The 115343-nt window shown below is 37.9% G+C and carries 93 protein-coding genes, 1 tRNA gene and 2 pseudogenes (1 of these 96 running past the window's edge); 59 read left to right on the top strand and 37 right to left on the bottom strand.

Going from position 1 to position 115343, the window contains the following annotated elements; translation table 11 throughout:
* From rho to ACFING_RS00455, 6 genes are all read left to right on the top strand, one after another.
* Positions 1–1130 carry the 3' portion of a transcription termination factor Rho gene (rho, locus tag ACFING_RS00480; protein WP_015857121.1) on the top strand. It extends 136 nt beyond the left edge of the window, so the window shows 1130 of its 1266 coding nt (coding positions 137–1266); the start codon falls outside the window, past its left edge; it ends in the stop codon at positions 1128–1130.
* 31 nt (positions 1131–1161) lie between these two features.
* Positions 1162–2469 (top strand): tRNA uridine-5-carboxymethylaminomethyl(34) synthesis GTPase MnmE, encoded by a 1308-nt coding sequence (gene mnmE / locus ACFING_RS00475; RefSeq protein ID WP_375620894.1) that lies wholly within the window; start codon positions 1162–1164, stop codon positions 2467–2469.
* Between the two features lie 106 nt (positions 2470–2575).
* Positions 2576–4444 (top strand): tRNA uridine-5-carboxymethylaminomethyl(34) synthesis enzyme MnmG, encoded by a 1869-nt coding sequence (mnmG, locus tag ACFING_RS00470; RefSeq protein ID WP_375629117.1) that lies wholly within the window; start codon positions 2576–2578, stop codon positions 4442–4444.
* Positions 4444–5091 carry a 16S rRNA (guanine(527)-N(7))-methyltransferase RsmG gene (rsmG, locus tag ACFING_RS00465; protein ID WP_375611339.1) on the top strand — a complete coding sequence of 216 codons (648 nt, stop codon included), beginning with the start codon at positions 4444–4446 and terminating at the stop codon, positions 5089–5091. The genes mnmG and rsmG overlap by 1 nt, the downstream gene beginning before the upstream one ends.
* Before the next feature lie 6 nt (positions 5092–5097).
* Positions 5098–5895: a ParA family protein gene (locus ACFING_RS00460; RefSeq protein ID WP_273790170.1), complete on the top strand. Its 798-nt coding sequence runs from the start codon at positions 5098–5100 to the stop codon at positions 5893–5895.
* Between the two features lie 41 nt (positions 5896–5936).
* Positions 5937–6833 carry a ParB/RepB/Spo0J family partition protein gene (locus ACFING_RS00455; protein ID WP_375629114.1) on the top strand — a complete coding sequence of 299 codons (897 nt, stop codon included), beginning with the start codon at positions 5937–5939 and terminating at the stop codon, positions 6831–6833.
* A 23-nt stretch (positions 6834–6856) separates the two neighbouring features.
* Here ACFING_RS00455 and ACFING_RS00450 read toward each other — a convergent pair whose 3' ends face one another.
* From ACFING_RS00450 to dapF, 7 genes are all read right to left on the bottom strand, one after another.
* Positions 6857–7324, bottom strand: coding sequence for a hypothetical protein (locus ACFING_RS00450; RefSeq protein WP_375629111.1), 468 nt, complete (start codon positions 7322–7324; stop codon positions 6857–6859).
* A gap of 195 nt (positions 7325–7519) precedes the next feature.
* Positions 7520–8017: a hypothetical protein gene (locus ACFING_RS00445; RefSeq protein WP_375629108.1), complete on the bottom strand. Its 498-nt coding sequence runs from the start codon at positions 8015–8017 to the stop codon at positions 7520–7522.
* 2 nt (positions 8018–8019) lie between these two features.
* A complete protein-coding gene (gene gloB, locus ACFING_RS00440) occupies positions 8020–8781 on the bottom strand; it encodes a hydroxyacylglutathione hydrolase (protein WP_375629105.1) in 762 nt (253 codons plus the stop codon).
* 62 nt (positions 8782–8843) lie between these two features.
* Entirely contained in the window at positions 8844–9530 is a 687-nt protein-coding gene (locus ACFING_RS00435; protein WP_375629102.1) for a septation protein A, read from the bottom strand.
* Complete coding sequence (ftsY, locus tag ACFING_RS00430; protein WP_375611333.1) at positions 9527–10780, bottom strand: signal recognition particle-docking protein FtsY; 1254 nt, start codon at positions 10778–10780, stop codon at positions 9527–9529. The genes ACFING_RS00435 and ftsY overlap by 4 nt, the downstream gene beginning before the upstream one ends.
* A 14-nt stretch (positions 10781–10794) precedes the next feature.
* Positions 10795–12078: a tRNA (N(6)-L-threonylcarbamoyladenosine(37)-C(2))-methylthiotransferase MtaB gene (gene mtaB / locus ACFING_RS00425; protein ID WP_375620902.1), complete on the bottom strand. Its 1284-nt coding sequence runs from the start codon at positions 12076–12078 to the stop codon at positions 10795–10797.
* Positions 12078–12929, bottom strand: a complete 852-nt coding sequence (gene dapF / locus ACFING_RS00420; RefSeq protein WP_375620903.1) for a diaminopimelate epimerase — start codon at positions 12927–12929, stop codon at positions 12078–12080. Before dapF ends, mtaB begins: the two co-directional genes overlap by 1 nt.
* A gap of 224 nt (positions 12930–13153) precedes the next feature.
* Here dapF and ACFING_RS00415 point away from each other — a divergent pair, with 224 nt between their 5' ends.
* From ACFING_RS00415 to lpdA, 8 genes are all read left to right on the top strand, one after another.
* Positions 13154–13699 carry an AprI/Inh family metalloprotease inhibitor gene (locus tag ACFING_RS00415; RefSeq protein ID WP_375620904.1) on the top strand — a complete coding sequence of 182 codons (546 nt, stop codon included), beginning with the start codon at positions 13154–13156 and terminating at the stop codon, positions 13697–13699.
* A gap of 98 nt (positions 13700–13797) precedes the next feature.
* Positions 13798–14997 (top strand): cell division protein ZapE, encoded by a 1200-nt coding sequence (gene zapE / locus ACFING_RS00410; RefSeq protein WP_375629099.1) that lies wholly within the window; start codon positions 13798–13800, stop codon positions 14995–14997.
* A 288-nt stretch (positions 14998–15285) separates the two neighbouring features.
* The gene (mdh, locus tag ACFING_RS00405) at positions 15286–16248 is read left to right on the top strand and encodes a malate dehydrogenase (RefSeq protein WP_375611328.1); all 963 of its coding nucleotides are present in this window, start codon (positions 15286–15288) and stop codon (positions 16246–16248) included.
* An 88-nt stretch (positions 16249–16336) separates the two neighbouring features.
* Positions 16337–17533, top strand: coding sequence for an ADP-forming succinate--CoA ligase subunit beta (sucC, locus tag ACFING_RS00400; RefSeq protein ID WP_375612755.1), 1197 nt, complete (start codon positions 16337–16339; stop codon positions 17531–17533).
* A gap of 3 nt (positions 17534–17536) precedes the next feature.
* Complete coding sequence (sucD, locus tag ACFING_RS00395; RefSeq protein ID WP_375612754.1) at positions 17537–18439, top strand: succinate--CoA ligase subunit alpha; 903 nt, start codon at positions 17537–17539, stop codon at positions 18437–18439.
* A gap of 163 nt (positions 18440–18602) precedes the next feature.
* Positions 18603–21602, top strand: a complete 3000-nt coding sequence (locus ACFING_RS00390) for a 2-oxoglutarate dehydrogenase E1 component (RefSeq protein ID WP_375629095.1) — start codon at positions 18603–18605, stop codon at positions 21600–21602.
* 32 nt (positions 21603–21634) lie between these two features.
* Positions 21635–22846: a 2-oxoglutarate dehydrogenase complex dihydrolipoyllysine-residue succinyltransferase gene (gene odhB / locus ACFING_RS00385; RefSeq protein ID WP_375622075.1), complete on the top strand. Its 1212-nt coding sequence runs from the start codon at positions 21635–21637 to the stop codon at positions 22844–22846.
* A gap of 31 nt (positions 22847–22877) precedes the next feature.
* Complete coding sequence (gene lpdA, locus ACFING_RS00380; RefSeq protein ID WP_375620910.1) at positions 22878–24284, top strand: dihydrolipoyl dehydrogenase; 1407 nt, start codon at positions 22878–22880, stop codon at positions 24282–24284.
* Positions 24285–25271: 987 nt separating this feature from the next.
* Here the strand turns inward: lpdA and ACFING_RS00375 are convergent.
* Both ACFING_RS00375 and ACFING_RS00370 read right to left on the bottom strand, forming a co-directional pair.
* On the bottom strand, positions 25272–26510 hold the full coding sequence (locus tag ACFING_RS00375) for a saccharopine dehydrogenase NADP-binding domain-containing protein (protein ID WP_375629091.1): 1239 nt from the start codon (positions 26508–26510) through the stop codon (positions 25272–25274).
* 54 nt (positions 26511–26564) lie between these two features.
* The gene (locus ACFING_RS00370) at positions 26565–27662 is read right to left on the bottom strand and encodes a carboxynorspermidine decarboxylase (protein ID WP_375620959.1); all 1098 of its coding nucleotides are present in this window, start codon (positions 27660–27662) and stop codon (positions 26565–26567) included.
* Between the two features lie 167 nt (positions 27663–27829).
* Between ACFING_RS00370 and ACFING_RS00365 the strand changes: the two genes are divergently transcribed.
* The 7 genes from ACFING_RS00365 to mnhG all read left to right on the top strand — a co-directional run bounded on the left by ACFING_RS00365 (position 27830) and on the right by mnhG (position 34607).
* Positions 27830–28327 (top strand): BA14K family protein, encoded by a 498-nt coding sequence (locus tag ACFING_RS00365; RefSeq protein WP_375629089.1) that lies wholly within the window; start codon positions 27830–27832, stop codon positions 28325–28327.
* A gap of 228 nt (positions 28328–28555) precedes the next feature.
* Positions 28556–31477, top strand: a complete 2922-nt coding sequence (locus ACFING_RS00360; RefSeq protein WP_375612749.1) for a monovalent cation/H+ antiporter subunit A — start codon at positions 28556–28558, stop codon at positions 31475–31477.
* Positions 31477–31818, top strand: a complete 342-nt coding sequence (locus tag ACFING_RS00355; protein WP_273790150.1) for a Na+/H+ antiporter subunit C — start codon at positions 31477–31479, stop codon at positions 31816–31818. Before ACFING_RS00360 ends, ACFING_RS00355 begins: the two co-directional genes overlap by 1 nt.
* Positions 31818–33440, top strand: a complete 1623-nt coding sequence (locus ACFING_RS00350; RefSeq protein ID WP_375629086.1) for a monovalent cation/H+ antiporter subunit D — start codon at positions 31818–31820, stop codon at positions 33438–33440. The genes ACFING_RS00355 and ACFING_RS00350 overlap by 1 nt, the downstream gene beginning before the upstream one ends.
* The gene (locus ACFING_RS00345) at positions 33437–33922 is read left to right on the top strand and encodes a Na+/H+ antiporter subunit E (RefSeq protein WP_375629083.1); all 486 of its coding nucleotides are present in this window, start codon (positions 33437–33439) and stop codon (positions 33920–33922) included. Before ACFING_RS00350 ends, ACFING_RS00345 begins: the two co-directional genes overlap by 4 nt.
* On the top strand, positions 33919–34200 hold the full coding sequence (locus tag ACFING_RS00340) for a K+/H+ antiporter subunit F (protein WP_375606068.1): 282 nt from the start codon (positions 33919–33921) through the stop codon (positions 34198–34200). Before ACFING_RS00345 ends, ACFING_RS00340 begins: the two co-directional genes overlap by 4 nt.
* Positions 34197–34607 (top strand): monovalent cation/H(+) antiporter subunit G, encoded by a 411-nt coding sequence (mnhG, locus tag ACFING_RS00335; protein ID WP_375611317.1) that lies wholly within the window; start codon positions 34197–34199, stop codon positions 34605–34607. The genes ACFING_RS00340 and mnhG overlap by 4 nt, the downstream gene beginning before the upstream one ends.
* A gap of 16 nt (positions 34608–34623) precedes the next feature.
* Here the strand turns inward: mnhG and ACFING_RS00330 are convergent, their stop codons facing one another.
* From ACFING_RS00330 to ACFING_RS00315, 4 genes are all read right to left on the bottom strand, one after another.
* Positions 34624–35016: an MliC family protein gene (locus ACFING_RS00330; RefSeq protein WP_375629080.1), complete on the bottom strand. Its 393-nt coding sequence runs from the start codon at positions 35014–35016 to the stop codon at positions 34624–34626.
* 17 nt (positions 35017–35033) lie between these two features.
* Positions 35034–35429 (bottom strand): MliC family protein, encoded by a 396-nt coding sequence (locus ACFING_RS00325; RefSeq protein WP_375611315.1) that lies wholly within the window; start codon positions 35427–35429, stop codon positions 35034–35036.
* A 415-nt stretch (positions 35430–35844) separates the two neighbouring features.
* Positions 35845–36978 carry a 3-dehydroquinate synthase gene (gene aroB / locus ACFING_RS00320; RefSeq protein ID WP_375629078.1) on the bottom strand — a complete coding sequence of 378 codons (1134 nt, stop codon included), beginning with the start codon at positions 36976–36978 and terminating at the stop codon, positions 35845–35847.
* Complete coding sequence (locus ACFING_RS00315) at positions 36953–37585, bottom strand: shikimate kinase (protein WP_375606223.1); 633 nt, start codon at positions 37583–37585, stop codon at positions 36953–36955. Before ACFING_RS00315 ends, aroB begins: the two co-directional genes overlap by 26 nt.
* A gap of 260 nt (positions 37586–37845) precedes the next feature.
* On the opposite strand from ACFING_RS00315, the gene ACFING_RS00310 reads away from it, so the two are divergent.
* The 3 genes from ACFING_RS00310 to ACFING_RS00300 all read left to right on the top strand — a co-directional run bounded on the left by ACFING_RS00310 (position 37846) and on the right by ACFING_RS00300 (position 40609).
* A complete protein-coding gene (locus tag ACFING_RS00310; protein WP_375629075.1) occupies positions 37846–38784 on the top strand; it encodes a site-specific tyrosine recombinase XerD in 939 nt (312 codons plus the stop codon).
* A gap of 78 nt (positions 38785–38862) precedes the next feature.
* Entirely contained in the window at positions 38863–39819 is a 957-nt protein-coding gene (locus ACFING_RS00305; RefSeq protein WP_375611312.1) for an acetyl-CoA carboxylase carboxyltransferase subunit alpha, read from the top strand.
* A gap of 40 nt (positions 39820–39859) precedes the next feature.
* The gene (locus ACFING_RS00300; RefSeq protein ID WP_375620918.1) at positions 39860–40609 is read left to right on the top strand and encodes a L,D-transpeptidase family protein; all 750 of its coding nucleotides are present in this window, start codon (positions 39860–39862) and stop codon (positions 40607–40609) included.
* 892 nt (positions 40610–41501) lie between these two features.
* Here ACFING_RS00300 and ACFING_RS00295 read toward each other — a convergent pair.
* From ACFING_RS00295 to ACFING_RS00285, 3 genes are all read right to left on the bottom strand, one after another.
* Complete coding sequence (locus ACFING_RS00295) at positions 41502–42563, bottom strand: CobW family GTP-binding protein (protein WP_375620919.1); 1062 nt, start codon at positions 42561–42563, stop codon at positions 41502–41504.
* A 405-nt stretch (positions 42564–42968) separates the two neighbouring features.
* Positions 42969–44066, bottom strand: a complete 1098-nt coding sequence (locus ACFING_RS00290; protein ID WP_375611309.1) for a D-alanyl-D-alanine carboxypeptidase family protein — start codon at positions 44064–44066, stop codon at positions 42969–42971.
* 692 nt (positions 44067–44758) lie between these two features.
* Positions 44759–45565 carry a lysophospholipid acyltransferase family protein gene (locus ACFING_RS00285; RefSeq protein WP_375620921.1) on the bottom strand — a complete coding sequence of 269 codons (807 nt, stop codon included), beginning with the start codon at positions 45563–45565 and terminating at the stop codon, positions 44759–44761.
* Positions 45566–45694: 129 nt separating this feature from the next.
* Here ACFING_RS00285 and thiD point away from each other — a divergent pair, with 129 nt between their 5' ends.
* Positions 45695–46549, top strand: a complete 855-nt coding sequence (gene thiD, locus ACFING_RS00280; protein WP_375620922.1) for a bifunctional hydroxymethylpyrimidine kinase/phosphomethylpyrimidine kinase — start codon at positions 45695–45697, stop codon at positions 46547–46549.
* 1696 nt (positions 46550–48245) lie between these two features.
* Here thiD and ACFING_RS00275 read toward each other — a convergent pair.
* Positions 48246–48320, bottom strand: a tRNA-Gly gene (locus ACFING_RS00275).
* Between the two features lie 186 nt (positions 48321–48506).
* On the opposite strand from ACFING_RS00275, the gene ACFING_RS00270 reads away from it, so the two are divergent.
* The 7 genes from ACFING_RS00270 to ACFING_RS00240 all read left to right on the top strand — a co-directional run bounded on the left by ACFING_RS00270 (position 48507) and on the right by ACFING_RS00240 (position 56934).
* The gene (locus ACFING_RS00270) at positions 48507–49484 is read left to right on the top strand and encodes an ABC transporter substrate-binding protein (protein WP_375620923.1); all 978 of its coding nucleotides are present in this window, start codon (positions 48507–48509) and stop codon (positions 49482–49484) included.
* Between the two features lie 63 nt (positions 49485–49547).
* The gene (locus ACFING_RS00265) at positions 49548–50444 is read left to right on the top strand and encodes an ABC transporter permease (RefSeq protein ID WP_375620924.1); all 897 of its coding nucleotides are present in this window, start codon (positions 49548–49550) and stop codon (positions 50442–50444) included.
* Positions 50437–51231, top strand: a complete 795-nt coding sequence (locus tag ACFING_RS00260; protein ID WP_375620925.1) for an ABC transporter ATP-binding protein — start codon at positions 50437–50439, stop codon at positions 51229–51231. The genes ACFING_RS00265 and ACFING_RS00260 overlap by 8 nt, the downstream gene beginning before the upstream one ends.
* A 4-nt stretch (positions 51232–51235) precedes the next feature.
* Positions 51236–52276, top strand: a complete 1041-nt coding sequence (holA, locus tag ACFING_RS00255) for a DNA polymerase III subunit delta (protein WP_375620926.1) — start codon at positions 51236–51238, stop codon at positions 52274–52276.
* Between the two features lie 1955 nt (positions 52277–54231).
* Positions 54232–55161 (top strand): prephenate/arogenate dehydrogenase family protein, encoded by a 930-nt coding sequence (locus tag ACFING_RS00250; protein WP_375620927.1) that lies wholly within the window; start codon positions 54232–54234, stop codon positions 55159–55161.
* Between the two features lie 411 nt (positions 55162–55572).
* Entirely contained in the window at positions 55573–56427 is an 855-nt protein-coding gene (locus ACFING_RS00245) for a YihY/virulence factor BrkB family protein (protein WP_375612213.1), read from the top strand.
* 30 nt (positions 56428–56457) lie between these two features.
* The gene (locus ACFING_RS00240) at positions 56458–56934 is read left to right on the top strand and encodes a YaiI/YqxD family protein (protein ID WP_273790302.1); all 477 of its coding nucleotides are present in this window, start codon (positions 56458–56460) and stop codon (positions 56932–56934) included.
* A gap of 2 nt (positions 56935–56936) precedes the next feature.
* On the opposite strand, the gene ACFING_RS00235 is transcribed toward ACFING_RS00240, so the two are convergent.
* Positions 56937–57632 (bottom strand): TlpA disulfide reductase family protein, encoded by a 696-nt coding sequence (locus ACFING_RS00235; protein ID WP_375620929.1) that lies wholly within the window; start codon positions 57630–57632, stop codon positions 56937–56939.
* A gap of 32 nt (positions 57633–57664) precedes the next feature.
* Here ACFING_RS00235 and argH point away from each other — a divergent pair, with 32 nt between their 5' ends.
* The 5 genes from argH to ACFING_RS00210 all read left to right on the top strand — a co-directional run bounded on the left by argH (position 57665) and on the right by ACFING_RS00210 (position 64134).
* Positions 57665–59065 (top strand): argininosuccinate lyase, encoded by a 1401-nt coding sequence (argH, locus tag ACFING_RS00230; RefSeq protein WP_375620930.1) that lies wholly within the window; start codon positions 57665–57667, stop codon positions 59063–59065.
* A 51-nt stretch (positions 59066–59116) separates the two neighbouring features.
* Positions 59117–59296, top strand: a complete 180-nt coding sequence (locus ACFING_RS00225) for an LPS translocon maturation chaperone LptM (protein ID WP_375620931.1) — start codon at positions 59117–59119, stop codon at positions 59294–59296.
* A gap of 8 nt (positions 59297–59304) precedes the next feature.
* Positions 59305–60585 (top strand): diaminopimelate decarboxylase, encoded by a 1281-nt coding sequence (gene lysA, locus ACFING_RS00220; RefSeq protein ID WP_375629071.1) that lies wholly within the window; start codon positions 59305–59307, stop codon positions 60583–60585.
* A 126-nt stretch (positions 60586–60711) separates the two neighbouring features.
* The gene (locus ACFING_RS00215; protein ID WP_375629068.1) at positions 60712–63141 is read left to right on the top strand and encodes a TIGR02302 family protein; all 2430 of its coding nucleotides are present in this window, start codon (positions 60712–60714) and stop codon (positions 63139–63141) included.
* Positions 63142–63363: 222 nt separating this feature from the next.
* Entirely contained in the window at positions 63364–64134 is a 771-nt protein-coding gene (locus ACFING_RS00210; protein ID WP_375629065.1) for a class I SAM-dependent methyltransferase, read from the top strand.
* Between the two features lie 779 nt (positions 64135–64913).
* Here ACFING_RS00210 and ACFING_RS00205 read toward each other — a convergent pair.
* The 3 genes from ACFING_RS00205 to tsaD form a co-directional block, all read right to left on the bottom strand.
* Entirely contained in the window at positions 64914–65594 is a 681-nt protein-coding gene (locus ACFING_RS00205) for a response regulator transcription factor (RefSeq protein WP_375620935.1), read from the bottom strand.
* Between the two features lie 907 nt (positions 65595–66501).
* Positions 66502–66936 carry an EVE domain-containing protein gene (locus ACFING_RS00200; protein ID WP_375620936.1) on the bottom strand — a complete coding sequence of 145 codons (435 nt, stop codon included), beginning with the start codon at positions 66934–66936 and terminating at the stop codon, positions 66502–66504.
* Positions 66937–67633: 697 nt separating this feature from the next.
* On the bottom strand, positions 67634–68728 hold the full coding sequence (gene tsaD / locus ACFING_RS00195) for a tRNA (adenosine(37)-N6)-threonylcarbamoyltransferase complex transferase subunit TsaD (RefSeq protein WP_375620937.1): 1095 nt from the start codon (positions 68726–68728) through the stop codon (positions 67634–67636).
* 308 nt (positions 68729–69036) lie between these two features.
* On the opposite strand from tsaD, the gene ACFING_RS00190 reads away from it, so the two are divergent.
* The 4 genes from ACFING_RS00190 to ACFING_RS00175 all read left to right on the top strand — a co-directional run bounded on the left by ACFING_RS00190 (position 69037) and on the right by ACFING_RS00175 (position 74445).
* On the top strand, positions 69037–70221 hold the full coding sequence (locus tag ACFING_RS00190; protein WP_375620938.1) for a hypothetical protein: 1185 nt from the start codon (positions 69037–69039) through the stop codon (positions 70219–70221).
* 11 nt (positions 70222–70232) lie between these two features.
* Complete coding sequence (locus ACFING_RS00185) at positions 70233–71792, top strand: heme biosynthesis protein HemY (protein WP_375629062.1); 1560 nt, start codon at positions 70233–70235, stop codon at positions 71790–71792.
* A 146-nt stretch (positions 71793–71938) separates the two neighbouring features.
* The gene (locus tag ACFING_RS00180) at positions 71939–72685 is read left to right on the top strand and encodes a glutamine amidotransferase (RefSeq protein WP_375606037.1); all 747 of its coding nucleotides are present in this window, start codon (positions 71939–71941) and stop codon (positions 72683–72685) included.
* A gap of 797 nt (positions 72686–73482) precedes the next feature.
* Positions 73483–74445, top strand: a complete 963-nt coding sequence (locus ACFING_RS00175; protein WP_375629060.1) for a DUF2125 domain-containing protein — start codon at positions 73483–73485, stop codon at positions 74443–74445.
* A 1313-nt stretch (positions 74446–75758) separates the two neighbouring features.
* Here the strand turns inward: ACFING_RS00175 and ACFING_RS00170 are convergent.
* Positions 75759–80468: an NAD-glutamate dehydrogenase gene (locus ACFING_RS00170; RefSeq protein ID WP_375629057.1), complete on the bottom strand. Its 4710-nt coding sequence runs from the start codon at positions 80466–80468 to the stop codon at positions 75759–75761.
* A gap of 266 nt (positions 80469–80734) precedes the next feature.
* Here ACFING_RS00170 and ACFING_RS00165 point away from each other — a divergent pair, with 266 nt between their 5' ends.
* The 4 genes and pseudogenes from ACFING_RS00165 (at position 80735) to rpsP (ending at position 83934) form a co-directional block, all read left to right on the top strand.
* Positions 80735–81391 (top strand): carbonic anhydrase, encoded by a 657-nt coding sequence (locus tag ACFING_RS00165; protein WP_375612226.1) that lies wholly within the window; start codon positions 80735–80737, stop codon positions 81389–81391.
* Between the two features lie 230 nt (positions 81392–81621).
* On the top strand, positions 81622–83190 hold the full coding sequence (ffh, locus tag ACFING_RS00160; RefSeq protein WP_375629311.1) for a signal recognition particle protein: 1569 nt from the start codon (positions 81622–81624) through the stop codon (positions 83188–83190).
* A 24-nt stretch (positions 83191–83214) separates the two neighbouring features.
* Positions 83215–83543, top strand: a pseudogene (locus tag ACFING_RS00155) (chorismate mutase).
* Between the two features lie 16 nt (positions 83544–83559).
* A complete protein-coding gene (gene rpsP / locus ACFING_RS00150) occupies positions 83560–83934 on the top strand; it encodes a 30S ribosomal protein S16 (RefSeq protein WP_375612227.1) in 375 nt (124 codons plus the stop codon).
* 136 nt (positions 83935–84070) lie between these two features.
* Here rpsP and ACFING_RS00145 read toward each other — a convergent pair whose 3' ends face one another.
* The gene (locus tag ACFING_RS00145; RefSeq protein WP_375620942.1) at positions 84071–84286 is read right to left on the bottom strand and encodes a DUF1674 domain-containing protein; all 216 of its coding nucleotides are present in this window, start codon (positions 84284–84286) and stop codon (positions 84071–84073) included.
* An 83-nt stretch (positions 84287–84369) separates the two neighbouring features.
* On the opposite strand from ACFING_RS00145, the gene htpX reads away from it, so the two are divergent.
* From htpX to ACFING_RS00130, 3 genes are all read left to right on the top strand, one after another.
* A complete protein-coding gene (gene htpX / locus ACFING_RS00140; protein WP_375620943.1) occupies positions 84370–85416 on the top strand; it encodes a zinc metalloprotease HtpX in 1047 nt (348 codons plus the stop codon).
* Positions 85417–85463: 47 nt separating this feature from the next.
* Positions 85464–86828: an RsmB/NOP family class I SAM-dependent RNA methyltransferase gene (locus tag ACFING_RS00135; protein ID WP_375629054.1), complete on the top strand. Its 1365-nt coding sequence runs from the start codon at positions 85464–85466 to the stop codon at positions 86826–86828.
* A 64-nt stretch (positions 86829–86892) separates the two neighbouring features.
* Complete coding sequence (locus ACFING_RS00130) at positions 86893–88638, top strand: heparinase II/III family protein (RefSeq protein WP_375629051.1); 1746 nt, start codon at positions 86893–86895, stop codon at positions 88636–88638.
* Positions 88639–89558: 920 nt separating this feature from the next.
* Here the strand turns inward: ACFING_RS00130 and ACFING_RS00125 are convergent.
* The 3 genes from ACFING_RS00125 to ACFING_RS00115 all read right to left on the bottom strand — a co-directional run bounded on the left by ACFING_RS00125 (position 89559) and on the right by ACFING_RS00115 (position 93079).
* Positions 89559–89711 (bottom strand): DUF1127 domain-containing protein, encoded by a 153-nt coding sequence (locus tag ACFING_RS00125; RefSeq protein ID WP_273790070.1) that lies wholly within the window; start codon positions 89709–89711, stop codon positions 89559–89561.
* A gap of 345 nt (positions 89712–90056) precedes the next feature.
* Entirely contained in the window at positions 90057–91676 is a 1620-nt protein-coding gene (gene purH / locus ACFING_RS00120) for a bifunctional phosphoribosylaminoimidazolecarboxamide formyltransferase/IMP cyclohydrolase (protein WP_375629048.1), read from the bottom strand.
* A 620-nt stretch (positions 91677–92296) separates the two neighbouring features.
* A complete protein-coding gene (locus ACFING_RS00115; RefSeq protein WP_375612234.1) occupies positions 92297–93079 on the bottom strand; it encodes an SURF1 family protein in 783 nt (260 codons plus the stop codon).
* A 296-nt stretch (positions 93080–93375) separates the two neighbouring features.
* Between ACFING_RS00115 and rpmB the strand changes: the two genes are divergently transcribed.
* The 3 genes and pseudogenes from rpmB to ACFING_RS00100 all read left to right on the top strand — a co-directional run.
* Positions 93376–93693, top strand: a complete 318-nt coding sequence (gene rpmB / locus ACFING_RS00110; protein ID WP_375612235.1) for a 50S ribosomal protein L28 — start codon at positions 93376–93378, stop codon at positions 93691–93693.
* A gap of 120 nt (positions 93694–93813) precedes the next feature.
* Positions 93814–94497: a VUT family protein gene (locus ACFING_RS00105; protein WP_375612236.1), complete on the top strand. Its 684-nt coding sequence runs from the start codon at positions 93814–93816 to the stop codon at positions 94495–94497.
* A gap of 1193 nt (positions 94498–95690) precedes the next feature.
* A pseudogene (locus tag ACFING_RS00100) lies at positions 95691–95837 on the top strand (HaeIII family restriction endonuclease); the annotation flags it as partial.
* 49 nt (positions 95838–95886) lie between these two features.
* On the opposite strand, the gene cobT reads toward ACFING_RS00100, so the two are convergent.
* The 3 genes from cobT to ACFING_RS00085 form a co-directional block, all read right to left on the bottom strand.
* Complete coding sequence (gene cobT, locus ACFING_RS00095) at positions 95887–97782, bottom strand: cobaltochelatase subunit CobT (protein WP_375612718.1); 1896 nt, start codon at positions 97780–97782, stop codon at positions 95887–95889.
* Between the two features lie 14 nt (positions 97783–97796).
* Positions 97797–98777: a cobaltochelatase subunit CobS gene (gene cobS, locus ACFING_RS00090; RefSeq protein WP_375612717.1), complete on the bottom strand. Its 981-nt coding sequence runs from the start codon at positions 98775–98777 to the stop codon at positions 97797–97799.
* Positions 98778–98979: 202 nt separating this feature from the next.
* Positions 98980–99600, bottom strand: a complete 621-nt coding sequence (locus ACFING_RS00085; protein WP_375612239.1) for a J domain-containing protein — start codon at positions 99598–99600, stop codon at positions 98980–98982.
* Between the two features lie 123 nt (positions 99601–99723).
* Here ACFING_RS00085 and ACFING_RS00080 point away from each other — a divergent pair, with 123 nt between their 5' ends.
* Positions 99724–99996, top strand: a complete 273-nt coding sequence (locus ACFING_RS00080; protein ID WP_375612716.1) for a BolA family protein — start codon at positions 99724–99726, stop codon at positions 99994–99996.
* An 18-nt stretch (positions 99997–100014) separates the two neighbouring features.
* Here the strand turns inward: ACFING_RS00080 and ACFING_RS00075 are convergent, their stop codons facing one another.
* Positions 100015–100983, bottom strand: coding sequence for a tyrosine recombinase XerC (locus ACFING_RS00075; protein ID WP_375620952.1), 969 nt, complete (start codon positions 100981–100983; stop codon positions 100015–100017).
* Between the two features lie 3 nt (positions 100984–100986).
* Positions 100987–101808, bottom strand: coding sequence for a SapC family protein (locus tag ACFING_RS00070; protein WP_375620953.1), 822 nt, complete (start codon positions 101806–101808; stop codon positions 100987–100989).
* Between the two features lie 131 nt (positions 101809–101939).
* Here ACFING_RS00070 and rimM point away from each other — a divergent pair, with 131 nt between their 5' ends.
* The 7 genes from rimM to ACFING_RS00035 all read left to right on the top strand — a co-directional run bounded on the left by rimM (position 101940) and on the right by ACFING_RS00035 (position 108075).
* On the top strand, positions 101940–102497 hold the full coding sequence (rimM, locus tag ACFING_RS00065) for a ribosome maturation factor RimM (RefSeq protein WP_375618306.1): 558 nt from the start codon (positions 101940–101942) through the stop codon (positions 102495–102497).
* 284 nt (positions 102498–102781) lie between these two features.
* Entirely contained in the window at positions 102782–103480 is a 699-nt protein-coding gene (gene trmD, locus ACFING_RS00060) for a tRNA (guanosine(37)-N1)-methyltransferase TrmD (protein WP_375612244.1), read from the top strand.
* Between the two features lie 209 nt (positions 103481–103689).
* Positions 103690–104130, top strand: a complete 441-nt coding sequence (rplS, locus tag ACFING_RS00055; RefSeq protein ID WP_375612245.1) for a 50S ribosomal protein L19 — start codon at positions 103690–103692, stop codon at positions 104128–104130.
* Positions 104131–104623: 493 nt separating this feature from the next.
* Positions 104624–105025 carry a succinate dehydrogenase, cytochrome b556 subunit gene (gene sdhC / locus ACFING_RS00050; protein WP_375620954.1) on the top strand — a complete coding sequence of 134 codons (402 nt, stop codon included), beginning with the start codon at positions 104624–104626 and terminating at the stop codon, positions 105023–105025.
* Positions 105026–105043: 18 nt separating this feature from the next.
* Positions 105044–105430, top strand: coding sequence for a succinate dehydrogenase, hydrophobic membrane anchor protein (sdhD, locus tag ACFING_RS00045; RefSeq protein ID WP_375612246.1), 387 nt, complete (start codon positions 105044–105046; stop codon positions 105428–105430).
* 6 nt (positions 105431–105436) lie between these two features.
* On the top strand, positions 105437–107281 hold the full coding sequence (gene sdhA, locus ACFING_RS00040; RefSeq protein ID WP_375620955.1) for a succinate dehydrogenase flavoprotein subunit: 1845 nt from the start codon (positions 105437–105439) through the stop codon (positions 107279–107281).
* A 14-nt stretch (positions 107282–107295) separates the two neighbouring features.
* Positions 107296–108075, top strand: coding sequence for a succinate dehydrogenase iron-sulfur subunit (locus ACFING_RS00035; RefSeq protein ID WP_005774220.1), 780 nt, complete (start codon positions 107296–107298; stop codon positions 108073–108075).
* Positions 108076–109963: 1888 nt separating this feature from the next.
* Here the strand turns inward: ACFING_RS00035 and ACFING_RS00030 are convergent.
* From ACFING_RS00030 to ACFING_RS00005, 6 genes are all read right to left on the bottom strand, one after another.
* On the bottom strand, positions 109964–110239 hold the full coding sequence (locus ACFING_RS00030; RefSeq protein ID WP_375612248.1) for a hypothetical protein: 276 nt from the start codon (positions 110237–110239) through the stop codon (positions 109964–109966).
* Positions 110240–111398: 1159 nt separating this feature from the next.
* Complete coding sequence (gene virB11, locus ACFING_RS00025) at positions 111399–112460, bottom strand: P-type DNA transfer ATPase VirB11 (protein WP_375618302.1); 1062 nt, start codon at positions 112458–112460, stop codon at positions 111399–111401.
* Positions 112435–113592: a type IV secretion system protein VirB10 gene (gene virB10 / locus ACFING_RS00020; protein WP_375629308.1), complete on the bottom strand. Its 1158-nt coding sequence runs from the start codon at positions 113590–113592 to the stop codon at positions 112435–112437. Before virB10 ends, virB11 begins: the two co-directional genes overlap by 26 nt.
* Positions 113592–114398 (bottom strand): P-type conjugative transfer protein VirB9, encoded by an 807-nt coding sequence (virB9, locus tag ACFING_RS00015; RefSeq protein ID WP_375606008.1) that lies wholly within the window; start codon positions 114396–114398, stop codon positions 113592–113594. The genes virB10 and virB9 overlap by 1 nt, the downstream gene beginning before the upstream one ends.
* Positions 114399–114411: 13 nt before the next feature.
* On the bottom strand, positions 114412–115113 hold the full coding sequence (locus tag ACFING_RS00010) for a virB8 family protein (protein WP_375606007.1): 702 nt from the start codon (positions 115111–115113) through the stop codon (positions 114412–114414).
* Entirely contained in the window at positions 115110–115253 is a 144-nt protein-coding gene (locus ACFING_RS00005; protein ID WP_273790050.1) for a TrwH protein, read from the bottom strand. The genes ACFING_RS00010 and ACFING_RS00005 overlap by 4 nt, the downstream gene beginning before the upstream one ends.
* Positions 115254–115343 lie beyond the last annotated feature (90 nt).

Below are 115343 nucleotides of genomic sequence, written 5' to 3'. Positions count from 1 at the left end.
CTCTACAAGACGTTGAAATTATAGGAGAAGGTGTTGTTGAAGTTTTACAAGACGGATTTGGATTTTTGAGATCTGCTGATGCTAATTATCTTCCTGGTCCTGATGATATTTATCTTTCACCTGCACAAATACAGTCGTTTTCTTTAAAAACAGGCGATACAATTGAAGGCCCCATACGCAGTCCAAAAGAGGGAGAACGTTATTTTGCTCTCCTTAAAATTAATACAATTAATTTCGAAAAACCTGAAAAGATTCGTTATAAAATCCACTTTGATAATCTTACTCCTCTTTATTCAAATGAACGTTTCCAAATGGAAATACAAGATCCTACAGAGAAAGATATGTCATCACGCGTGATTGATTTGATATCTCCATTGGGAAAAGGACAAAGAGGGTTAATTGTAGCTCCTCCTCGGACGGGAAAAACAGTTTTACTTCAAAATATTGCTCATTCTATTACCACTAATCATCCTGAATGTTATCTCATTGTTCTTTTAATTGATGAACGACCAGAAGAAGTTACTGATATGCAGCGTTCAGTAAAAGGAGAAGTGGTTTCTTCTACTTTTGATGAACCTGCAATACGTCACGTACAAGTGGCAGAAATGGTCATTGAAAAAGCCAAACGTCTCGTTGAATATGGGCGTGATGTTGTTATTCTTCTCGATTCTATTACACGTCTTGGGCGTGCATATAATACAGTTGTTCCTTCTTCAGGTAAAGTTTTAACAGGTGGTGTGGATGCAAATGCCCTCCAGCGTCCAAAGCGTTTTTTTGGTGCAGCACGTAATATTGAAGAAGGCGGATCTTTAACCATTATTGCAACGGCTTTGATTGATACAGGAAGTCGTATGGATGAGGTTATTTTTGAAGAATTTAAAGGAACAGGTAATTCGGAAATTGTTCTTGATCGAAAAGTTGCTGATAAACGTATTTTCCCTGCTATGGATATTTTAAAGTCAGGAACGCGTAAGGAAGAACTGCTGGTAGAACGACAAGATTTACACAAAATTTTTGTTCTTCGTCGTATTTTAGCATCTATGAATGTAACAGATGCAATTGAATTTTTGATTGATAAATTAAAGCAAACAAAAAATAATAGTGAATTTTTTGATTCAATGAATACGTAAAGTCATTAAAGTTTTTATTAGGATAAAACCTGTGGATACAATCTTTGCTGTTTCGAGTGGATTGTTACCTTCAGGGGTTGCAGTCATTCGGCTTTCTGGTCCTCATGTTGTGGATATAGTTAAAACGCTTTGTGGTCGTTTACCTAAAGCACGTTTTATGCATTATGGAAATCTTACTGCTCGTGATGGTAGTTTTTTAGATTCTGGTTTAACTGTTTTTTTTCCTGCTCCTCATAGTTTTACGGGGGAAGATTGTGCAGAATTCCATTTACATGGAGGAAAAGCAGTCGTTAATCGTTTTCTCGATGAATTGTCGACATTTTCTGGATGCCGTATTGCAGAAGCAGGTGAATTTTCACGTCGTGCTTTTATGGAAGGAAAATTAGATCTTGTTCAAGCAGAAGGTCTTGCTGATTTAATAGAAGCAGAAACGGAAAGCCAACGGCGTTTAGCTGTTATGGGTACAAGTGGACATTTAACGACGCTTTATCGTGATTGGCGTCATAAGCTTATGAAGGCGCGTGCTTTTATTGAGGCAGAACTTGATTTTGTTGATGAAGCAGATATTCCCAACGCAATATCTGATAAAGTTTGGAAAGATGTTGAGGATCTTTGTACTTCTATTCGGGAATATATTACTGAAGGAGAACGTGCGAGTATTTTACGTGATGGATTAAAAATTGTTATTGCTGGTGCTCCAAATTCTGGAAAATCAAGCATTATGAATCGTCTTTCAGGAAGATCTGTTGCTATTGTAACGGAAGAAGCAGGAACAACCCGTGATGCTTTAGAAATGAGAATTATTCTTGGTGGTTTACCTATTTTTTTAACCGATACTGCTGGTTTTAGAAAAACAGAAAATAAAATAGAACAGATGGGAATAGAAATTGCTAAACAGCATGTTAGGGAAGCTGATTTGGTTATTTTGGTTTATGATATAGGAAATCCTAAGCAAGTTGATTTACCAGAAACATCGGCTGAAATATGGTGTGTTGGCAATAAACTTGATCTTTATGAAAAAAATGATCAGCGTTGGTCTATACAATTTTCCGCATTAACTGGTTTAAATTTTGATTATTTTATAAAAGAACTTGAATTATTTTGTCATCATCGTGCTTCTGAAATTGGAAATATTGTTCCAGCACGTAAAAGGCAACTTCAATTATTAAAGCAGGCTGTTAAAGAGATTGAATTTTCTCTTAATTATCATTCTCTTGATCTCAGTTTACGTGCAGAACATCTCCGTTGTGCAAGTGATTTTCTTGGGAAAATTACAGGAGATATTGATGTTGAAGATTTGCTTGATATTATTTTTTCAGAATTTTGTGTTGGTAAATAATGATTCACGTGAAACATTGATTATTTCATAGACAGATTATAAAGATTATGTAATTTATATACTGTTTCACGTGAAACCTTAGAATATTTTCTACGGAATGAATTAAATGCAATCATATGATGTTGTTATTGTTGGTGGTGGTCATGCTGGCTGTGAAGCGGCTTCAGCTTCAGCACGTGTAGGAGCCAAAACAGCGCTTGTTACACATAAAATATCAGCACTGGGAACAATGTCGTGTAATCCTGCTATTGGTGGACTTGGAAAAGGGCATCTAGTTCGTGAAATAGATGCGTTAGATGGTCTTATGGGAAGAGCAGCAGATGCTGCTGGAATTCAGTTTAGACTACTTAATAGACGTAAAGGACCGGCAGTAAGAGGACCACGGACACAGGCAGATAGACAACTTTATAAAAAAGCAATTCAAAAATTATTAAAAGAACAAGAAAATCTTACTCTTATTGAGGATGAAGTTATTGATCTGGTTGTTAAAGATAATTGTGTATCAGGTGTTATTTTAAAAAAACAAGGAACAATTTTTTCTGGTGCTGTTGTTTTAACAACAGGTACGTTTTTAAATGGCTTTATTCATATTGGTAATAAAACATGGGCTGCTGGTCGTATGGGAGATCAGTCAAGTGTAAAACTTGCTGAACATTTGAAAAAATATCATATAAAACTTGGACGATTAAAAACAGGAACCCCTGCTCGTTTGAGTAAAAAAACAATTGCTTGGGAAGCTCTCCAAAAACAACAAGCAGATGAAAATCCCATACCCTTTTCTCTTTTAACAGAGAAAATTGAACAACCACAAATTGAATGTGCAATAACACGTACAAATGAGAAAACACATCAAATTATTCGCGAGAATATTTATCGCTCTGCTTTATATTCTGGAAATATTGAAGGGTTAGGACCACGTTATTGTCCTTCTGTTGAAGATAAAATTGTGAAATTTGGAGAACGTGATGGGCATCAGATCTTTCTGGAACCAGAAGGATTAAATGATGATACTGTTTATCCAAATGGTCTTTCTACTTCTCTTCCTGAAAATGTACAAATTTCTCTATTGAAAACCATTGAAGGATTGGAAAATGCTATAGTTTTGCAACCTGGTTATGCTATTGAATATGATTTTGTTAATCCACAACAATTAACGAGAAGCTTAGAATTACGCTCTTTACTAGGTTTATTTTTAGCAGGCCAAATTAATGGTACAACAGGATATGAGGAAGCAGCAGCACAGGGACTTTTAGCTGGATTAAATGCTGCACGTAAAGTAGGTAAATTAGATGAAATACTTATAAGTCGTTCTACTGCTTATATTGGTGTTATGATTGATGATTTGGTTTCACGTGGTGTTTGTGAACCTTATAGGATGTTTACATCACGTGCTGAATTTCGTTTATCTTTACGATCTGATAATGCTGATACGCGTTTAACACCTTTGGCACAAAAATGGGGTATTGTAAGTAAAATACGTTGGGAATGTTATCAGAAAAAACAACAACGGCTTGATCAAGCACGATCAATATGTCAAAATCTTTTTTTAACACCCAATGAAGCTTCTGCTCATGGATTACATGTTAATCATGATGGAATTCGGCGTTCGGCTTATGATTTTCTTGCTTATCCTCATATGACCTTAGAGCGTCTTTCAGATTTTTGGCCACAATTAAAAACAATTGATTCTAAAACAGCAGAATCTTTAGAAATTGAAGCACAATATGCGGTTTATTTAGATAAACAAGCACAAGATATTGCCTCTCTTCAGAGAGATGAGCGTTTAGAAATTCCTTCTTCTCTCGATGTTCAGGCAATTTCAGGTCTTTCAAATGAACTTAAATCAAAAATTCAAGAAGTGTCGCCGCGTTCAATTGCTGATGCACAAAAAATTGATGGCATGACACCCGCCGCGTTATCGCTTATTATTACACATATTCAACGTCAACGACGTGAAAAGGCTAAAACAGCTTAATGAATTTTTCTACAGAAAAAAAATATCAACAATTATTAAATATTGTTCCTTCTGTTTCACGTGAAACGATGGAAAATTTAATTCAGTTTGAGTCTTTAATACTTCAGTGGAATGCACATATTAATTTGATATCTGCTACAACTATACCAGATCTATGGACACGACATATTCTAGATTCAGCACAAATTTTTCCTTTGTATGCTCATTCTTTACATTGGTGTGATTTAGGATCAGGAGGAGGTTTTCCTGCAATTGTGATTGCTATCTTTTTGAAAGAAAAAAAAGCAGGACATATTAATCTTGTTGAAAGTAATGGGAAAAAAGTTGCTTTTTTGCGAACAGTTATTGCTCAACTTAATCTTCCAGCAACGGTTTATCACGCTAGAATTGAAGATATATATCAAAAAATTCCCATATCTGATATTATAACAGCACGGGGATTAGCGCCGCTTGATACTCTTTTACAACTCATTTTTCCTTTATTAACAGAAAAAACAATAGCTCTTTTGCAAAAAGGTCGGGATTACGCTACAGAAATAAAAAATGCCTCTGCCAATTGGCACTTTGATCTGTTAAAACATAAAAGTAAAGTTGATGAAAATTCTGTTATTTTGGAAATTTCTCATATTCGATCATATAGAGGGTAGAGCAAAATGAGCGAAACACGAATTATCGCTATTGCAAACCAAAAGGGTGGAGTCGGAAAAACAACCACAGCAATTAATCTTGCTACAGCTTTAGCGGCTATTGGTGAAAATGTCCTTATTATGGATGTTGATCCACAAGGTAATGCTAGTACAGGTTTAGGGATTGATCGTAATAGCCGTCCTTTATCTTCTTATGATGTTTTGGTTTCGGGCGTTTCAATTACACAGGCGGCTTTAAAAACAGCCGTACCCAATCTTTATATAGTTCCTTCTACACTTGATCTCTTAGGTGTGGAAATGGAAATTTCTTCATCAAAAGATCGCATACAACGTTTACGTAAAGCTCTCTATGATGATCCGGAAATGGAAAAAAAATTCAATTATATTTTAATTGATTGTCCTCCCTCCCTTAATCTTTTAACACTTAATGCTATGGGGGCTGCGGATTCTGTTTTAGTGCCTATGCAGTGTGAATTTTTAGCACTTGAAGGTTTAAGTCAATTACTTGAAACAGTAAAACAAGTGCGATCCGTACTTAATCCATCTTTAGAGATCCAAGGTATTGTTTTAACAATGTATGATGGACGTAATAACCTTTCAAATCAAGTTGTTGAAGATGTACGCTCTTTTATGGGAGATAAAGTTTATCGTACTGTTATTCCACGAAATGTAAGAGTATCAGAAGCGCCTTCTTTTGGCAAACCTGTATTGCTTTATGATCTTAAATGTGCTGGGAGCCAAGCTTATTTGCGTCTAGCATCAGAAATGATTCAACGTGAAAAACAAGCACGTGCTGCTGCTTAAAAATGTAAAATTTTTTGTAAGAAAACTCAAAGAGCAAAATTATGAACGATGATCTATCAAAAAAAAGACTAGGACGTGGATTAGCGGCATTGATTGGAGATATCAATTTAAACAACAATATTGCACGTTCATCAAGCTTTGATAAATTAAATGAATCCGGTAGTCTTTCTGAGCGATTTATTTCTATTGAATCTATTTCATGTAATCCTCACAATCCTCGGCGTCATTTTACTGAAACAGAGCTTGATAATTTGACACAATCAATTCGTCAACACGGTGTGGTTCAACCGGTTATTGTGAGGCCTTTAAGAGATCATCCTCATCAGTTTGAATTGATTGCGGGTGAACGGCGCTGGCGTGCAGCACAACGTGCAAATTTAAGTCAATTACCCGTTATTATTCGTGATGTGGACGATAAAACGGCTTTGGAATTGGCAATTATTGAAAATGTTCAACGTGCAGATCTTAATCCTATCGAAGAAGCAAAGGGATATGAGATGCTTCTAAATGAACATGATTATACGCAAGTAGATTTAGCGCAAGTTATAGGAAAAAGTCGTAGTCATGTTGCAAATACGCTTCGTTTGTTAAAACTTCCAGAAAAAGTACAACAATTCTTAACTGATGGACAACTTTCTGCAGGTCATGCACGTTGTCTTATAACCGTTGATGATCCACAAAATTTAGCTGAGAAAATTATTCGTGAAGGGCTTTCAGTACGTCAAACAGAAATACTTGCATATGAGCAAGCTAATCCTAAAACTAAAAAGCGTACCAATTTGGAGAAAGATGCTGAAACAAAATCTTTAGAAAAATTACTTGCAGATGTGATAGGAATGAAAGTTATTATTCGACATGGTAAAAAAGGTGGAGATTTAAAAATACATTACTCTTCATTAGAACAATTAGATGAAATTTGTCGGCGTTTACAAAGTTAATCAATTGTTCTAAAAAGATTTTTTTAACAGTTATCTTTTAAAATTTTTATTATTCTATACATATGCTCTTTAGCAAATTCTATATTGCTTGAAGGTAAAAAGTTTTTTTCATAAGTAGAATTTTCTTCATCAGTAAGTACATACAATGTCGCTTGAAGTGCTAGGTGAGCAATAACAAACTCTTTCGGTGTTATATTATTTTCTTTTAAAATATTCACAAGTTTTGGATTATTAGAAATATAGGCAGCGTATTTTTCAATATTATCATTATAAGTACTGAGATCACTTTTTGTATTTGTTTGTTCTGGTTCTGAAGATAAATTTTTACATTCTATTTTGATTTTTTCCAGCTTTAAAAGAAGATCTTCTGTTAAGGAATAATTTGCAATGAAAGGCGGTATAAAAGAAGGATCATCTATTTCTTGTTTTTTTTCTTGAGCGTATGCTACAAAAGGAAAAATGAAGAAAAAGCACAAAAGAAGTTTAAACATGACTAAAAATTATCCTTTCTTTTTTGAATTTCAATAAATATTTTTTCGTCTGTTATTCTTTATTTTTATAAAAACATTTGTTAAATATAGTCGAAATAAACACAATTATTAGGAATGATAAAAACACGGTGATTTTTAATGCACGGACTTTTTTATTAGATTAATGGGATGATATTTTTAATGTGTCATAGCTGATTAGTTGCTCAAAATGAGTTTTTCACAGCTATCTAAAAGAATTGTCGCTTTAAAAAAATGTTTTTTAACAAATTCAAGATTGTTTAGAAATATAGTATTTTTCTCAGTAGAATATTCCTTTTCAGGTACAAATATGAGAAGCGTTGATATTTCTTTAAGAGCTAAGGTTCCTGAAGCAAAATCTTTCGATGTTATATTATTTTCTTTTAAAATATTTACAAGTTTTGGTTTACTAGAAATATAGGTAGTGTAATTTTCAATACTAGAGTGGATACTAGAATCATAAGTTATAAGATTATTTTTTGTTTCTGGAAGTAAGTTTTTACATTCTTTTTCAATTTTTTCCAGCTTTAAAAGAAAATCTTCTGTTAAGGGATAATTTGCAATGAGAGATGATATAAGAGAAGAATTATCTGTTTCCTTTTCCTCTGCCCTTGTTAGTTGAATATGTATCACGAAAAGAAAAAGGAGGAACAAACGTAATACGAACTTAAGCATGGTTAAAAATTATCCTTTCTTCTTCGAATTTCAGCAAAAACTTCTTCATCTGTTTCTTCTTCCATTACAAGGTTTCTTCGCAATACACTATCATCCCAGCGAAGAAAGGGATTGGTGGCTTTTTCTTGCCCTAAGGTTACTGGTAAAGTCATAGCGTTTTTTGCACGTAGCAAAAAAACTTCCTCTATTCTTTGGTGGAGTTTTTTATTATGTGGGTCAATTGTTAGTGCGAAAAGAGCGTTATTTTTTGTATATTCATGTCCACAATAAAGAAGTGTTTCATCAGGAAGTTTACGAAGTTTTTTTAAAGAATTCAGCATTTGTGCTGGTGTTCCTTCGAAAAGACGTCCACAGCCCAATGAAAAAAGTGTATCTCCAGCAAAGAGTAAATTATTTTCAGGAAAATAGTAAGATAATGCGCCTAGAGTATGACCAGGTGTTGAAAGAGCTAAAAGAAGGTGTGAGCCAAAAGAAAAACTTTCATCAGGTTGAAGTGTTTTATCAAGATGATCAATCTTTTCTTTTTCTGCTTCTGGTCCGATAACCGTAGTGTTGTAAACTTGTTTTAATTCTGATAGGGCTTCTACATGGTCGTGATGATGATGAGTTACAAAAATAGTGTTAAGTGTCCAATTGTGGCGCTTTAAGGCGTTGTGAATCGCTTTGCCTTCAGGAGCATCTATTGCAGCTGTCATACCACTTTTTTCATCATGAAGGAGTACACCGAAATTGTTTTCTCGACAAATAAACTGTTCAATCAACATATTTTTTCTCCCGAACAGTGTTTGGCGATGAATCTATAAAATAATCGGTAGTGATGATTTTTTTAAGAATCAGATTTGTCCTCTTCTGTAAAAAGTCCTTTTGAATGTTTTATAATTATAGGCATTTGGGTAAGCATGAAAAGGACTGTTATAGGCATGACGCCAAATACTTTGAAACTTGTCCAGAAATTATCGCTAAAATTACGCCAAATTATTTCATTCAAAATGGCAAGAAAAATGAAAAAAAACGCCCAACGATAGGTAAGTTTTTGCCAACCTAAATCATCAAGTTTTAAGGTAGAATCAAGAGCATAACGTAAAAGTGGTTTTTTAAAAAACATCCCACCAAAAAGTATAAAAGCAAATAAGCTATTAATGATTGTTGGTTTCATTTTTATGAAAGTTTCATTATGAAGCCAGAGAGTTAGAAAGCCAAAAACTAAAACAAATATTCCTGAAATAAGAGGCATAATAGGAATTTGTCTTGCAAGGATCCATGATAAGTTTAGGGAAATAATAATAGCTACCATAAAAATAGCTGTTGCAGGGAAAATAGGCTTACTAAAATTTTGAAAAAATCCAATGTTTTTTATCAGCCATTCTCCCTTATAATTGGCAAAAAAGAAGGCAACCAATGGACCCATTTCCAAAAGAAACTTAAGTGTTGGTGAGAGAGAATTTTTTTTATTGTTATTCATCTTTTTTTCAGAATTATTGTGTAAATTAGGATTAGATAAAGGCTGTTTCATGCGTGTTTTCCTGCAATAGTTTCGGCAAAGTCAGAAGCAGAAAAGGGTTGAAGGTCTTCAATATCTTCTCCTATACCGATAAAATAAACGGGTAATTTATATTTTGCTGCGATAGCGACAAGAATTCCTCCTCGTGCAGTTCCATCTAGCTTTGTCATAACTAAACCATTAACACCAGCAATATCACGGAAAATGTCCACTTGGTTGAGTGCATTTTGTCCGGTTGTTGCATCAAGAGTTTGAAGGATTGTGTGGGGTGCTTGGGGGGTGTGTTTTTTTAAAACACGAATAATTTTTGCCAACTCATCCATTAATTCAGATTTATTTTGTAAACGCCCTGCTGTATCAATAATTAATACATCACTGTTTGTTTTTTTTGCTTTTTCATAAGCATCAAATGCTAAGCTGGCGGCATCTGCACCCAATTTTGTCGAAATAACAGGAGAATTGGTACGTTCACCCCAAATGTGTAGTTGCTCAATAGCAGCGGCTCGGAAAGTATCACCTGCTGCCAGCATAACTTTTAATCCCCCTTCTGTTAATTTGGCTGAAAGTTTTCCAATAGTTGTCGTTTTTCCAGTGCCATTTACACCTACCAGCAAAATAACATGAGGTTTATGGCTGAGATCAAGTTCTAATGGTATTGCAACAGGTTCCAGAACTTTTTTGACCTCATCAGCTACAATAGTATGAATATCATCTGGGGAGAGGTTTTTTCCGTAACGACTGGAAGCTAAAGTATTTGTGATGCGTGTTGCCGTCTCTACACCTATGTCAGCTTGGATAAGAATATCTTCGAGCTCTTGCAATGTATCTTCATCAAGTTTTCTTTTAACAAAGAGATCGCCAATTGATCCGCTTAGGCGTTGTGAAGAAAGGGATAGGCCTTTTTTAAGGCGCCCAAACCACGCTGTTTTTTTTTGTTCAACAGAAGGTTCAGATAAAATTTCTTCATTCTTTTTTTCACGGATGTTGTCTGTGACAATAATTTTACCAGAAAAGGGAATTTTATCAGAATGGGATTCTAGAAATGGAGATTTTTCATCATATTTTGTAAGTATTGACTCTGGATTTTTTGTTTGTTCTTCTTTTTCTGTGTTTATAGAGATTTGATTATTTTTTGTCTTTTCATTTTTGTCTTTATTTTCTTCTATTATATCGCTTTTATCAGGAATAGAAATCTGTTGTTCAATTTCTTGCTCTTGAGATTTGTTAAAAGAGAATATTTTTTTTATAAAAGATTTAGTCATAAGAATTCTCCTGCTCAAGCAGCGTTTAATTTTGGAGGGACAGCAATCAATTTATCGCCATCATGATCAACGATAAGGGCTTGAACAATTGTTCCTGCTTTTGCACCTTTAACTTGTACAAGAGTATAATCTTCTGTTCGTCCGATTTCATCTTTTTCAACGAGAATTGTTTGTAGACTGTTTTGTAAATGAGCAAGATGCTTTTTGTAAGCCATATCACCTGCTTTACGCAATTTTTCAGCACGCAGCTTAATTATTTTACGGTTGATTTGTGGCATACGTGCGGCAGGTGTTCCTTCTCTTGGACTAAAGGGGAAGACATGGAGATGGGTTAAATTACAATCTTTGATTAAGGCAAGACTATTTTGAAACATCTCTTCTGTTTCTGTAGGAAAACCAGCAATTAAGTCGGCACCATAAACCATTGTAGAACGTTTGGCACGCAATTCTTGGCAAAATTGAATGGCATGTTCGCGCAGATGACGCCGTTTCATCCGTTTTAAAATCATATTATCACCTGCTTGCAAAGATAAATGCAAATGGGGCATGATTCTTGTTTCATAAGCTAAAAGATTTATGAGTTCTTCGTCTGCTTCAATAGAGTCAATAGATGAGAGGCGTAATCGGGCTAAGTCAGGGACATGATGCAAAATAGCTGAAGTTAATTTTCCTAGAGTAGCTTTTCCAGGAAGATCGTGGCCATAACTTGTAAGGTCAACACCTGTAAGGACCACTTCTTGGATACCCCCACCTATCAGCTTTTTAATTTGTTCTATGACAGCACCCATGGGAACTGAACGAGATGGTCCTCGTCCATAAGGAATAATGCAAAATGTACAGCGGTGATCGCATCCGTTTTGTACCTGTACAAAAGCGCGGGTGCGCTCTTGCATTGCACTGACCATATGTGGAGCAATTTTTTGTACTTCCATAATGTCATTGATATGCACCTTTTCAGAATGATTAATACCAAAATCAGGAAGTTGACGATAAGAATGAGCGTGAAGTTTATCTTCGTTTCCTAAAACAAGATCTACTTCTGTCATTGAGGCAAAATTTTGTGCTTCTGTTTGGGCTGCACACCCTGTTACAATGATATGCGCATGAGGATTTTCACGCCTTGCTTTGCGGATAGCTTGTTTTGCTTGTCGTACGGCTTCGGCAGTGACAGCACAGGTATTAAAGATAATAGCACCATCTTTAAGTTGATCTAGCCCTGAAGAAGTACTTTCTTTGCGAATGATTTCCGATTCGTAGCTATTAAGTCGACAACCAAAAGTTACAATTTCTATTGCCATCAGGAGTGATCCTTTTTGTAGCACCCTGTTAAAGGGCTTAAAAAACCACTAAAGTGATATTTAATTGGTCCTGTCATGATAATATGATCGTCTTCTCGGTAAAAAATATTAAGTGTTCCCTTTGGTAAATTTACATCAACATGGCGCTCTGTAAGTCCACGACGATAAGCAGCCACTGCACTTGCACAAGCAGCACTCCCACATGCTTGTGTTAATCCTGCCCCTCGCTCCCATGTACGTAAATTTAGACTTTTCTTTGACGTTATGCAAGCAATGGAAATATTGCACCGTTCGGGAAACAGGGGATCATGTTCAAGTTTTGGCCCATATTTTTCTAATGGAATATGTTGAATATCATTTTCAACAAAAAAGATAGCATGGAGATTGCCAATGGATATGAGACAAGCGTCTTTTAGGGGACCAGCCATAATTTCTACGTGATTGGTATCAACTATTTCACGTGAAACAGGCATCTCTTTTGCATTGAAATTTGGGCATCCCATATCAACAGAAATGAGATTATCGGTTTGGTATTTTCCTTCAATAATTCCAGCGGGAGTTTCTAAATGAAATTTTTCACCAAAATTGTGATCTTTAAGCCATGCGATGACACAGCGGGTACCATTGCCACAAGCTTTAGCTATTGATCCGTCGGCATTCCATATTTCTATGCGGAAGTCGGTTTTTTTCTGAGTTGGTGTGTGGATAGCCATGATTTGATCAAAATGCATTTCAGGATCTGCTGACAAAGCAAGGATTGCTTGTGGTGTAAGAGCGTATGTGCTTTCACGCATATCAACAACAATAATTTGATTTCCAAGACCGTCCATTTTGCTAAATGGCGTTTTCATGAAACTTCTCTATTTCTAATGTTACTTGTAAAAAGATATATGGCTGAAAATATTATAAATTTCTAGTGTTTAATAAATATAAAATTGGGTACATAAATTATTTCTTTTAAAATAAGTGATTTTAACCTGTTTTTTTTAATTTGTTAATTTATCTTTGTAACTATAACAAATATTCGCTTAATTTTTTTGTGAACTTATTTATTGTCGTGGGAGAGAGTACAGACATGGCGTTTTCAAAAGTTTCGTTTTTCGTTGCACTATCAACTGTAATGTTTTTAGGGGGATGTTCAACAACACGGTTTGATGGTAATGACGATGGTAACGCATTAGAAGTTTTTTATCCATCTCAACAAATGACAATATTAGAAGCGTCTGATCTGTCGTCTACTTCTTCGTCGATATCTGAAGATGCAAACGCTCCGATGTATGAAAAAGGAGATTCTCAGAGCGATGGACGAATGGCTAGTCTCGAATTGCCAAGTAATGCCACTGATTTATTTCCTGCAAGTGTTGCTGGGGTATGGAATCTTTCTATGGGAGGAAAAGTTTGCCGGATTGCAACTCCACAAACAAAGTTTGGACAAGGGTACCGTGCTGGTCCTTTACACTGTCCAGGAATTGCTTCCCAAGTGAGATCGTGGGCTGTTAAAGGAAAAAGATTATATTTTTATAATAACTCTGGACGTGTTATCCTCGTTCTTTATTCTTCAAATGTTGATCGTTTTGAGGGACGTACACTTGATGATCATCCCGTTATTTTAAGTCGTTAAATCATTTTTGATCGTTTATGATAAACTAAACTAGACGGACAGATTCTTGAAAAGTATTTGTATTTTTCATTGAGATCGGTTTGAAAAAGGTTTTTTGGATGATTCTCGTTTCAACACGTTATAAGGAGCTCGTCGCTAAAGGAGAGGTTTGTTTTGATCCCGCTCAATTAGCTATAACAGAATATTTTGATCATTTATTAAAAAAAATTACGGAACAAAATATCTCTCATCCTTTGCCTTGGATATTTTGCTCTTTCTTTAACAGAATATTTAAAAGGAAAAAACAAAATATTTCTTGCGTTGTAAAACAAGGAGATGAAACAGGTTTTTTTCAGGGACTGTATATTTATGGTGAAGTAGGACGGGGCAAAACCATGCTGATGGATTTGTTCTTTTCTTGTTTGCCTAAAGGTCATAAAAAGCGTGCCCATTTTAATGATTTTATGGCTGATGTGCATGAGCGTATTAATTCTTATCGTCAAGCATCTGGGTGTACAAAATTTAAACAAGATAATCCTATTTTAGCTGTTGCTGAAGATCTTGTACGAGAAGCAAAAGTACTTTGTTTTGATGAGTTTAGTGTAACGGATATTGCTGATGCTATGGTATTGGGGCGGCTTATTTCTGCTCTGTTTGATAAAGGAATTTTCTTTATTGCGACTTCAAATGTGGCGCCGGATAACCTTTATTGTAACGGTTTGAATCGTGAGCTCTTTTTGCCTTTTATTCAAGTTTTGAAAGCATATGTTCGTGTTGTTAATCTTGATGCAAAAACAGATTATCGCCTTGAAAAATCAAATCTACAACAGATGTATGTATCGCCGTTGGGGGTCCAAGCAAATGAATATATGGATCAAGCATGGGCACTTGTATTGCAAGGACATAAGGAGATGTCTGATGAGCTTTCTATAAAAGGGCGCTTTATTCCTATTCCGCGCTTTGGTGCAGGATGTGCTCGTTTTGATTATGGGGATTTATGTGCAAAGCCTTTGGCCGCGGCTGAATATTTGTTATTAGGAGAGCATTATCATACGATTTTTATTGATAATGTACCGGTCATGGATGATACATGTCGCAATGAAACAAAACGGTTTATTTTGCTTATTGATATTCTTTATGAGCGGCATATACGGTTGTTTATGTCGGCAGCCGCAGGGATAGGGGATTTGTATAAAGGGCATGCGCAGATTACGGAAACATTTGAATTTCAAAGAACACAATCACGTCTTTTCGAAATGCAAAGCTACGATTATTTAAAACTTTGGGAAGAACATTTTCTTTTGAAGAAGAAGCATTGATTATACTTTTACCTTTACGTAAACTGTCAAAACAATAACTTTTTGAAATTAAAGAAATATAATAATTCTGTTGTATTTTTTTTAAATTCACTTTATCGATACATCGTGATAATTTTCTAATAGTTGTTTCAGCGGAGGGTTGTTGTTTCTGTAAGGAGATAAATTTGTAAATTTCATTTCTTTACTCCTTTTTATGATATTGTTTGAATATGGTTGAAGTCAAAATATTCAGTATACGGACGTTGATTGGGTGTGCGCTGAATTATCTAAAAGTTAGGAAAAAATAAAATGGCACGGAAAAAAATAGCTCTCATTGGTTCAGGTATGATTGGTGGTACTTTAGCACATATTATTGGGCTTAAAGAGCTTGCTGATGTGGTCTTATTTGATATTACAGAAGGTGTGCCACAAGGTAAGGCTCTAGATATAGCCGAATCTTCTCCCGTTGATGGTTTTGATATCAGTCTAAAAGGTGCTAATGCTTATGAAGCAATTGAAGGTGCTGATGTTGTTATTGTAACAGCAGGCGTTGCGCGAAAACCTGGTATGAGCCGTGATGAACTTTTGGGCATTAATTTAAAGGTTATGGAACAAGTTGGAGCTGGAATTAAAAAATACGCTTCTTCAGCGTTTGTTATTTGTATTACCAATCCCCTTGATGCGATGGTGTGGGCATTGCAGAAATTTTCAGGTCTCCCTACACATAAAGTGGTTGGGATGGCTGGTGTTCTTGATTCAGCGCGTTTTCGTCATTTCTTATCTGAGGAATTTAAGGTCTCTATTAAAGATGTGACAGCGTTTGTTTTAGGGGGCCACGGTGATACAATGGTTCCTCTCGTGCGTTATTCAACGGTTGGTGGTATTTCTTTGCCTGATCTTGTAAAGATGGGCTGGACAACACAGGAAAGAATTGATCAAATTATCCAGCGTACCCGTGATGGCGGTGCAGAAATTGTTGGTTTGTTAAAAACAGGTTCTGCTTATTATGCACCAGCAGCTTCTGCTGTTTCTATGGCTGAGGCTTATCTAAAGGACACTAAGCGTGTTGTGCCTGTTGCAGCTTATCTTTCAGGAGAATATGGGGTTAATGATACCTACGTTGGTGTTCCTGTTGTACTTGGTGCAGGTGGTGTTGAACGAGTCATTGAAATTGATCTTGATAAGGAAGAAAGAGGTGCTTTTGATCATTCAGTAAATGCGGTTAAAAAGCTTTGTGAAGCTTGTATTGCTCTTGTACCTAGTCTCAAGTAAATTGAACAAGATTTAATTCATTAAAATAAGTATTTAGAATGTTAAAACTTTAGGATTAATAAGATCCATAAAAGAAAAGGACAAATGCATGAATATCCATGAGTATCAGGCCAAACGTCTGCTTCATGAATATGGAGCACCAATTGCAAATGGTGTCGCTGTTTATTCTGTAGAGCAAGCTGAAAAATGGGCGGAAAAATTGCCCGGACCTCTCTATGTGGTTAAAAGTCAGATACACGCTGGTGGTCGTGGTAAGGGTAAGTTTAAAGAACTTGGTCCTGATGCAAAGGGTGGTGTTCGGCTTGCACAATCTGTTGAAGAAGTTGTTGCAAATGTTCAAGAAATGCTTGGAAAAACTTTGGTAACCAAACAAACTGGTCCAGAGGGTAAGCAGGTCAACCGCCTTTATATTGAAGATGGTGCCGATATTGAACGGGAGCTTTATCTTTCACTTTTGGTTGATCGTAGCGTTGGTCGAATTGCTTTTGTTGTTTCAACAGAAGGTGGAATGGATATTGAAACGGTTGCTGAAGAGACACCAGAAAAAATATTCACGCTTCCCATTGATGCTGTAGAGGGTGTTACTTCTGCTGATTGTGCAAGACTTTGTGATGCGTTGAAACTACAAAGTAGTGCGCGAGAAGATGGTGAAAAGCTTTTTCCGATTCTCTATAAGGCATTTTGTGAAAAAGATATGAGCCTTTTAGAAATCAATCCGCTTATTGTGATGAAAGATGGTCACTTGCGTGTTCTTGATGCGAAAGTTTCTTTTGATAATAATGCTCTGTTTCGTCATCCAGATATTTTAGAATTGCGCGATCTTTCAGAAGAAGATCCAAAGGAAATAGAAGCATCAAAGCATGATCTTGCTTATGTTGCTCTTGAGGGTACGATTGGTTGCATGGTTAATGGTGCTGGGCTTGCTATGGCAACAATGGATATCATTAAGCTTTATGGAGCAGAGCCAGCGAATTTTTTGGATGTTGGTGGTGGAGCATCAAAAGAAAAGGTGACAGCTGCTTTTAAGATTATTACGGCCGATCCAAATGTTAAGGGCATTTTGGTTAACATTTTTGGTGGTATTATGCGTTGTGATGTCATTGCTGAAGGTGTGGTTGCTGCTGTTCGTGAGGTTGGTTTAAAGGTTCCCTTGGTTGTTCGTCTTGAAGGTACTAATGTTGAGCAAGGTAAAGCAATTATCAATGAGAGTGGTTTGAATGTTATTCCTGCTGATGATTTAGATGATGCTGCCCAAAAAATTGTTGCAGCCGTGAAGGGAGCTTAAGCTATGTCAATTCTTGTGAATAAAGAGACAAAAGTTCTAGTTCAAGGGCTTACAGGAAAAACAGGAACGTTTCATACAGAACAGGCGCTTGCTTATCATGGTACGCAAATGGTTGGTGGCGTTAATCCTAAAAAGGGTGGAGAAACATGGGAAGGTTCAAAAGGCGAAACTCTTCCTATTTTCGCTAATGTTGCAGAAGCAAAAGAAAAAACAGGTGCAGATGCTTCCGTTATTTATGTTCCTCCTGCAGGGGCTGCGGCAGCTATTATAGAGGCTATAGAAGCTGAAGTTCGTTTAATTATCTGTATTACGGAAGGTATTCCCGTTATGGATATGGTTAAAGTGAAGGCGCGATTAGAAAACTCAAAGTCTCGTCTTATTGGTCCTAATTGTCCCGGTATTCTTACACCAAATGAATGTAAAATTGGTATTATGCCTGGTTCTATTTTTAGAAAAGGTTCTGTTGGGGTTGTCTCGAGGTCGGGAACTTTAACTTATGAAGCCGTTTTTCAAACGAGTCAGGAAGGTCTCGGACAAACAACTGCTATAGGGATTGGTGGCGATCCTGTTAAGGGCACTGAATTTATTGATGTGTTGGAAATGTTTTTAGCAGATGATGAAACCGAGTCTATTGTTATGATTGGTGAGATTGGTGGTTCTGCTGAAGAAGAAGCAGCACAGTTTTTGCAAGATGAAGCAAGAAAAGGTCGTAAAAAGCCAGTTGTTGGCTTTATTGCTGGCCGTACGGCTCCTCCAGGACGTACAATGGGACATGCTGGTGCTGTTATTTCTGGTGGTAAAGGTGGAGCAGAAGATAAAATTGCGGCAATGGAATCAGCAGGGATTCGTGTATCTTCTTCGCCATCACAGATAGGTAAGACTTTGATGTCAGTTTTGAAAGGCTAAAAGAAAGTTTCACCTGAATAAGAAAAGGTTCTTAGATTCAGGTGAAAAAGCTTGAGTATAAAAAGGTAAAACTTTTTTGAATGTTCGAATCACTGCTTGTTTGTAAGCATTTAAAGGTCAAAAAGAGATATAAGGAGACGGAATAAATGTTCCGGAGAAGTATATGGCAAGGCAGGACGAAATAAATAGCCTTTTTGCACAGACATCATTTCTTTATGGTGGGAATGCGGATTATATAGATCAACTTTATGCTCAATATGAAAAAGATCCTGCCAGTGTTGATTCACAGTGGCGTGCTTTTTTTGAAGGACTTCATGATAATAAAGAAGATGTTCTTAAAAATGCTGAAGGAGCAACATGGCAGCGTGATCATTGGCCATTAAAAGCAGAGGGTGAATTGATTTCTGCTCTTGATGGTGATTGGTCTTCTCTTGAAAAATATTTTGGCGATAAATTAAAGGAAAAAGCAATAACAGGTGCTGCACAAAAGGGAAAAACTTCCAGTGAACAAGATATTATTCGAGCAACACGTGATTCCGTTCATGCAATTATGATGATTCGTGCGTTTCGAGAACGGGGACATCTTCATGCGCAACTTGACCCTCTTCAATTGGCCGAAAAACAAGAAGATTATAAGGAACTTTCTCCAGAAGCTTATGGTTTTACCCCAGCTGATTACGAGCGTCCCATTTTTATTGATAATGTTTTAGGGTTGGAATGTGCAACTATTCCGCAAATGCTTGAGATTCTCAATCGTACCTATTGTTCAACAATCGGTGTGGAATATATGCATGTTTCTGATCCGGTTCAGAAAGTATGGCTTCAAGAACGCATTGAAGGGCGAGATAAAAAAAATTCTTTCACACAACAAGACAAGAAAGCTATTCTGAATAAGCTTATTCAGGCAGAGGGATTCGAACAGTTTTTAGACACTAAATATAAAGGTACAAAGCGTTTTGGACTCGATGGTGGTGAGGCGCTGATTCCCGCTCTTGAACAGATTATCAAATGTGGTAGTGCTTTGGGGGTTAGGGAAGTTATTTTAGGAATGGCACATCGTGGTCGTTTAAATGTTCTTTCACAAGTTCTTGCCAAACCGCATAGGGCTATTTTTCATGAATTCAAAGGGGGATCTTACAAGCCTGATGATGTGGAGGGATCCGGTGATGTCAAATATCATTTGGGAACTACCGCTGATCTGGACTTTGATGGTAAAAAAGTTCATTTATCACTGTTGGCCAATCCATCTCATCTTGAGATTGTTGATCCGGTTGTTATGGGAAAAGCACGTGCTAAACAAGATCAACTTATGAGACCTGCGCATACTGATTTACTCCCATTAAGTGAGCGTTCAAAAGTGATGCCATTGCTTATTCATGGTGATGCCGCTTTTGCAGGACAAGGCGTTATCCAAGAAACTTTTGGTCTTTCAGGTCTTAAAGGTTATCGTGTTGCAGGCTCACTTCATGTTATTATCAATAACCAGATTGGTTTTACAACATCTCCACGTTTTTCACGTTCTTCGCCTTATCCATCAGATGTCGCAAAAATGATTGACGCACCAATTTTCCATGTGAATGGTGATGATCCTGAGGCAGTTGTTTTTGTTGCCAAAATAGCAACAGAGTTTCGCCAAATTTTCCATAAACCAGTGGTTATTGATATGTTTTGTTATCGCCGTTATGGGCATAATGAAGGTGATGAACCTTCCTTTACGCAGCCGCTTATGTATAAAGCAATACGTAATCATAAAACAACACTTCAACTTTATAGTGACCAATTGGTAGCAGAAGGAATGGTTACTTCAGAAGAAATTGAGCAACAAAAAAAATTATGGCGCGATAAGCTTGAAGGTGAACTTGAAGCGAGTGCTTCTTATAAGCCTAATAAGGCTGATTGGCTTGATGGAAGCTGGACGGGACTCAAAGCTTTTAGTAGTTCTGATGAGCAGCATTCTAGAGCAACCGGTGTTGAAGTAAAAACTTTAAAGGAAATTGGTCAGAAAATTGTTGAAATTCCGGCGAATTTTCACGTTCACAAAACCATTCAACGTTTTTTAAATAATCGTGCTAAAATTTTTGAAACCGGTGAGGGTGTTGACTGGGCAACCGCTGAAGCTTTAGCTTTTGGTTCACTTTGTTTGGAAGGTGCACCGGTTCGTCTTTCCGGTGAAGATGTTGAACGGGGAACTTTTTCACAACGTCATTCAGTTCTTTATGACCAAGAAAATGAGGCGCGTTATATTCCTTTGAATCATTTACAAAAGGGGCAAGCGCTTTATGACGTTGTTAATTCTATGCTTTCTGAAGAAGCTGTTCTTGGTTTTGAATATGGATATTCTCTTGCTGAACCACGAGGATTAACACTTTGGGAAGCACAATTTGGTGATTTCTCTAATGGTGCACAGGTCATTTTTGATCAATTTATTTCATCCGCAGAGCGTAAGTGGCTTCGTATGTCTGGTCTTGTGTGTTTATTGCCTCATGGTTTTGAAGGGCAAGGGCCGGAGCATTCTTCTGCACGTTTAGAACGGTTTCTTCAACTTTGTGCGGAAGATAATATGCAGGTTGCTAATTGTACAACCCCTGCAAATTATTTTCATATTTTGCGTCGACAAATTAAGCGTGATTTCCGGAAGCCATTGATTTTGATGACACCGAAATCACTTTTACGTCATAAGAGAGCTGTTTCTTTTCTCAATGAAATGGGGCCAGAAACAAGTTTTTGTCGTGTGTTGCTTGATGATGCAGAATGTCTCAAAGATTCTGTCATTAAGTTGCAAAAAGATAATAAGATTCGCCGTGTCGTTCTTTGTACTGGTAAGGTTTATTACGACCTTTATGAAGAACGTGAAAAAAGGGGTATTGATGATGTTTACCTCCTTCGTGTTGAACAGCTTTATCCTTTCCCTGCAAAAGTTTTGGTGAATGTATTATCGCGCTTTTTGCAGGCGGAAGTTTTTTGGTGCCAAGAGGAACCAAAAAACATGGGGGCTTGGTCATTTATTGAGCCTTATTTGGAATGGGTTTTGACGCATATTAATGCGCAATATTCACGTGCTCGTTATGCAGGACGTCCTGCGAGTGCGTCACCGGCCTCTGGGTTAATGGTGAAACACCTTGAACAACTGGCTGCGTTTCTTAAAGACGCGTTAGGTTCTTAATTTATTACTACTCTGATGTATGGAAAAATATTATGACTACTGAAATTCGTGTTCCTACTTTGGGCGAATCGGTTACCGAAGCAACGGTTGGCAAATGGTTTAAAAAACTTGGCGAAGCTGTCGCTATGGATGAGCCTTTGGTTGAATTAGAAACTGATAAGGTAACCGTTGAAGTTCCTTCTCCTGTTGCTGGAAAATTATCTGAAATCATTGCAAAAGAAGGCGATACGGTTGAAGTAAATGCTCTTTTAGGAGTGGTGAAAGCTGGAGAAGCTGGTGTCTCCCAATCATTTTCACCTTCTGCTACACTTGTTCCAGCGCCTTCATCTGAATCGGAGAAACCTGCTTTGAGCAGTGCAATGCCTCCTTCTCCTTCAGCAGCAAAATTGATGGCTGAAAATAATGTTGCAAAAAGCGATATTTCAGGTTCTGGAAAACGTGGACAAATTCTTAAAGAAGATGTTCTTGGTGGATTAAAACAAAGTACAAATGCCCCTACACCCTCTTCTTCTGCGACGAGTTCTTCGACAACTCCTGTCCAAGAAACACGTGAAGAGCGGGTTCGTATGACGAAATTGCGTCAAACAATTGCTCGCCGTCTTAAAGATGCACAAAATGTAGCAGCAATGTTAACCACATTTAATGAGGTTGATATGTCAGCGGTGATGGATTTGCGCAAGCGTTATAAGGATCTTTTTGAAAAGAAACATGGCGTTAAGCTTGGTTTTATGGGTTTTTTTACCAAGGCTGTTTGTCATGCATTAAAAGAACTTCCTGCTGTTAATGCCGAGATTGATGGGACAGATATTGTTTACAAAAACTATGTAAATGTTGGAATTGCTGTTGGAACGGATAAAGGGCTTGTGGTTCCAGTGGTGCGAGATGCAGATCAAATGTCATTGGCAGAGATTGAAAAAGAGATTGGTCGTTTGGGGCGTCTTGCGCGTGATGGAAAATTAGCCGTTTCTGATATGCAAGGTGGAACTTTTACCATTACCAATGGTGGTGTGTATGGATCGTTGATGTCAACACCGATTTTGAATGCACCACAATCTGGTATTTTGGGAATGCACGCGATTAAAGAGCGAGCAATGGTTGTTGAGGGCCAAGTTGTGATCCGCCCCATGATGTATTTAGCGCTTTCTTATGATCACCGTATTGTGGATGGGCAAGAGGCTGTAACTTTCCTTGTGCGTGTTAAGGAAAGCTTAGAAGATCCGGAACGCCTTGTTCTTGATTTGTAAAATACAGTTTTCAGGATGAAAGGAGAAACGGATGTCTTATGATGTGGCTGTGATCGGAGCGGGTCCAGGTGGTTATGTAGCAGCAATAAAGGCGGCGCAACTGGGACTTAAAGTAGCAATTATTGAAAAGCGTACAACATTAGGAGGAACATGTCTCAACGTTGGTTGTATTCCTTCTAAAGCGTTGTTGCATGCTTCAGAAGTGTTTGCTGAAACCCAGCATGGTTTTGAAACGCTTGGTATTTCTATTGGTAAATCTAAGCTTAATCTTGAACAAATGATGGTTCATAAGAAAGCTGTGGTGACAGCCAATACCAGTGGTGTTTCTTTTTTGATGAAAAAAAATAAAGTTGATACTTTTTTTGGGACAGCCAAAATTTTGAGTGCGGGTCATGTGGAAGTTGTTGCCAGAGATGGTAATAAACAAACAATTGAAACAAAAAATATTATTATTGCTACCGGTTCAGAGAGTTCAGGAATTCCAGGGGTGAATGTTGAAATTGATGAAAAGACTATTGTTTCTTCTACGGGAGCCCTTTCACTTGAAAAAGTACCAGCGCATATGATTGTAGTGGGTGCTGGTGTCATTGGTTCAGAACTTGGATCAGTTTGGAGCCGTTTGGGTGCTAAGGTGACCATTATTGAGTATCTTAATAAAGTTTTGGGCTCAATGGATGGTGAAGTTTCACGGCAATTTCAGAAATTAATGGAAAAACAGGGGATTGAATATAAAACGGGTGCAAAGGTGACAGCTGTTACACAATCTGGCTTAACTGCTCAGGTGAGCTTTGAATCTGTCAAAGGTGGTGAGGCTGAAACTTTAGAGGCTGATGTTGTGCTTATTGCTACTGGACGTTCTCCTTATACAGAGGGGCTTGGCTTACAAGAGGCTGGTGTTCAGTTAGATGAACGCGGATTTATTGCAATTGATGCCCATTGGCAGACGAATGTTCCAGGAATTTATGCAATTGGTGATGTCGTAAAAGGGCCAATGTTAGCACATAAAGCAGAGGAAGAAGGCATTGCTGTGGCAGAGATTTTGGCAGGTCAAAAAGGGCATGTTAATTTTGATGTTATTCCTAGTGTTGTTTATACACAGCCGGAAATTGCGAGTGTAGGAAGAACAGAAGAAGAGCTAAAAACTGCTGGTATTGAATATAATGTTGGCAAATTTCCTTTTATGGCCAATGGTCGTGCACGTGCAATGCAAAAGAGTGATGGGTTCGTTAAAATCCTTTCTGATAAAAAAACAGATAGGGTATTAGGAGGACATATTCTTGGATTTGGTGCTGGTGAAATGATCCATGAAATTGCAGTTTTAATGGAATTTGGTGGTTCATCAGAAGATCTGGGACGTTGTTGCCATGCACATCCTACCTTATCAGAAGCCGTGCGTGAGGCAGCTTTGGCAACATTTGCTAAACCACTTCATATTTAAAAAGCTTTTAAAAAGTACATTTTAAAAGGCACGGGGGGGCAGAAAATATTAGTGAAGCATGCAACAAAAAAAGGAATATAACCAATAGTATTGGAATGTTCCATTTGTTGTATGCTTTTCGATAATTACTTTTTTAGATATCTGTTGTGCAGTTTTGATTGATTATCCTGTTGTGCACTATCGTTTAGAGCAGTGGTGTTTAGTCTATGTAAAGTTTTATATATGGGGTAGTTTTTATACTGTTATAAAATATTTAAGATAGGATTCCGAGCTTATCTGCGTGTTTTGTGTTAAGCAAACATCTCTCAAAATGCTCAAATCTACTTCGCGATGGTGGCTCGTGAATGGTATAACTGTAAAGTTCCTCTTGAAATATATGAAATTCATTCAAACTGTTACAAGACCTATTGTGCACCATCATCTTTATGTTTAGTAAAAGTACACACTGACATTATAATACACTTTTTCAGTTTTCAATATTGCTAAAGCTCTTTATTATTTGAGCGTTTTCATAAGAGAAATTTGTCATTTTTTACTCATACGCTTGCTTTGTTTGTGATGTGCAGACAAAAGATTTTAATTGCTTCAATGTGAGAGAGTTTGTGATTAAGATAATCTTATAGTATTCAGCGTAACGTTATATATGAAGAGGGAAGGGATTGAATATTCTAAAAAATACCGCTCTTATTTAAAAGAGCAGTATTTTTATATCTTTTGTTTATGACACTATCTTTTTGATGATAAGACAAGTCATACAGTGTGATTAAATTAGTTTTTGCTTCTCTGTTTATCTTGATCATTGCTTGCTATGTCTTAAAAAGATGATATGTCTCTTCTTTAAGGTTGTTAAGAAATCGCAATGTTGCCAAAATATAACGAATAGCTAAAATTTTTTTGAAAACCATAATTACACGAGAATATTAAGTTTGTTTTCATTGAGCAGTTTTGTGATAACTTAAAAAATTAAGCATATGCTTTCTATAAGTATTAAAATTGTAATTTTTTATCCTCTTGTTGTTCTCTTATAAAAGTGGGAAGCCCCATATGATCAAGATATTTAAGGAAAGGGTGGGGTGGTAATTCTTCTACATTGACCATAGTTTTAACATCCCATTCGCCTGTGGCAATAAGAAGAGCTGTTGCGGCTGCTGGTACGCCAGCTGTATAGGAAATGCCTTGTGCCCCAGTTTCATGAAAAGCTTGTTTGTGATCGGCTATATTATAGATAAAAATTTCTCTCGGGTTTCCATCTTTTTCGCCTTTAATAAGACCCCCAATACAGGTTTTTCCTGTGTAGTCTGGGGCGAGAGAGGAAGGGTCGGGTAAGACGGCCTTCACGACTTTCAAGGGCACAACTTCTTGACCTTCTGCCGTTTTAATTGGTTGTTCGGATAAGAGTCCGAGGTTTTTTAGAACCGTAAAAACAGTGATATAACGATCACTAAATCCCATCCAGAAACGGACATTCTCTACATCAAGATTTTTGGAAAGTGAATGAATTTCATCATGTCCTGTCATATAGGCTTTTTGTTTTCCCACAACGGGAAGATCCCATTCATGGCTGATTTCAAACATTTTATTGGAAGTCCATTTTTTATTTTGCCATGACCATACTTGTCCTGTAAATTCACGGAAGTTAATTTCTGGATCAAAATTTGTAGCAAACCAACGTCCATGATTTCCGGCATTAATATCAATAATATCAATATCTGTGATTTTATCAAAATAATCATCGCGCGCTAATGCAGCATAAGAATTCACTACACCTGGGTCAAAACCTGCTCCTAAAATAGCGGTTATACCAGCTTTTTCACATTCTTGACGTCGAGGCCATTCATAATTGCCATACCAAGGAGGTGTTTCACAAATTTTCAATGGGTCTTCATGAATTGCGGTATCGATATAAGCGCATTTGGTTTCAATACAAGCTGAAAGAACAGACATATTAAGAAAGGCAGAACCAACATTAATGACAATTTCGCATTTGGTCTTTTGGATGAGCTTTATAGTTTCTTCTACATTCATGGCATTGAGCGAATGGCTTTTGAGAACACCCTGTTCTTTCATTGTGTTTTTTTCTTTAATAGAAGCAATGATGGCCTCACATTTTTTGAGTGTTCGTGAAGCAATATGAATTTCACCAAGAATATCGTTGTTTTGAGCGCATTTATGCGCAACAACTTGTGCAACACCTCCGGCACCAATAATGAGAACATTTTTTTTCATTGTAGGTCCATCTCCTTTTTAATACTGTTGTATGACGTTTTTTATGGTTTATCTTTATGAAAGGCTTTCCTGATAGTCGTTATAGCTGAATTGGCGTTGAAGTGTTAATGTACCATCGCACTCTTTGAGAACAATAGCAGGCATTGTAACGCCATTAAACCAGTTTTTCTTGACCATTGTATAACCTGCTGCATCCTGAAAAGACAGTCTATCGCCTATTTTAAGAGGTTTTTGAAATTGAAATGTTCCAAAAATATCGCCGGCAAGACAAGACTTTCCACAAATCATAATTTCGTGTGGACCTTGATTGGGTTCTAATTTGGCATTCTCACGATAAATGAGAAGATCAAGCATATGTGCTTCAATTGAGCTATCAACGATGGCTAGATTCTTTTCATTATACAATGTGTCAAGAACACTGACTTCTAAAGTGGTGCTTTTGGTAATAGCAGCTTCTCCTGGTTCTAGAAAAAGAGTGACACCATGAGTTTTAGAAAATTGTTTTAAGCGTTTTGCGAAAGCTTCTAGAGGATAATTTTCAGCCGTAAAATGGATTCCGCCGCCAAGGCTTATCCAGTCAACAGCAGAAAAAAGTTCTGCAAATTTTTCTTCCATATACCCAAGCATTTGGTTAAAAAGATTAAAGTCAGCATTTTCACAATTGTTATGGATCATCAATCCGTTGATAAGAGGCAGAACTTCTTTGATAGCGCTTTGGTTTGTTTCTCCTAAGCGGCTAAAAGGGCGAGAGGGGTTGGCAAGATCAAAATTTGATGCGCTCATTCCTGGGTTTAACCTTAAACCTCTTTGAATGGTTTTTGTTGCATCAGAAAAGCGTTGAAGCTGTTGGATGGAATTAAAGATGATTTTATCTGCATAACCACAGGCTTCATCAATTTCATCATCTGCCCAAGCCACTGAATAAGCATGGGTTTCTTTGCCAAATTTTTCTCTTCCTAAACGCAGTTCATAAAGGGATGATGATGTGGTTCCATCCATGAACTCAGACATTAAATCAAAAACACTCCATGTGGCAAAACATTTCAAAGCAAGTAAAATTTTAGCTCCGGACATTTCCCGTAAACGAGAAATTGTTTGCATGTTTTTGATGAGTTTCGATTTGTCTATAAGATAGTAGGGGGTTTTTATCATCATTTATTCATTCTTTTTTGTAGGATCTTATTGCCAAGATCAACGTTTAGTACAAAGAGTAACAGAATGTCTCAAGAAAAAAGAATCTTAAGAAAAGAATCTGTTTCTGTCCAGCAAGAGAAAGGCTTTCTGTAATTACTGTTGTTTATTATGTTGAGTTTTTTGTTATGAGTATGAAAAAAAAATTATATTATGCTTTAGCTTTTGTATTTGTTAGCAGTTTTTTCATTATAACAACCACTCTTGTTAATTGGGGGCAAAATAGGAGTGATGCTAAAGCCAAACTGGTTACTCAGACTTCTCTCCAAGATATTTCGGTGCCTTTGATTTTTACGGGGCGTAGAGAACTTAATGGTTTTAAAGGTTATCGTCATTATCGGCGTGGTTATCGTAAATACAGTGATAATTGGTGGTATCCTGAAGCGGCATTTATTACATCACCGCACTTAAGCACAAAAGGCGCATCATTAAAAGTTGTACCAGATGCTAAAAAAGTGTTTTTAACGTCTTCTTCGGAAAAATTAGAAAAAAAAGAGCCATGGATGCTTAAACAACATATTGAATCTTGCCTTGCGCGTTATCGCTCTTATAATAAAAATGATAATAGTTTTCAGCCTTTTCATGGGGGGCGTAGGCAGTGTTTATCACGCTTTTTTAAAGGGTAGAAATTAAATAAAATTTTAATTGCTTCTTGTCGTGAGCGTTATTGTTCTTACAATAAAGAGAAGACTTGTGTGGTGCGCAGTATTTTCATGCAAGCATTGTTTTTTTAAAAATTTTAAATGCTTTTAAGTTTTATTAAATCTTATTATCATTAAGTGTGGAATGGGGGTGAGAATATAAGTTTTTGTTTTGTCGATGACAAAATATTAAGGTAAAATGGAGTTTAAAGAATGACAACACGGGAAGCAATGTTGGTATTGCTCGTTTTGCTTCCCTTTGGTGGAAGTGCTGTCATTGGCTTTTTTCGTTCGACAGCAAAAAATAATGAAGCGTGGTTTGCTGGGGTTGTCGCACTTTTCTGTCTTATTTTTACAATAATGCTTTATCCGGAAGTTCGCGGAAACCACATAGTGCGTTTAGATATTTCTTGGCTTCCAGAATGGGGAAGCGATTTGATTCTCCGCATAGATGGTTTGTCGTGGCTTTTTTGCTTGCTTATTACAGGGATTGGGCTGCTTGTTGTTATTTATTCACGTTATTACATAGATCCAGCGGATTCTGTACCGCGTTTTTTTTCCTTTTTTTTGGCCTTTATGGGATCAATGATAGGAATAGTTTTATCAGGTAATCTCGTCTTTTTGGTTGTTTTCTGGGAACTTACCAGTATTTTTTCTTTTTTGCTGATCGGCTATTGGTACCATAATGCAAGTGCGCGTGAGGGTGCGCGTATGGCTCTAACGATCACAGGTTTTGGCGGCTTTGCTCTTTTTATTGGAGTTTTATTGATTGGGTATACTGTTGGCAGTTTTGATTTGGATAAGGTGCTACAGTCTGGAGATATGATCCGGTCAAGTTCTCTTTATAGTCCTATCCTTATTTGTATTTTATTGGGAGGGTTAACAAAAAGCGCGCAATTTCCCTTTCATTTTTGGCTACCTAACGCGATGGCTGCTCCAACTCCCGTATCGGCTTATTTGCATTCGGCAACAATGGTAAAAGCGGGATTGTTTTTGCTTGTTCGTTTATGGCCTGTGCTCTCTGGAACAGAATCTTGGTTTTGGCTGGTTGGCTTTTCAGGACTCTCAACTCTTCTTCTAGGTGCCTATTTTTCCATGTTTCAGCAAGACTTGAAAGGACTGCTTGCTTACTCGACTATTAGTCATCTTGGATTAATTACAACACTTTTAAGTCTTGGTAGTCCACTTGCATGTGTTGCGGCGATCTTTCATATGGCCAATCATGCTACTTTTAAAGCTTCTTTATTTATGGCTGCTGGCATTATTGATCACGAGACGGGAACACGTGATATGCGTAAACTGTCAGGGCTTTATCGTTCTATGCCTATCACAGCAACTCTTGCTTTAGTTGCGAGTGCAGCGATGGCTGGGGTTCCTTTGTTGAATGGTTTTTTATCGAAAGAGATGTTTTTTGCTGAAGCTGTTGAAACGCATATGGAATCATGGCTCGATTGGATTGCGCCTTATGTGGCAACGCTAGCTAGTCTGTTTAGTGTGACCTATTCTATACGCTTTATTCATGGCGTTTTTTTAGGACCAAAGCCTGACAATTTACCCAAGACTCCCCATGAACCACCGCATTTCATGCGTTTACCAATGGAGCTTTTGGTGTTTATTTGTTTAGCGGTTGGTATTTTTCCTAATTTAACAATAGGACCTATTTTAGATAATGCGGTCGTGTCTGTTTTAGGACCAATGACAATTCCTTATAGTTTGGCTGTTTGGCATGGGTTTAACACTCCATTAGTGATGAGCTTTGTTGCATTATTAGGGGGCGGATTGCTCTATGCTGTTGGGCATCGTTATTTTTTATCCTGTGATGATGGGGCTCCTTTTTTCCGTCACTTAAAAGGACCGCGTATTTTTGAACGCATTCTCGTAATTATTTCTTGGAAATGGGCCCGTGCGGTGGAGTCTGCTTTGTCAACACGCCGTTTGCAGATCCAATTGCATTGGATTTTTTGGGTCTGTTTTGCCTTTGTTGGTCTTTTACTTTGGTGCGATGGTTTCATTCCAGTGGGGACATTACCGCTTTTTCCACTTGATATTCCTTTTCTCGCTCTTTGGCTGGTTGGCGGATTATGTGCGCTTTTAGTTGCTTGGCGAGCAAAGTTTCATCGTCTTGCTTCACTTATGCTTTTAGGGGGAGCTGGTTTGATGACTTGTGCAACCTTTTTATGGCTTTCTGCTCCTGATTTAGCAATAACACAATTGGTTGTTGAGGTTGTTACAGTCGTTTTATTATTGCTTGGTTTACGGTGGTTGCCTAAACGTTTGCATGACCCTGGGCCAGCTGCTGTTCATTTTTGGGTTCGCTTGCGTCGTTTCCGTGATTTCATCATATCCCTTGTAGGAGGTGCTGGTGTAGCATGGCTTTCTTTTGCAGTGATGACACGTCCCCAAGGTACAACGATTTCTGATTTTTTTCTAACGCATGCTTACTCAGATGCTGGTGGTCGCAATGTTGTGAATGTGTTATTGGTTGATTTCCGTGGTTTTGATACCATGGGAGAAATTGTGGTTTTGGGTGTTGTTTCCCTTACTGTTTTTGCACTCTTACGACGTTTTCGTCCTGCGCCTGAGAGTATTGATGCGCCTTTTCAACAACGTATCCAGAAAGCCTTTGATATAGCTCAGCCTAATCGAAATGTGGGAGATACAGTATTGAATTATTTAGCTGTTCCTGCTGTTATTATGGGTTGGCTCTTTCCAATTATTATCGCTTTTGCTATTTATTTATTCATGCGAGGGCATGATCTGCCAGGAGGTGGATTTGTCGGTGGTATTACTTTGGCTATAGGATTTATTTTACAATATCTTGCACGCGATATTCGGTGGGTGGAAACGCATTTGAGAGTTTTACCTTTGCGTTGGATAGGCTTTGGTTTATTATTGTCAGTCGTAACGGGGATGGGCTCTTGGTTTTTTGGATATCCTTTTTTAACATCCTTTTTTCGATATATTCATCTTCCGTTAATTGGGAAAGTTCCCATGGCATCTGCTTTTTTGTTTGATTTTGGTGTGCTTTCTCTTGTGTTAGGAGCAACTGTTCTCATTTTAATTGCACTTGCACACCAGTCAATTAGGAGTTACCGAATCGGTAAGAAACCTATTTTAAAAGAGAAGGAAAATTAATGGAAATTGTTCTTTCTTTGGGTATCGGTGTTTTTGTCGGATCAGGTATTTGGCTTGTTTTGCGTCCACGTACTTTTCAAGTCATTCTTGGTTTGTCCTTGATCTCCTATGGTGTTAATCTTTTTATATTTTCAATGAGTAGACCGCGTAGTAATGCTGCTCCAATTGTTGATCCTACCACTGTTATTAATCCAGCTAATTATGTCGATCCTCTTCCACAAGCCTTGGTTTTAACTGCGATTGTGATTGGTTTTGCAACAACAGCTTTATTTTTAGTTATCTTGTTGGTTTCACGTGGTTTAACGGGTTCTGATCACGTTGATGGACGTGAGGTGCAATAATGGAAATAGGAGTGCATCATCTCCTTATTTTGCCTATTCTTTTGCCGTTAATCACTGGAGCACTTCTTCTTTTTTATGATGAACGTCGTGCAAGACTTAAATCATTCATCAGTCTTTCTTCTGCGGGACTGTTGGTTGTTACTGCCATTTTATTGATTATACGTACTCTTGAAATAGCACCGGCTTGCGATGTTTATCGACTTGGTAATTGGCCGTCTTCTTTTGGAATTGTTTTAGTCCTTGATCGCTTAAGCGCTATGATGCTTTTACTTTCCAGCTTGTTGGTGACTAGCGTGTTGGTTTTTGCGCGGGCTCATTGGTACAAAGCTGGTTCTCATTTTCAGTCACTAATGCAATTTTTTATGGTGGGGATAAATGGTGCTTTTTTGACTGGCGATTTATTTAATTTATTTGTGTTTTTTGAAGTTATGTTAACGGCTTCCTATGGGCTTGCTTTGCATGGTTCTGGTCAGACACGCGTGCGTGCAGGGTTGCATTATGTTGTGGTTAATCTTGTTGCTTCATTATTTTTTTTAGTTGGTATAGCGCTCATTTATGGAGTCGTTGGTACTCTTAATATGGCCGATTTGGCTGTTAAAATAAAATATATATCTTCTACAGATATTGTTTTGTTCGAAATAGGTGTTGCACTTTTAGGTATTGCTTTTTTGCTTAAAGCGGGTATGTGGCCGCTTAATTTTTGGTTGGTGCCAACTTACAGTGCAGCAGCAGCGCCTGTTGGAGCTTCTTTTGCACTTTTGAGCAAGGTTGGTATTTATATTATTTTACGTTTAACGTTGCTATGGTTTGGTTCTGAAAGTGAATATTTTAACCATTTTGGTCATACGGTTTTGTTTTATGGTGGGCTTGCCACTATGATTATTGGTTTTATTGGAGTATTGGCGAGCCAAGTTTTGGTGCGTTTGGCAGCTTATAGCGTTCTTGTCTCTTCTGGCACATTGTTGGCTGCGATCGGGATAGGCAATGCAGCACTGACAGCAGGCGCACTTTTTTATATTGTTTCTTCAACTTTAGCACTGGGAGCTTTTTTTCTTTTGGTAGAGTTGGTAGAACGCTGTCAAGATGTGGCTGCTAATGTTCTTGCTGTCACAATGGAGGTGTATGGTGACGATGAAGAGGAGGAAGAAGATGAAGTTGGCATCTATTTTCCAGTAACCTTGGCAATTCTTGGAGCTTGTTTTGGTATCTGTGCCATTTTGATTATTGGATTGCCGCCTTTTTCTGGTTTTGTTGCTAAATTTATGATGTTCATGGCAATTTTAAACCACAGTAGAGAGGATTTTTCTGCTTCTGTTCCGGTTTACCAAGATTGGCTTTTTGTAGTTTTTGTCACTCTCTCTGGTTTTGCGGCTTTGATTGCATTGACACGAACGGGTATCCGAACTTTTTGGGTTTCTCTTGAAGGGCGTATTCCTCGTGTGCAAGTGATAGAATTTGCGCCTATTGCCGTTCTCCTTGCTTTGTGTTTTCTTATAACAATTGTAGCCAGTCCTGTTAGTCATTATATGTCTGAAACTGCTAAGACTTTGTATGAACCTCAAAACTATATTGGGAGCGTTTTAACGGATTTTTCTCTCGAAAATAGGGAGATAAGTAAATGAATTGTTTTTGTCCTTCCCCTTTTTTCAGTGGTGTCATTGTCCTTATGTGGCTTATTTTAAATGGTTTTAGTTTAGGGCAATTGCTTTTAGGGATTTTAACCGCTTTGTTTTGTGGTTGGATGATACGGCTTCTGGAGCCGGAGAAGGTTGTTATTAAAAGCTGGAGTGCGGTTTTTCGTCTCGTTTTTCGAGTATTTATAGATTCTATATTCTCAAATGTTTCGGTGGCTTGGTTTGTTTTAACAAAAAGGTCTCGAGAGCAGAAATCTGGTTTTATTGTAGTACCTCTTCTGCTTCATAATCGCACTGCTTTGGCTATTTTAGCATGCATCCTTTCGGCAACCCCTGGAACTGCTTGGGTTGCCTATAATAGTAAAAAGGGTGAACTTTTGCTTCATGTCTTAAATTTAAAAAATGGATATGATTACAAACAGTTGATCAAACAACGGTATGAGCAATTGCTTTTGGAGATTTTTTTATGAGTATGGTGATTCTTTATTGGGGGCTTTTCTTTTCACAGTTTTTTTTAAGTTTAGCGGTGATTTTCGCGCTGTTTCGGTTGATTCGTGGTCCACGGGCGCAGGATAGAATTGTTGGTTTGGATGCCCTTTATATAACCACTATTCTTTTGTTTCTTACATTCGATATTCGTTCAGGAACAACCACTTATTTTGTCGCAGCTCTCATTATTGGATTGTTAGGATCTGTCTCAAGCATCGCTTTGGCGAAATTTCTTATGCGGGGGGAGATTATTGAATGAAAGATGATATATCGCTTGTGGTTGCTATTGCTATCACAGTTTTCTTAATATTAGGGTCTGGATTGACATTGATCGCAACGATAGGTTTGGTGCGTTTTTCCAATTTTTATAAGCGTTTGCATATGCTTTCAGTATGTACGAGTTGGGGCGTTGGTAGTATTCTTATTTCTTCATTTCTTTATTCAATATTTGTGGACCATTATTTTGTTTTTCATGAAGTGTTGCTGATGTTTTTTTTGTTTTTAACAGCACCGGTAGCTTCTATGTTGCTTTCACATACGGCAGCTTATCGACATCATTCAGAAAAACAATCAGAAAAACCGCTGGCTCTTTTATTACACCAAACGGAGGAAAAGCTACCCACATCAGAAGGAACATCACGAGATGAGAGCCAGCGCGGTTCTTGAAATGTAAGAATCTTCCTTATTCTGTGCTTTTTTCTTCTACACAGTGGATGGGCTTTTCTTCTTTTGGATCATTAATAAGATCGTAAAATATGGCTTCATTTTTAGTTATCCACCAAATGTATTGTCCACCCACATATTTTCCTCCAGAAGCGGCAATTACATTAGAACCAACGATGCGCTTACCGTTCCATTTTAAATCAACAAGCGCAATATTGCCAGCATTATAATAAGTTGCTTCAACATACTCTTTGCTTGTTCCCATATCGCATTGATAGGAGACGGTCTCTGTTGTTGGTTCTGGATTATCTGGTACTTCAATGACTAAAGAACTTGCTAATGCATTAATTGAACCGAGGAGGAGCACACTTAAAGTAATGAAAAATTGTTTAGTAAAAGAAATTTTTTTCATAATATTTCCCGTGTTATTTAAAATAATAATGTTGACTCATCTTTACAGAGGATAGGTTTTTTTTCTTCTGGATCCTGAGCAAGGTCATAAAGCGTGACTTCTTTGTTCTTTTCCCACCAGATGTACTGAGCTCCTGCAAATTTTGCTCCTGTTGCCGCGATGACATTAGCAGCAATGACACGATCACCGTTCCATTTGAAATCAACCAACGAAATATTATCAGCATTAAGATAGACTGCCTCAATGCGCTCTTTACCTGCTCCAGTTTCACACTGATAGGTAATGGTCTCTGTTTTGGGCTCTGGATTGTCTGGTACTTCAATGATTAAAGAACCAGCTAAGCTATTGTTTGAGCTGAAGAGTGATAAACTTAAAGCGGTGAAAAATCCTAAAATGTGCAAAGTTTTTTTCATGATGCTTCCCTATATTCCTAATATTGTGCACAAAGAATAATTTGACTGATACGATGGTGTCTACGGCAGGATTCGAACCTGCGACCCCAGGATTCATACCACTTCGATTTTCACCGCCAGCCTTATCGGCTGTTTGTGGTCTGGACTGTCTCTTCACCTTGAAGCTTTTGCTCTTTAGGTGCTGCCCGTTCAGTCTCTACACCTTTCTCTCATTTGAAAAGAGACTTGGCTCGGGATTGGCATATAGTCGCCCATGAAGCTTTCCCCGAATTTGAGCAGATTCACTTTGAGGATTTCTTCTCAAAGTGCCCAATTTCTTTAGGAATCCTGTGCTCTATCCTACTGAGCTACGCAGACATCATCATGTTAATCTTTAATAGAAGTATAAAAACGAATCAATTATATTCAATATGAATTAACGAATTTCTGTTAATTTTTGTTCCAAAAAGGATAAAACGGCATCTGGTGAAACATTTTTTGCAATAAATGATTGGCCAAGTCCGCGTGTTAAGATGAAAGTCAAATTGTTTTGCGAAACTTTTTTATCTTGGGCAATGAGAGTCATTAAAGTTTCAGCATCTGGTAGACACCCTGGGATATCCTTTAATTGTGTAGGCAATCCTATAAATTTGAAGTGCGCTTCAATGCGTTGTATAAGCGTGGGGCTTATTAAATTTAATTGAGCAGAGAATTGATGAGCTAGAATCATCCCAATTGCTACGCTTTCGCCATGGATTAAACGGTTGGAGTCATAAGCGGTTGCTGTTTCAAGCATGTGTCCAAATGTATGGCCGAGATTTAAGAGTGCGCGCTCTCCTTTCTCATGTTCGTCACGTGCTACAATGGCAGCTTTAAATTGGCATGAGCGAACAATGGCCTCTGTTCGCATAGGGCCATTAGAGAAAATTTTCTGCCCATTTTTTTCAAGCCACTCAAAAAAGTCAGGTTGGTTAATGAGACCGTATTTTACTATTTCTGCGTAGCCAGCGCGAAATTCGCGCGGTGGCAGGGTATCAAGAAGACACGTGTCAGCAATAACGCATTGTGGTTGATAAAAGGCACCAATAAGATTTTTGCCATATTGGCTATTGATTCCCGTTTTTCCACCAACAGAAGAATCAATTTGTGCAAGAAGCGTTGTGGGCATTTGAATGAAGTTCATGCCACGGCGGATTATACTTGCCGCAAATCCTGCTAGATCACCAATGACACCACCGCCAAAAGCAATAACACAGTCGCCTCTTTCTAAACGCGCAGCAAGAATTTGATCGATAACAACTTGCAGGGTTGAAAATGATTTTGATTGTTCTCCTGCTTCTACAATAATAGGGACAGTATGAATTTTATTTTTTGTTAATTCTGCTTGCAATATCTCCAAATGAAGGGAAGCAACATTTGTATCTGTAACAAGTGCCAAGCGCGTTTGATGAGGATCTTTTTTATTAAGAGCATGTTTAATTTGTGAAGCAGCTTGTGTAATCAGACCCGGACCAATGATGATATCGTAACAGTGTTTGTCCAGTTTAACAGTGACGGTTTTGGTTTGCATGCTGGTTATCCCTATTGTTAATTTCTGTGTATAGGTAGTGCTGTACGGATCGTATAACATTTTGTGCTACGGTATGACGGCTTTCTTTATGACTGTTAATTGTTAAGTTTGCCTTTGCATAGATAGGATAACGCTGTTCCATGAGTTTTTGCATGGTTTCTTTAGGATTGGCTGTTTGAAGCAGGGGACGTGTTGGGTGCTTTGAGACACGTTGCATGAGGATATCAAGATCGACTTTTAGCCATATGGATATACCATTTTGGTGAATGGCTTTTCGGATATTTTCATTTATGTAGGCACCACCACCTGTTGCTAAAACAAGGGGACTTTTTTTCATGAGGTTTAGAATAACACGCTGTTCAAGAGCACGAAATTCGGATTCACCATAAATTTCAAAGAGTTCCGTGATTGTCATTTGTGCAGCTTTTTCAATTTCTTGGTCAGAATCATAAAAAGGTAAACGAAGCATGGTGGCGACGCGTTTTCCGATCACTGATTTGCCTGCCCCCATAAGACCAACAAGGACAAGTGCTCTTTTATCAAGGGACGATAAGAGCTGATTCTTTATTTGTGTTATGGGGACGCGTTTTTGTCGATTGCTTTTCATAACTTTATTTCGGCATTTATCCATCTTAAAGTCAATTCCTGTTAATCTTTGTGAGGCATAATACGAGATAGAATATTTTTGGGTAGGTTATTGTCTTATGCCAACATTGACTAGATTTTTGATGATTCTTTTCATTTTGCTTTCTGTTCTTTTCATTATAATGGGTGCTCTTGTGGTTTGGGTTGAACCAGTAACTGTGGATATGTACATTGATGTTCCCTTGAATTCATGGAATCTTTCTACGGAAGCGAATCAATGAAATGAAAAGTGGTGCTGTGATAGATCATTTTCTTGAGATGATGAGTGCGGAGAGAGGGGCTTCGTCTCATACGCTTGCGGCTTATCAGCATGATTTGCAGTGGGCACAAGACGAATTGTCTTCACACTCTGTTTCGCTTTTTTCAGCACAAAAAGAAGATTTAATTACTCTTTTGTCACTTATGCATACTTTTGGTTTTGCGGCATCGTCGCAAGCGCGCCGTTTATCAACTTTGCGTCAGTTTTATCAATTCCTTTATGCTGAAGGGTTGAGAGCAGATGATCCCTCTCATGATATTGATGCACCTCGTCAGAGGCGTCCTTTGCCCAAAATCATGAGTGAAGATACAGTGATAAAATTGCTTGATTTTGCGGAGTTAGAAGTCAATCAAGCAGACTATGGGTCCAAAGGTTATTTCCGTGCACTGCGTCTTCAGCTATTGATTGAAATGCTTTATGCAACAGGGTTACGTATTAGTGAGTTGGTGAGTCTGCCGGTTCAGTCTGTTCGAAGGAATGAATACAGCGTTTTGGTTCGTGGTAAGGGCAAAAAAGAACGAATGGTGCTGTTATCAAAAAAAGCATGCCAAGTTCTTTCACAGTGGTTAAATTTGCGTGATCAGGGAAAGGACGCTACGAGTTCTTATCTTTTTCCTGCGCATTCCGAGACAGGATATATTGCTCGTCAAGTCGTTGCACGAGAGTTGAAAAATCTCGCTAGAAGAGCAGGGATAGGAAGTGATAGCTTTTCTCCCCATGTGTTGCGTCATGCTTTTGCTAGTCATCTTTTGCAAAATGGTGCTGATTTGCGTGCCGTTCAACATTTGTTAGGTCATTCTGATATTGCTACCACTCAGATTTATACCCATGTGTTGGAAGAGGGACTTTATCGTTTAGTCAATGAGCATCATCCACTTGCCGATGAGCAAAAGGCTCGTTAAAGAAAAGGTGATGTTTTTGAAAAAGACTTTATAAAGCAAATTATAAGTGTATAAGTGACACTGAATGAGTTGACACAAATGTATAATTATCTTGATTTTGAAAAACCAGTTGCTGATCTTGATGGGAAAATTCTTGAATTAAAAAAAATTTCTCAGGAAAAAGGCAGTCTTGATATGAGTGACGAGATTGCTCGTCTTGAAACGCGTTCCCAAACAGCGTTGCGCGATATTTATAAAAAATTATCGCCGTGGCAAAAAACACAAGTCGCTCGTCATCCGGATCGTCCCCATTTTATGGACTATTCTAAACGCCTATTGAGTGACGTTACGCCTTTGGCCGGAGATCGCAAGTTTGCTGAAGATGAGGCTATTCAAGCGGGGTTTGCACGCTTTAAAGGTGAGGCCGTTGCTTATATTGGTCAAGAGAAAGGTCACGATACGCAAACACGTTTGCGCTATAATTTTGGTTCTGCACGTCCAGAAGGCTATCGTAAAGCTGTACGTATTATGGAAATGGCTGACCGCTTTGGTTTGCCCCTCCTTACTTTTATTGATACAGCAGGTGCTTATCCTGGGGTAAGCGCTGAAGAACGTGGGCAAGCGGAAGCAATTGCTCAATCAACAGCTACAACTTTGCGTTTGAAAGTTCCTGTGGTTTCCGTTGTTATTGGAGAAGGCGGTTCTGGAGGGGCGATAGCAATCGCGGCTGCCAACAAAGTTTATATGTTGGAGCACGCAATTTACTCTGTTATTTCACCAGAAGGAGCAGCTTCTATCTTATGGCGTGATCCAGCTCGTGCAAAAGATGCTGCAATGAATATGCGTATTACCGCTCAAGATTTGTATCGCTTAAAGATTATTGATGGCATTATTTCGGAACCTTTAGGGGGAGCGCATCGTGGCAAAGAGATTGTCATTGATGCAACGGGTGATGTTATTTCAGAGGCTTTAAAAGCTATGGCTGGAAAAGATGGTCAAGTGCTTAAACAAGAGCGAAGGGAAAAATACCTTCAAATTGGTCGGTCTCTAACATAGGTTATTTTTTGTGAGGGGTGTTGGATTGGAGTTTTATTCGATGACATTTAGCAGATTCCTCGCTGTGTGTGTGTTGTTTGTAATGGGACTATTGGCAGCATGTGAAGGAAGATTACCAGCCTCTATTCGCGCTAAAGTTGAACAGCCGTTGCCGCAAGAAATCAAAAATAGAATGGTTCTGTATGATATAGATCCCTATGCACCGATTATGATGCGGTTTTTTAAGGAAGAAAATCTTGCTGAAGTTTGGAAGCAATCTCGTTCAGGACCTTTTATCTTGGTTGCTCGCTATGGCATTTGCAAATGGTCTGGTAAGCTTGGACCTAAATATAAAGAAGGGGATCTTCAGACACCAGAGGGTTTTTATACTATTAGCGCAAACCAAATGAATCCTTATTCAAAATATTATCTCTCTTTTAATATAGGATTTCCTAACCTTTATGATCAGGAAAATGGTCGCACAGGAAGCAATCTTATGGTGCATGGTTCTTGCTTTTCCGCAGGTTGTTATTCTATGAGTGATAAGAACATGGCTCAGATTTATGCGTTTGCACGGGATGCTTTTAAAGGAGGACAAAGAGAGTTTCAGTTGCAGGCTTTTCCTTTCCGCATGACCGAGGTTAATATGTCACGTCATAGCAAGAATCCTCATTATCAATTCTGGGTTATGCTTAAGAAAGGTTATGATTTTTTTGAAAAAAATCGTCAACCTCCAACTGTTGAGGTTTATGAAAAACGTTACGTTTTTAATCGCGATACTGATAAAACTTCAGTTTCTCTAATGCAGTAAGTGTTATTGTATCTTACAGCACCGTAAACACTATCACTTAATAATGGCGATACAGGATATGCAAAAACTTTGCACACAAGGTGTTTAAGTGAGTGGTCAATAGTCTTAAAGTGCAGAGTTTTTTCATAGAGCCTTAATGTAAGTAAATCATATGAAGTGGGAAGCCAAGAGGAATTTTCTCAAAGAAGTTGGATTGTTTGCACATCGGCACTGGTGTCAATCTTCATTTTTAGTGAAGAGTAAGTTAACATAAAATGCACCTCTCTTTTTATTTCTTTCAAAGAGTTTTATTCTTTTATGCTGTAAAATATTGTCTTGTCGTGCTGTTATATAAGATACATTCACATATTTTAAAATGCGATATTGCCTCTGTCTGATTTTGGTTTTTTTCTTAACAGGGATTTTGATTTCAATTAGCTTGAATAAATATAGAGTTGAGCAGAATATTTTAGAACCAAGAATTTGGTCAATCTGTCTGTGAAATGAATCACATGAAGTGGTTTGCAGATGAAGCGCATTTAGAGAGAAAACAATCCGTTTGCAGATTGATGGATATTAAATTTTTTATCATAACAATTTTATTTATAATGATAATTTAGTGTTATTCAAGTTAAATTAGAACCCTGAATACCGTAAGATTCTCTCATTTCAAAGCTGTTCCATGTTGAATAAATTAAAACCATTTGCTTGCACGTTACAAGCAGGGATAACCGCGTGGGTGAAACTGTGCAAGAAAGACTAAAATGCTTTTTACAAACCGTCTAAAATACCAAGGACTTGTTTCAACATTGGGAATTAGCAAAGTGTGTAATGGTGCCGGTTTGCTCCTTTAAAAGCATAAAGATGGTGGTGCTAATGAATTTAATGTTATATCATTGAAGGGGAGAAAAAATTAAAATTTTATTCCTGGAATGACTAGAGGATTTTCTAAGAGAGCTGTTTTGTCTGCAGTATCTATTGCTGGTTTATTAAAAAAAGCATTGAGAAGCTTTTGTATTGCGTCTTTTTCAACACCATCGGCAATGATGACGAAACGTGTTTGTTTTATTCCTTTTGGCCATGCTGGTAATCTTATGGGAGGATGAAAAAATGTTTGTACGCCATGTAATACAAGTGGGCGATAAGGGTCATCACGTAATGCGATAATTGCTTTAATACGTAATAATTTTGTACCATAACGCTCTTGTAGGAGATCTAAAAAAGCTTCAATTGTGGCGTAATCAACATGACCCTCACAGTTTAGTGAAAAGGTACGAATGGTTTTATGGGGGGGATGATCATGTGGGGTAGTCGTAAGATTTTGTTTAAGTTTTGTATTTTCTACTTTTTCATCCCATAATGTGTTATTTATTAATAGATTTGAACAGAAATCTTTAGAATGGGCGTCAATGATTTGTGCTGTAGGATTCATTGTTTTAAGTGTGCTAAGGAGTGCATCTGAAAGCGTTTGTGGGTCTCTAAGATCTGTTTTGGTGAGAATGATTTTATCAGCAAATATTAATTGTTTATATATTTCAGGATAGCGCTTACATATGGAAAGTGGACTTAATGTATCAAATGTTGCAAGAACAGCATTTATGGACAATGTTTGAATAAACAATGGGTGGCTTAAAAGTATTTTTAAAATAGGGGCGGGATCAGCCATCCCTGTGGTTTCAATGATAATATGATGGAGTTGTTTGATCTGTCCTGTCTGAACGCGATTTATTAAATCAATTAATGTGTCGATGAGATCACTGCGTAAATTACAGCATAAGCAACCATTGGCAAGCTCAATAATTCCTTCTGTTGTTTTTTCAACCAGAAGGTGGTCAATACTGATTTCGCCGAATTCATTGATAATAACAGCACATTCTGTTAGAAGAGGGTCTTGTAGCATACGGTTGAGCAAAGTTGTTTTGCCAGAGCCTAAAAAACCCGTAATAAGCGTGAGAGGGATGCGCTTTATTTTCATGTTAATCATCAATCATAGTTTTGTTTTTAAAAAATATATCTCAGTATGTCTAACCAATTTATAATGATGTCCGTGAGGGATGTAATGGCTAATCCCTCATGAGATCCATTGTACCACTATCTTTACGCTTATAAAGGTAGGTGCACGTGGGTATATTATACACTTTTAGCGTCAATGTTATGATAATTTTTGGTTCTTGAAAGGACTTATAGGAAGGATTTTTATTCCTTGTTTTAATTATTTTATCTACATGTTCATCCACCTTGTGGCGCGCAAGAGACTGGTTTTATTGATTCAACAAATACAGATTTGAAATGAGAGAATCTTACAATACTTGTGGTTTTGACATAAGGTACAAAATAATTAATTATCATTATAAATCAAAGTATTATAATTAATTGTAGATTATGATTTATGGCTTTTTATAGAATGGTTTGCGTGCCTTTTATACGGAATATAGGGTTTTCTTAGTGGTTTTACTGTCATTTTAGGTGTTTGTGGCGTACGAATGAGGTGTACTGATAAAGGATGAGAAAAAGAAGGTGGAGCAGTGATAAAAGGTGAGGTGAGAATAATATTTCCTTGATCATCATATGAATTTGCATGCATTTTTATGGCTTCAGGTGTGCATGTTTGTTGTCTCATATTGTTGGCTTGTGTTATGTTGCTCCCATAAGGTTTTAATGTTGCTAGTGTTAATTGGGGGCTTCCTTGGTGCAAAAATCCTATTTCAAGAAGTTGTGCAGCTTTTTCTTCTCTTTCACTTATGTTGTTAGCACCTAGAATGACAGCAATAATTGTACGTTTATTGCGGGTGGCTGAGGCAACAAGATTAAAACCAGAGGCACAAATAAAGCCTGTTTTCATACCGTCTATCCCATAAAAACGGCCAATGAGGTTGTTTGAGTTATGTTGGATTTTTCGATTATTACCAAAATCAATGGCTGGAATAGAAAAATAATGAGCATATTGTGGAAATTCTCGACGTATTTGAACGGCTAAAAGAGCAATATCGCGTGCCGTGGAGTAGTTTTGAGGATCTGGTAAACCACTTGCGTTCGCAAAATGGGTGCCAAACATGCCTAAACGTTTAGCTTCGCTATTCATTTTACGTACAAAATCTTTCTGTGAACCTGCAACAGCTTCACTCATGGCAATGGCTAAATCATTGGTAGATTTAACCATGGTGATACTTAAGGCTGTATCAAGTGTGAGTACAGAACCAGCTTTATAGCCTGAACGATATGAGGGAGCTTTTGCGGCGTATTCGCTGATGGTGATATGTTTGTTTGGTGAAACTTCCCCTCGGCTCATGGCACGAAAAATAACATAAGCGGTCATTAATTTTGTCAAGGAAGCAGGATACCAACGCTCAAAAGCTTGATTATGTTTTAAGATACGCCTCGTTGTAACATCAACAGAAATAAAAGGCTGCGCTAGAGCAACAGCGCTGGATAAACTCAAAATCACAGAAAAAAATAAATTATAGAAGAGACGTCGCATTAATTTAAATCTAGTTCCCTCTTATTCGTTATTTAGAATTGTTTTAATGTAGCACACAAAGCATTTAAGTCTAGGATAGGAAGGAAAGATGGTTAATTGCTGTATCCGTTGTGTCTGTGGGATAAAAACCAATTCTCATTTTTATTTTCCCCTTGAATTTGGTTTGATGACTTAAGTATCTCAAGAAATACTTTTTAAATAATGAAGATTGTACAAGATTTCAGGTTCTTGGAGGGATTGAATTTCTCAGAAAGGAATGAATCTGCATAATCATGCATTTTTCTTGCTCTCCTGTTAGGATAGCCCTTGGCACTTGAGACGGTTCGTAAAAAGCATTTTAATCTTTTCTTGTATCGTTTTATTCACACAGATATCCCCGCTTGTAATGTGTAAGAAAATGATTCTAATTGATTCAACCTAGAATAGATTTGAAATGAGAAAATCTTACGGTATTCAGGGTTCTCATTCAAGTTGAATAACGCTAAAACATCCTTATAAATCAATGAGATGTATGTTATTTAAATAACTTTAAAGAGAGGAAGAATTCTTTTTCAAAAAAATTTACACATTGATCATTTCTTATCATGTACAAGTGTTTTACAATTTTGAATTAGAAAGTTTGAAGTATCTTTCTTATATTTTTGTTCCCTATACTCCGCTCAATATACAAAGTTATGCATTATTCTTATCAATCAGTGCATTGTTTCATGATGATTTAGTTTTTGAAGTTTCTGAACAGCGTATGGTGGCATAGGAGGAGGGGTAGGATCTTGAGCTGCTAAGAGAAGCAGTTCATCACACGCTTTTTCAGTTTTTTGGACAAGTTGATCTAGAAAATCACGTTTGCTTAAACCCGCTTCTATCGGGGGAAGAATACGGACACGAATTGTTCCGGGATAGCGGCGAAAATTATTGCGTGGCCAATATAAACCCGCATTGTGTGCAATAGGGACAACTTGAAGTCCTAATTCATTATAGAGCGCGACAATTCCTGACTTATAATCTGGTTCTTGACCGGGTTGTCGGCGTGTTCCTTCGGGAAAAATCAAGATTTGGCGCCCTTGTTTTACTTTCTCTTTTGCTTTTTGTATAATCATTTTTAAGGCTTTGATGGGTGTTGTGCGGTTAATGGGGATAATTTGCGTTTTTGCCATATACCAGCCAAACAATGGAATCCACATCAATTCACGTTTTAAAATGAGAGTGGGATCATCAAAATAAGGAACAAGACTGAAAGTTTCCCAAGCCGATTGATGCTTTGGAGCAATGATATAGGGTCCTTTGGGAAGATTTTCTAAACCTTCAATCTCATAATTTGTGCCTGCGATGTATTTTTGCAAAAAGAGTGTAACGCGTGCCCATGTTTTAGGGACAATCCATGCCTTTTTGCGGGGCATTAAAAAATAAACGGGAGCGTAAAGAATCATTTGTATGAAAGTTGTTGTATAAAAAGCGAACGTAAAAAGAATAGAACGAAGGATAAGCACTACATTTTCCATTTTATATCTATAAGAAGACTTCATATATAATATAATTCACATGAGAAAACATCTTCTTTATGTTTTCTCAAGCATCTATTTTTTCGGTAACTCATTTTCCGATATTTAAAAACAGAAGGAAAGAGGTTAATGGAATTACAAAAAGATAAACTTTTTATTCCACGGATTTTATCTATTGCGGGAACAGATCCTTCTGGTGGCGCTGGAATGCAGGCGGATTTGAAGGTTTTTTCAGCTATGAAAACTTATGGTATGAGTGTGGTTACAGCTGTTGTTGCACAAAATACTCAGGGTGTGCGTTCTTTTCAGGCATTAGATGCTTCTTTTGTTGCAGATCAAATTGATTCTGTTTTTGAGGATATCCATGTTGATGCCGTTAAAATTGGTATGGTTGCAAATGCTCAGATTGCACAGGTTATTGCAGAACGTCTTGCTTATCATAAAGCGCGTTTCATTGTTTTTGATCCGGTTATGGTTGCAAAAAGTGGTGATGTTCTTTTAAAGTCTGATGCAATTGAAATTATGCGTGATGTTCTTGTGCCGATGTCAACTTTGATCACGCCAAATTTGCCTGAAGCTGCATTGTTATTGGGATGTGAAGTGCAATGGTCTTTAGAGACTATGTATCAATATGCTCCACGACTCTTGGCGCTAGGGTGTCATGCAGTTTTGTTAAAAGGGGGACATTTGAATACGCTTACCAAAAATAGTACAGAAAATTACGATTGTTCTAGTCCAGATCTTTATTGTGATTGTGAAAACCTTTTTATACTTGAAGCTTCTCGTCTTTCAACCACTCATGATCATGGGACAGGGTGTACCATTTCTGCTGCCATTGCAGCTCTGTTACCTACTCAACCTTTGGATTGCGCTGTTAAACAAGCAAAAGATTATTTGCATGGCGCTTTAACTGCCTCAGATGCTTTAAAAGTAGGGAAAGGGCGAGGGCCGCTTCATCATTTTTATGCATTATGGAAAGATTAATACAACGGTTGATAGTGAAAAATCTTCACTCTATGAATTTATTTCGTCATTATATGATGTTTTGGACTTGTGACTGATAAGTGTTAGCGCATTGTAGCTTAACAGTTATTTTGTATTAAGAAGGATAAGAAAAAATGTTATAATTTGTTTCTTTTATATATTTTTTACGATTAATCTATCCTGTTTCAGAGGCAATTTTGAGTATAAAAAAGAGAGCAAGGAATTGTAAAATCAGGATTTGATAGCAAAAAGAGTAGAGGGAAAGACCTTTTACAAGGCGATATTAAAGCTGGCGGATCCACTATATTCGCTGTTTCTTATATTGGTGGTAAAACAGGATGAGCCAAAATCGTCATCAAAATTATTATATATCTAACATTTACATAGTTTTTGTCGGCATGGATAGGGTTTTCTAAATAGAAATTGATACTTCCTGATGGAATTATCAATGATCTTTCAGGTGATGTGGTAAATTTTTTTCGGATATTACAACGTCATTATCCTTTTTTATGGAACTGCTTTATGAAATTATTGGCGTTTCAGATGAGTAGCCATGAGGAGTTTCAACATTTAATACAGCAAGATCTAGAAACTTTTACGAATTTAGAGCGGACTTTAAGGTTTTTATATTTATAGTGATTAAGCTTTAGCGAGAAGGTAGTCGATTGCACAATCGGATTTTCAATAGACCTGTAGCATATGGTTTAATCTTTTCAAAATTGAATTTTCATTCTGTTGTTTAGCAGAGGTTACCATTAAACATTTAAAATGGTCTGATTTTATTGTGCGCTATGATGGTTTCAATACTTTATGTTACCTTATTTTGATTTGAAGTTATGCTCCTCATGTAAAATAGAATGCATTTATATTGTTAATTCACATGTCTATTTTAAAGAGATTTCTCTCAAAGTGTGTCATATCCATTTTATAATAACGTTCGTGAATGGTCTAAAGCCTCTATGAAGTGTATAAAGCTATTATGCTCCCCATTTTTACGTTTTCAAGGTGAAAGGGGTACTCCTCTATACTATTTTAGCTCCCAATTTTGCGATAATCTTTGGTATTTCAGAGTTTTCAGAAGAAGAGTTTTTATTCCTTTCTTCAAGTGAATTTTATTGATGCCTCAATTTTTCCTGTTATGCGTGAGCAGATGATTGTGAGTGATTTTAATGTATAGAGATTTGAAATGAGATAATCCTATGATATTTTAGACGCTTGCTCAATATGAATAATTATAAATTATCTTTATAAACCAAGTTATTAATTTATTTTTGTATTGAAGATTATTCTGGATAAGAATTTGTTCAAGAAAGAGGATTATCAAATGATGTGCCAGAAATCCCAAAAACTTAATTTACTCTAAATAATAGGTGAAAACAGTTTATTTCGTTTGAAAATAATTACAATTAGCGTGAGAGATTTTTCATCATCGACTGCGATATAGAAAAAGTAACAATACACATAAAAGACCTTTAAATGATCTTTGAAAGGTCTTTGAAGACCCTTTGAGAACCCCTTAAAAACTCTTTGAAAAAAATAAATTGGTACAAAACCTAGTGGCAAAACATACAAAACCTGCTGGCAAGCTACAGTGGAAATATATATATAAAACCTGCTGGCAAGCTACATACATACAGCTACAACAACCGATGACAAGCTATAACTCCACACAAGAACGAATAAATACAAAATTCAATGGAGCGGGCGATGGGATTCGAACCCACGACCCCAACCTTGGCAAGGTTGTGCTCTACCCCTGAGCTACACCCGCTTACCGATTCGATATATGTCTTGTCTGTATGGCGTAGGCTTCTATGAATTGCAACAAAAAAATATCATTTTAGTTTGATTTATTTTGTCCATGTTTCGATAAAATGAAATAAAGATTGATTTTAGAAAATTCTTCAGTCATAAATTATTCCTTTTTTAATTTTTGCATGGAGAGGGGTGGAATATAATGTTGAAGAGAATAAATATATTAGGGATTATCATTGCAACTGTTTTTATGATGAACAGTGTTGCAAAGGCCGATGACCAAGTTAAACACGTTAAAGTTGCAATAACGCAAATTATGGTCCATCCTGCTGCGGATGCTGTTCGTAAAGGTGTGGAAGATGTGCTTGCAGCAAATGGTTATAAGCAAGGTGAAAATTTTCAACTTACCTTTTTATCAGCGCAGGGTAATATTTCAACAGCAACGCAAATTGCGCGTAAATTTGTTGGTGATAAACCCGATGTTATTGTAGCAATTACCACGCCTTCAGCACAAACGATGCTTGCGGCAACAAAAACAATTCCTATCGTCTTTGCAGCAATTTCTGATCCTATCGGAGCTAAAATAGTTTCTTCGCTTACCAAACCTGGCGGTAATATGACGGGGAGTTCTGATCGTATAGATGTTGCAGAAAGTGTTAGACTTTTACAAGAAGTAAAACCAGATTTGAAAAAAATTGGTTATCTTTATAATGCTTCTGAGGCAAATTCTGTTTCGACACTTAAAACGTTAAAGGATGTAGCAAAAAAAGCTGGAATTGAAATTATTCCCTCATCGGCACCAAAGCCTTCAGATGTTCAGGCAGCAACACGCGCTTTAATCGGTAAGGTCGATATTATTTTTGTTCCTGCTGATAATACGATTTTATCTGTTTTAGAAGGTGCAATAAAGGTCTCAGAGGAAGCCAATATGCCTGTATTTACTGTTGATGCTAATACTATCGGGCGCGGGCCTTTTATGACGCAAGGTGTGAATTTCTATGATGTAGGGGTTGATGCTGGGAAATTGGTTGTGCGTATTCTAAAGGGTGAAAAGCCTGGTGATATTGATGTTGTGCAGGCGGCTAATAATGACATTCGAATTGATTTGAAAGCAGCCCAAAAAGCAGGGATTATTATTCCGCAGGCAGTTATTGACCGTGCAACAAAAGTGATTCAATAACTTTTATTGATAGAGTGTTGATACAATAAAAATACGTTAAGTTTTCATGGGGATTGTCTTTACATGAATATATTTGCGTTTTCTGGTGCTGTGGAATTAGGCCTTATTTATGCGTTTGTTGCTATAGGGGTTTATCTTTCATTTCGGGTTTTAGATTTTCCTGATTTAACGGTTGATGGATCGTTTCTTCTTGGATCCTGTGTCTGTGGTGTTTTGATTCTCTTGGGTTTCAATGCATGGATAGCTATGGCATGCGCTTTTTGTGCAGGTATGGTGGCTGGTTTATTAACAGCTATGTTGAATTTGCGTTTTGGCATTTTGAATCTTTTAGCTTCTATTTTAACAATGTCGGCACTTTATACGGTTAATCTTCGTATTATGGGAATTATGGGAGGGTCTAATGTTAATTTAGCTCTTGCTGATACGGCGTTAACGCCCTTTTATAATCTGTTTGGTTTGTCTGATATTTTTGTGCGTCCTCTTTTCGTTGGTATTGTATTGCTCGTTATGGCGTTTTTGATTTGGCGCTTTTTGGAAAGTGAAATTGGTCTTGCTATGCGTGCAATGGGAGCTAATCCACGCATGGCGACGGCGCAAGGTGTTCATACATCAGCATTGATATATTTTGGAATGGGGCTTTCCAATGCGTGTGTGGCACTTGGTGGTTCTCTTTATATTCAAACTGCGATTGCAACAGATATTACCGGTGGAATTGGAACAATTGTTTTTGGATTGGCAGCCGTGATTATCGGTGAAACTCTCTTTCGTACGCGCAATATTTTTTGGATTATAATCAGCTGTATTGTAGGGTCTGTGCTTTATCGTGTGGCGGTGCAATTTGCATTTGAAGCAAATGGCATTGGTATTGATACGTCGACAGATCTTCAGTTGATTACTTCACTGTTGGTTATTTTAACCCTTATTGTGCCACGCTATTGGAGGAGGCATAAACGTGATTGAGTTTTTTCATGTTGGGGTCACATTTAAACCGCAAACACCTTTGGAAAAACAGGCTTTAATTGATATTAACCTGAAAATTGATCAGGGTAGTTTTGTTACGGTTATTGGTTCAAATGGTGCTGGTAAATCAACTTTGCTCAGTGTTTTAGCGGGTGCAACGCTTCCTTCAACAGGGAAAGTGGTTATCAATGGACAAAATGTTTCTAGGCAATCAGTCAGTGAACGCGCTGGAAAAATTGCTTGTGTTTTTCAAGATTCGTTAGAGGGAAGTTGTGGTTCTTTAACAATTGAAGAAAATTTGGCTCTTGCTGCTCTTCGAGGAAGTCGTCGTGGTTTGCGTGCGGCTTTAAATCATGAGAAACGGCAATTTTTTCGAGAGAAAATTGCTCAATTAGGCATTGGTCTTGAAACATATATTCATAATCCTATGGATAGTTTATCAGGTGGGCAACGCCAAGCAGTTTGTCTTGTGATGGCAACATTAGCACATGCGGATGTTTTATTGCTTGATGAACATACCTCAGCGCTTGATCCTGGAATGGCTGATTTTGTGATGCGGTTGACTGAAAAAATCGTTGAAGAGAAAAAATTAACAACTATCATGGTGACTCATTCTATGCGTCAAGCTCTTGATTATGGCGATCGTACCTTGATGTTGCATGGTGGAAAAGTGATTTTGGATGTCTGTCATGAAGAGCGGAAGGGCTTGGATGTCAATGATTTAATTGGCATGTTTCAGAAAGTTCGCGGGGAAGTTCTTGATGATGATGAACTATTAATGGATTAATAGTGTGGCTCAGAAAAAAGCACATGAAGTTGATCAGTTTCTAATGCGTTTTTCACGTGCTTTTCCTATTGTTCTCATTTATGGGCCAGATCGTGGTCTTATTTGTGAGCGTGCACAATGTTTTGCAAAACTTACACGGGTAGCAATAGAAGATCCATTTTCGACAATTCGTTTGGATGCTGCTGAAATTGATAAAGATCCTGCACGTTTAGAAAATGAAGCGCGTACGTTATCTCTTTTTGGGGGAGATCGTTTGATATGGATCTCTAATGCTGCTAACCAAAAAGGTTTTCTTGCTGCTTTAAAACTTTTAATTGAGAAGCCACCAGAAGCTTGTTTTATTCTCATTGAGGCAGGGGATTTAAAAAAAGGAACAGGGTTGCGCAATGCTGTTGAAACGGCATCAAAAGCGATGGCTTTGCCCTGTTTTGCCGATGATATGCGTTCTCTTGACGGTTTGATTGATGAGGTTTTAGGACAGTTTAAGAAGACTCTTTCTTTAGATGCACGTAGATGGTTGCATGAATGTTTAGGGGCGGATCGCCTTGTATCACGAGGTGAATTAGAAAAGCTTTGTCTTTACGCTGCAAATGTTCATATTACTCTTGAAGATGTGAAAGCTGTTGTAAGTGATGTAAGTGTTCTTTCTCAAGATGAAGTCATTGATGCTCTTTTATTGGGCGATATATCAGGCTTTGAAGCGCATTTTAACCGACATGCAGCAGTGCAGGGGGCACTTTTTTTAATTTTGAGTACAGCTCAAAGGCATTTTCAGCAATTACAGCTATTGCGTTATCAGGTAGAGGTTGAAGGAAAATCGTCTTTTACGGTGGTTTCTGAAGCTCGTCCTCCCATTTTTTTTCAACGGAAAAAGATCGTTGAACAAGCTTTAAAATATTGGAAGTTAGAACAAATTTCTTATGCAATGGAAAGAATTCAGAGTGCTGTTTTAGACAGTCGTAAAAATCCACTTTTGGGCGAAGCTATCATTCGTCAAGTTTTGTTAGGGCTTACAATTATTGCACGACGCCAGATGGCAGCTTAACAGCTTAGAAATATAATGATTTTTTATTTTTGGTATACCACAGAGGTATTTTCAGCAATTAAAACTGTTATGCTATCAAGTAGAGGTTGGTGGAACTTGTATTTTTGAAGATGCATTTTAGGAGCTTGAAAGCTTGATAGAAATTTTTCTTCAAAAGAAATAGTTTATTTTCAAAAGGCCATTTTGAAACAGTTTTATTATTTTGTTGTGTCGTAAAATACTGTTTTTTAGAGTAGTGATACGAGGCTCATATCAAATTTTATGTGTTCGATGTTTTTTTGTGTGGGTATTTGGTGAATATTAGGTTGGTTCATAGAGTCTTAATGGAGTAACATCCCCATGTAAAACAGAGTATCTCAAACAACAGAAGACACTTGTATGGTAGATTCATACGCTTTCTTAGAAATATTTTTCAATGCGCGTCATATCTATTTCGCGGCGGTGTTTATGAATGGTGTAGAAGTAAAGTTCCTTGTGAAGAATATAAAACCCATAGAGCCACTCTATCTTTACGCTTAATAAAAGTGAAAGTCGACACTCATTATATACTTTGCTAGCCTCTAATGTTGCTACAGTTTTTAACATTAGAGAGCGTTTTTCATCATTTTTTCTCACGTGTCTTCTTGTGACGTGTAGACAAGAGATTTTAATTGATAAGAGGGTTTGTGATGGAAGAATTTTACAGTATTCGAAGTTATAATTCAAATTGAAAAAAATTGTTATTTTTATAAATCAATGTATTATAGATTAATTGAATCACATAAAATAGTGAGCTAGAGGAATCTTTTAGACAAGAAAGTGAATGGTGTGCAGATCTGTATGAATTAAGAATCTTCGTGGGATGAGGAGAAGGTCAAAATAGATTATGATGAAAACGACAGCACTTATGGGGAAACTTTTATGTTTGATACAGAGATGATTATCTTAGCAATGAATGTGTCTCATAAACAGAGCTAGCCATTGTTTATTATTAATAATTTATTATTTTTCATATTAAATCAATCAGAACAATGTCTTTTGCACGTCATAAGTGGGGGGCGTGTGGATAAAAGCTGTACAAGAAAGCACTAAAAATGCCTCTTATGAATGCTCTCAAATTCCAAGGTTTTTTGCAACATTGGGGGTAGGAAAATATAATGATAGTGTTTTATTAAGTGTGAAGAGGGTCGTGCTTAATAGATTTATAGTTATAACATTTACGAACACTGTCGTGAGATAGGCTAGGGAGCGAGATGCCTTTTAAAACAAACCCATGAATTTGTAATCCAAATTTATTCTGTTGAGGGCGTTCTGTTTTACGTAAGGGGTGTGATTCCATTAAAGGGATATTCGGTGTTTTTGTTATCAAACTTTTTCTTTATTGAGAGGGCGTGTTTTTCTCATATTTATTTGATTTACGGTATCCGGAATCGGGAGAGGAAAATGTTTTTAATGGTATATTTTGGTATGCGTTGTTTTACGGTGTTTTCAATATTCGCGAAACTTATGTTGATGTTGTAGGTGGAGACGCAATACGTTTTATATAGGTCTAATGTACAAATTAATGAACGTATCGGGATAATTGGAGAAGAGTTAGTGTCTGCTTACGCTTTTGATGTGTTTTTTTGTGAGTAAATTAGTAAGATAAAGTAAACTGATGGGATTTTATGTAGAGTCGTTGTTATCCTAATTGAGAGTGCATTTTATTTTGTTTCGGTGATGCGCTTTGATCAGTAATTAAGAGGGAGTTTTAGAGCGTGATTTTAGATTTCTCGTCATTTATTTTTTATGTGTTTTCTAGGTAAAGTGATCTGTTGTCAGCTTGCGCAGGTGATAATTGGTAAACTGCGTTATTCTTTATTCCCTAGTTGTCATTTTTTAATGTTTTACGCATAACTCTTGAACAAACAAACAAGAAAATTGTGATTTTACAATTGTCTTTATTGCCATTTGCAAAGAATCTTTGAAGGTGAAAGATGCTCCATATCCAGTTTGAAAAAATAGCACTCATTGGGATCGGTCTGATTGGGTCTTCTTTAGCAAGAGTGATTAAAAAGAAAAATCTTACGGCTCAGATTTCTATTGCAACACGTCGTCCAGAAACCCTGAAAAGAGCGCGTGAATTGGAGCTTGGGGACTTTTATACGACAGATAATGCAAAAGCTGTTGAAGGAGCAGATTTGGTTATTCTTTCTGTTCCTGTTGGGGCTAGTGCAGAAGTGGCAAAAACCATTCGTGATCATTTAAAACTTGGAGCGATTGTGAGTGATGTTGGTTCTACGAAAGCGTTGGTTATTGCGGAAATGGCACCTTTATTGCCAAAAACGGTTCATTTTATTCCAGGGCATCCAATTGCTGGAACGGAATATTCAGGACCGGATGCTGGTTTTGCTGATTTATTTATGAATCGTTGGTGTATTTTAACGCCTTTTGCGGATAGCGATGCTGCTGCTGTCGCACAATTAACAGCGTTTTGGGAAGCTTGTGGTGCGCGTGTCGAAAAGATGGAACCTAAGCATCATGATCTTGTTTTGGCTATTGTTTCACATTTACCCCATTTGATTGCGTATAATACTGTTGGGACAGCGAGTGATTTAGAAAAAGTAACAAATTCGGAAGTGATTGCTTATTCCGCTTCCGGTTTTCGTGATTTTACGCGTTTGGCCTCTTCTGATCCCGTTATGTGGCGGGATATTTGTTTGCATAATAAAGATGCTATTTTAGAAATGTTGGGTCGTTTTAGTGAAGGGCTTGCTTTTTTAGAACGGGCAATTCATTTAGGAGATGGTGAGACACTGTTTAACTTTTTTACACGTACGCGTGCTGTACGTCGCAATATTATTGATGCTGGACAGGAAATTGATGCTCCTGATTTTGGACGTCAGAGTGTTTCTAAAAAAGGGTAAATAAAAGCAAGGGGGGGGTTGTTGAATTTCGTTGGTTTTTTCTAGAAATCGATAAGAAGTTTTTTCTTTATTCAGTCATAGATTGCAATAAAAAAGAGTGGTGATTGCTTCGATACAGATAACCATGACTTCAAAAGGTTTTATGTGTGCACGATCATCTTGCTTAGTTCTCTATAGGGCATATGATGCACAGAAGAGGTTACTGATCTGTAGAAGTAACAAAAAAATGAAGTCGTTGTAGAACTTCATAGAGTGGGTTATTGTTTTTGTTTTGGTATAAAGTCGGGCTTGACCGTATTGATTATTGACCGTTATATTGCAACATTGCAAAATGTTTATTTGCAGAGTTTTGATGATTTTTATAAAACTTGAAATAGACTGAGGAAGAGTTTTACCAGAAAGTATTGAGTTTTGTTAAAAAATATCTTTTGGTATAGCTATCGTATTTTTGGTGACGCAGTAAGTCATTATTGGCGTGATAGTGGGAGTGCTTTTGCAAGCCATGTTGCGCTATCGGGGCTTTTAGCATTTTTCCCTTTTTTTATTTTTGGAACATCGTTTGCTCGTTTTCTAGGTGCTTTTACCTATACACCGCAGAAAATTAAAGCACTGGTGCAGTTATTGCCTGATGTTATTGCAGAGCCGTTATCTCAGGAAATTGTCAATGTTTTAACCATTCATCGAGGAGGTGTGTTGACGCTTTCTGTCATTGGAACGGCTTATTTTGCTTCTAATGGGATAGAGGCTTTGCGTACGGCTTTAAATAAAGCTTACCGTGTTACTGATCGACGGAGTTTGTTATTTTGTCGTTTTCAAAGTCTGTTTTTTGTAATCCTTGGAGCTGTTGGTCTTGTTGTGATTAGTTTTTTATTGATTCTGGCGCCTTTGTTGATCAAAATTATGCAAAATCATTCTTTTTTTATGACTGAATATATTGCTGTTATTCGTGTATGGCGTTATACAGTTGCAATCGTTATTTTGTTTATCAGTCTTTTGATTGTTCATAAATGGCTTCCAGCAGGGCGGCGGAAAATTATAGATATTTTACCAGGAATAGTGGTGACAATGTTTATATGGTTTATGGCTTCTATCGCTTTTGCGCAATATTTAACGATGTTTGATTATATTTCTACCTATGCAGGGTTGGCATCTATTATGGTTGCTATTATTTTTCTCTACATATTGAGTGCAATTTTTATTTTGGGAGGAGAAATAAACGCGGCGATAATGTTTTATCGCAAGGATTTGCAACATTCAGATGAATGAAAGAGTTTATTATTGCTTGAAAGCCAAGGTATGAATATCCCAATAAAGCCTGCTATCACTTTGTTGATTGATGCGGATGCTTGTCCTGTAAAAGATGAAGTTTATCGTGTGATGAATCGTTATCAGCTTAAGACATTTGTTGTGGCAAATCGTTCTTTGTCTCTTCCAGATGAAGCACTCATTGAAAGAGTGGTCGTTGCTGGTGAATTCAATGGTGCTGATGATTGGATTGTAGAACATGTGCATGAGGCAAGTATCGTTATTACCAGTGATATTCCTTTAGCAGCACGGGTTGTGCAAGCTGGGGGTTTTTGTCTTTCGCCAACGGGGCGTATTTTTGATGTAAATTCAATTGGTCAGGCTTTGGCGATGCGCAATTTGATGGAAGATTTGCGTGGACAGGGCAGTATAATAGGTGGTCCCCGTCCTTTTTCTCGTAAAGACCGTTCTGCTTTTTTGTCAGCACTGGATCTTGTTATACAACGTTTAAAAAGACGCGGTTATTAAAGTTATAGGGCTTCTTTAATGACTGCTTTTATAAGTGCTTTGGCATCGTCATTGGCCCACGGAGCTGCACCATTGAAAGAAGCAATGAGATATCCATCTTTATCAATGAGTAATGTAATGGGGAGTCCTAAAGCGAGCCCCTGTTTTCTAACATTGTTGAAAATATCCATTGTTTCATCGCGATAGTAAAGCAAATTATCTGAATGAATATTCTGTAAAAATTGCTGAATTTTTTCAGGAGAAGCAGTTTTATCGATATTAATAGCTATGACATCAAAGTTTTCTCCACCTAATTCACGTTTTAATTGCGCAAGTTCAGGCATTTCTGTGCGGCAAGGTGCACACCAAATAGCCCATAGATTGACCAGCATTGGTTTTCCAGTAAATTCGCTGAGTGTGTGCTCTTTTCCTAGAATATCCTTGAAAGAGAGTTTATTCATATCTGAGGGCGTATCAGCAAATCGTATGTGGCTAAAAAAGCCTTTTGCTGCTTTTCGTATCGCCATCATTTTTTCTGCTCGTGCTTTATCAGTATTTATTTCTTGTGCTTGTGCTGCTGAAATGAAATTGAAAAGAAAAAACTCTCTTTTGGTATCGTAGTTTATGGTTGCGTATAAACTCAATGCAATGATAAAGAATGCAAGGGAGAGTTGCCTTTTTTTATTGTTTTTTTCGCTGATGAAAATTTGAAAAATCATAATTTTGTCCTTTGGATGGGTGTTTTCAGAATATGACAGATGAGAAGTTAAAGAACCAAATGTGGGGTGGTCGGTTTGCGGCAGCTCCTGCTGCAATTATGGAAGAAATTAATGCTTCTATTGATTTTGATCAAAAACTTTATCGACAAGATATTGAAGGTTCTCTTTCTCATGTGGCTATGTTAGCGCAAACGAAAATCATTTCACAATCAGATTATGAAAAAATTGTTCATGGTTTGAAACTTATTCGCCAAGAAATTGAAGACGGTAAATTTGTTTTTTCACGAAAGCTTGAAGATATTCATATGAATATTGAAGCGCGGCTGAGCGAATTGATAGGTCCTGTAGCTGGGCGTTTGCATACGGCGCGTTCACGCAATGATCAAGTTGCTGTTGATTTTCGCTTGTGGGTATGTGAAGCAACGCAAAAGATAGCACAAGCTTTAAAAGGATTGATAGAGCAATTACTTATTCGCGCAGAACAACATGTTGATACCTTTATGCCAGGCTTTACGCATTTACAATTGGCTCAACCTGTAACATTGGGTCATTATATGATGGCTTATGTTGAAATGTTTGGTCGAGATTTATCGCGGATGCGTGATGCTCTTGAGCGAATGAATGAATCGCCTTTAGGGGCGGCTGCTTTAGCGGGGACAGGCTTTCCAATTGACCGTTTTATGACAGCAAAAGCGCTAGGCTTTCGGGAACCTACACGCAATTCAATTGATAGTGTTTCAGATCGTGACTTTGCATTGGAATTTTTAAGCGCTGGCGCTCTTTGTGCAACACATCTTTCACGTTTAGCAGAAGAAATAATTCTTTGGTCAAGTGAACAGTTTTGTTTTATTCATTTATCAGATGCTTTTTCAACGGGTTCATCTATTATGCCACAAAAGAGAAATCCTGATGCGGCAGAGTTAGTACGAGCGAAAGCAGGTCGATTGAATGCTGCACTTATGGGATTGTTAACGGTGATGAAAGGATTACCGCTTGCTTATTCAAAGGATATGCAAGAAGATAAGGAATATGTGTTTGATGGGGCTTTGAGTTTGGAATTATCACTAGCAGCAATGACAGGGATGATTGCTGATTTGAAAGTGAATAAAAAAGCTATGAAACAAGCAGCGGATTTAGGGTATGCAACAGCTACAGATTTTGCGGATTGGCTTGTACGCAATTTAGGGATTCCTTTTCGCAAAGCACATCACATCACAGGGTGTGCTGTGGCATTGGCAGAAAAAAAACAGTGTCGCCTTCATGATTTATCATTAGATGAACTTCAAGCAATTTGTCCTGATATCAATGCGACACTTTTTGATGTTTTGACCGTTGAAAAATCTGTTGAAAGTCGTAAAAGCTTTGGGGGAACAGCGCCTTCAGAGGTTCTTCGACAAATTGCGTATTGGAAAAAGCGTCTCGTGAGCGCTTGAGTGATTGTATTTTAAAGGTAAAAAAGAAATCGAGATGAGGAAAGAGGACAGATGAAAATTATAATAAAGGGGTTGATGGTTGTCCTTTTTGGGGGCTTTGGTGTCGTTGGGTGTGGGCGTAAAGGGTCATTGGAGATGCCTCCTTCAACAGGAGTGAATTCTTCACAAGGAACTTTTGTTTCTCAAGGCAAAACAGATAAACCTTTTATTCTTGATCGGTTAATACAATAGGAATTTTTATGCGTTTTTTTTCTTATCATCAGGGTGTGCTTCACGCTGAAGGTCTTTCTCTTTTGGAACTTGCGCGGGAAGTTGGAACACCTTTTTATTGTTATTCAGCTAGCGCAATCGTTGCACATTTTAAAGATTATCAGAATGCATTTCATGATATGCCGAGTTTAATTGCTTATGCGGTTAAAGCGAATTCCAATCAAGCAGTTTTACAACTTTTAGCTAACAATGGAGCGGGAGCTGATGTGGTCTCAGAAGGGGAATTACGGCGTGCACTTGCTGTTGGTATTCCTGCGCAGAATATTGTTTATTCTGGTGTTGGTAAAACAGTGAGAGAAATAGATTTTGCTCTTGCACAAGATATTTATTGTTTTAACGTTGAATCAGAGCCAGAACTTGAACAATTATCGGCGCGGGCTGCTGCGCTTTCAAAAACAGCTCGTATTTCTTTACGCCTTAATCCTGATGTGGATGCTAAGACTCACAAGAAAATTACAACAGGTAAGTCTGAGAATAAATTTGGTATTCCACTGTCTTTGGCGGGTGATGCATATAAAAAAGCAGCTCAATTGCCCGGTCTTCATGTGTGTGGTGTTGATCTCCATATTGGCAGTCAAATTTGTGATTTAAAACCGTTTGAGGATGCATTTGTTATTGTTGCAGATTTTGTGCGTCAATTATGGAATAATGGTTATGCGATAACCCATATCGATATTGGGGGCGGGCTTGGTATTCCTTATGGTTATGAGCAGAATCCAGTACCTTCTCCTTTTGAGTATGCAGCACTGGTAAAGAAACATATTGCGCCTTTAGGGATCAATATTATCCTAGAACCTGGGCGTAGTATTGTTGGTGAAGCCGGTGTGTTGGTGACATCGGTTGTGTATTTAAAAAAGGGGGAAGGACGAAATTTTGTTATTGTTGATGCGGCGATGAATGATTTCATGCGTCCAACGCTTTATGATGCGTGGCAAAATGTAATGCCAGTGAAAAAAACACCAATAGATGCCCCTCTGATTAATGCTGATATTGTCGGTCCTATTTGTGAAACTGGTGATTATTTAGGCTTGGAACGTTCTTTGCCAGTGTTGAAAGCGGGTGATGTTTTGATGTTAACAGGAGCAGGGGCTTATGGCGCAGTGATGGCAAGCACTTATAATAGTCGACTTTTGGTGCCGGAAGTTCTGGTTCAGGATACGCGTTATGCAGTCATTCGTCCACGCCTTGATTATGCACAATTGATAGGCTGTGATCATATTCCAGATTGGATTGAGCCCAAATTAGATTGAGCATTATTAAATATTTTGGGTCTTATTTTTACTAAACTTTGATGAAACAATTTATTTTCTAGAAATTGTTTTGTATGGGGTTTATGATCTTAATGCACCACGATAAAAGGGGATAAATGCTTGTTTATGAAAAATAAAAACATCAAAGGTTTTGCAATGAAGCTTTTGTGTGTGCGCATTTTGATGTGGGGGATCCTTTCATTTGAACGGATGTGGGTACGGTTGTTACCATTTTTCCTCGTTCTTAGTCTCTTTTGTTCGTTTAGCTGGTTGGGACTTTTTGGTATTTTGGGCTATTGGTCACATTTGCTCTTACTTGGGGTTATACTTATTTGTGCTGGGGCGAGTTTATTTTTTCTTATTCGTTTTCGGTTTCCCACAATGCGGGAAGTAAATTGCCGCCTTGAACGCGTCAATGATCTTAGACATCAGCCTTTGAATATTCAGACAGATCGTTTATGTTCTGAAAATGATGAAGATTTTAGTGCTGTTATTTGGCGTGAACATCAACGCCGAATGGCAAAGCAATTATACCATTTAAAAACTGGATTTATCTCTCTTAATAGTGCGGATTATGATCCTTTAGCTTTGAGGGCTTTGTGTGCTCTTCTTTTTGTGTGCGCTTTTAGTTTTTCTTTTGGTTCACAAGGGGGGCGTTTGGCTGATGCCTTTGATTTTCGTCCTATCGTTGATGAAAAACTCATGCGGATTGATGCTTGGGTAACACCACCTGCTTATACCGGTGTGGCACCGATTTATTTGACAAAAGATGAGAAAACACAACTAGAAATCCCTGAAGGGAGTAATGTTGTTGTGCGTGTTGTCAATGGGGCTGGCATTACAGTAAAAGCAAAGTCTGTAGAAGATGGGAGGGAAGTTTCGTTTTCAGAGAAAACGGAACAAACAGCTTTGAATGATCCAATTGTTCATTTTGAAACACATTTAAAGCATCCAATAAATTTATTTGTATCATCACGTCGTAAAAAACAGCAATGGCATTTGCAGATAATTAAGGACACGCTTCCAACAATTCATTGGTTGGAAAAACCAGGGAGGATTTTAACGGGATCATTGGAGTTACGATATGTGGTGGATGATGATTATGGTGTGACAAAGGCTTTTGTTGAAATAGAGCCTTTTCTTCCTCAGAATAAAAGTGCTTCTTCTCTTTATAATGCTCCGGAAATAGAGCTTCTTCTTCCGCGTGGTGGAAAGGGGAAAATGCGAATGGTGCAGGATATATCAGCGCATCCATGGGCGGGTTCGCAAGTCAAAATTACTTTGGTGGCAGAAGATGGTGCGGGGCAGAAAGGGCGTAGCAAAACTTTTGTTATGATATTACCACAGCGTGTTTTTTCGAATCCTGTTGCACGCGCAGTGGTTGAACTGCGTCGTTTATTAGCTCTTAATCCTTTAGCGCGAGAGCGGGTACTTGATATGCTTTCTGCTTTGCTTGTACGTCCAGAAAAGGGGTTGCAAAATGCATCGCATTTTATTGTTCTACAAAGTGCGTGGACAAGACTTTCTTTAGCACAAACAGACGAGGATTTGCGCGATGTGGTGGATTATTTATGGCAAATTGCTTTGGGTATTGAAGGCAATCAACTTGAATCCGTGCAAAAAAAGTTAAAACAAGCACAAGCTGCTTTACGTGATGCATTGCGTTACGGTGCTTCAGCGGCAGAAATTGAACGGCTTATGGCAGATTTACGTCAAGCTATGGATGAGTATATTCGTGCTTTGGCTGAAAAAGCACCGGATAGTCAAGTTTCTAAAAATTCTAAAAGCTCAAAAAGTCCTAATCTTTCTGAAGCTACATTACAAGAAAAGTTAAATTTAATTGAGGAAATGGCTAAAACAGGCTCTTCTTTAGCAGCTGAACAACTCTTGGCGGAAGTTGAACAGACGCTTGATCATTTGCATGTGCAAAAAGGTAATCAAAATGAGGGAGAAAAAAGCCAATCTGCACAAATGAAAGAAAAGATGGACCAGCTTGGAGATTTAATGCGTCGTCAGCAAGAAATTCTCAATGAAACACATCAGTTAGAGATGGAACAAAAACGCGGAGAAAATGTACCGGAAACACAAAAAAAATCTTTAAAAAAACGTCAAGCTGAATTGCAATCTGAATTATCAACATTAGAAAAAGAATTATCAGAACAAGGATTTGAAACAGGGGGCGCCTTGAAAAGGGCAGAAGAAAAAATGAATTCTGCGGAAAATGCTCTTGATAATGGAAATCATCAGGTATCTATACAAAATCAGTCTGATGCTTTGGAATCTTTGAGGCAAGGTGCACAAAATGTTTTGAAAAAAATGCGCGAAACACTTAAAGAAACGGGAAATGATCAAAATGCTGATTCTGGTCCTAAAGATCCGTTAGGACGTCCACTTTCTTCAAAAACAGATGAAGAACAAGAAGGCGAGGCACTACCACAAGAAAGTGATCAAATGCGTACGCGGCAGATTTTGGATGAAATTCGCAAACGTCTTGGTAAAGAGCATCTTTCAGAAGAAGAAAAAAACTATCTTGAAAGATTGCTTCATTTTAATTAACCAGTGTTGGCTTTTTTCTTAATTGATGTCAAAAACAGTATATGAAGAACCTCTATGGGGTTTATCTCCAAAAAAATGATTAAAGTGCTTGTAAGGCAATAATCATCCTATTGTACTGATTTTTTAATCATTTAAGTTTAAAATATGCAATATTGAAATGTTCGCTATTGCGGAAAAAAAGCAGAAGTCCATATAGGTTTGGTATATGAAAATCTGTAATGTTTGAAATTTGTTTCTACATGGTATGTTGAGTTGGATATCGTTACGCTGAAAGATTTTTATGCTTCTGCACTTGGACTGCGTGTGCAAAAAACGCTGTGTGACCAATTGAATTTATGGTGGCCTGATCTTACGGATAAACGGATTATGGGATTGGGTTATGCACTTCCTTATCTTTCTACATTGCGTGAACGTGCCCAACAATGTTTTGCTTTTATGCCAGCTTCTCAGGGTGTTTCGCCTTGGCCTTGTTCTGAGCAAGTTGCTACAGCGCTTGTTTTTGAAGAAGATTTGCCACTTCCTGATGCGTCAGTTGACTGTATTTTATTGGTACATGCATTAGAATATACAGAAAATTCATTTGAAACGTTGAATGAAATATGGCGTGTTTTAGCACCTAATGGCCACTTGATCGTTATTGTACCTAATCGCTCTGGTTTTTGGGCGCGCAATATTACTACGCCCTTTGGTTATGGCGAACCCTATAGTCGGCAACAAATTACTCGTTTGTTCGAAAAAACAAATTTTGTTTCTGGGCCAATACAAGAAATTGTACACTATATGCCCTCTACGGGTTATTTTTCGCGGTTGTTCTCATTTTTTTATGAGCCATTTGCTCGCTATCTTTTGCCTTATTTTGGTGGACTCTTAATGTGTCAGGCACAAAAACGTGTTTATCAGGGTTTGCTCGTACAGCGTCGTCAGTCGCGACGTATTTTTATTCCTGCTTTATCACCACAGACAAGAAATATTTTAATTTATAAAGATAATTAATCATTTTGTCATTGTCATAAGAACCGCAAATATAGAAGCATTCTCTTATTTCAATTTTTTGCATTTACAATTAAAAAATATTCTTTTGTACATTAATATGTGGAATTGGTATGTGAATAAAAATCTCAAGTATCTATATACCGAACCATATTTCATGAATAGTGGAAACATTTTAAAAGAAAAAAATGCTGGTATCTTCGTAAACGTAAAAATAGCAGAGTCCAAGAGATCTTACATAATATGGTTTAGGGTGGTTAAAAACTGTACAAGGAAGGATTACAATGCTTCTTATAAACCATCTCAAGTATCAAGGGCTCCTCTGCAACATCGAGATCTAACATAAGTGTGTGATGGTGCTGGCTTGTTCTTTTATAAGCGTAAAGATGGTGGTGCTCAGTGGCTTTATCGTTAGGATAAACATTTAGCGTTATATCATGAATTATATAACCTCTTAAGAGGAGATAACGTCATAAAGAATAGAGGAAAACTATAAAGATAAAAAACATCTCTCAATTTAGGCTAGTGAATATGAGATAAAGCAGTGTGTGGAGCGGTTTTTTTGAAAAAAATAATCATAAATAGCACTCATCTAAAGATGATAGTTATGATCAAGAATGTTGCTAAAAGATATCACGATTATTTATATGCGAAACATATTAAAAACTTTAGAAAGAACAAAAGCATGTGAAACAGAAGTTACAAAGTATATCGTGAGGGTTGAAAGCATTTTTGTTTTCATTTAGGATATTAAAATTATTTTTGAAACAGTAAATCTCGAATTAAAGATTTAAACGGTAACCATTTTGATCTGTCATGAGAATTTGTGCATTGGAGGGATCGTTTTCGATTTTTTGTCGCAAACGATAGATATGGGTTTCTAAAGTATGGGTGACAATATTTTCATTATATCCCCAAACTTGTTCTAACAATGTTTCACGGCTGACAATTTTATCATTGGCATGATAGAGACATTTAAGGATCGCTGCTTCTTTTTCTGTGAGACAGATTTTATTGTTGCATTGATCAAGAAGAAGTTTTTGTCTTAGTTTAAAAGTATAGGGACCAATATGAAAGGTTGCGTCTTCATTTTGTTCATATTGGCGCAACTGTGCTCGAATTCTCGCCAATAACACCGCAAAGCGAAAGGGTTTTGTTACATAATCATTGGCGCCTGTTTCAAGATCTAAAATATTATCACAGTCTGTATCATAATTTATTATCATGATAATGGGGGCACGAAATCCTTGGGTGCGTAATTGTTTAACGGCTTTGTAGCCATCAAGATCAGGAAGTTGAAATCCCAAAATAGTGAGATCAATATTTTCTTCTTGGATTATTCTCATTCCCGCTTCTGCTGTTTTTGCTTGGAAAATTTTAAACTCTTGATGCATTTGCAATTGTTCTACTAAAATGGGGCGTAGATCATCGTCTTCAACGATTAAAAGAGTATAGTGGTTCATGTTTTTCCTTATAGGCATGTTGATGCACTGATTGATATAGTTTCATGAAAAATGAGATTTCATGCAAGAAAAATTAAAAGAGGAAAATTAAAAAAGAGTGCTTCTAAAAAATAAACTTTTATAATTTCTAATGGTTGCTTGCTGAAAAGAAGGTATTCCGTCTGCAGGGTATTTTACGTATTGGTTGGAAGCGTTTTTTATGTTCTAGAAGGTGTTTTAGCTATTGAGTGTCATCATCTTTACGCTTATGGAGAAACAAGCTGCCACTATCATTCACTTTGCCAGCTCGTGGGTGTTGCGGACAGTCCTTGGCACTTGAGACGATTCATAGGAGGAATTTTTAGTCCTTTCTTTCACGTTTTTTATCTATATGGGACTTTCTCCGCTTAGAATGTGCAAGCAAATAGCTTTTGATTGATTCAATATAAAACAGGTTGGGAATGAGAGAATCCTGCGGTATGAGGCGCACTCGTCCAACATGCAAAACAATAAACACGCAATATGATGCGTTTTTTAAGTGTGAAGAGAATTGTGCAACACCTAGCACATATGCACTGTTTAGGAGAATTTCACGATCATTTTTATTGTTTTTTTATCCACGTTCAGTTTTGTTTTTTCGTTGCATTTGTGTGTGAAGGGGCTGAGTGTTATGTTCGTGGTGTTGCTTATTATAATTGTTGAGTAAGCCTTGCTTTTAACAATGCCGAAAAGATGCATCATAAAGAGGTTTTTTGTGTAATTTGGAAGGAGACTGTATTGAGAAAGAGTGCAGGATAAAAAATGACAAAGAAAAATATCATATTTATGCATTTAGCATGAGAATACCTCAACAGAAGGAGGTGTTGTGCTTATTCTTCTGCGTTATGAAGCATCTTTTTATATGAGTTAATGAATAAAAATTATTGTTTTAAGATAAAAGCATTTCCCTCTTAAGGTTGCCCATCAAACAGACTTCTTTCCATTCATCTTCTGTCACGGGTTGCACTGATAAGCGGCTGGCTTTGACCAGCGCCATATTTGCTAGTTTGGGATTGGCTTTAATTTGTTTTAATGAAACAGGTGTTGGCATGTCACAAAGTGCACGGATATCCACACATTCCCAGCGTGGATCAGAGCTTGTAGAATCAGGGTGTGCTTCAGCACATATTTCTACAATTCCTACAATTTCTAAACCTTTATTTGAATGATAAAAAAAACCTTTATCGCCATATTTCATAGCGCGCATATTGTTACGGGCTTGATAATTGCGTACACCATCCCATTGTTCGCCATCAGCTCCTTTTTTCTTTTGCATCTCCCATGACCATTTATGGGGTTCAGATTTAAAAAGCCAATAAGCCATGTGTTCACCTTTTTCATAGATTGTTATGCATTCGTCGTGTCCAATTTTTTATAAGTATCTTTGTAATATCATCAAGGGTGATTTTTAAAATGGAGTAAAGAACGGGCATTATCTGTTTTTTCTTATTTCAAAATAACTTGTATATAGAAAAATGCGCTCCATTGATATTTCATGTTGTATAAAGGTATTTTGCTTATCTTGTAGCAGAAAAATATATCAGTGTATCGCGAAGTAATAGACTTAAAATTGCTCAGCCATGTGGAAGCTTAATCATCTTTTCAGCTGCTGTTTGAAATGTAGTTACTATAGGATCATTGGAGCATTGCGTTGGAGAGAATTTAGCAAGAAAATTGGTTCTAAAAAGCTTTAAAATTACAATGACAATGAAACGAATAAATGGTCAAAGATGATGAGGTCAACGAATGGCATTCATATCTATGCTTTGTGGGATAGAGTGCGTCTTATTATGCTGTAAAATACCGTCATTTGAAGTGTAATGATATAAGGCAGTTTTTTGAAACATGAAGTTTTTAAGAATGTGTGGTGAATATTTAGGTTTACGTGTCGATCTTTGGGTTAAGTGAATTGTGTGAGTGGGAAGCAGATGGAATCTGCTCGATAGAGAATTCGGACTATCTATAGACCGGATTGAGTAGAAATCTTCGTTCTTTAAGATGTGTGTAGGACGTCAATTTTATTATGCTTTTGTTCCACGGCGTCCCATCCCGATCAAGGGCGGGGCTTTTTCATCTAATGGCCAGCGTGAGCGGGGTGCAATGTCAAGAGAGCTTGTTTCTCCTCGTACGAGTTTTTGTGCACCGGCAAAAGCAATCATTGCAGCATTATCGGTACACAAGGAAAGAGGAGGGGCTATAAATTCAAAACCATGTTGATGGGCAAGTTCTTGCAACGTAGAGCGAATGGCTTGGTTTGCGGCAACACCGCCTGCGACAACCAAAGCAGGAGAACGCTTTTCTTGATTATCAGAGAGAGGATATTGGTGGGCAAAGTGTTGTAGGGCTAGGTGAATACGATCATGTATTGTATCGGTCACGGCGGCTTGAAAACTTGCGGCAATGTCAGCAATATCATTTTCTGTAAGAGGAGCTATGGCTGTTGCCGCTTGTCGAACAGCAGTTTTGAGTCCTGAAAAAGAAAAGTCTAACCGTTTTTCACCTTTTAAAGGTCGTGGAAGAGGGATGCGATTTTTATCACCAAATAAAGCTGCTTTTTCAAGTGCTGGTCCACCAGGATAAGGAAGACCTAAAAGTTTTGCTGTTTTATCAAAGGCTTCTCCTAATGCATCATCAATAGTGGTTCCTAAACGTTGATAGTTGCCTACTCCATGAACAATGATTGTTTGTGTATGACCTCCTGAAACTAAAAGTAATAAATAAGGAAAGCTGACGTTGTGCGTTAACACGGCTGTTAAAGCATGTCCCTCTAAGTGATTTACCGCAATAAATGGTTTGCCAGTGGCAAGAGAGAGTGCTTTTGCGCTCATAACGCCTACCAACAATCCTCCTATCAAACCAGGCCCACTGGTGGCTGCAATGCCATCAATATCTTTTAATTTTGTGTTTGCTTCTGTTAGTGCTTGCAGAATTAAATGATCAAGAACTTCAACATGGGCACGAGCAGCAATTTCAGGAACAACACCGCCGTAAGGTGCATGGTGATCAATTTGACTCCAAACAACATTGGAAAGAATTAGGCTGTTTGATTCATTGTTATATTCAATGACAGCCGCTGCCGTTTCATCACAACTTGTTTCTATTCCCAGCAGACGCATTTTAAACAAAACCTTATATTGAAGCTTCTTTCCTGCGTGCGTACCATGAACAGAAAAAGATGCAAAGTATTTCTCTTAGAATTGTTTTTTCTATGAAAAATATGTGTTTTGGCATTTTCTTTGAATTTTATGATATCGTTGATTAAAAAATAAAGCTGTATTTTCGAGTATAAAATGCAAATGTTTTTTAAAAACTTGTCTATTAAAGGCGATACTTGTAAATATTATTGAGAAAAGCTGCGTTTTTAAAACTTTTTTCATTTTATTATTTTATCATTAAAAAAAAGTGTGCACGAAAAGTGACAGAGATGGTCGATTCTTCAAAACCAAAAGTTAAACCACATTATGCTGGTACGCGCCGTAAGAAACCAGTTATTGAACATGAAGCTGTTCCCCATGATTCAGAGGAAAAAATCCATAATTCTGTAGAATCTCAAGCGCGAGAAGAACAGAATATGCAAGGTCAGGATAAAAGTATCTCTAGTACAACTTGGCTTTTCTTATCCCTTTCTGGGATTTTGGGGGGATTCATTGCTTTGGGAATTTTTATGGGGCTTCAATGGGCTGGTTTTTTTCCTTCTCCTTTTGTGGAAAATTCTGCTAGAGGAGAAAAAGCTTTGCAGATTGCTGAAGCCGCAAAAAGTCAAGGTGAAGACACAAAGGAACAATTGAGGCGGGTCTTTCAAGAAATTGATACGTTAAAAACAGAGTTTTCTTCTTTTTCATCACAACAGTTTAAAACAACGAAAAATGATGAACTATCGAAAGAAGAAAGCAAAAAAGCTTTTGCGATTTTAGAGGAAAAAGTAAAAGCTCTTGAAGAAATTGTACAAACTTTTGTTAGAAAGTCGAAAGAGATAGAGACGGCTTTGTCTGTTGGGCAGAGCAATGCAAATGATCTTGCTGCGTTAAAACAACAGTTAGAAGCACTACAGGAAGAAACTGCTGTTAAAAATAGTGAGAAAAAAGAAATAGATACCGCGCTCTTTACTGCAATTAGTTCATTAAAAAATGCTGTAGAGCGTGGTGGATCTTATAATAATGAATTAAAGCTGTTGCGGCAATTATCGCCTTCGATTAATGGACTTGATGTGTTGCAAAAAACAGCTACTGTGGGTCTTCCAAGTTCAGCACAACTTTCAGTTGATTTTGCTCATGTTGCTGATGCAATTGTTGGTACGCAAAATCTTGTTGCGTCAGATGCTGGTTTTTTTGACCGAATTTTAGCGTGGATAAAAGGGCTCATTGTTTCGCGACCGATTGGAAATGTTGAAGGGACAACGCTGGGGGCTATTGCGGCACGCATGGAAGTTGCCATTCAAGCTGGTGATTACGAAAAGGCTTTGAGCGAATGGCAATCATTGCCCCAAAGTGCAAAAGATGTTTCAATGGATTTTGTTAAGCAGCTTGAAAGACATATTGCTATTCAACAGTTGTTGCAGCAATTGTTATTGTCTGTGCAACAAGGATCTTTTAAAGCAACAAAGATGTAAATAGGCCCAAGATGATACGTGTTTTTATTTATATTTTTGTTGTTTGTATCCTCGGTTTAGCTTTCACGTGGGTTGCTAATCACAATGGTATTTTTGTTCTCACATTTTTGCATTTCAGATTTTCTGCTTCATTTCTTACAGTGTTAAGTGTGCTTATTTTGTTTTTTGTAACGCTGGTGCTTTTATGGTGGTTATTGGCTTTCTTTTTTTCCATACCGAATGCTCTTTGCAATTATTTTTATAAACGCCATCAAAAGCGTGGTTACGAAGCTCTTTCAAAGGGGATTCTTGCAACTTTTGCTGGTGATAGTATGGTTGCGCAAAAAATGGAAGCACGGGTTGCTAAATATCTTGCAGGAAAACAAGAGCCATTGGTAAAACTCTTACAAGCGCAAACCTTGTCTTTACAAAATGACTCTGTTCGCGCCATCGGTCTTTATGAAGAGATGAGAAAGGAAGATCCGACAAAACTGGTTGGACTTTATGGTTTGTTTCGTGAAGCGATGAAGAGTAAAGCTTATGAAGCAGCGCAACAATATGCCGAAGAGGCACTGACTTTATCGCCAGCACTTTTATGGGCGCATCAGGCGGTGCTTGATCGATTAAGTACTGAGGGTAAATGGGATAAGGCACTTACTGTTTTTGAAAGAACGCAAAAAGCTCTCCCGCGTTCTGTTCGCGCGACTCCAGAGCGGCAGCATATACAGGTTTTACTACTAAGTGGGCAGGCACTTTCTTTGTTTGATACACATCCTGTACAAGCACGTGAAGCTATTTTGAAAGCCCATAAATTGGCGCCTGATTTTGTTCCAATAATAGTTATTGCTGCTGATATTCTTTATAAATTAAACGAAACGCGTAAAGCGGATAAAATGATTATAGCGGCTTGGCAAAAGGAGCCTCATCCTGACTTGGGAGCGCTTTATCTTGAAAGAGAAGAAGGAGCCATTGGGCGATTGAAAAGGGCTAAGACACTTGCTTCTTATAATAAAGATGCATTTGAGTCGGCTTTCCTTATTGCTAAAGCAGCTTTGGATGCTGGTGAAACAGCATTAGCAAGAGAGAAGGCACAAAAAGCATTACAATGTCATCCACGGGAAAGTGTTTATTTATTGTTGGCAGATATTGAAGAGGCACAGGGAAACAATCAAGGTGCTGTGCGTCAATGGCTTTCTTTAGCACTTCGTGCTGAACGTGATCCAGTGTGGATGTGTGATGGGGCCATTTTTTCTTCTTGGTCAGCGGTTTCTCCAATCAGTGGACATTTGGGCTGTTTTGAATGGAAGGCGCCTCCTTGTATGCCTTCTCTCACATTAGAGGCGGACAATATTGTGTCGAAAAGGCAAGACAAAGAGTATGTTATGGGAAAAAGTGATGATGTTGGAGATAAGAAGCTTGAAAAATTAACACCTATAGATGATTCTCTTTTGCATAATGTGCAGGTGGAGAAACAAGATATAAAAGAAAAAGATGTAAAAATGTTCAGTCAAACTCACTTAAATGTTGATGATCCAGGGGTTAAAACAGAAGAAGAAACATCTTTATCGAGGAAAAAATTTCGTTTATTTTAAATTGCACCAATGTGATAATACGAATGTTTTCTCAGAAGAAACAATTGACCTAGAAGAAAAAATATCGTTAGTCTTGTCCAATAAAATTATTCTCTTATGCTTTAAAAATAAAGTTTTGCTTGGTAGCAGAGGTGATTGGTTAAAAAATGTTTTTAAATCAGAGATGTCTTGATAAAAAACAAAAAAATAACAAACCAAGGATTGCTGTCGTTATTCATCGGCGCTCTACCTATACTGGTCGGTTGGGAAAATTTTTACAACAAAATGGTTTTGTTCTTGATATTTATCGTCCTATTTTTGGACAAAAACTCCCTGATACATTAGAGCATTATGCCGGCGTTGTTATTTTAGGGGGACCGATGAGTGTGAATGACAGCGAAGCCTATATTGGTGAGGAAATTGATTGGATTTCGTTATCACTAAAGGAAAATAAGCCTTTTTTGGGTATTTGTCTTGGAGCACAAATGTTAGCGCGAAATCTAGGGGGGCGCGTTGGTACAAGAAGTGATGGGACTGTTGAAGTCGGCTGGTATCCACTAGAAGCAACCCCACAAGGGAAGGAATTGATGAATTGGCCAGAGATGGTCTACCATTTCCATGATGAAGGTATTTATGATTTACCGAAAGAGGCAATGCTTTTGGCAACAGGGAATACATATCCTACACAAGCTTTTCGTTATGGAAACAATGCATGGGGCTTGCAGTTTCATGCTGAATTTACACGCGCTATGATGCGGCGTTTGGTCGTGCGTTCGGCACATAAATTGACTGAAAAAGGTGCTCAACCTGCTTGTGCACATTTGAAAGGTCGTTTAATCTATGATCGAGCTTTGAGCCAATGGTTTGAAAGCGCATTACACCAGATTTTTTGTACACCGCCCGTACTTGTGTGATTGTTGACAACGAATTGATTTATATAGGTAATTCACGGTTTTGTATATTGAATGAGAACCCCGAATATAGTAAGGTTTTTTCATTCCAAACCTGTGTATGTTGACTCAATAAAAACCTCTTGTTTGCATGTCACAAGTAGGGCTGGCGTGTGGGCAAAAACTGTATAAGAAAAGACTAAAAATGCTTCTTATGAACTGTCTTAAGTGCCAAGGGCTGTCGCAACATTTGGGGGCTAGCCAAATATAATGATGGTGCTGGCTTTGGGGTCTCCATAAGCGTAAAGATGGGGGGCTCAATGGCTTTATCGTTAAGAAACACTATTCATTATCATTTTTGTTGTGCTGTAAAACAGTATGGTTTAAACTAGAGGTAGAAAATCTATGTAAAACTTTACACATGAGGTGTTTTTTGTTAAAGGGTGTAATGGGTTTTTTTTAAGAAAATCTTGTTTATTGAGCTTATGAGATACTGTACTTTAGAACGTGTATAGGGACTTCTTGAAGTGATCAGTAGATAAAATACGGTCGATTAAGAAGTTGGATTGTGTATAAACTGAACGTGGTTGGGAATCTTTATCCTTTTTAGGGTGGGGAGGAAGTTAAGAGATAAAGAAAGTTTGAATATTGTCTAAATCCTTTCAAATACCATCATCACAAAAAAGTTTTTCTTTGAGTTATTTAATTTGTGGGCTCTTTTGTCTTGCTCTGATATTTATTTATAGCGCACTCTGGTTTTTTTTTCGCGTAAAATAGAAGACTATGTTTCTAATATATTCACAAAAGTATCTTCCCATAATATGGCGGCGGTATGTGAGAATGTGCACAAGGATGGTTATCCTTTACGTGTCGGTGTTGTTTGTGACAAGTTTCAATTTTCTTGGCCTTTACATGGGGTTTCTGTATCGACGGGGCGTTTGACAGCTGGTGCACCAATTTACGCACCTCATTTGGTTGAGTTTAATGTTCATTCTCCTGCATTAATTGTTTTTTCCGGAAAAACTCCCATAGTATCGCATTGGCGCAATTTGGTGATTGAAACAGAGCCTTATTGGAAAACGGGTAAAACATTGAAGTTTATAGCTGAAGGGCTTGAGATTTCATCTTTTTCCTCTTCCCCTGAAGATCAAAAGCTTCAAGAAGCATTAAGAGCACCAACGACAGATAAAAAAACGACACATTTGCAAAATACGCATGACGTGATTATTCAGCCGTTAGAGCCACAAGATATGCTTCAAAAAATAACGGCAGAATTTTTGCGTTTTGATCTAAAACATGAAAAGAATAATTTATCGGGACATATAACTTTTGACGGTTTTGATGCTTCTCCCTTTTTAAAATCTTCTTTTGTTGATATTCCTAAAATTGATGGCAATTTGAAATGGATTTTAAATGACATGTCTTTTCTGTCTGAAGATGAAGAAAAAAATTGGCAACAACGACTGTATGGAAAAAGTGGACTTTTAAAGCAAGGTGAATTGACTTTTCATACAGGTGGTGCAGTGCGTATTAGTGGACCTTTTTCTTTTGATGATGAAGGATATTTGACAGCAAAATTTGAACTTGTCCTTATTCAGTCTATGAAGCTTCTTGACACTCTGCAGCGCTTATTTCCTGGGCAAGCCAATAATCTTCAAGCGTTATTTTTTATTTTGGGTGCTTTGCCTAAAAATGCGGATGGCGCTCCCGTTCTTTCCTTGCTCATTAACAATGGGTGGGTAAAATTAGGCTTTTTAAAACTTGGTCGTCTTGCTCCACTTTAGGTATTGTACCGAAGCCTTTTTTCATCTTTACTACCAAATTTCGACTTTTTCTGATTTTCACACTTTTTTGCAATTTTAGAGTGTTAAAAATTTATTTTAACAAAATGCGTATTTAATGGTAAAAAAATAGCTATAAAAATAAAAAATTACCACCTACTCCTAACCCGTCCAACCTCTTTTCACTTAGTACAAAATCTTATGTCAAACTACATATAGCAACAGTGTTTGTATGGAAAAGTGGTATTTTAAAGTATGCTGAATTGCCTTTTTATACAGGTGGTGTGGTTCTTTTTAGGAACCTTTGTCTTTATATATGGAATGAGCATATTGCATATATCTGTTTGGGTGTAACCTCTTAAAACAAGTAAATAGCCTAGTTGTAGGAAGATATGAAGTTGTAAAGGGGAAAATCAACATCCATCTTTACTGTCATTTTTTATTCGATTTTACGCATTTCAAAAGCAGTTACAGTTATATCTTTTAAATAAACGGATTAAGCTTATCCTTTTATTTCTGATATTTTTTAATGAAGCTATATGTCTTCCACGTAAAACAGAATATATTTGTATTGCATATTTACGCATTTGTTAAAAAAATATTTCTCAGTGCTTCCTATTTCACGATGTCGCCTGTGAATGGTATAAGGATAAAGCCATTAAGCACCATCATCTTTTCGGTTACGGAGTAACAAGCTAGGGGAAAACATCATCATATTATATTTGCTTATATTTGCTAATTCTCAATCTTACTGCAGCTTTTGGCACTTGAGGCGGTTTATGAGGGGCATTTTTAGTCCTTTCTTTACTGTTTTTATCTATTCGGCTTTCCCATTTGCAATATGCAAGGGGAAATGGGGTTAATTAATTGAATATAAATAGATTTTAAATGAGACAAATTTAGAATATCGGATTATCATAAAAATGATAAAATTATGATTGTAAATCAATATATTATATTTTTATGATGAAGGATATTTGACAGTAAAATTTGAATTTATTTTTTATTTTGAGTGCTCTGTCTAAAAATGCGGGATAGGGTTTCCGTTCTTCCCTTGTTGATTAGTCATGGATGGATGGAACGGGGCAAAAGCTTAGCTGTTTTGTACTGCTTTTAAGTCTGAAAGTTTATGTTTTTAAGGTAAGAAATCAATCCTACTGTTTTTTTGAAATTGTTGCAAACAATTCTATTGTGATAAATAACGAGATTTTTATTTTTGGTGTTATGTCTAAAATGAAAACTTCTACTCTGTCTTAGTTGGTTTGTCGTGGTGGTGGGATAGAACGGGAGATTGAGTGGGGCGTTTTGTATTTGCTTTAGGTTTGAAAGCCAATATTTTGAAGTTGAGAAATCAATCCTGCTGCAAAAGTAAAACGAGAAATATTGAGATCATTTTCAATAAGGGCGCTAATGCGGTTTGTAATGTTGTGAATATGATCTTCTTCTGTTTTTTTCCAAGTGTCAAAAGGATCTTTTTTCTTTCCATAATTTTTGAGGATTTTCATAACGATTTGCCGAAAACTTTCAGAAACATTTTCTTTGGCTTGGCTTAAAGCCATACTATCATAATAATCTACTACAGGGATTATACGACTTGCTTCGTTAATGCGGTTTATACGAATGATTTGCGCAAGTGAAAAGTAGATCTCTGCAGTTTTAATAAGATCACTGTTGCTTTTTTTTGCAATTAAAGAAATATCACAGATTGTTGAAGCAGCTTCCAAAAGGGCTAATTGTTTCGCTAATGCTTTTGGTGCTCCCTCTTCGCTGTAGTGTAATGCTTTTTCTTCAATCTTTTGCTTAATATCGTTGCCGTGAGAATGCATAAGCTCTTTTTCAATAACGCTACGGGCTTGTTTTATTGTTTTTACAATTTCTTCTAATGGACGTGAGAGATCTATGTTGTGCAAACCCCAATTGGTTGTTTCAAAGAGCATTGGGGTCATTGTTGCGTAGAATTTATTTTGGACAAGACCGGGTATTTTATTATCAAGCTTATCAATTTGCTCAGACAATTGAGGAATTTCAAAACCATCGCGGATGGCAATGAAAACGCGAATAATATTTTCAGCTTTTTGTTCTGTTGCATCGTGTAATCGATTAACAAAAGTGGGGCCTCCACGATTTACAATATCGTTGGCAATCAGCGTTGCGATAATATTACGACGCAATTGATGGTTAATAACTTCCTTCTTAAAATTTTCTTGAATTTGGGTTGGAAAATAGTTCAGCAGGGCTGTATTGAAATAGTGATCATCAACAATGGGGCTATTAGCAATTTCTTCTTTTAAGGTCAATTTAGCATAGGCAAAAATAACGGCGAGTTCTGGGCGGAGAAGACCTTTGCCTTGGGTTGTTCTTTGCTGTAAAACTTGTTCATCAGGAAGCATTTCAACTCTGCGATCTAGAAGATTTTTTTGTTCCAAGTCGTGCATAAAGCGTATTTGATAGGGCAAATCAGTAGTGCTCTGGTTTTCCGCCAAAGAAAGCGCAAGAGGTTGTAGATAATTATTACGCAAGACGAGTTGCTCGACTTGAGGTGTCATTTTTTTCAAGAGCTTATTGCGTTCTTCGCGGGTTAGTGTTTTGGCACGTAGTGCTGATGCAAGAACAATTTTGAGATTGACCTCAATATCAGAACAATTCACACCAGCAGAATTGTCAATGGCATCCGTATTGCATCGACCACCATTTAAGACATATTCAATCCGTCCACGTTGTGTAACACCAAGATTAGCTCCTTCACCAATAATTTTTGCACGCACTTGTTCTCCGGTAATGCGTATTGCATCATTTGCACGATCACCTACTTGGGCATCGTTTTCGGTTGTTGCGCGGATATAAGTACCAATGCCACCGAACCATAAAAGATCAACAGGGGCTTTGAGAAGAGCAGAGATAATTTCAAAGGGTGTTCCTGTTTGTTTTTCGAAACCAATGGCTTGTGCTGCTTCAGGTGAGAGAGTAATGGTTTTTTCTTTTCGTGAGAAGATACCACCGCCCTTTGATAATTTGCTTTGGTCGTAATCCTGCCAGCTTGAGCGAGGCAGTTTGAAGAGACGCGTACGCTCTGCATAGCTTTCGTCTATGTTCGGATCTGGATCAATAAAGATATCGCGGTGATCAAAAGCGGCAATCAATTTTGTTTGTTTGGAAAGCAGCATTCCATTGCCAAAGACATCACCAGACATATCGCCAACACCGACACAGGTGAAGGGCGTTGTTTGAATATCGTGATTAAATGACTCTCTAAAATGTCTTTTGACGGCTTCCCATGCACCTTTAGCTGTAATACCAATGTCTTTGTGGTCGTAACCTGCTGAACCTCCAGAGGCAAAAGCATCATCAAGCCAAAAGTGGTTTGCTTGGCTGATGGCGTTGGCTGTATCAGAAAAAGTTGCTGTTCCTTTGTCCGCTGCAACAACAAAATAGGGATCAGGGTCATCATGACAGATGACATTGTGGGGAGAACTTATTTTGCCGTTAATCAGATTGTCTGTAATGGAGAGCAAAGCTGTTATAAAGTCTGTATAAGCTTGTCGTGCTGCTTCTATGATGACAGCACGGTCATTTGTTTGGGGAAGCCGATGGGGATAGAATCCACCTTTTGCACCTGCAGGAACGATAACCGCATTTTTAACTTGTTGGGCTTTGACTAAGCTAAGCACTTCGGTGCGGTAATCTAATGCACGGTCAGACCAACGAATGCCGCCACGAGCGATAGGTCCAAAACGCAAATGGACCCCTTCAACTTCTGGTCCATAAACAAAAATTTCTCGGTAAGGGCGCGGTTCAGGCAAACCTTCAATCTGGCGTGGATTTAATTTGGTGGCTAAAATACGCCGTGGACTTCCATCAGGAAGAGTCGTAAAGGCATTCGTTCGTAAACTCGCCTCGATAAGGTTACAATAACGGCGTAAAATGAGATCATCGTCTAAACCAGAGACTTTCCGTAATTTTTCTTCAATGCGCTTTTGAATAACTTGTTGGTTTTTTTTCCGTTCTTTTTCTGTATGGCTTTGATGAAATTTTAAATGAAATAAAGCATAAAGATTTTGGGTAATGTCAGGATAAGCATTTAAAGTTTGGGCAACGCGATCTTGCGAATAAGGCATTCCAGCTTGTTGGAGATAGCGCCCATAATGGCGCAAAATAACAATTTCATGCCAATCAAGCTCAGCTGTTTGGGTGAGAGCATTAAAGCCGTCATTATCAGCATTTTGTGCCCAAATGGCTTCAAAGGTTTCGGCGTGTTTTTGACCGTCTTTTTCAAAATCGATACAGCGTTGGAAAGTACTTTCTAGCTGCATATCATGAAGATACACAGAGCGCCCATTGCCATCTGGTAATTCAAGGGTTTGTTCAGCAATAACGCGAAACCCCATATTTTCAAGGAGTGGTACACGTTTGGAAAGGGCAAGTGCTTCATGGCGGTGAAAAAGCCGAAGAGAAATGCACTGTTTTTCTTTGTTTTGTGCGTGATAAAAGATCACGAAAAGGGGCTTTTCATCATGAAGACTTAGAATATGTCCGGCATCGTTAATAGCGTCTTCAGCTGAAAATAAATCACGATAGCTGTTGGGGAATTCACTGGCTAGACGTGTTTGTTGCTCTGTTATTTTCTTGTTAAGAGCGATGGCTTGAACCCTGTCTTCCCAACTTCGTGCAATCGAACGTACATGTTGTTCAAGTGTGGAGCGCTCGTGAAGGGGAACAGTTTCGTTTCCTTTGCGATGGATGATATAATAGACACGTATAAGGGTGCTTTCCAAAAATAGCGGATAAGATTCAAAAAAGTCACCTTTATAAAGCTCTACAAAATGTTCGCCAACTTTTTCACGCAGGCTGCTGCTATATTGGTCACGCGGTACGTAGACAAGGATAGAAACAAAGCGTCCAAAAGAATCAGTGTGGGCAAGAACCCGTAAACGTGGGCGCTCATCTAATTGTAGAATAAGCTTAGTGTTTTCTGTCAATGTATCAACATCAGAGCGAAACATTTCATCTCTTGGATAGGTTTCTAAAGCACTGATGAGTGCTTTTCCTGAATAATCGGCGTGATTGTGTCCAAGACGTTGAATAATAGTTCGGGCTTTTTCTTTTAAGAAAGGAATTTTCAAAATAGAACGTGTATAAGCTGAGGAGGTAAAAAGCCCTACAATGCGTAATTCTCCACAGAGTTGGTTTTCTTTATCAAAGATTTTAAGACCAATATAATCGAGCCAAACAAAACGGTGAATTTTGGAGCGGCTGTTCGCTTTTGTCACGATAAACAGATTATCGCTTTCCATGAAGGATAAAACTTCTTGAGGAGGTTCTTTCATACTTTTATCGTCAACAATATGAATAGAAGCATCCGTGAGTATACCAAGTTCAATATTACTTGCCGTAAAGGATTTTAGGGGTTTTTGGTCTTTAATGAAGTTGTAAGTGCGCATACCAAGGAAAATGAAATTATCGTCCATTAGCCAGTGAAGAAACTCAATGGCCTTTTCGCCTTCTTGTTTGTAGTGCGGGGGAAGACTTATTTGGTAGGCATGAATATGCTTTTCAACTTCTTCAAGCATAGGTTTCCAGTCTTGTACAGCAGCATTAACCTGTTCAAGAACTAAGGTGAGTTCATTTTCAAGTTTTTGTATTTGCTGTTTGTTTAATGACTCGATGTGAATTTGCATCAGACTGATGCGTTTTCCAGAAGCACAATCAATAATGGGGTGTGCAATCAAATAGATATGGTTTTTGTGTTGATTAAAAACATTTAAAATAGAATCCAGAAGGAAGGGTTTGTTATCATTGACAAGCGTGATAACGGTTATAGGTCTGTTACTGCGGGTTAAATTTTGCTCAAAGCAGATGGTATTTTTTCCCGTCTGATGGAGATTAAAAGCTTTTACCGCGATGGCTGTGGCTTTTTGAAGTTCTTCATTTTCATAATAAGCAATATCTTCTTTATCGGTTTGGGCAAAAAGGATTTGTTCTATTTTATCTTGGGTGTTTTTTGTCTCTGTTTTTTTTTGTTGCAACACATTCACTCTCCCTTTTTGCTCTTAAGGGGTCTTTATTAAAAGCAGACCATTATATTTTTTATATACTGTAACACCTTCTTTCTAAAGAAAATAGCTCTTTATTTGGAAAGAATGAGTTTGTTTTTGCTATTTTTTAGTAATATTTTGTACTTTAAAGAAATATTTTGCTTCAAGGAAAGGGCACTTTTAGTATTTTTGTATGTTAATAGTTTGTTTTTTAAAATATATAAAATGAAAGTAAAAAAAGAAGCAAAAGTAAAGAGAGAATGGCGCATTTACCAGAAAGACTTTTAAGTGGTTACCAAAACTTTATAAACAATCATTTTTTATATAAAATAGCAGATTATCAGCAATTGGCGATTGAGGGGCAGAAACCTGAAGTTTTGGTCATTGCTTGTTGTGATTCGCGTGCAGTACCAGAAATGATTTTTGATGCTAAGCCAGGGGAAATTTTCACCCTGCGCAACGTGGCGAATGTGGTTCCTCCTTTTTCTCCTGATGACCAATATCACGCAACATCAGCAGCTCTTGAATATGCTGTGCAATTGCTTGAGGTGAGACATATTGTCGTTTTTGGTCATGCCCATTGTGGAGGCATTCGTACTGCTCTTAATGAGACATATAAATCTTTATTATCAAATGATTTTATCGGTCAATGGATAAGTCTCTTAGCACCAGCAGCAGAAATCGTTTTGAATAATAAGTCGCTGTCTTGGCCAGAAAAACAGACGGCATTAGAGCAGCTTTCTATTCGCCATTCGTTGAGAAATTTAGAGACGTTTCCGTGGATAAAGCTTCGCAAAGATCAAGGTTTTTTGACATTGCATGGTGTTTGGTTTGATATCTCTAGCGGAAAATTATGGAGCATGGAACAGGAAACAGGTTGTTTTATGCGTGTTGAAGTTGAAAGTTTTGAAGTATAGTATTTGTTGTTTTTATTTCTTCGTATAAAAAGATATTTTATGATAAAACTTGACAAAGCTGGGGTTTTATTGTTTGAAGGAGCAAGCTTTCAGTGACAAAATTAACTTGGAGCCACCGACTGAGACCCCAGTTTAAGGGTATAAAGAGATCTCAGAGGTCAACATCCGACGGCGCGATGCGTTCTCGGATGCTATTTTGGTTTGTTTGTTATGCAACAATGAGGTAAATGATGTTTGAATCCTTGCAAGAGCGACTTGGTTCTATCCTGTCTCATTTGACGGGACGTGGCGCTTTATCGGATCAGGATGTTGTAGAGGCGCTGCGTGAAATTCGTCGCGCTTTATTGGAAGCTGATGTTGCTCTTGATGTTGTGCGCTCTTTTACCGATAGAGTTCGGGAAAAAGCTGTTGGGGCCGAAATCGTTAAATCAATTAAACCAGGCCAAATGGTGGTTAAAATTGTTCATGATGAATTGGTTCATATTCTTGGAAGTGAAAGCGTTCTGAGTGATTTAAATGCACCAGCTCCAGTTGTTATCATGATGACTGGTTTGCAAGGTTCGGGAAAAACAACCACAACAGCAAAGCTTGCAAAACGTTTTACTGATAAGCACAATAAAAAAGTTCTCATGGCGTCATTAGATACACGCCGTCCTGCTGCACAGGAGCAATTGCGCCAATTGGGAGAACAGGCAAAACTTGCAAGCTTGCCTATTATTGCGGGTCAGCTGCCCGTTGATATTGCATCACGTGCCGTACAGGCTGCTAAATTGGGTGGTTATGACGTGCTTCTTCTTGACACAGCAGGACGTAATCATATTGATGAAGCTTTGATGCTCGAATTGGCTGAAATTAAAGCATGTTCCCTTCCTCATGAGATTATGTTGGTGGCTGATAGTTTGACGGGGCAAGATGCCGTTCATCTTGCTCGTTCTTTTGATGAGCGTGTAGGGATTACGGGGATTATTTTAACACGGATGGATAGTGATGGGCGTGGTGGCGCTGCTCTTTCTATGCGTGCTGTTACAGGTAAACCAATTAAAGCAATTGGAACTGGTGAAAAAATAGATGCTTTAGAAGAATTTCATCCCAGTCGTATTGCTGATCGTATTCTCGGAATGGGGGATATTGTTTCTTTGGTTGAAAAAGCTGCTGAAACAATGGATCACGAGAAAGCTGCTGCTTTTGCAAAAAAAATGCAAGCCGGAAAATTTGATCTGAATGATCTTGCAGAACAGTTGCAGAAAATGAAAAAACTGGGTGGAATGGGCGGTATTATGGGCATGTTGCCAGGAATGGGGAAGGTCAAAGAGCAGATTGCGGCTGCGGGGTTTGATGATCGTTTGTTTGATCGTCAATTGGCCATTATTTCATCTATGACACCCAAAGAGCGGGCGAATCCAGAGCTTTTAAAACATAGCCGCAAACAACGAATTGCTAAGGGGGCTGGTACGACAGCGGCTGATATTAATAAACTTTTAAAGATGTATCGCCAAATGGCTGATATGATGAAAGCCATGGGTGGTAAAGGAAAAAGTGGTTTTATGGGAAAAATGTTGGGAGGCCTTGGTTCCAAAATGGGTTTTGGTGGTATGGGAAACTTGGGAGGGGATTCTCCAGCTATACCGGATTTGTCGGGATTGGATCCAAAGCAATTCTCAATGCTTCAAAAGCAAATTGAAAATGGTAATGGAGGGAAGCTCTTGCCCGGACTTCCTAAGCGTGGACCTACATTTCCTGGTCTTTCCAATGGCATTGTCGATGGGGGAAATTTTCCTCAGCATCCTAAGAAAAAATAAGATGTAAAGAGGGAAAGGGATATAATGCAGGAAACAGTATTAAACGAATTAGCACATTTACGAGCATCCATTGATAATTTTGATGCAACCTTGATTCATATCTTAGCAGAGCGGTTTCGTTGTACGAAAGCTGTTGGGCGCTTAAAAGCCCGTTATGATTTGCCTAAAGTAGATCCTCTGCGTGAGCAATATCAGGTAGCGCGTTTGCGGCAATTGGCTATAGATAGTCATCTTGATCCTGATTTTGCTGAAAGATTTTTAAAATTTATTATTAAAGAAGTTGTGAGTCATCATGAAGTTATTGCTGAAGAGCAAAAAACAAAAAAGTCAATTTAAACGAAAGCCAGAGCTGACAATAGGAGATAAAATATGGCATTGAAAATTCGTTTGTCCCGTGGAGGTTCAAAAAAACGTCCTTACTATCATATCGTCGTTGCAGATGTTCGTAGTCCGCGCGATGGGCGGTTTCTTGAACGTGTTGGTGCATGGGATCCAATGTTGCCTAAAGATGGACCGAGGGTGAAACTTAATGAAGAACGTATCCAATATTGGCTTGGGCAAGGGGCTCAACCAACAGATCGCGTTTTACGGTTTTTAGATGCAGCTGGCTTGAAAAAGCGTCCAACTCGTAATAATCCACATAAAGGTGAACCGGGTAAAAAAGCACAAGAACGTATAGCAGCAGCAAAGCAAGCGGCAGAAGAAGCAGCGGCAGCGGCTGAAGCAGAATCTGCTACAGCATAAGAAGCATGATTGTTTAATCAACGTGTTTTTAAAAGCTTTAGAAAAATAAATATTATCCGTTTTTGTCTATCAAAAACGGATTTTCTTTAAAAAGCTGCTTGTTTAAATCCGCGCTGTTTTTTTTTAATCAATGGTTTTAAAAATCAATGGCGCGGCCTTTAATTTCCCAGTCTCCATAGCGGGAAGGGTCTTTGCCGCCGCGTCCGCCGTTTTCTAAAGGTTGTTCTTTTTTTGTTGCGCGTTTTCGTCTTTCTTCAGCTTCTTTAAGGGCGCGTTGTGCTGCGGGAGAAAGAGATTGCTGTTTAATGACAGTTGTATTTTTTTTGCTTGTTTTCTCATCTTTTTTATTCATTTTACACCTATTCCATTGAAGAAGTAGAAAGAAAACACCATCATATAGTATTGATTGACTTTTATCATGGAGTTTTTTGAGTAATGAATATAATGCGTACAGCTATGCTTTTGGCTTTTTTAACTGCTCTCTTTATGGGAGTTGGTTATCTTGTTGGAGGGGGTGGTGGCATGGTCATTGCTCTTTTAATGGCAAGTGGTTTAAACTTTTTTTCTTATTGGAATTCAGATAAAATCGTTTTACGCATGTACGGGGCGCGTGAAGTTGATCAGCATTCAGCACCAGTTTATTATAAGATTGTAAGCGATTTAGCTAAAAAAGCTTCTCTTCCTCAACCAAAAATTTATGTTATTGAGAATGCACAGCCAAATGCTTTTGCAACGGGACGTAATCCGCAAAATGCAGCTGTTGCTGCAAGTACTGGGTTGTTAGAGCGGTTAAGCGCTGAGGAAATTGCCGGCGTTATGGCGCATGAGCTCGCACATATTGAGCATCGCGATACGTTAACAATGACTCTAACCGCAACGATTGCAGGGGCAATTTCAATGCTTGGTAATTTTGCTTTCTTTATGGGAGGACAGCGTAATTCTTCAGAAGATTCTCATGGCGCTGGGGCAATTGGAGGATTTATTGCATTGCTCGTGGCGCCTTTTGCAGCGATGCTGGTGCAAATGGCGATTAGCCGTACACGGGAATATGCTGCGGATCGTAGAGGGGCTGAAATATGTGGTAATCCTTTATGGTTGGCTTCGGCATTGCATAAGATTGCTGATGGGGGACGTGGGGTATATAATGAAGAAGCAGAGCATAATCCAGCAACCGCGCATCTGTTTATTATTAATCCTTTGAGCGGTGAGGGAGCGGATAGTCTTTTTTCGACACATCCAGCAACTGCAAATCGTATCGCTGCTCTTTATCGGCAAGCAGAAGAGATGAAAGGGGCTCTTGCCAAAAGTGTGGGATGGAATAAAGAGGACGCTATACATGAAAAAAGCAGCGGGATGAACTATGGAGATTTTCATAGTGGTCAGGCTCATGTATTAGGTGAACAAGAAAACAGTTCTTTTCAGCGTGTTACAAAACGTCCTTCTTGGCTTCGTTATGAAAATTCAAAAAGATCTCGTTCATAGAGTTATTGAGGGAGATTTTGAGAAAACTGTGATATAAAGGTGGTGTTTTGAAACACAAAAAAGCGGGGCATGTGTCTGAAAAAAATGTTCCAGGATTAGCTGTTCGACAGGTTTGTGTGCGTCTTTTGGGGGCGGTAGTTGATAAGTACACGCCTCTGTCTGGTTTGACGGATAATGAACACGGACATCCACAATATTTGAAGCTTTCACAACGAGATCGTTTGTTGTGTCGGGCTATTTTAACAGCTTCATTGCGTCATCGAGGGCAGATTATGGCGGCTCTCTCACGCTTTTTGGCGCGTCCTTTGCCTTCACAAGCACTTTCACTTCAGCATCTTTTGCATATCAGTGTTGCACAAATTCTTTATCTTGATATTCCCGATCATGCGGCTATTGATTTAGCTGTGCGTGTGGCGAAACTTGATCCTCGAATGCGCCGTTTTTCAGGGATGGTGAATGCTCTTTTGCGCAATGTTGCACGTGAGGCAGAGCCTTTACGTCAACAAGTTCCTACCATTGAAGGTGTGCCAGCGTGGTTTGGACAGCTTTTAATATCAGCTTATGGAACAGAAAAGGCATATCAGATTATCGCAATTCAAAGTGTGGAACCTCCTTTCGATTTGACAGTGAAATCTGATAGTGGTGGATGGGCTGAAAGGCTTGGCGGTGTGGTATTGCCCAATGGTTCTGTTCGATTGAAGCGTCTGGAGTGCTCTGTTTCTGATTTACCAGGCTATCGTGAAGGGTCTTGGTGGGTTCAAGATTTTGCAGCAGCTTTGCCTGCTTGTTTACTTGGGAGTATTGAGGGTAAACGCGTTGCTGATCTTTGTGCGAGCCCTGGAGGAAAAACAGCACAATTGGCTTTGCAAGGGGCTGAAGTGACTGCAATTGAGCTTTCTGCTAACCGTATAAAGCGTTTAAAAGAAAATATGGAACGGCTTCATTTTTTAGTTCACATTTGGCAGGGCGATGTGAGAAATTTCTATCCCACACAGCTTTTTGATGCGGTTCTTCTTGATGCTCCTTGTTCTTCTACAGGAACAATCCGTCGTCATCCAGATATTTTATGGACGAAATCGAGGGAAGATATCGTCAAGTTAGCGGCGTTGCAATATGATTTGCTTGTCGCAGCAATTTCTTTGGTAAAGGAGGGGGGACGGATTGTTTTTTCCAATTGTTCATTGGCAAGAGAAGAAGGTGAAGATCTTATTGAGAAAATTTTATCGACACGCAATGACATTGTTTTAGACCCTATTTATCCAGAGGAAATGGGAGCACTGGAACATTTGCTTTGTGGGGGGATGTTACGGACAACGCCTGCGGATTTTTGTCATAAAAATTTTGATGCTGAGAAAACCGTATTTTTAGGAATGGATGGTTTTTTCGCTGCGCGCTTACGAAAAATTGCTTAATTAACGCTTCATTTACAAAAATGGTCGAAATTGTATTTGATTCAGCATAAATGGAGATGAAATTTTGGCGGTTGCGGTAAAAGCTCCTCAGGTAAAAGTGGCAGCCTGTATCGATACGATACAGAATGTTATGCGGCGTTTATGGGTTGGACCATTGTTTCGTTGGCGATTTTCAGGGTTTCGTCCTCATAAAATTTTAGCGCATCCCATGGACTTGAATGTAGCTGATCCGATGATGGCGCATGAATTTTATCATGGTCGTTTTGCTTTTGCTGGTCATATTGTTCATTCTGGTGCTGTTTCGCCGTTTTCATTGGTTCCACCAACGCTAGAATGGGAAGCGGCTCTACATGATTTTCATTGGTTGCGCCATATGGAGGCAGCAGGAAGTGATTTAGCTTCTGCACATGCACGCTCTCTTTTAGAAGATTGGTTTGACCATGCTGGCAAGAAGGTAAAAGGGCTTGCTTGGAGTAGTCCTGTTGTGGCGCGGCGCTTGATTTCATGGATTTGTCATTCGAAAATGTTGTTAGAAGGGGCAAGTGAGCGGTTTGAAAAACGCTTTTTGCGTGCACTTGGTTTGCAATTTCGTTATTTGCGCGTAACAATTTGTAGTATGGAGCACAATGATCAACGTTTACAAGCAGCAGTAGCTTTGACATTCGCATCTCTTGCTTTGCCTGTTTCTGCGGCAGTGAAAAAAAAGGTACAAACCACACTTATAGAGGAGCTTTCCCGTCAAATCTTAGTTGATGGTGGGCATATTTCCCGTAGTCCTGTTATTTTGCTGAATTTGTTATCGGATTTATTGTCGTTACGGCATCTTTTTATGCGTAGCAATGAAACAGCACCCCGTATTTTGATTGATTCTGTTGAGCGTATGTTGCCAGCTTTACGATTCTTTATCCATGAGGATCAAACGTTGGCCCATTTTAATGGGGTTGGTCCCCTTGTATCGGAACGATTATCATCACTTTTGGAGCTTGATGAAACAGGAGGACATCCTTTTAGTTATGCCCGTTATTCAGGATTTCAGCGCTTAAAAGCCAATCAAACAACAGTGCTTGCAGATACAGGAAAGTTTCCACCCCGCTCTGTAGCACAGCAGGCTTGTTCGGGGTGTTTGTCTTTTGAAATGTCTTCACAAGGGCACCGTTTTATTATCAATGCCGGTGTTAATCCTGATGGGCGGGAAGAGTATCGACATTTAGGGCGTGTTACTGCAGCACATTCAACAGCTACGCTTAATGATTGTTCAGTGGGTGCTTTTTATCATAAAAAGAAAAATGGCGCGCCATTTTTGTTTGATGGACCAACAGACGTTCAAGTGTGCCGTATAGAGGATTCAGAGAAGACGGGTTTTATTGCGAGTCATAATGGTTATATGCGACCCTTTAATCTTATTCATGAGCGTGGTCTTATTTTGGCGACAAATGGAGATACGATTGAAGGTTTTGATCGCTTTTTTATGCCAAATAAAGGGGGAAAGAGACACAAGAGTGTGCAAAATGAACAAAATCATGTTGCTGTTCGGTTTCATCTTCATCCACAAGTTGAAGTTAACTATAATGGCAAACGTGTGTGTTTAGCCGTAAAGAACGAGAACGTGAAGAGTGAACAAATATGGTATTTTATATCGCCTGACGCAGATATTTGTCTTGAAGATTCGATTGATTTTGCAGAATTAACAGGTCCACAACGGACACAACAGATTGTTTTATATTTTCGTCCTGCATTTCAGGAAAAAGTTCGTTGGCGTTTTATCCGTAAAGCGTTTGATAAAAAATTAGAACATTGTTCCAACCCATAGTATATTGCGTTTTATTTTGCGTGTCGCAAAACATTATTGTTTATTGTGGTAATATTCTCAAAATTTGAAGATCATATCAATTTTATACACGAAGCATTTTTTGGGAGTATGGGTTGGATGTTTTTAGGCAAGGTTTGCTCATAGAATCTCATGAGGTGATGCTAAAGGAATTGGCTTCAGAAAAAAAGGTTTTTGAAAGACCATTGTTGACAGATGAGTACTAGTTAAGGATTTTGATCCTTTAAAGATATAGAGAGAAAATTAAGTCGTTCTTATCTTCGATAAATTTTTAAGTGTGCTGTTGGGATCAATATTTCTCTCTGAGAGAGTTGCATTAATAGGATTACGTTCTTCACGAAAAACAGAGCGCTATTGTATTGTATATTCACGAACTTATTTTAAAGAAAAATTCCTTAACGCTTCCAAGCTATTTTGCGACGATGCCCGTGATGGGTATAACGGTAAATCCATTAAGCCCCCCCATCTTTATGCTTATGAAGGAGCAGTTCGGCACTATCACACTATTGATCAGTGCCAATGTTTGTAACAGTTCTTGGCACTAGAGATGGTTCATAAGAGGCATTTTTAGCTTTTTCTTAATAGCTTTTATCCATACAGCTCCCCCGCTTGTAACGTGCAGGCGAATGGTTTTGGTTGATTCAACATATATAGATTTGAAATGGAAGAATCTTACGGTGTTCGGGGTTCTAATTTAATATGAATAACGCTAAATTATCATTATAAATCAAATGTTGTACATTACAGAAGCACTGAAAATTTGAGAAACAATACATTACAATGGTCGAGAAAAACAACTCTTCTGCTCTTTGTTATTATACTAAAAATGAAGTTATAATAACAAACCACAAAATGCATGCTTTTTCATAGCAAAGCATTCTCTCAAATATTTCAAACAACTTTCATAAAGATTTACGCGAATAACGTCGTGCAATTGAATCAATATCACCTCGACAAATTCCAAGATCGCTGAGTTCATATGTTGAAAGACGACTTAACGCATTAACGGTTCGACGATAACGGCGCCAATTACTATAAAAACGTAGAATATTCATATCCCCTACTCAAACTTTTCATTACACTCTTTAGTTTAAGAATAGAGTATATTACTAAAAAGAGTTGTGTTATAATATCATAGCAGGTATGCATCTAATACAAGATAATGTCCCTTTAACATTTTTCTCATGCGAAAGGGTAACCATTAAAAACATCAACAAGAACATCTTATCCCTAACCAATGGCTAAATTATGTGCATTTTCTGCGGTGATAAACTTTTTCACGTGTAGCTTCTTTGGATTGAATAACTGCTTCCATTTCAACATTTATCAATAGTCATACGATAATTATGAAAAATTCCTTGAAACATTTGTCTCATACGAAAAGAAAAGCAGCAAAATTATTAATGGCGGAAGTGACGTGTTCCTGTAAAAACCATCGCTAACCCCTGTGCATCAGCAGCGGCGATAACTTCTTCATCACGCATGGAGCCTCCTGGTTGAATAACTGCTGTTGCCCCTGCTTCAGCTGCTGCTAATAAACCATCTGCAAAAGGAAAAAATGCATCTGATGCAACAACAGATCCTTTTGTGAGAGTTTCTGTTAAGCCTGCTCTTTGCGCACTTTCTGCTGCTTTACTTGCAGCAATTTTGGCTGAATCGATGCGGCTCATTTGTCCAGCTCCAATTCCAACTGTTGCACTATTTTTCGCGTACACAATAGCATTTGATTTAACGTGCTTTGCTACACGAAAAGCAAATTGAAGATCACGCATTTCATCTTGAGTTGGGGCCCGCTTTGTCACTACTTGCAATTTAAGATCATCGACTACCACGTTATCACGTGATTGCACTAAAATGCCTCCTGCAAGTGTTTTCGCAAGAAGTCCTCCACAGCGTGGATCAGGAACTCCACCTGTAATGAGCAAACGAAGATTTTTTTTCTTGGCAATAATTTCACGTGCCGCCATTGTGGCATCAGGAGCAATAATCACTTCTGTAAAAATTTTAACAATCTCTTCAGCACATTCCTCATCAAGGGTTTGATTTAAAGCAACAATTCCACCAAATGCCGATACATTATCACACATAAGAGCTTTCAAATAAGCTTCTTTCAAATTTTCTCCTTCCGCAACACCACAAGGATTGGCATGTTTAATAAGAGCGACAGCAGCGGTTTTTTGCGGATCAAATTCTGCCACAAGTTCAAAGGCTGCATCTGTATCATTCAGATTGTTATAAGAAAGCGCTTTGCCTTGTAAAAGTTTTGCTGTTGCAATACCAAAACGTTTTTCATTATTGCGATAAAATGCTGCCTGTTGATGTGGATTTTCTCCATAGCGCATAACACTTTCAAGATGACCAGAAAAACTCTGCCACGATGGAGTTTCAATTTCTAAATCCCTTGCAAACCACGATGCTATTGCCGTATCATAAGCAGCGGTGTGTGCATAAGCGCGCATTGCTAGCTGATGACGCATAGATAAGCTTAAACATCCATTATGCTGCTTTAATTCAGCTAAAATCGAATCATAATCTTTTATCGCTGTTACAACACCGGTATAAGCATAATTTTTTGCCGCGGCGCGAATCATCGCCGGTCCACCGATATCAATATTTTCAAGAATCGTTTGTCCATCAGCTCCAGAAAGGATCGTCTCTTCAAAAGGGTAAAGATTCACCACCAAAAGATCAATTCCATAAATGCTGTTCTTTTCCATAGCTTCCCTATGGCTAGGATCTTCTCTTACCCCCAACAAAGCACCATGAATCAAAGGATGGAGTGTTTTTACACGCCCATCCATTATCTCAGGAAATCCAGTAACTTCAGCAACATCTTTTACGGGTAAACCAGTCGCTATGAGGGTTTTTGCTGTTCCTCCTGTTGAAATTAATTCAACATTGTAAGTAGCATGAAGAGCTTGTGCAAAAGCAACCACACCCGTTTTATCAGACACAGAAAAGAGAACACGACGAACCCGATGAAGATCAGGTATGGGAAAATTTTTGGCAACAACACCCATAACAGCAGCCTTAAAAATGAAAGAGTTAAATTTCTAGTAAAACAAGCTTATACATTTATAGCATAAGCCTTTAGCAAAATACACTGAAAGGATAAACTGTCTTTTTAGAATATAGGATGATTCACCTTTTTCTATTATCCTGTAAAAACCTCTCATTTGAGGTGTGGTGATAGGTATAAAAGTCTCATTGAGACATTAAATGTTTTTTGTTGCTTATAACTCAATATCTCATCTTCATAGCAGTTTTGAAACAAAAAATGCATCCGTATGTTCTCTGCTATATTAGCCTTTATACTAGATGAAGGCGAAAGTATTGCGTATATGAATTGGAGTAATCTCTGAAATGGGAACCAATCTAATGAAGCAAGGATATAAAATTATAAAGGCAAAAATGAGTGCTCATCTTTCCTATTATTTTTAAATTTGACTTTATGTTTTTCAAAAGCGTTTATGACAATGTTTTTTAAGAGTGTCGCGTAAATCTTTTGTGGATGGTATAAAGTTCATTGTATGCCTATGATCTTTAATTTAACAAAGGCGCAAGTTGGTAGATTTTATTCTCTTTATCAGTTTTCAAGATTCTAAAAATTTTTGTTACTTGAGATGGAAGAGGTATTTTTTTAGTTTTTTTGCCGTAGCAGAAAAAGAAAACCTCCTAACACACCAGCAGCTAAAATAAACCACGTGATTGCATAAACGAGATGATTATTTCGAAAATGGATAATCGTAAGACCAACGACGGGAAGTTTTGCTTGTGGAGATGTTTTTCTGGCATCAATGAAATAAGGGGCAACAGTGGACAAACCAAGTTTTTGTGCCATAGCGGGGAGATCGCGCGTATACCATAAATTTTTGTCAGGATTATTTTTACGCGGGAAAAATCCATTTTTTTCACTCATGCGTAATAAACCTATAATCGTTGTTTGTTCTGTGTCCGTGGTAGAATTTTGCTGAGATAAGGCATTTGTATGCGATTGCTCTGTGTTTTGAAAATTGTTACGTTCATCCATAGGGATAAAGCCACGGTTGATAAAGATCAGTATATTATCAGCAGTTTGTAAGGGAGTCAAAACCCAATAGCCTGTAGTATTTTGAGCGGCAGCAGTGACTAAAATATTTTTATCTGTTAAAAATTTTCCTGTGATAATAACAGGTTGATATTCATATTTTTCAAAAGTAACATCTGACCATTGATTTTTTGGAGGGGCTTTTATGGGGGGTAAATGAATGCGCTGATTGGTACTGGTGATAAGATTTGTTTTCCAGTTTAACCGTTGTACTTGCCATATACCTAATGCACTGAAGAGAAGAAAAAAACAAATACATAAAGTTCCAAATAAAAAAGAAGAAAAACGGCAAGAATTTCCCTGAAGCTTTGTCATGGGGGGGTCTTTTTTGCTCATGATTTGTGCTTCCTTTCGGGACAATAGGCTTTTATTCTAACATGGTATATATTAAAAGAAACATTTTGTACGCTTTTTGGCAGAATTTGCACGCCTTATTGAGGAAAAAGATGAAAAATGAGCCAACAAGAGATGAAAAAGGTTTTATAAAAGACTTGACCTTTTGTTGTCGACCCCCTATTAGAAAGAAACTTCCCAATGATGCCCGTTCAAGGTTGCATTGCGCGTGTTTTGCGTTCATTGTGTCCTTTGGGTATGGGGATTTGAAAGTTTCTTAGAGTTTAAGGGTGAAGTTTATGTCTCGTGCATGTGAATTGACAGGGAAGACGGTTCTGTATGGTAATAATGTTAGCCATGCGAATAATAAGACTCGGCGTCGTTTTTTACCAAATCTTTGCAATGTGACATTGATTTCAGAGGTGTTACAGCAAAGTTATCGCTTGCGTATTTCAGCAAATGCATTGCGTTCTGTTGAGCACCGCGGTGGTCTTGATGGTTTTTTGATTAAAGCAGACGATAAAGAGTTGTCGCAACGTGCGCGTTTGCTAAAACGCCAAATCATTAAGAAAAAAGCTGAGCAAGAAGGTGAGCAAAAGGCTGAACAGGCAGCATAATTGTTAGCGCCATTCTTTTTGGTTTATTAACGCTTTGATTTCGGTTTTCTGTTCTAGAAGTTAAGTTTTTTGCAGGTTGATCGTTTCATTTTATTGGTTCCATATCCCAGGTTAAAAAAAATGTCTTCAAGCGGTCTTTTATTAGAACAGCAAAAGAAAAGGTATGTTGTTTTTTCTATTTTTGCAATGTGCCTTGCTGTCACGGCTTCTAATATTTTAGTTCAATATCCTGTCTATTGGTTTGATTTGAATGAGCTGTTGACTTACGGGGCTTTTACCTATCCATTTGCTTTTCTAATCAATGATTTGACCAATCGTTTTTATGGTCCATCTGCTGCGCGGCGTGTGGTTTATGCTGGTTTTTTTACGGGTGTCTTTGTTTCTTGGATATTGGCGACACCACGGCTTGCACTTGCTTCTAGTTTTGCATTTTTATTTGGGCAACTCCTTGATATTGTGGTTTTTACTCCTTTGCGACGTAAAACATGGTGGAAAGCACCTTTAGCAGCAGCGTTGGTTGGTTCAGCTTTGGATACAGTGCTGTTTTTTGCTCTTGCTTTTTCTAGCTCGTTTGCTGTTTTTGATAAGATAACAGGGTATGCAGATAGTTCACTGGTGGAGAGTACTGTTTTGGGAGGGATAGGCATGCCAGTTTGGCTATCGCTTGCTTTTGGTGATTTTTCGGTAAAAATTATTATGAGTCTGTTGATGTTGATTCCTTATGGGACAATTCTTAACATCGTAAAGCTTCCTCTTTATCAATGTCATTCAAAAGATGATTCCTCTTTTGTTTGTCACAAATAAGGATTTTTGTCTTTTTGTTTTCCTGAAGCCAAGAAAATTGTACGCTATGCTTGGTGTGACACGTTAGTTATAATGGATACTTTATCATTTACCAACTTAAGTAAGAACTCCAACACAAAACGCTTTTTTATTTCAAAATTCTCTTGTGAGGAAAAGATAAAGTCATTTGTTTGAGAAGGGGCTAAATATGCTTTTTACAAATGATTCAATGTGACAGAAATTGCAACTGATGTTTATTGATAGATTGATTTAAAATGATAACTTATATTTTTCATTTGAGTGAAAGAGCCCAATATCATAAAATTTTACGCGTTTTAAATACTCTTATATTGAGTTAATAAAAATCATTTGCTTGCCTATGTTATAAGAGGAATTGGCGTGCGGACAACGTCATTTGAGAAAGAAATACTTCTTATGAAGAGCTTTAATGCAATAAAAGTGCAATATTAGGCGCTGAAAGTATATTGATTTATCTTAAAAACATTGGAAACTTGAAAGTAGGATTCTGCTTTTGGCTTGTAGCTTGTAAAGTAAAGGATAATTCTGGATTTTGCATTATGCCATATATGGGCGCTGTCGTGAAATAAGCTTGGAAGCAAGGAAGAATGTTTCTTTAAAGTAGGAGTGCGGATAAGATATATAATGGTGTGTTCTTTTTCGTGAATGAAGTAATATTTTTTTCGTGTTTTTCTTATATTTTATGTGAGTAAAGATTTTTTCTTTTATCCATGAGATGGGAGCTTATGTTGATAGATCACCCGTGGTGAGTACTGTTTTGGGAAGGTTAGGGAACAGGTTGGCTTTCGCTTGCTTTAGCGATTTTTGCCGAAAAATTGCTATGAATCCATTTATGCCGATTCTTTTATAAAATAATTCTTAGTGTTTAAAATATCCTCTTTGGATGATTCTTCTTTTGCGTATAATAAATACAGCTTTTATCTTTTTGTGTTACTGAAGGTGAAAGTCTAGGCATTATATTTTCTGTGAGAGCAGCATTTTAGAGCTATGTCTAGAGGAGATACTTTTCTATATACGTGTATTTGAATATTTAAATATAATAAAATAACACAAGATCGAGACAAAAATGGGTGATTATTCAGTCTTTTAATTTGAAGGGTACTCTGGGATATGGTCGTAAATGGAAAGTTCTAAGCAAAACTTTATCAGTCGCAATATAACCAGAAAGTAAAAACAAACTCATTACAATTTTTGAAGATGGTTGGAGCATTTCTTTTAGAATTCATAATGCATCCAGTAAAGTAGAAGCTTCTTTAAAGTTCGATATTCAATTTGTGGGATTATCTTCTCAGGTTGTTAGCCATCAAATTCCGATGGTTTAATGATAGAGATAATTTTTTAAAATGTAATCGTTGCTGATTCAAGGCAGGTTTATTTCTTATGAATATGAGTTCTTTTATCACTAAAAAGTATTTCTAATTGTTTTGTTATGGCGTCGGCAAGTTCTTCAGCATTCATAATTGTTACAGCACGTTGATAATAACGTGTGACGTCATGACCAATTCCAATGGCAATGAGTTCGATAGGGGAGTGTGTTTGGATTTCTTGAATCACTGCGCGTAAGTGTTTTTCTAAATAATTGCTGGAGTTGACCGATAGTGTCGAATCGTCAACAGGAGCGCCATCAGAAATGACCATGAGGATACGACGTTGTTCACGCCGTGATAAAAGGCGTTGATGAGCCCAAATTAAAGCTTCTCCGTCGATATTTTCTTTTAATAATCCTTCTTGCATCATTAAACCTAAATTGCGTCGTGCGCGACGCCATGGGGTATCAGCACTTTTATAGATGATATGGCATAAATCATTGAGGCGTCCAGGATTATGGAGTTTGTTTTGGGTAAGCCATTGTTCGCGCGATTTTCCCCCTTTCCAAGTTTTGGTGGTAAAACCTAAAATTTCAACTTTGACACCACAACGCTCAAGAGTCTGTGCCAAAATATCAGCACAACTTGCAGCAACGCTAATGGGGCGTCCGCGCATTGAGCCTGAATTATCAATGAGAAGTGAAACAACTGTATCCCGAAATTGGGTGTTGCTTTCCATTTTAAAAGAAAGAGGTTGCATGGGGTCAATAATTAGACGTGGAAGCCGTGTTGTATCAAGATATCCTTCTTCAAGGTCAAAGTTCCAGTTGCGATTTTGTTGCGCCATCAAGCGGCGCTGGAGACGGTTTGCTAAACGTCCAACGATGTTTTGGAGATGATTGATTTGCTTATCAAGATAACGGCGTAAGTGATCTAACTCGTTTTCAGAACAAAAATCTGTTGCTTCCAAAATTTCATCAAATTGACGGGTGAAGATTTTATAATTGCCAAGTCTTTCCATTTGTTCCGAATCAGAAAAAAGGTGTTTGGGTTTGCTCGGCTTTTCTTGCCAAGGTCCATTTTTTTGTTCGCCGTCAGCTTGATCATTGTTGTTTGATTGTGTCGCTTGTGTTTTTCCATCATCTTGCACATCACTTTCTTGTTTAGTGCTGGTTTTTTCTTCACTTTGAGCGCGTTTTTTGTTTTTACTTTCTTCTTCTGCTTGGTCTTGAGGTTCACATTCGTTTTTTAATTTTTTATTATTTTCACTATTAGAAGCTTCATCTTGTTGCACTGTCATTTTGAGTGTAACAAGCATTTGGCAAACGATCTGCGCAAAAGCCTTTTGGTTGTAAATATGATGTGGGAGTTCATTGAGTTGTGATGCTGCTTTTTGTTCGAGTTCTTTACGCCACAATTCTAAGACAGAACCCGCTTCTCTTGGAGCTGCGCGCTTTGTTATTTTTTCACGCAATAAAAGTGCAATCGCTTCTTGGATGGGGGCTTCACTTTGGTTGCTAATTTTATGATAATGGGCTCTTTTGTATTTATCGGCGAGCATGACATCAAGATTTTTTGCAAGTCCCTCCATGGCTAAAGTACCAATTGCTTCAACACGTGTTTGTTCGAGGACTTCAAAGATAGCACGCGCTTCTGATTCTAGTGGAGCAAATTGCATGTGAATGCGGTTGTCATGCCATGCTTTGCGCAGAGCCATGGAATCACCTAATCCGCGGGTAATGGTGATGTCTTTATTCGTTGCGTATTGAGGTAATTCTGGTAAACGCGCACAACTTTCGCTTAAAGATGGTCGATTATGACTAAAGGAAACTTCAAGGTTGTTTGTGCCTGCAATTGCACGCATACAGGTGGAAAGTGCTTTTTTAAAAGCTTCAGTATTAAGAGTGTTGTTTGAAGAGTCTTTTGCCGGATTTTTGTTGTCGCCAATATCGGTAGCCATGAGTGATAGATTCCTTAAGGCGAAACACCATGAATGAGTGATTCGGGAAGCTCTTGTCCAAAGGCGCGTTGATAAAATTCTGCAACAGTGGCACGTTCGAGTTCATCACATTTATTGAGAAAGGTTAATCGGAAGGCAAAGCCGACATCTTGAAAAATTGTTGTATTTTCTGCCCAAGTAATGACGGTACGTGGACTCATGACAGTTGAAAGATCTCCATTGATAAAAGATTGGCGTACCATATCAGCAACATGAACCATTTGTGAAATTGTCTTTTTTCCCTCAGCCGTTTGAAAAGATTTGACCTTTGAACAAATGATATTAACCTCTTTATCATGGGGTAAATAATTGAGTATCGTAACAATAGACCAGCGGTCCATTTGAGCTTGATTGATCTGTTGGGTACCATGATAGAGACCGGTTGTATCACCAAGACCAATGGTGTTTGCTGTTGCAAAAAGACGAAATGCTGGGTGTGGAGAGATGACACGGCTTTGATCAAGTAAGCTTAGTTTTCCAGAGGTTTCAAGAACGCGTTGGATGACAAACATAACATCGGGACGCCCCGCATCATATTCGTCGAAAACAAGAGCAATATTATTTTGATAAGCCCATGGCAAAATGCCCTCTTTAAATTCAGTGATTTGTAAGCCATCTTTTAAAACGATAGCATCTTTTCCTACAAGATCGATACGACTTACATGACTATCGAGATTAATGCGAAGACAAGGCCAGTTAAGACGTGCAGCAACTTGTTCAATATGCGTTGATTTCCCTGTACCGTGATAGCCAGAAACCATTACACGGCGGTTAAAGGTAAAACCTGCGAGAATCGCTAAAGTTGTTTGCTGATCAAAAAGATAATCAGGATCGATATCAGGAACATGGGGACTTTTTGTGCTAAAAGCAGGGACTTTCAGATCTGTTTCAATATGAAATAGATCGCGAGCACAAAGTGTAATATCGGGCAAATTTTCAACGGTAAGATTTGTCATTATGTTTCTGGAAGGGAGAGGACGCTATTTATTCATTAGAAACGATACAAGAGTTAAAGTATTTATGCAATGCTCTATAATGAGAGCCTTAGATATTGAAGAAAGATTTTTTTACGTATTCTATAATGTTTTGCAAAAAAAGTAACATTTTGCGCAAATAATGATGGTCTAAATGAAAATAGACTCATATAAGCGCATGTTTTCAGCACAAACCAGACTTTTTTAGCAAATTGTAAGCATGTAAAACATCACGAAAGCGCTCTTCTGAAGCACGATTACCACCATTGGAATCAGGATGGTGCTTTTTTACCAACTCTTTATATTTCATTTTGATGTCTTCTGCTGAAGCGTTTGCCTGTAGTCCCAGTGTATCAAAAGCTTTTGCTTCTAAGGGCTTTAATTTTCGTGAGAACTTATTGTTTGAATGCTGCCCAGTAAAAAGCGTGAAGGGATCGCGCATGCGATTTTGATAGGCAGCTGTTCCAGAGCGAATCTTTGCATAATTCGCGGCTGTTTTTTTCGATGTACCATTGCTCAGATCTGTAGGCCATGTCGGACGATGTCCTGTGAGAGCATCCTTTTGAAATTTTGCGATATCTTTATTGCTAAGACCAGAGAAGTAATTAAAATTTTTATTGTAGGCGCGTACGTGTTCAATACAAAAATATAAATATTGTCCTTCGTGATTTCGACCTGCTGGTGCTTTATGGGACCCTGTTTTTTCACAACCTTCCCACTGACACTGTTGTGCTTCTGGCTCAGCTTTTTGTTTTTTATTTGAGCTTATGCGAATTGAATCGAATAATTTAGATGTTATTGTCATATTATTGGTTTATGCAAAATTGATTAATTTTACAAGAATTGACTTTTGAAAAATTTGTTTTCACACTTATTCTATTATGAAAAAGGTTATTTTTGCACGTTCATTTTGTTTGAGGAATGAAAAATGTTTATAGAAACAATAATTCAGAGAAAGCTTCAGGATGCTTTTCATCCGCAAAAGCTTGAAGTGATTAACGAAAGTCATCTTCATGAGGGGCATCCTCATAATGAACATGCTTTTGATGGTAAAGGAGAAACACATTTTCGAGTGAAAATTTTATCTTCTTCTTTTTCTAATATGACACGCGTAGAAATACATCGAGCGATTTATAAAGTTTTACAAGAAGAGTTAGCTACTTGTGTTCATGCTTTGGCACTTGAGGTTGAAACACTCTAATTTTTTGATGAGACGTTTTTAGGAACGGGGATGGGCCTTTTGATAGATTTTTAACAAATGGTCTGTATCGACGTGGGTATAGATTTGTGTGGTGGAAAGACTAGCGTGCCCAAGAAGTTCTTGAATCGTGCGCAAATCTCCCCCCCGTGATAAAAGATGGGTGGCAAAAGAATGGCGCAGTGTATGAGGCGTTGCAGTTTCTGGTAAACCAAGGCTTGTTCGTAAGTTGCGTACAGTTTTCTGAATAATGGCGGGCTGTAGGGGACCGCCTCGCGCCCCACGAAATATGGGTTGGTTATCCAATAAAGGATATGGGCAACATTTGAGATAATTTTGTACAGCTTCGTAAACAATTTTGATGAGAGGAACAAGGCGTGTTTTGCCGCCTTTTCCTGTTATAAATAAACTTGTTTTTTCAGGATCAGAAAATTGTTCTGGTGTGAGGCTTAAGGCTTCTGATATTCGCATTCCACAGCCATAAAGAAGCATGAGGACAGCAGCATTACGCGCGGTAATCCAAGGTTCATTTTCCAGTTGATTTTCTTGTTTGACTATGTGAAGTGCTGATTTTATCGCTAAAGGTTTTGGGAGCAATTTGGGGTGTTTGGGGCTTCGGATAAGTTGAGCTGCGGGAACATTGACGATTCCTTCACGTGATAAGTATTTGAAAAAAGAACGGATGCCTGCTACTCCGCGGCTTAAAGAACGAGCACTTACATTATTTGTTCGCCGATAAGCAAGATAAGCACGCAAGTCACTAACGCGTAAATGAGCAAGATCTGTAAGAGTTGGTGTATGGCTTAAGTGTTGACAGAGAAAAGACAAAAATTGCCGCGTATCACGTTCATAGGCTTGCACTGTTTGTGCTGACATACGACGTGTTTGGGTAAGACACTCTAACCAATTTTTCCTTGCGTTTAAAATTGCATGGTCTGCTGGAATGAGAGGAATGTTTTCATCTTTTCTCTTGTCGTTTTTGATGGGCATTATCTAGTTGAGAGTTTCTTTCTTTTTAGATTTTTCATCGTTAGAATGACCATTCTTGTTTTGGGGTTGCTCTTCACGATTGATAAGTTGCTTTTCACCTTTGAGAGAGAGTATTTTCACAAGATTGTGTGTTGACATCAAATGCGCAAAAATTAATCCTAAAAAGCCATTTTTATGAAGTTTGGCAAGTTGGCTTGCTGATAATTTATTCAATTTTTCTTCATCAACAACCCAAAAATGTTCCAATTGCGCTGAGAGACCTTTATCGTTTTTCACATTGATGGATTTTTGGCTTAGGAGATCCATTTCTACAAGAGCATCAATAAACTCAGAGGTTTTCTCCATAGCGATTTTAAAACTTTCAAGAAAGCGAATACGTTCTTCCATAAAAGGAGAAATAGAGCCATCGGAATTAAAAAGTTCTGTTCCTGCAACTTCATTAAACATACCGGACTGTTGATCAAAGCAGACAGAAAGTTCTTTTTCATTGCTAATTTGTGCCAAAACAAAAGGATAGCGACGGACAAAAGCTGGAACATAAGTATTGTTTTTCCAACTTTTATCAGAAGCGATATAGTCATTTTCGTCATTAGAAAGACCGACAAGAGCTGCGGATGTGTAGTGCCGTTTTTTTTGTTCATCTTCAGCGCACATAAATAAAATAGGATAGTCTAGCGCTGCTTGAAAATATTCAGTACTTGCTAAAGGAACCCAATGAGTATCCTTGGCAAAAGACATATCACTTGGAGGAGCAAATTTTAGATTTTTATGGGAAATTTTGTTGATTGGTGTGATATCTTTGTAAAATAGCATAATATTTGCCATAAGACTTTCTCCTTTATTAATTTGTTTTTGTTACCAAGAAAGGTCTTTTAGAAGATTGTCTCATATGGCAACAAGATTGAATAGAAAACTATAAGATTGAAGGGTTCATTTTTGAGAGATAATATTTTTGCATGAAGTATAATAAAGAAAAGCTTAAAAATAAAGTCTATCTTGCCATTATTGGTATGCCTCATGGTATAAAGGGAGATGTTTTTGTTAAAATTCTAAGTGCTGAGCCACAGCGTTTCAAGTTTTACAGCACTCTTTATGATGATATGGGGCGTTCTTATGAAATTGTAACTCTTCGCATACAAAAAAATAAGGCGATTGTACGTTTTAAAGGGGTAGAAAATCGTAATGCGGCTGAGTCTTTAAAAGGTATTCGCCTTTATGTGACGCGTGATCAATTAATTGATGATTTGATGGAGGATGAGTTTTATCAAGTCGATTTAATAGGCTTGTGTGTCCAAGATTGTGGGGGGAAAATCTTAGGTGAAGTGTGTGGTTTTTTTAATTTCGGGGCTGGTGATTTGCTTGAAATACGTTTGAATACAGGTAAAAGAGTTCTTATTCCCTTTAGTAAGGCGGCGGTACCAGAAATTTGTATGGATTCTGGTTTTCTTGTTGTTGATCCCATGGCCGCTGGTTTAATTGATGGGGGAGACAATGATAAAAAGGAAATAGCTTGAATCTAAAAATAAAGATGAAGGTAAAAAACAACAGATGAATTTCGTCAATAAAAAGTGGAATGTGTGAAAATATTAAAAATGCTCTTTTGAGCAGATATTGTAAGCACTTTATCTCGAAATAGTCCTGAATTTTTAGAGTCTTTTTTAGTGCAAGTATTTAGAAGGATCGTATTGAATATGGCGCAGATCAAGAAGACTTAGATTAACGCTATAGCGTTAAAAGTCTTGTTTGTGCTATTTTTGCTATTAAGAGTCTGTTTAAGAAAATAAGGATAAGAAATAAAATGAAATTTCAGGCGCGCGTTTTAACCCTTTATCCTGAAATGTTTCCTGGTTTTTTAGGGTATTCTTTAGCAGGGCAAGCTTTAGAGCGTGGAATTTGGTCACTGGAGACGGTACAGATTAGGGATTTTGCTTTAGACAAACACCATAGCGTTGATGATAAACCTGCTGGTGGGGGAGCTGGTATGGTAATGCGGGCGGATGTATTGGCGGCTGCTCTTGATTGCTGTCCACAGGATTCGCCAAGATTGTTGATGAGTCCACGTGGACGCCCTTTTGACCAAGCTTACGCGCATAGCTTGGCTCGTGATACGGGTGTAACGTTAGTTTGTGGACGTTTTGAAGGGGTTGATGAGCGAGTCATAGAAGCACGAGAATTAGAAGAAGTTTCTATTGGTGATTATATTCTTTCAGGGGGTGAAACAGCTGCATTGGTTATCTTAGATGCTATTATACGTCTTCTGCCTGGAGTGATGGGGAATGCAGCTTCTGCAAGGTGTGAAAGTTTTGAAAATGACTTGCTGGAACATCCGCAATATACCCGCCCTTCTCTTTTCGAAGGGCGGGGTATTCCGCCTGTATTGCTCTCAGGTCATCACAAAGCGATCGCAGATTGGCGTCAAAGCCAAGCCGAATTGTTAACACGTCAACGTCGCCCTGATCTTTATGCACGTTATAATAAAAATCATCAGAAAACTTGATTCATATGATAAGGTGGTGTATTGCATGGCTCTCTTTTTAGAGAGTTTTTTATAAAAGGTTTTCTGTAGTTCCAAAATTAAAATGAAGGAATGGTGTATTCGCTCCTGTGTAAGACATAGCCTAAAGAGCTCCTTATTCTTAATAAAGGCTTTTTTGGTAAGAGTTGAGCGCTCTGACTGTTCGATAAAGAACATGAAGGATAAAAGAAATGAATATTATCGCACAGCTTGAAGCTGAACAATGTGCAAAAATTGAAGAAAAGCGCCAATTTCCAGCATTTCAGCCAGGAGATACAGTCCGTGTTATGGTGCGTGTGACAGAAGGTACACGGACGCGTGTTCAGGCTTATGAAGGTGTCTGTATTGCGCGTTCAGGTGGTGGGTTGAATGAGACCTTTACAGTACGCAAGATTTCTTATGGTGAAGGGGTGGAGAGGGTATTTCCTGTTTATTCTCCTTTGATTGAAGGTGTTGAGCTGGTGCGCCGTGGTAAAGTGCGCCGTGCAAAACTCTATTATCTACGTGGCTTGAGAGGTAAAGCTGCACGTATCGCTGAAAAGAGAGATTATCGGAAAAAAGCTGAAAAGGTTGTTGAGAAAGTAGAAGCAGCATCTGTCAGCACAGATGTTGAAAAGCAAGTTTCTGAGTAAAGATTATATCGGCTAAACTTTATGCAAAAGCGGCTTTTATGCCGCTTATTTGTGTCTTTCTTGATTCGTTTTGCCTTTTAAAAGGCTTGGAGTGGACATAAAAATGTTCAATCTATCAATTTTTCCTCTTTTTATTCTTAATTATGGGTGCAGTTTAAGAGACTATTGCATATATCGTGAATACTCAAAAGGATAAGTTTAATCTGAAAAAATGTCTGTTTATATTTGGAAACGATTTTAGACCTTTGACGTGAAGATAAAAGTGTATTAGATTAAGGCGAGTTTTGCGGATCATATCCAGGGAGTAATCGGTTTTTTATGCGTGACCTTTAATCCGTTATTTGAGACAACCGACCTGTAATATCGGTATCTTGAGATGCCAAACAAGTAAAAACGAGAGAGTATGTTTAGTCGTTTTGCGCGACTTTCTCGTTCATTGCGGTTGCAAAAACCAGGTCAGGATATTTTATGATAAACCAGGTCAGGATATTTTATGATAGAGACAACTAGGATAAAAGAGCGCCCTCGTTCCCCTCATATAAGTATTTATCGTTGGACAATTACTATGGCCATGTCCATTGCACACCGAATTACGGGTATGGCGCTTTATGTTGGAACGGTTTTTCTTGCTGTTTGGTTAATTGCTATTGCGTGTGGCGAGGAGACATTTAAAACAGTTTACGAAATTTATAGTTCTTGGTTTGGATTGTGTATTTTGTTTCTTTATACTTTGGCAGGGGTTCATCACATGGTTGGTGGTGTTCGCCACATTGTTTGGGATCTGAAGCCTTGCCTTTTGGCAAAAGAAAAGGCAACAGTCACTGCTTGGGCGACAGTGTTTATTTCTCTTATTGTTACTTTTGCGATTTGGATTATTGGATATACCGTTGTTTAGCTGGGGGTGAAAAGAGACATGAAAAAAGATTTTCGAACGGAACTTGGAAAAGTACGGGGGCGTGGCAGTGCTCATGAAGGAACAGAGCATTTTTGGCTAGAACGTTTGACGGGGTTTATCAATCTACCACTTTTGATATTTTTTATTGTTCTTATTCTTTCGCTTGTGGGCAAGGATTATAGTATTGTGCGTGCAAGACTTGCACATCCTATTGTTGCTATTTTGATGGGATTGATGACTTTTTCGGTCCTTTATCATATGAAACTTGGTATGCAGGTGGTGATTGAAGATTATATTCCACGTGAAGGTTTTCGGATATTCTTTTTGACGTTAAATATTTTATTTTGTTTTCTCATAGGTGGTATCATTATTTTTTCTCTTTTGAAAATTGCATTAGGGGGTTAAACAAGTATGGCGGGTACAGGATCATCTCTGGGTGCTAAAGCAGGTAACGCCCCTTATCGCACTGTGGATCATAAATTTGATGTTGTTGTTGTTGGGGCAGGTGGTGCAGGATTACGTGCGACACTGGGTATGGCAGAACAAGGATTAAAGACAGCTTGTATTACGAAGGTTTTTCCAACGCGCTCACATACGGTTGCAGCACAAGGGGGAATTGCTGCATCGCTTTCAAATATGGGACCTGACAATTGGCAGTGGCATTTATATGATACCGTGAAAGGTTCTGATTGGTTGGGCGATACCGATGCAATGGAATATTTGGTGCGTAATGCTCCTGCTGCTGTGTATGAATTAGAACATTATGGCGTTCCTTTTTCGCGAACGCAAGAAGGCAAAATTTATCAGCGTCCTTTTGGTGGACATACGACACAATTTGGTGAAGGTCCACCTGTTCAGCGTACTTGCGCAGCAGCTGACCGTACAGGCCATGCCATTTTGCATACGCTTTATGGACAAAGCTTAAAGCATAATGCGCAATTTTTTATTGAATATTTTGCACTCGATCTCATCATGACGGATGGGGTTTGTACGGGGGTTGTGGCATGGAATCTCGATGATGGTACAATACATCGTTTTTCTGCCAAAATGGTTGTTCTTGCAACCGGTGGTTATGGACGCGCTTATTTTTCTGCGACATCGGCGCATACCTGTACGGGTGATGGTGGTGGAATGATCGCACGTGCTGGATTGCCACTTCAGGATATGGAGTTTGTGCAATTCCATCCGACAGGGATTTACGGTTCTGGCTGCTTAATTACAGAAGGAGCTCGTGGTGAAGGAGGCTATTTAATCAATTCTGAAGGTGAACGCTTTATGGAGCGCTATGCACCTTCCTTTAAGGATTTGGCTTCACGTGATTTGGTTTCACGTTGTATCACACTTGAAATTCGTGAAGGACGTGGCGTTGGACCTAAGAAGGACCATATTCATTTGGTTCTCAATCATATTGATCCTGCAATCTTGCATGAGCGGTTACCAGGGATTTCAGAATCAGCACGGATATTTGCAGGGGTGGATGTAACAAAAGAGCCTATCCCCATCTTGCCAACGGTTCATTATAATATGGGTGGGATTCCTACCAATTACTACGGGGAAGTTCTCAATCCAACGGCTGATTCGCCTGATCGTATTCAACCAGGGCTGATGGCGGTAGGAGAAGCAGGATGTGCTTCTGTTCATGGTGCTAACCGCTTGGGGTCAAATTCATTAATTGATCTTGTGGTGTTTGGTCGTGCTGCTGCCATTCGCGCGGGTGAAGTTATTGATCGGAATGCAGAAATTCCACCCATCAATGAAGAAGCTGTTGACGAAATTATAGCGCGTTTTGATCGTTTACGTTTTGCACAAGGGGCAATACCAACAGCTGTATTGCGTGAAAAAATGCAACGCACGATGCAAGAAGACGCAGCAGTCTTCCGTACAGAAGATTCTTTGAAACAGGGATGTCAACGGATGAATAAAATCTGGGGGGAATTGTCGGATCTCAAAGTCACAGATCGTTCTCTGATATGGAATTCTGATTTGGTTGAAACATTAGAGCTTGAAAATCTTATGGCGAATGCAATCATGACTGTTCATTCTGCCGAAGCACGTTCAGAAAGCCGTGGTGCTCACGCTCGTGAAGATTATCCAGAGCGTGATGATAAAAACTGGCGTAAACATACGATTTCACATTTGTCAAAAGAGGGTAAGGTGACATTATCATATCGACCTGTCCATGTGGACCCGTTAACATCTGAAGCTGATGGTGGGATCGATTTAAAGCGCATTGCACCTAAAAAACGGGTTTATTAAGGGGAGAATAAAATATGGTACAAATTAAGCTTCCCAAAAATTCTCAAGTAAAACCGGGAAAGGTTTGGCCTAAACCTGAAGGCGCTACAAAGCTGACGGAATTTCACGTGTATCGTTGGTCGCCTGATGATGAGGAAAATCCTCATTTAGATACTTATTATGTGGATCGTTCTGCTTGTGGTCCTATGATTCTTGATGGGCTTTTGTTTATTAAAAACCATATTGATCCAACTTTGACACTTCGTCGATCATGCCGTGAAGGTATCTGTGGTTCATGTGCGATGAATATTGATGGAACCAATACATTAGCTTGTACCAAAGGGATGGATGATGTAAAACATCCCATTAAGGTCTATCCGTTGCCTTCCATGCCGGTTGTTAAAGATTTGGTTCCTGATTTAAAGCGTTTTTATGCACAACACCGAGTCATTGAGCCTTGGTTGCAAACAGTTTCTCCTGAACCTGCAAAAGAATGGTTACAAAGTCACTCCGATCGCCAAAAAATCGATGGCCTTTATGAATGTATTTTGTGTGCGTGTTGTCAGACTTCATGTCCAAGTTATTGGTGGAACGGTGATCGTTATTTGGGGCCCGCTGTTTTGCTTCAAGCTTATCGCTGGATTGCGGATTCACGTGATGAGATGTGTGGTGAACGTCTTGATAATTTAGAAGATCCTTTCCGCCTTTATCGTTGCCATACGATTATGAATTGTGCGCAAACTTGTCCAAAGGGATTAAATCCAGCGAAAGCAATTGCTGAAATTAAAAAACTCATGGTTGAACGCCGCCTCTGAAAATTTACTGATTGATCAAAATAAAGCGCAAGGTGGAAAATTGTATCTCCTTTTAGCAATTAAATCTCTAAAAGAAGATCGGCTGCTTATGGGGGCGCAGTAGCTATAATCATTCTAAAAGTGAAGTAATCCCTAAAAATTTAAGCAATCCTTGTAGAAGCAATCCTTGCAATGGCTGAGCAGAAAACTCATAGTTGAATATTATCTTTGAAAATTGACCGATTAACGAACAGTAAAAAGAAAAATAGAAAATTGTGCGTGTTTTTGTGCCTCTTTGAGGCTTAATATCTAAAAATTTATTGGCTTCTATGAGGCGGTTAGTATAGTTATTATTGCCTTTAAAAGGCATTAGTCTTTCGAGTAAACTATACTTTAAATAGCGTTCTATGTAAAAACAATAAAATCAATATGCCATGTGTTTTTATTTTTATTAAATTCGCATCATAATTTATAATTTGATGCAGATTCAAGTAATCATTTTTTATAAAAAATGATTACTCTGTATAAATAGAGCACAAAAAATAAATGCTGATACAAATATTATAACGCATGTAAATTATCTAAATGAAATACAAAGGAGTGATCATTATGACAATTCGTCATTTTACGACACATTTATTGTAATATCGAAAACATTGCTAATATTCAAGGATTAGGAATTTTTGATAATATCATTATATATATAAAGGTCATATTTTTTGTTTTAAAGATTGGATTGTTAATCGCATTAAAAAGCAAAATTTATAGTTCTTAAAAAATGGAGAACGTAAAATCCCTCTCTATTGTAGAGATAGATATATAGTTAAGGGGGTAGTAATTTAAAAATATTGTAACATCATAGATTTAAATTCACTAAAGAGCAAATAAGACGTTTTTAAAAAATATCAAATTTATAGTTTTTTCTAAAAATTTAGAAAACACTAGTGAGAATTCTAAGAACACATGTTGCGAATGTGGAATAGGGATGTTTATAGGTTCGTTTGAGTTGAATGAATTCAATCATCAAAGAAAACATGTTGTATTTTTATGAGTTTCGTAGGTTTTTATTTTATATGTTTTTATCTATAAAAAATAGAGATTTCTAGGTTTAGGTCTTATTTATAATGTTAGGGGATTTCATTTTTTCTTGTATATATGCTGAAGAAAGTTATTTAAGCGGTAAAAGTGTTTTTTATTTTATTTTTTAGCATAAAGATATTTCTTAACATGAAAGAGAGGTGTCCAAGTATTAACGGTATAATCAGCCATTGTTTTGGTATTTATTCTGTTGTGCTGTAAAACACTATCTTATTTAGGATGTGGTAATTAGAGTGGTTAGAAGGTGAAATCTGCTAGGTGAGGGGGCGGATTGTTTGCAGATCAGTGGCGTGTTAAGAGGCTTCGTCCTTTGAGGTGTGATAGGTGGAGTCTGTTAGCCAATTACGTAAACTAGAGCGAAATCTACGTGGACAGGTTTTTAACCTAACCTCTCTTATATATTGTGATAGGAAATTCACCTTAATAAGGACTACGACCGGTTACAGAAAACAGAAATCATTGCGAAAAAACAAGCGTGCTTGTTTTAAAATTTTTAATATTTGTGATCATAGTGACATGCGAAATCTCCTGTAGTATCACGCAGACCGTTCGTATTTTCGAGCCAAGAGTTGTCCATATATCCTCTTCAATCTGATCTTCACGAATTGATGCAAGAGATGGGTACGAACACCTGTAAGAATAAGCAGACGCAAAGCCAGTTGTATCATTATTGTTGCTTTGCAGAGTGTTTGATAAAAATCTGGAACATTTCTCCAATTCATTGCCGGTTGATTAATGACTTTATGGCGTTGTTTTTCTAAAAGAGCTTTTGCTGTTGCAGCTTTTACTTATCAAATGGGAGTTAAGAGTATTATGTATCTCTGTTGGCGTAATCTTTGAAAGTTGCTATACAGCCGCCTAATTTGAGGAGAATATGAAGCTGTAAAGGTGCAAACCAGTTTCCATTTTTAGCATCATTTTTTAATTCTGCTTTACGACTTTCAAAAGCATCTAGAGTAATGTCTTTTAAATAATAGAGATTACGCATTGCTTCACGCTTTTGTTTCTCTCGTTCTTTAATAAGATCAAAACCCTTATGTAAAACAGAACGCCCCGAGCCAAATACACTTTGCTTGTCAATTTGCAAGCTTGTTTTTAAGAAACCTTTCTTTAAGGTGCCTAAGCTTATTTCACTACAGAGCTCGTGGATGGTATAATGGTAAAGCCCCGATGAATAATATAAAATTTATAGAGCATCTCCATTTTTACACTTCATAAAAGAGCAAGTTGGGCGCCATTAGACACTTTGCAAACTCCCAATGTTGTGACAATTTTTGGCATTTTGGATGGTTTATAAAAGGCATTTTTAGTGCTTTTTTGTACAGTTTCATTCTATACGGCTTTATTTACTTATAATGTGCAAGAGACATGGTTTTGGTTAATAAACAGCTTTGAAATGAGAGAATCCTACGGTACTAAGATCTCTTATCCAACACGCAAAATAATGAACACTCTTTATAAGACAATGTGATGCATCTTAAGAAGAGTGATTGTAGATCTGTTCTTTTAGGAATTTTTGCTTTTTGTGGTGCAGAGAAGAGAGCAGGAATATTCAGAGTAGAGCTTACCTTATGGAATCTATGGATATCGTCTTTAGGAGAGGGACATAAGCCACGTGATATGGTTAGCAAAGCTTGCTTAAGAGAAATTTGGTTGTTTACGAACAATTGGAGGTTAAGAATCTTTCTTCGTCCGAAGAAGACGTCTATATACCACTATACTTTTTATTACCAAATAGAATGTAGTTTATGGATGCTAAATCGAAATGATAATTTATTTCGTATGAGGTTTTCCGTATTTGGAGATTGTTTGGTTAAAAAACATATTTATTAATCACTTGAAAATAGCGCTTAGAATTTTTAAACGATAAGTTTTGGTCTTGATGACGATAATTATTTGTGATGATCGAAAGTACCTATTTTACGAAGCTTTCATTGATAGGCGAATCAAAATTTATTCTTTTCTTTTGTTTAAATATTTATTTTGCAGCTATTTTTTCTTTTTTGCATCAAAGATACTTTTTCAAAAGGTAAATGGAAAGAATGATCAAAGGCAAGAGAATAAAGAGAGCCTTATGTATAATTTGGTTTTCTCGTAGAGTTGTTGTCTATTAACTTTTTTCTTCATGAAGAGTGTAGAAAATCCATCGGAGAAGCAAAGAGAATAGGAAAAGTTAAATAAATAGCCGTAACAATTAGTTACGGCTATTTTTGTTTGCTTCATATTACCGAGAGAGGAAGCTCCCCTTAAGCGATTTTTGATTTAGCAAAAATCGGGTCGTAAAAGACTTCAGAGAGTTTTCTATCTTTAAAGAACAACACTACGTCAACTGTTGTATAGAGAACGATTTTTATCATTTCTAACTCGAGTTGCCGGCCAATTTCTGATCTTTTAATCAAGGTGGCACATCGCTCAAATGTCTGCAAAGCGCTGTTAGCATGCGTTGTTGTAATCGATCCGGGATGACCAGTGTTGAGCGAATTGAGATATTCCCATGCTTCATTGCCTCGCAATTCAGCGAGAAAAATTCTGTCAGGCGACTGACGCATACACGCATCTAGGCATTCTTCAGCTGAAACACGACCTACATTGTTACCATAAATCATATGTACATGATTGGGATGATTGGGTAGAAAAAGCTCATGAACATCTTCAATTGTGATAATACGCTCCTCTACAGGGACCTTTTCAATTAAAGAGCGAGCAAATGTTGTTTTACCAGATCCTGTTTTGCCTGCAATAATAATGTTGCGTTTGTGAAGGACGCATTCTTCCAAAAATTCAAGAATTTTTCCCTCACGTTTACTTTGTAAGAGTTGAACTTCAAATGGTTCCAACCGTGTGAAGTCTTGCCTCGATAACAAGTTATTGGCTTCTTTTGCTGAAGGCTTATTAAAACTTACATCAGAAAAATCGTCAAATGCCCCTTCTTCTTTGAGTTCTTCTAACGTTTTAACTATGAGAGAATGTTTACGAATTACAAAGGAAAGAGCACCATCAACAACAGCTGGTGTTTGTATAATTGTACCACGTTGTCCACCAGGCAAGAGCACATAATTAATACTTCTGGGAGCCATACCGTTATAAACGATAATAGCTGTAATAAGCGTTTGCAAAAAAGTGGTTGTTAACTCTGGTACGCTATGTACTTGCCAACCCTTAAAGCTTTTCGTCCATACTTCACAGGGGCGGCAAATCGATAATTCAGTGATCGTGGGATCTTCTAAAAAACAATCAAGCGGTTGCAGAAGCTGAAAAACTGCTTGATCTTTTTGTATCGGGTTAACGTGTGACGAGACTGTAGACATCGCTGAAATCCAGATCACGAGCAACAAAAATATTTACTCGTTCGCCTTGGTTTTTGTAAAGTGTTGGTGTGATATTGATGGAATTTTGAAGAACATCGATTGCTATAGATTCAGCATTCTGAGCTCCTTTATTTTGTGAGTTATCTTTATTTTCTTTGCTGCTTTTACCAACTTTTCCTCTTACCCATTCTCCTAAATCACCGATAATGCTTACCATAATTGCACTACCAAATCGTTCCCAAAAATGTCTGTCAACCCAGCCACCAATACCCGCTTCACCCAGAGGACCTGTGCCTGGTGAGTCAAGATTGACAACAACACCAGAAGGCGTTTCAATGCGTAACCATTGCACAAACACGCGCGTTTGTCCTTGTTGTATGCCACTTTGGTAAAAACCAACGACTTTAGAACCACGGTCAAGCAAAACAACACGTCCACTCGTGGAATAAATATCGCGTGTTAAATGACACGTCGTCATTCCGGGTTGTGATGTAATGATTTTTGTTTCTAATGTACAATCTATTTGCGTTCCTTGTGTAATCAAAAAGTCACGGTTACGAAGTTGCATCGCATGTGATTGACCTAAACGCACAGGCTGAAGGTTATCAAATAATACGCCATTACCTCTATCATTATTCGATGCTTTATTATTTGTATCTGTAGATCCTTCGCTACCACCGTTGTTAAGGCTAGAACTGAGCATACGTTTGCGTGCTAATTCTTCAGAATCTTGGAGCATATGTGGAGGAATGGCTGTTTGAAGAAGCTTACTCAAGGCCGGTGGAATATCCAAGTTTGAATCTTCTGTTTGTGTTGATTTTTCTGCTTCTTCTACAATCTTTGGCTCTTCTATAATCCGAGGGACATAGTTTGGTATAATTTGCTGTACTATTTGTTGTGGTTTTTCTTCCTCAACCTCCACGGTATTACGCATTTTAAAAGCTTTCCAAGTCAAGGCAATCGGTATCGCTACTATGACAATAAGTCCTACCATTAACAATGCACGGGTACCTGGAATTGTCGGACGACGTTCAGAACCTAGTTCGGATCCTCCATAGGCACCTTCAATGTGTTTTTGCTCGACGTTGTCCAGTTTTGTACCTTTTCCCTCTCCTTCCTTATTGTCAAACATCATTTTCCTCCTTTATTGATACGATAAACCACCGAAGATACTGTCCCTGTTGTGTTTGGTACGCCATTGGGGTCATAGGCTTCATTAAAAACAGCTAGAGCGCGTTTACCAAGCCGTATAAGCCATTTAGGATTGACCTTATGAACGGCGATAATATCATTAGAACTGCCGATAACGGTGCGTGGTATTAAGCTTTCATTACCTTCAGCATCTACGACATAAATCGATGGCATATCCATGTTAGCGGGAAATTTAAAGTAAGTAATACGCCCATTGTCCCAAGCATTTATCGGAGCAATATCTTGGTGACCACTCATGGTATAACTGAGATTATAGCCGTTGACGCTTTGGTGAAAACCACGTTCAATCGCAAGGCGTCGATTGTTTTCTTCTGACTTTTCATCGTTTGAATCGGGATAATGGAAAGCCAATTCATATGTTGATCCCGCACGGTCATTCCGAAATTGTAGTCGGAATTTATAACTCCGTTTGTCGGTTACAACGATGAGATTGGTATTGGCAAGTTCTGCTTTTGGTTTAATAAAAATATGCCGCCCTTTATGAGCAAAGGCATAGGCTTCAGAATCACCAAAGGCATGAGTTATGTACTGTTCACCTTCTTCAAGAATAATATGTGTTGCCACACCAAGAACTGTTTCAATTTGAACCACATCGGCTTCGTTATATGTTATATAGCGAATGCGGTGATCATATTGTGAATTTGATGGACTTTTGAGCGCCTGCACAGGTACCGTATAAAGAGAAGAAAACGAAGACAATAGAACAACGAACGCAAGTTTTTTCATAACAATCAATTCCTTAATCATTCAACAGTATTTCTGGGTCAGAACGGTAACTTGTTACTTGAAAACCAAGGGGGTTAAGCAATCGATCAGATGATTTCATGGGTGCACCAACATAGGTGTAACCAATTGTTGCAATTTGGTGCTGTTTTGGTCCAGTAGCAGCACCGTTGCTGTCAAGTTGCTGAGTCGTAAAACGTACAGTTGCTTGACCGAGTCCATTAGGCTGGATTGATCGTACTTTAACTGTAATACGTGCTTTGTTGGAAAGCACTTTGTCCCGTGCATTTTCTCCATCATAGATTTTATAATATTCTTGTTGAACAGATGCCGCACTTAAAAGTGCTGTTGTGTCATAGTTCAGTTGAATAGTATCGTAGTCGTAAGTTTCGCGGTTAAGCACATATTGATTTAGCCAATATCTATCTACAACTTCACCATAGCTTTCTTCGTGTTCACGCATGATTGAGATAACATCAACTGCACCCGTCGTATTATCAACGCGCAATACTAAGGGAGTTGGAGCTGGTTGAGAAAATCCAACAACTCCACATATCATACCGAATAAGCCAAAAAGACCCACAGTACTCGCAACACGCCATGCCGTTCTGCGCGACCTTATAAATTCATTGATAAGATCACGTTCTAAGCCACGGCTTTCTTCATAATAACTTCTAAGTTGTTCGGCTTTCACTGGTTTTGCTTGTTTTGTTTTCATCTGTCTCCTCGCTTGATTTCGGCAGGGATTGTTTTATTAATAGGCACGCGGTTCCTGTCATTGGGCTGTTTTAGCTTTGGTGCTAATGCACAAGCCGATAAAAGGTTTGCAATCAAAATTATAAGAATGATCGACTTCATTTTAACATGACTCTTTTTAATGTTATACACATTCTGATATTTGTTGTCATTATTATAATTTTGACACTAAAGTAAAGTGTATAGTTTACG

Source organism: Bartonella sp. AP150HLJHH, from assembly GCF_042196385.1.
Taxonomy (GTDB): Bacteria; Pseudomonadota; Alphaproteobacteria; order Rhizobiales; family Rhizobiaceae; genus Bartonella.
This window is presented reverse-complemented; position numbering and strand designations above follow the sequence as displayed.

What these genes read in the sequence shown, in the direction of transcription:
- mnmG (WP_375629117.1), top strand. Translation starts at nt 2,576, where the DNA reads ATGCAATCATATGATGTTGTTATTGTTGGTGGTGGTCATGCTGGCTGT.
- rsmG (WP_375611339.1), top strand. Translation starts at nt 4,444, where the DNA reads ATGAATTTTTCTACAGAAAAAAAATATCAACAATTATTAAATATTGTT.
- ACFING_RS00460 (WP_273790170.1), top strand. Translation starts at nt 5,098, where the DNA reads ATGAGCGAAACACGAATTATCGCTATTGCAAACCAAAAGGGTGGAGTC.
- ACFING_RS00455 (WP_375629114.1), top strand. Translation starts at nt 5,937, where the DNA reads ATGAACGATGATCTATCAAAAAAAAGACTAGGACGTGGATTAGCGGCA.
- ACFING_RS00450 (WP_375629111.1), bottom strand. Translation starts at nt 7,324, where the DNA reads ATGTTTAAACTTCTTTTGTGCTTTTTCTTCATTTTTCCTTTTGTAGCA.
- ACFING_RS00445 (WP_375629108.1), bottom strand. Translation starts at nt 8,017, where the DNA reads ATGCTTAAGTTCGTATTACGTTTGTTCCTCCTTTTTCTTTTCGTGATA.
- gloB (WP_375629105.1), bottom strand. Translation starts at nt 8,781, where the DNA reads ATGTTGATTGAACAGTTTATTTGTCGAGAAAACAATTTCGGTGTACTC.
- ACFING_RS00435 (WP_375629102.1), bottom strand. Translation starts at nt 9,530, where the DNA reads ATGAAACAGCCTTTATCTAATCCTAATTTACACAATAATTCTGAAAAA.
- ftsY (WP_375611333.1), bottom strand. Translation starts at nt 10,780, where the DNA reads ATGACTAAATCTTTTATAAAAAAAATATTCTCTTTTAACAAATCTCAA.
- mtaB (WP_375620902.1), bottom strand. Translation starts at nt 12,078, where the DNA reads ATGGCAATAGAAATTGTAACTTTTGGTTGTCGACTTAATAGCTACGAA.
- dapF (WP_375620903.1), bottom strand. Translation starts at nt 12,929, where the DNA reads ATGAAAACGCCATTTAGCAAAATGGACGGTCTTGGAAATCAAATTATT.
- ACFING_RS00415 (WP_375620904.1), top strand. Translation starts at nt 13,154, where the DNA reads ATGGCGTTTTCAAAAGTTTCGTTTTTCGTTGCACTATCAACTGTAATG.
- zapE (WP_375629099.1), top strand. Translation starts at nt 13,798, where the DNA reads ATGATTCTCGTTTCAACACGTTATAAGGAGCTCGTCGCTAAAGGAGAG.
- mdh (WP_375611328.1), top strand. Translation starts at nt 15,286, where the DNA reads ATGGCACGGAAAAAAATAGCTCTCATTGGTTCAGGTATGATTGGTGGT.
- sucC (WP_375612755.1), top strand. Translation starts at nt 16,337, where the DNA reads ATGAATATCCATGAGTATCAGGCCAAACGTCTGCTTCATGAATATGGA.
- sucD (WP_375612754.1), top strand. Translation starts at nt 17,537, where the DNA reads ATGTCAATTCTTGTGAATAAAGAGACAAAAGTTCTAGTTCAAGGGCTT.
- ACFING_RS00390 (WP_375629095.1), top strand. Translation starts at nt 18,603, where the DNA reads ATGGCAAGGCAGGACGAAATAAATAGCCTTTTTGCACAGACATCATTT.
- odhB (WP_375622075.1), top strand. Translation starts at nt 21,635, where the DNA reads ATGACTACTGAAATTCGTGTTCCTACTTTGGGCGAATCGGTTACCGAA.
- lpdA (WP_375620910.1), top strand. Translation starts at nt 22,878, where the DNA reads ATGTCTTATGATGTGGCTGTGATCGGAGCGGGTCCAGGTGGTTATGTA.
- ACFING_RS00375 (WP_375629091.1), bottom strand. Translation starts at nt 26,510, where the DNA reads ATGAAAAAAAATGTTCTCATTATTGGTGCCGGAGGTGTTGCACAAGTT.
- ACFING_RS00370 (WP_375620959.1), bottom strand. Translation starts at nt 27,662, where the DNA reads ATGATAAAAACCCCCTACTATCTTATAGACAAATCGAAACTCATCAAA.
- ACFING_RS00365 (WP_375629089.1), top strand. Translation starts at nt 27,830, where the DNA reads ATGAGTATGAAAAAAAAATTATATTATGCTTTAGCTTTTGTATTTGTT.
- ACFING_RS00360 (WP_375612749.1), top strand. Translation starts at nt 28,556, where the DNA reads ATGACAACACGGGAAGCAATGTTGGTATTGCTCGTTTTGCTTCCCTTT.
- ACFING_RS00355 (WP_273790150.1), top strand. Translation starts at nt 31,477, where the DNA reads ATGGAAATTGTTCTTTCTTTGGGTATCGGTGTTTTTGTCGGATCAGGT.
- ACFING_RS00350 (WP_375629086.1), top strand. Translation starts at nt 31,818, where the DNA reads ATGGAAATAGGAGTGCATCATCTCCTTATTTTGCCTATTCTTTTGCCG.
- ACFING_RS00345 (WP_375629083.1), top strand. Translation starts at nt 33,437, where the DNA reads ATGAATTGTTTTTGTCCTTCCCCTTTTTTCAGTGGTGTCATTGTCCTT.
- ACFING_RS00340 (WP_375606068.1), top strand. Translation starts at nt 33,919, where the DNA reads ATGAGTATGGTGATTCTTTATTGGGGGCTTTTCTTTTCACAGTTTTTT.
- mnhG (WP_375611317.1), top strand. Translation starts at nt 34,197, where the DNA reads ATGAAAGATGATATATCGCTTGTGGTTGCTATTGCTATCACAGTTTTC.
- ACFING_RS00330 (WP_375629080.1), bottom strand. Translation starts at nt 35,016, where the DNA reads ATGAAAAAAATTTCTTTTACTAAACAATTTTTCATTACTTTAAGTGTG.
- ACFING_RS00325 (WP_375611315.1), bottom strand. Translation starts at nt 35,429, where the DNA reads ATGAAAAAAACTTTGCACATTTTAGGATTTTTCACCGCTTTAAGTTTA.
- aroB (WP_375629078.1), bottom strand. Translation starts at nt 36,978, where the DNA reads ATGCAAACCAAAACCGTCACTGTTAAACTGGACAAACACTGTTACGAT.
- ACFING_RS00315 (WP_375606223.1), bottom strand. Translation starts at nt 37,585, where the DNA reads ATGAAAAGCAATCGACAAAAACGCGTCCCCATAACACAAATAAAGAAT.
- ACFING_RS00310 (WP_375629075.1), top strand. Translation starts at nt 37,846, where the DNA reads ATGAAAAGTGGTGCTGTGATAGATCATTTTCTTGAGATGATGAGTGCG.
- ACFING_RS00305 (WP_375611312.1), top strand. Translation starts at nt 38,863, where the DNA reads ATGTATAATTATCTTGATTTTGAAAAACCAGTTGCTGATCTTGATGGG.
- ACFING_RS00300 (WP_375620918.1), top strand. Translation starts at nt 39,860, where the DNA reads ATGACATTTAGCAGATTCCTCGCTGTGTGTGTGTTGTTTGTAATGGGA.
- ACFING_RS00295 (WP_375620919.1), bottom strand. Translation starts at nt 42,563, where the DNA reads ATGAAAATAAAGCGCATCCCTCTCACGCTTATTACGGGTTTTTTAGGC.
- ACFING_RS00290 (WP_375611309.1), bottom strand. Translation starts at nt 44,066, where the DNA reads ATGCGACGTCTCTTCTATAATTTATTTTTTTCTGTGATTTTGAGTTTA.
- ACFING_RS00285 (WP_375620921.1), bottom strand. Translation starts at nt 45,565, where the DNA reads ATGGAAAATGTAGTGCTTATCCTTCGTTCTATTCTTTTTACGTTCGCT.
- thiD (WP_375620922.1), top strand. Translation starts at nt 45,695, where the DNA reads ATGGAATTACAAAAAGATAAACTTTTTATTCCACGGATTTTATCTATT.
- ACFING_RS00270 (WP_375620923.1), top strand. Translation starts at nt 48,507, where the DNA reads ATGTTGAAGAGAATAAATATATTAGGGATTATCATTGCAACTGTTTTT.
- ACFING_RS00265 (WP_375620924.1), top strand. Translation starts at nt 49,548, where the DNA reads ATGAATATATTTGCGTTTTCTGGTGCTGTGGAATTAGGCCTTATTTAT.
- ACFING_RS00250 (WP_375620927.1), top strand. Translation starts at nt 54,232, where the DNA reads ATGCTCCATATCCAGTTTGAAAAAATAGCACTCATTGGGATCGGTCTG.
- ACFING_RS00240 (WP_273790302.1), top strand. Translation starts at nt 56,458, where the DNA reads ATGAATATCCCAATAAAGCCTGCTATCACTTTGTTGATTGATGCGGAT.
- ACFING_RS00235 (WP_375620929.1), bottom strand. Translation starts at nt 57,632, where the DNA reads ATGATTTTTCAAATTTTCATCAGCGAAAAAAACAATAAAAAAAGGCAA.
- argH (WP_375620930.1), top strand. Translation starts at nt 57,665, where the DNA reads ATGACAGATGAGAAGTTAAAGAACCAAATGTGGGGTGGTCGGTTTGCG.
- ACFING_RS00225 (WP_375620931.1), top strand. Translation starts at nt 59,117, where the DNA reads ATGAAAATTATAATAAAGGGGTTGATGGTTGTCCTTTTTGGGGGCTTT.
- lysA (WP_375629071.1), top strand. Translation starts at nt 59,305, where the DNA reads ATGCGTTTTTTTTCTTATCATCAGGGTGTGCTTCACGCTGAAGGTCTT.
- ACFING_RS00215 (WP_375629068.1), top strand. Translation starts at nt 60,712, where the DNA reads ATGAAAAATAAAAACATCAAAGGTTTTGCAATGAAGCTTTTGTGTGTG.
- ACFING_RS00205 (WP_375620935.1), bottom strand. Translation starts at nt 65,594, where the DNA reads ATGAACCACTATACTCTTTTAATCGTTGAAGACGATGATCTACGCCCC.
- ACFING_RS00200 (WP_375620936.1), bottom strand. Translation starts at nt 66,936, where the DNA reads ATGGCTTATTGGCTTTTTAAATCTGAACCCCATAAATGGTCATGGGAG.
- tsaD (WP_375620937.1), bottom strand. Translation starts at nt 68,728, where the DNA reads ATGCGTCTGCTGGGAATAGAAACAAGTTGTGATGAAACGGCAGCGGCT.
- ACFING_RS00190 (WP_375620938.1), top strand. Translation starts at nt 69,037, where the DNA reads ATGGTCGATTCTTCAAAACCAAAAGTTAAACCACATTATGCTGGTACG.
- ACFING_RS00185 (WP_375629062.1), top strand. Translation starts at nt 70,233, where the DNA reads ATGATACGTGTTTTTATTTATATTTTTGTTGTTTGTATCCTCGGTTTA.
- ACFING_RS00180 (WP_375606037.1), top strand. Translation starts at nt 71,939, where the DNA reads ATGTTTTTAAATCAGAGATGTCTTGATAAAAAACAAAAAAATAACAAA.
- ACFING_RS00175 (WP_375629060.1), top strand. Translation starts at nt 73,483, where the DNA reads ATGGCGGCGGTATGTGAGAATGTGCACAAGGATGGTTATCCTTTACGT.
- ACFING_RS00165 (WP_375612226.1), top strand. Translation starts at nt 80,735, where the DNA reads ATGGCGCATTTACCAGAAAGACTTTTAAGTGGTTACCAAAACTTTATA.
- ffh (WP_375629311.1), top strand. Translation starts at nt 81,622, where the DNA reads ATGTTTGAATCCTTGCAAGAGCGACTTGGTTCTATCCTGTCTCATTTG.
- rpsP (WP_375612227.1), top strand. Translation starts at nt 83,560, where the DNA reads ATGGCATTGAAAATTCGTTTGTCCCGTGGAGGTTCAAAAAAACGTCCT.
- ACFING_RS00145 (WP_375620942.1), bottom strand. Translation starts at nt 84,286, where the DNA reads ATGAATAAAAAAGATGAGAAAACAAGCAAAAAAAATACAACTGTCATT.
- htpX (WP_375620943.1), top strand. Translation starts at nt 84,370, where the DNA reads ATGAATATAATGCGTACAGCTATGCTTTTGGCTTTTTTAACTGCTCTC.
- ACFING_RS00125 (WP_273790070.1), bottom strand. Translation starts at nt 89,711, where the DNA reads ATGAATATTCTACGTTTTTATAGTAATTGGCGCCGTTATCGTCGAACC.
- purH (WP_375629048.1), bottom strand. Translation starts at nt 91,676, where the DNA reads ATGGGTGTTGTTGCCAAAAATTTTCCCATACCTGATCTTCATCGGGTT.
- ACFING_RS00115 (WP_375612234.1), bottom strand. Translation starts at nt 93,079, where the DNA reads ATGAGCAAAAAAGACCCCCCCATGACAAAGCTTCAGGGAAATTCTTGC.
- rpmB (WP_375612235.1), top strand. Translation starts at nt 93,376, where the DNA reads ATGTCTCGTGCATGTGAATTGACAGGGAAGACGGTTCTGTATGGTAAT.
- ACFING_RS00105 (WP_375612236.1), top strand. Translation starts at nt 93,814, where the DNA reads ATGTCTTCAAGCGGTCTTTTATTAGAACAGCAAAAGAAAAGGTATGTT.
- cobT (WP_375612718.1), bottom strand. Translation starts at nt 97,782, where the DNA reads ATGGCTACCGATATTGGCGACAACAAAAATCCGGCAAAAGACTCTTCA.
- cobS (WP_375612717.1), bottom strand. Translation starts at nt 98,777, where the DNA reads ATGACAAATCTTACCGTTGAAAATTTGCCCGATATTACACTTTGTGCT.
- ACFING_RS00085 (WP_375612239.1), bottom strand. Translation starts at nt 99,600, where the DNA reads ATGACAATAACATCTAAATTATTCGATTCAATTCGCATAAGCTCAAAT.
- ACFING_RS00080 (WP_375612716.1), top strand. Translation starts at nt 99,724, where the DNA reads ATGTTTATAGAAACAATAATTCAGAGAAAGCTTCAGGATGCTTTTCAT.
- ACFING_RS00075 (WP_375620952.1), bottom strand. Translation starts at nt 100,983, where the DNA reads ATGCCCATCAAAAACGACAAGAGAAAAGATGAAAACATTCCTCTCATT.
- ACFING_RS00070 (WP_375620953.1), bottom strand. Translation starts at nt 101,808, where the DNA reads ATGGCAAATATTATGCTATTTTACAAAGATATCACACCAATCAACAAA.
- rimM (WP_375618306.1), top strand. Translation starts at nt 101,940, where the DNA reads ATGAAGTATAATAAAGAAAAGCTTAAAAATAAAGTCTATCTTGCCATT.
- trmD (WP_375612244.1), top strand. Translation starts at nt 102,782, where the DNA reads ATGAAATTTCAGGCGCGCGTTTTAACCCTTTATCCTGAAATGTTTCCT.
- rplS (WP_375612245.1), top strand. Translation starts at nt 103,690, where the DNA reads ATGAATATTATCGCACAGCTTGAAGCTGAACAATGTGCAAAAATTGAA.
- sdhC (WP_375620954.1), top strand. Translation starts at nt 104,624, where the DNA reads ATGATAGAGACAACTAGGATAAAAGAGCGCCCTCGTTCCCCTCATATA.
- sdhD (WP_375612246.1), top strand. Translation starts at nt 105,044, where the DNA reads ATGAAAAAAGATTTTCGAACGGAACTTGGAAAAGTACGGGGGCGTGGC.
- sdhA (WP_375620955.1), top strand. Translation starts at nt 105,437, where the DNA reads ATGGCGGGTACAGGATCATCTCTGGGTGCTAAAGCAGGTAACGCCCCT.
- ACFING_RS00035 (WP_005774220.1), top strand. Translation starts at nt 107,296, where the DNA reads ATGGTACAAATTAAGCTTCCCAAAAATTCTCAAGTAAAACCGGGAAAG.
- virB11 (WP_375618302.1), bottom strand. Translation starts at nt 112,460, where the DNA reads ATGTCTACAGTCTCGTCACACGTTAACCCGATACAAAAAGATCAAGCA.
- virB10 (WP_375629308.1), bottom strand. Translation starts at nt 113,592, where the DNA reads ATGTTTGACAATAAGGAAGGAGAGGGAAAAGGTACAAAACTGGACAAC.
- virB9 (WP_375606008.1), bottom strand. Translation starts at nt 114,398, where the DNA reads ATGAAAAAACTTGCGTTCGTTGTTCTATTGTCTTCGTTTTCTTCTCTT.
- ACFING_RS00010 (WP_375606007.1), bottom strand. Translation starts at nt 115,113, where the DNA reads ATGAAAACAAAACAAGCAAAACCAGTGAAAGCCGAACAACTTAGAAGT.
- ACFING_RS00005 (WP_273790050.1), bottom strand. Translation starts at nt 115,253, where the DNA reads ATGAAGTCGATCATTCTTATAATTTTGATTGCAAACCTTTTATCGGCT.